The sequence below is a fragment of the Candidatus Aquiluna sp. IMCC13023 genome, from assembly GCF_000257665.1.
Lineage (GTDB): Bacteria > Actinomycetota > Actinomycetes > Actinomycetales > Microbacteriaceae > Aquiluna.
Genome location: NZ_AJKR01000003.1, coordinates 1 through 115343, shown reverse-complemented (window position 1 = coordinate 115343; position 115343 = coordinate 1). Strand labels below are relative to the sequence as shown.

The 115343-nt window shown below is 51.5% G+C and carries 114 protein-coding genes, 1 tRNA gene and 1 pseudogene (1 of these 116 running past the window's edge); 41 read left to right on the top strand and 75 right to left on the bottom strand.

The genetic code is table 11. The annotated features are described in order from the left end of the window. The 4 genes in view from zwf to tkt are tightly spaced (at most 3 nt apart) and all read right to left on the bottom strand, a layout consistent with a single transcriptional unit that may run on beyond the window. A protein-coding gene (gene zwf / locus IMCC13023_RS04320; RefSeq protein WP_007541654.1) for a glucose-6-phosphate dehydrogenase crosses the window boundary here: on the bottom strand, positions 1 to 638 show its 5' end (the start). The gene continues 883 nt to the left of window position 1, outside the view; only the first 638 of its 1521 coding nucleotides appear in the window; the start codon lies at positions 636 to 638; the stop codon falls past the left edge of the window. Then, the gene (locus tag IMCC13023_RS04315; RefSeq protein ID WP_007541652.1) at positions 635 to 2212 is read right to left on the bottom strand and encodes a hypothetical protein; all 1578 of its coding nucleotides are present in this window, start codon (positions 2210 to 2212) and stop codon (positions 635 to 637) included. The genes zwf and IMCC13023_RS04315 overlap by 4 nt, the downstream gene beginning before the upstream one ends. A 3-nt stretch (positions 2213 to 2215) precedes the next feature. Beyond that, a complete protein-coding gene (gene tal / locus IMCC13023_RS04310; RefSeq protein ID WP_007541650.1) occupies positions 2216 to 3307 on the bottom strand; it encodes a transaldolase in 1092 nt (363 codons plus the stop codon). Next, positions 3307 to 5370, bottom strand: a complete 2064-nt coding sequence (gene tkt / locus IMCC13023_RS04305; RefSeq protein WP_007541649.1) for a transketolase — start codon at positions 5368 to 5370, stop codon at positions 3307 to 3309. Before tkt ends, tal begins: the two co-directional genes overlap by 1 nt. Before the next feature lie 132 nt (positions 5371 to 5502). Here tkt and IMCC13023_RS04300 point away from each other — a divergent pair, with 132 nt between their 5' ends. Continuing rightward, the gene (locus IMCC13023_RS04300; RefSeq protein ID WP_050816746.1) at positions 5503 to 6411 is read left to right on the top strand and encodes a heme o synthase; all 909 of its coding nucleotides are present in this window, start codon (positions 5503 to 5505) and stop codon (positions 6409 to 6411) included. 6 nt (positions 6412 to 6417) lie between these two features. Here IMCC13023_RS04300 and IMCC13023_RS04295 read toward each other — a convergent pair whose 3' ends face one another. Together IMCC13023_RS04295 and IMCC13023_RS07055 are read right to left on the bottom strand one after the other, a co-directional pair. Continuing rightward, positions 6418 to 7743, bottom strand: a complete 1326-nt coding sequence (locus IMCC13023_RS04295; RefSeq protein ID WP_007541646.1) for a cryptochrome/photolyase family protein — start codon at positions 7741 to 7743, stop codon at positions 6418 to 6420. Beyond that, complete coding sequence (locus IMCC13023_RS07055) at positions 7740 to 8825, bottom strand: COX15/CtaA family protein (RefSeq protein WP_050816745.1); 1086 nt, start codon at positions 8823 to 8825, stop codon at positions 7740 to 7742. Before IMCC13023_RS07055 ends, IMCC13023_RS04295 begins: the two co-directional genes overlap by 4 nt. Before the next feature lie 149 nt (positions 8826 to 8974). Here IMCC13023_RS07055 and sufB point away from each other — a divergent pair, with 149 nt between their 5' ends. Genes sufB through IMCC13023_RS04265 form a run of 5 tightly spaced genes read left to right on the top strand, consistent with a single transcriptional unit; the run spans position 8975 to position 12965 of the window. Further along, the gene (gene sufB / locus IMCC13023_RS04285; protein WP_007541640.1) at positions 8975 to 10393 is read left to right on the top strand and encodes a Fe-S cluster assembly protein SufB; all 1419 of its coding nucleotides are present in this window, start codon (positions 8975 to 8977) and stop codon (positions 10391 to 10393) included. Next, positions 10394 to 11551 (top strand): Fe-S cluster assembly protein SufD, encoded by a 1158-nt coding sequence (gene sufD / locus IMCC13023_RS04280; RefSeq protein WP_007541637.1) that lies wholly within the window; start codon positions 10394 to 10396, stop codon positions 11549 to 11551. A 1-nt stretch (position 11552) separates the two neighbouring features. Continuing rightward, positions 11553 to 11864, top strand: coding sequence for a non-heme iron oxygenase ferredoxin subunit (locus IMCC13023_RS04275; protein ID WP_007541635.1), 312 nt, complete (start codon positions 11553 to 11555; stop codon positions 11862 to 11864). 13 nt (positions 11865 to 11877) lie between these two features. Next, a complete protein-coding gene (sufC, locus tag IMCC13023_RS04270; protein ID WP_007541633.1) occupies positions 11878 to 12636 on the top strand; it encodes a Fe-S cluster assembly ATPase SufC in 759 nt (252 codons plus the stop codon). Next, complete coding sequence (locus IMCC13023_RS04265) at positions 12633 to 12965, top strand: metal-sulfur cluster assembly factor (RefSeq protein ID WP_007541630.1); 333 nt, start codon at positions 12633 to 12635, stop codon at positions 12963 to 12965. The genes sufC and IMCC13023_RS04265 overlap by 4 nt, the downstream gene beginning before the upstream one ends. 54 nt (positions 12966 to 13019) lie before the next feature. On the opposite strand, the gene IMCC13023_RS04260 is transcribed toward IMCC13023_RS04265, so the two are convergent. The 4 genes from IMCC13023_RS04260 to IMCC13023_RS04250 are packed head-to-tail and all read right to left on the bottom strand — an operon-like array spanning position 13020 to position 14883. Further along, positions 13020 to 13580, bottom strand: a complete 561-nt coding sequence (locus IMCC13023_RS04260; protein ID WP_007541627.1) for a biotin transporter BioY — start codon at positions 13578 to 13580, stop codon at positions 13020 to 13022. Positions 13581 to 13612: 32 nt separating this feature from the next. Continuing rightward, complete coding sequence (locus tag IMCC13023_RS04255) at positions 13613 to 14425, bottom strand: SURF1 family cytochrome oxidase biogenesis protein (RefSeq protein ID WP_050816744.1); 813 nt, start codon at positions 14423 to 14425, stop codon at positions 13613 to 13615. After that, complete coding sequence (locus tag IMCC13023_RS07215) at positions 14406 to 14606, bottom strand: hypothetical protein (RefSeq protein ID WP_007541622.1); 201 nt, start codon at positions 14604 to 14606, stop codon at positions 14406 to 14408. The genes IMCC13023_RS04255 and IMCC13023_RS07215 overlap by 20 nt, the downstream gene beginning before the upstream one ends. Continuing rightward, positions 14599 to 14883, bottom strand: coding sequence for a DUF3099 domain-containing protein (locus IMCC13023_RS04250; protein ID WP_050816743.1), 285 nt, complete (start codon positions 14881 to 14883; stop codon positions 14599 to 14601). The genes IMCC13023_RS07215 and IMCC13023_RS04250 overlap by 8 nt, the downstream gene beginning before the upstream one ends. Before the next feature lie 89 nt (positions 14884 to 14972). Here IMCC13023_RS04250 and fabG point away from each other — a divergent pair, with 89 nt between their 5' ends. Continuing rightward, positions 14973 to 15683 carry a 3-oxoacyl-ACP reductase FabG gene (gene fabG, locus IMCC13023_RS04245; RefSeq protein WP_040325160.1) on the top strand — a complete coding sequence of 237 codons (711 nt, stop codon included), beginning with the start codon at positions 14973 to 14975 and terminating at the stop codon, positions 15681 to 15683. A gap of 36 nt (positions 15684 to 15719) precedes the next feature. Beyond that, positions 15720 to 16487, top strand: a complete 768-nt coding sequence (gene fabI / locus IMCC13023_RS04240; RefSeq protein ID WP_007541616.1) for an enoyl-ACP reductase FabI — start codon at positions 15720 to 15722, stop codon at positions 16485 to 16487. Between the two features lie 6 nt (positions 16488 to 16493). Here the strand turns inward: fabI and serB are convergent, their stop codons facing one another. Continuing rightward, the gene (gene serB, locus IMCC13023_RS04235) at positions 16494 to 17123 is read right to left on the bottom strand and encodes a phosphoserine phosphatase SerB (RefSeq protein ID WP_007541614.1); all 630 of its coding nucleotides are present in this window, start codon (positions 17121 to 17123) and stop codon (positions 16494 to 16496) included. Positions 17124 to 17318: 195 nt separating this feature from the next. Here serB and IMCC13023_RS04230 point away from each other — a divergent pair, with 195 nt between their 5' ends. Beyond that, entirely contained in the window at positions 17319 to 18101 is a 783-nt protein-coding gene (locus IMCC13023_RS04230) for an ABC transporter ATP-binding protein (protein WP_040325157.1), read from the top strand. 72 nt (positions 18102 to 18173) lie between these two features. Next, positions 18174 to 18422, top strand: a complete 249-nt coding sequence (locus tag IMCC13023_RS04225) for a type B 50S ribosomal protein L31 (protein WP_007541610.1) — start codon at positions 18174 to 18176, stop codon at positions 18420 to 18422. On the opposite strand, the gene IMCC13023_RS04220 is transcribed toward IMCC13023_RS04225, so the two are convergent. After that, on the bottom strand, positions 18419 to 19126 hold the full coding sequence (locus IMCC13023_RS04220) for a 3'-5' exonuclease (RefSeq protein ID WP_007541607.1): 708 nt from the start codon (positions 19124 to 19126) through the stop codon (positions 18419 to 18421). The genes IMCC13023_RS04225 and IMCC13023_RS04220 overlap by 4 nt on opposite strands. 59 nt (positions 19127 to 19185) lie before the next feature. Here IMCC13023_RS04220 and IMCC13023_RS04215 point away from each other — a divergent pair, with 59 nt between their 5' ends. Both IMCC13023_RS04215 and IMCC13023_RS04210 read left to right on the top strand, forming a co-directional pair. Next, complete coding sequence (locus IMCC13023_RS04215) at positions 19186 to 20040, top strand: alpha/beta fold hydrolase (protein WP_050816742.1); 855 nt, start codon at positions 19186 to 19188, stop codon at positions 20038 to 20040. Next, complete coding sequence (locus IMCC13023_RS04210; RefSeq protein ID WP_007541603.1) at positions 20037 to 21107, top strand: glycosyltransferase family 4 protein; 1071 nt, start codon at positions 20037 to 20039, stop codon at positions 21105 to 21107. Before IMCC13023_RS04215 ends, IMCC13023_RS04210 begins: the two co-directional genes overlap by 4 nt. Here the strand turns inward: IMCC13023_RS04210 and IMCC13023_RS04205 are convergent. The 3 genes from IMCC13023_RS04205 to IMCC13023_RS04195 all read right to left on the bottom strand — a co-directional run bounded on the left by IMCC13023_RS04205 (position 21081) and on the right by IMCC13023_RS04195 (position 22614). Then, complete coding sequence (locus IMCC13023_RS04205) at positions 21081 to 21674, bottom strand: histidine phosphatase family protein (protein ID WP_007541602.1); 594 nt, start codon at positions 21672 to 21674, stop codon at positions 21081 to 21083. The genes IMCC13023_RS04210 and IMCC13023_RS04205 overlap by 27 nt on opposite strands. Beyond that, positions 21671 to 22498 (bottom strand): NAD-dependent protein deacetylase, encoded by an 828-nt coding sequence (locus IMCC13023_RS04200; RefSeq protein WP_249859716.1) that lies wholly within the window; start codon positions 22496 to 22498, stop codon positions 21671 to 21673. The genes IMCC13023_RS04205 and IMCC13023_RS04200 overlap by 4 nt, the downstream gene beginning before the upstream one ends. Positions 22499 to 22531: 33 nt before the next feature. Then, a tRNA-Leu gene (locus IMCC13023_RS04195) sits at positions 22532 to 22614 on the bottom strand. A 106-nt stretch (positions 22615 to 22720) separates the two neighbouring features. On the opposite strand from IMCC13023_RS04195, the gene IMCC13023_RS04190 reads away from it, so the two are divergent. After that, the gene (locus IMCC13023_RS04190) at positions 22721 to 22927 is read left to right on the top strand and encodes a hypothetical protein (protein WP_007541598.1); all 207 of its coding nucleotides are present in this window, start codon (positions 22721 to 22723) and stop codon (positions 22925 to 22927) included. Next, on the top strand, positions 22924 to 23751 hold the full coding sequence (gene uppP / locus IMCC13023_RS04185) for an undecaprenyl-diphosphatase UppP (RefSeq protein ID WP_007541595.1): 828 nt from the start codon (positions 22924 to 22926) through the stop codon (positions 23749 to 23751). Before IMCC13023_RS04190 ends, uppP begins: the two co-directional genes overlap by 4 nt. On the opposite strand, the gene IMCC13023_RS04180 is transcribed toward uppP, so the two are convergent. Beyond that, complete coding sequence (locus IMCC13023_RS04180) at positions 23748 to 24602, bottom strand: proteasome assembly chaperone family protein (protein ID WP_249859714.1); 855 nt, start codon at positions 24600 to 24602, stop codon at positions 23748 to 23750. The genes uppP and IMCC13023_RS04180 overlap by 4 nt on opposite strands. 56 nt (positions 24603 to 24658) lie before the next feature. Here IMCC13023_RS04180 and IMCC13023_RS04175 point away from each other — a divergent pair, with 56 nt between their 5' ends. From IMCC13023_RS04175 to IMCC13023_RS04125, 11 genes are all read left to right on the top strand, one after another. Beyond that, a complete protein-coding gene (locus tag IMCC13023_RS04175; RefSeq protein WP_007541590.1) occupies positions 24659 to 25336 on the top strand; it encodes an HAD family hydrolase in 678 nt (225 codons plus the stop codon). Beyond that, positions 25333 to 26295 (top strand): tRNA (adenine-N1)-methyltransferase, encoded by a 963-nt coding sequence (locus IMCC13023_RS04170; protein ID WP_007541588.1) that lies wholly within the window; start codon positions 25333 to 25335, stop codon positions 26293 to 26295. Before IMCC13023_RS04175 ends, IMCC13023_RS04170 begins: the two co-directional genes overlap by 4 nt. 12 nt (positions 26296 to 26307) lie before the next feature. Beyond that, positions 26308 to 27282 carry an FKBP-type peptidyl-prolyl cis-trans isomerase gene (locus IMCC13023_RS07050; protein WP_007541586.1) on the top strand — a complete coding sequence of 325 codons (975 nt, stop codon included), beginning with the start codon at positions 26308 to 26310 and terminating at the stop codon, positions 27280 to 27282. A 67-nt stretch (positions 27283 to 27349) separates the two neighbouring features. Continuing rightward, a complete protein-coding gene (locus IMCC13023_RS04160; RefSeq protein ID WP_007541584.1) occupies positions 27350 to 28240 on the top strand; it encodes a helix-turn-helix transcriptional regulator in 891 nt (296 codons plus the stop codon). After that, a complete protein-coding gene (locus IMCC13023_RS07045; protein ID WP_007541582.1) occupies positions 28233 to 29192 on the top strand; it encodes a helix-turn-helix transcriptional regulator in 960 nt (319 codons plus the stop codon). Before IMCC13023_RS04160 ends, IMCC13023_RS07045 begins: the two co-directional genes overlap by 8 nt. After that, complete coding sequence (locus IMCC13023_RS04150; RefSeq protein ID WP_007541581.1) at positions 29192 to 29503, top strand: hypothetical protein; 312 nt, start codon at positions 29192 to 29194, stop codon at positions 29501 to 29503. The genes IMCC13023_RS07045 and IMCC13023_RS04150 overlap by 1 nt, the downstream gene beginning before the upstream one ends. A 2-nt stretch (positions 29504 to 29505) precedes the next feature. Continuing rightward, complete coding sequence (locus IMCC13023_RS04145) at positions 29506 to 29715, top strand: twin-arginine translocase TatA/TatE family subunit (protein WP_007541580.1); 210 nt, start codon at positions 29506 to 29508, stop codon at positions 29713 to 29715. Positions 29716 to 29744: 29 nt separating this feature from the next. Further along, positions 29745 to 30503: a twin-arginine translocase subunit TatC gene (tatC, locus tag IMCC13023_RS04140; RefSeq protein WP_249859712.1), complete on the top strand. Its 759-nt coding sequence runs from the start codon at positions 29745 to 29747 to the stop codon at positions 30501 to 30503. Beyond that, on the top strand, positions 30481 to 32928 hold the full coding sequence (locus tag IMCC13023_RS04135) for a DEAD/DEAH box helicase (RefSeq protein WP_007541578.1): 2448 nt from the start codon (positions 30481 to 30483) through the stop codon (positions 32926 to 32928). Before tatC ends, IMCC13023_RS04135 begins: the two co-directional genes overlap by 23 nt. A 16-nt stretch (positions 32929 to 32944) precedes the next feature. After that, positions 32945 to 34462 carry an apolipoprotein N-acyltransferase gene (lnt, locus tag IMCC13023_RS04130; RefSeq protein ID WP_050816741.1) on the top strand — a complete coding sequence of 506 codons (1518 nt, stop codon included), beginning with the start codon at positions 32945 to 32947 and terminating at the stop codon, positions 34460 to 34462. After that, positions 34459 to 35157, top strand: a complete 699-nt coding sequence (locus IMCC13023_RS04125) for a polyprenol monophosphomannose synthase (protein ID WP_007541576.1) — start codon at positions 34459 to 34461, stop codon at positions 35155 to 35157. Before lnt ends, IMCC13023_RS04125 begins: the two co-directional genes overlap by 4 nt. Here IMCC13023_RS04125 and IMCC13023_RS04120 read toward each other — a convergent pair. Together IMCC13023_RS04120 and IMCC13023_RS04115 are read right to left on the bottom strand one after the other, a co-directional pair. Further along, positions 35147 to 35506, bottom strand: a complete 360-nt coding sequence (locus IMCC13023_RS04120; protein WP_007541575.1) for an RNA polymerase-binding protein RbpA — start codon at positions 35504 to 35506, stop codon at positions 35147 to 35149. The genes IMCC13023_RS04125 and IMCC13023_RS04120 overlap by 11 nt on opposite strands. Positions 35507 to 35578: 72 nt before the next feature. Next, positions 35579 to 36334 (bottom strand): glycerophosphodiester phosphodiesterase family protein, encoded by a 756-nt coding sequence (locus IMCC13023_RS04115; RefSeq protein WP_040325152.1) that lies wholly within the window; start codon positions 36332 to 36334, stop codon positions 35579 to 35581. Between the two features lie 31 nt (positions 36335 to 36365). On the opposite strand from IMCC13023_RS04115, the gene yczE reads away from it, so the two are divergent. Continuing rightward, positions 36366 to 36971, top strand: coding sequence for a membrane protein YczE (yczE, locus tag IMCC13023_RS04110; RefSeq protein ID WP_007541573.1), 606 nt, complete (start codon positions 36366 to 36368; stop codon positions 36969 to 36971). 115 nt (positions 36972 to 37086) lie between these two features. Here the strand turns inward: yczE and trpD are convergent, their stop codons facing one another. Next, entirely contained in the window at positions 37087 to 38151 is a 1065-nt protein-coding gene (gene trpD, locus IMCC13023_RS04105) for an anthranilate phosphoribosyltransferase (RefSeq protein WP_007541572.1), read from the bottom strand. Positions 38152 to 38252: 101 nt separating this feature from the next. Here trpD and ctaE point away from each other — a divergent pair, with 101 nt between their 5' ends. Genes ctaE through qcrB form a run of 4 tightly spaced genes read left to right on the top strand, consistent with a single transcriptional unit; the run spans position 38253 to position 42364 of the window. After that, a complete protein-coding gene (gene ctaE / locus IMCC13023_RS04100) occupies positions 38253 to 38876 on the top strand; it encodes an aa3-type cytochrome oxidase subunit III (protein WP_007541571.1) in 624 nt (207 codons plus the stop codon). 13 nt (positions 38877 to 38889) lie between these two features. Next, positions 38890 to 39669 (top strand): cytochrome bc1 complex diheme cytochrome c subunit, encoded by a 780-nt coding sequence (gene qcrC / locus IMCC13023_RS04095; RefSeq protein ID WP_502685262.1) that lies wholly within the window; start codon positions 38890 to 38892, stop codon positions 39667 to 39669. A 10-nt stretch (positions 39670 to 39679) separates the two neighbouring features. Next, positions 39680 to 40699, top strand: coding sequence for a cytochrome bc1 complex Rieske iron-sulfur subunit (qcrA, locus tag IMCC13023_RS04090; RefSeq protein WP_007541567.1), 1020 nt, complete (start codon positions 39680 to 39682; stop codon positions 40697 to 40699). Positions 40700 to 40702: 3 nt separating this feature from the next. Further along, a complete protein-coding gene (gene qcrB / locus IMCC13023_RS04085; protein ID WP_007541564.1) occupies positions 40703 to 42364 on the top strand; it encodes a cytochrome bc1 complex cytochrome b subunit in 1662 nt (553 codons plus the stop codon). Between the two features lie 310 nt (positions 42365 to 42674). Here the strand turns inward: qcrB and IMCC13023_RS04080 are convergent, their stop codons facing one another. The 5 genes from IMCC13023_RS04080 to IMCC13023_RS04060 form a co-directional block, all read right to left on the bottom strand. Further along, entirely contained in the window at positions 42675 to 43088 is a 414-nt protein-coding gene (locus tag IMCC13023_RS04080; protein WP_081478847.1) for a cytochrome c oxidase subunit 4, read from the bottom strand. Continuing rightward, positions 43088 to 44776 (bottom strand): aa3-type cytochrome oxidase subunit I, encoded by a 1689-nt coding sequence (ctaD, locus tag IMCC13023_RS04075; RefSeq protein WP_007541560.1) that lies wholly within the window; start codon positions 44774 to 44776, stop codon positions 43088 to 43090. Before ctaD ends, IMCC13023_RS04080 begins: the two co-directional genes overlap by 1 nt. Before the next feature lie 5 nt (positions 44777 to 44781). Then, positions 44782 to 45636, bottom strand: coding sequence for an aa3-type cytochrome oxidase subunit II (gene ctaC / locus IMCC13023_RS04070; protein WP_007541558.1), 855 nt, complete (start codon positions 45634 to 45636; stop codon positions 44782 to 44784). A 77-nt stretch (positions 45637 to 45713) separates the two neighbouring features. Then, a complete protein-coding gene (gene erpA / locus IMCC13023_RS04065; protein ID WP_040325150.1) occupies positions 45714 to 46055 on the bottom strand; it encodes an iron-sulfur cluster insertion protein ErpA in 342 nt (113 codons plus the stop codon). Positions 46056 to 46082: 27 nt separating this feature from the next. Further along, positions 46083 to 47483 (bottom strand): M20/M25/M40 family metallo-hydrolase, encoded by a 1401-nt coding sequence (locus tag IMCC13023_RS04060; RefSeq protein ID WP_007541553.1) that lies wholly within the window; start codon positions 47481 to 47483, stop codon positions 46083 to 46085. A 36-nt stretch (positions 47484 to 47519) separates the two neighbouring features. On the opposite strand from IMCC13023_RS04060, the gene IMCC13023_RS04055 reads away from it, so the two are divergent. Both IMCC13023_RS04055 and IMCC13023_RS04050 read left to right on the top strand, forming a co-directional pair. Beyond that, positions 47520 to 48062 (top strand): DUF3043 domain-containing protein, encoded by a 543-nt coding sequence (locus IMCC13023_RS04055; protein ID WP_007541551.1) that lies wholly within the window; start codon positions 47520 to 47522, stop codon positions 48060 to 48062. 29 nt (positions 48063 to 48091) lie between these two features. Further along, complete coding sequence (locus IMCC13023_RS04050) at positions 48092 to 49102, top strand: aldo/keto reductase family protein (protein WP_007541549.1); 1011 nt, start codon at positions 48092 to 48094, stop codon at positions 49100 to 49102. On the opposite strand, the gene IMCC13023_RS04045 is transcribed toward IMCC13023_RS04050, so the two are convergent. Genes IMCC13023_RS04045 through hisD form a run of 3 tightly spaced genes read right to left on the bottom strand, consistent with a single transcriptional unit; the run spans position 49089 to position 51821 of the window. Further along, entirely contained in the window at positions 49089 to 50075 is a 987-nt protein-coding gene (locus IMCC13023_RS04045) for a quinone-dependent dihydroorotate dehydrogenase (RefSeq protein WP_007541547.1), read from the bottom strand. The genes IMCC13023_RS04050 and IMCC13023_RS04045 overlap by 14 nt on opposite strands. 7 nt (positions 50076 to 50082) lie before the next feature. Beyond that, a complete protein-coding gene (gene nrdR / locus IMCC13023_RS04040) occupies positions 50083 to 50523 on the bottom strand; it encodes a transcriptional regulator NrdR (protein ID WP_040325148.1) in 441 nt (146 codons plus the stop codon). A gap of 2 nt (positions 50524 to 50525) precedes the next feature. Then, positions 50526 to 51821, bottom strand: coding sequence for a histidinol dehydrogenase (gene hisD / locus IMCC13023_RS04035; RefSeq protein WP_007541540.1), 1296 nt, complete (start codon positions 51819 to 51821; stop codon positions 50526 to 50528). 47 nt (positions 51822 to 51868) lie between these two features. On the opposite strand from hisD, the gene IMCC13023_RS04030 reads away from it, so the two are divergent. Continuing rightward, positions 51869 to 52393: a flavin reductase family protein gene (locus IMCC13023_RS04030; protein ID WP_007541538.1), complete on the top strand. Its 525-nt coding sequence runs from the start codon at positions 51869 to 51871 to the stop codon at positions 52391 to 52393. Here IMCC13023_RS04030 and dnaE read toward each other — a convergent pair. The 21 genes from dnaE to IMCC13023_RS03925 all read right to left on the bottom strand — a co-directional run bounded on the left by dnaE (position 52390) and on the right by IMCC13023_RS03925 (position 74758). Further along, positions 52390 to 55881 carry a DNA polymerase III subunit alpha gene (gene dnaE, locus IMCC13023_RS04025; RefSeq protein WP_040325146.1) on the bottom strand — a complete coding sequence of 1164 codons (3492 nt, stop codon included), beginning with the start codon at positions 55879 to 55881 and terminating at the stop codon, positions 52390 to 52392. The genes IMCC13023_RS04030 and dnaE overlap by 4 nt on opposite strands. A 25-nt stretch (positions 55882 to 55906) precedes the next feature. Beyond that, positions 55907 to 56809: an RluA family pseudouridine synthase gene (locus tag IMCC13023_RS04020; protein ID WP_007541535.1), complete on the bottom strand. Its 903-nt coding sequence runs from the start codon at positions 56807 to 56809 to the stop codon at positions 55907 to 55909. A 22-nt stretch (positions 56810 to 56831) separates the two neighbouring features. After that, a complete protein-coding gene (gene lspA / locus IMCC13023_RS04015) occupies positions 56832 to 57332 on the bottom strand; it encodes a signal peptidase II (protein ID WP_040325337.1) in 501 nt (166 codons plus the stop codon). Further along, positions 57319 to 57960: a DivIVA domain-containing protein gene (locus tag IMCC13023_RS04010; protein WP_007541531.1), complete on the bottom strand. Its 642-nt coding sequence runs from the start codon at positions 57958 to 57960 to the stop codon at positions 57319 to 57321. The genes lspA and IMCC13023_RS04010 overlap by 14 nt, the downstream gene beginning before the upstream one ends. A gap of 53 nt (positions 57961 to 58013) precedes the next feature. Beyond that, on the bottom strand, positions 58014 to 58298 hold the full coding sequence (locus IMCC13023_RS04005; protein WP_007541529.1) for a YggT family protein: 285 nt from the start codon (positions 58296 to 58298) through the stop codon (positions 58014 to 58016). A gap of 4 nt (positions 58299 to 58302) precedes the next feature. Further along, positions 58303 to 58692, bottom strand: coding sequence for a cell division protein SepF (locus IMCC13023_RS04000; protein WP_050816740.1), 390 nt, complete (start codon positions 58690 to 58692; stop codon positions 58303 to 58305). 29 nt (positions 58693 to 58721) lie between these two features. Beyond that, positions 58722 to 59414, bottom strand: coding sequence for a YggS family pyridoxal phosphate-dependent enzyme (locus tag IMCC13023_RS03995; RefSeq protein WP_007541524.1), 693 nt, complete (start codon positions 59412 to 59414; stop codon positions 58722 to 58724). Then, the gene (ftsZ, locus tag IMCC13023_RS03990) at positions 59411 to 60592 is read right to left on the bottom strand and encodes a cell division protein FtsZ (protein ID WP_007541522.1); all 1182 of its coding nucleotides are present in this window, start codon (positions 60590 to 60592) and stop codon (positions 59411 to 59413) included. Before ftsZ ends, IMCC13023_RS03995 begins: the two co-directional genes overlap by 4 nt. Before the next feature lie 142 nt (positions 60593 to 60734). Next, the gene (locus tag IMCC13023_RS03985) at positions 60735 to 61505 is read right to left on the bottom strand and encodes an FtsQ-type POTRA domain-containing protein (protein ID WP_007541520.1); all 771 of its coding nucleotides are present in this window, start codon (positions 61503 to 61505) and stop codon (positions 60735 to 60737) included. Further along, a complete protein-coding gene (gene murC, locus IMCC13023_RS03980; protein WP_040325143.1) occupies positions 61506 to 62894 on the bottom strand; it encodes a UDP-N-acetylmuramate--L-alanine ligase in 1389 nt (462 codons plus the stop codon). Beyond that, positions 62887 to 63966, bottom strand: a complete 1080-nt coding sequence (murG, locus tag IMCC13023_RS03975) for an undecaprenyldiphospho-muramoylpentapeptide beta-N-acetylglucosaminyltransferase (protein ID WP_007541515.1) — start codon at positions 63964 to 63966, stop codon at positions 62887 to 62889. Before murG ends, murC begins: the two co-directional genes overlap by 8 nt. After that, complete coding sequence (locus tag IMCC13023_RS03970) at positions 63963 to 65114, bottom strand: FtsW/RodA/SpoVE family cell cycle protein (protein ID WP_007541513.1); 1152 nt, start codon at positions 65112 to 65114, stop codon at positions 63963 to 63965. The genes murG and IMCC13023_RS03970 overlap by 4 nt, the downstream gene beginning before the upstream one ends. Next, positions 65111 to 66565: a UDP-N-acetylmuramoyl-L-alanine--D-glutamate ligase gene (gene murD, locus IMCC13023_RS03965; RefSeq protein WP_040325141.1), complete on the bottom strand. Its 1455-nt coding sequence runs from the start codon at positions 66563 to 66565 to the stop codon at positions 65111 to 65113. The genes IMCC13023_RS03970 and murD overlap by 4 nt, the downstream gene beginning before the upstream one ends. Further along, positions 66547 to 67650, bottom strand: coding sequence for a phospho-N-acetylmuramoyl-pentapeptide-transferase (gene mraY, locus IMCC13023_RS03960; RefSeq protein WP_040325139.1), 1104 nt, complete (start codon positions 67648 to 67650; stop codon positions 66547 to 66549). Before mraY ends, murD begins: the two co-directional genes overlap by 19 nt. Beyond that, on the bottom strand, positions 67647 to 69041 hold the full coding sequence (locus tag IMCC13023_RS03955; RefSeq protein WP_040325137.1) for a UDP-N-acetylmuramoyl-tripeptide--D-alanyl-D-alanine ligase: 1395 nt from the start codon (positions 69039 to 69041) through the stop codon (positions 67647 to 67649). The genes mraY and IMCC13023_RS03955 overlap by 4 nt, the downstream gene beginning before the upstream one ends. Beyond that, the gene (locus IMCC13023_RS03950; RefSeq protein ID WP_007541505.1) at positions 69034 to 70467 is read right to left on the bottom strand and encodes a Mur ligase family protein; all 1434 of its coding nucleotides are present in this window, start codon (positions 70465 to 70467) and stop codon (positions 69034 to 69036) included. Before IMCC13023_RS03950 ends, IMCC13023_RS03955 begins: the two co-directional genes overlap by 8 nt. Next, on the bottom strand, positions 70454 to 72232 hold the full coding sequence (locus IMCC13023_RS03945; RefSeq protein WP_040325136.1) for a peptidoglycan D,D-transpeptidase FtsI family protein: 1779 nt from the start codon (positions 72230 to 72232) through the stop codon (positions 70454 to 70456). The genes IMCC13023_RS03950 and IMCC13023_RS03945 overlap by 14 nt, the downstream gene beginning before the upstream one ends. Positions 72233 to 72239: 7 nt before the next feature. After that, entirely contained in the window at positions 72240 to 72758 is a 519-nt protein-coding gene (gene ftsL / locus IMCC13023_RS07040) for a cell division protein FtsL (RefSeq protein ID WP_050816738.1), read from the bottom strand. Next, a complete protein-coding gene (gene rsmH / locus IMCC13023_RS03935) occupies positions 72758 to 73717 on the bottom strand; it encodes a 16S rRNA (cytosine(1402)-N(4))-methyltransferase RsmH (protein WP_007541499.1) in 960 nt (319 codons plus the stop codon). Before rsmH ends, ftsL begins: the two co-directional genes overlap by 1 nt. A gap of 115 nt (positions 73718 to 73832) precedes the next feature. Then, a complete protein-coding gene (gene mraZ / locus IMCC13023_RS03930) occupies positions 73833 to 74264 on the bottom strand; it encodes a division/cell wall cluster transcriptional repressor MraZ (protein WP_040325134.1) in 432 nt (143 codons plus the stop codon). Positions 74265 to 74410: 146 nt separating this feature from the next. After that, entirely contained in the window at positions 74411 to 74758 is a 348-nt protein-coding gene (locus IMCC13023_RS03925) for a DUF3040 domain-containing protein (protein WP_007541495.1), read from the bottom strand. Between the two features lie 57 nt (positions 74759 to 74815). Between IMCC13023_RS03925 and IMCC13023_RS03920 the strand changes: the two genes are divergently transcribed. Further along, positions 74816 to 75916 carry a polyprenyl synthetase family protein gene (locus IMCC13023_RS03920; protein WP_007541493.1) on the top strand — a complete coding sequence of 367 codons (1101 nt, stop codon included), beginning with the start codon at positions 74816 to 74818 and terminating at the stop codon, positions 75914 to 75916. 2 nt (positions 75917 to 75918) lie between these two features. Here IMCC13023_RS03920 and IMCC13023_RS03915 read toward each other — a convergent pair whose 3' ends face one another. From IMCC13023_RS03915 to IMCC13023_RS03900, 4 genes are read right to left on the bottom strand one after another with little or no spacing between them, the layout of a single operon-like run. After that, positions 75919 to 76257 (bottom strand): Rv2175c family DNA-binding protein, encoded by a 339-nt coding sequence (locus IMCC13023_RS03915; protein WP_007541491.1) that lies wholly within the window; start codon positions 76255 to 76257, stop codon positions 75919 to 75921. 1 nt (position 76258) lies between these two features. Beyond that, positions 76259 to 77599 (bottom strand): class II 3-deoxy-7-phosphoheptulonate synthase, encoded by a 1341-nt coding sequence (locus IMCC13023_RS03910; protein WP_007541489.1) that lies wholly within the window; start codon positions 77597 to 77599, stop codon positions 76259 to 76261. A 6-nt stretch (positions 77600 to 77605) separates the two neighbouring features. Beyond that, positions 77606 to 78292, bottom strand: coding sequence for a lysophospholipid acyltransferase family protein (locus IMCC13023_RS03905; RefSeq protein WP_040325130.1), 687 nt, complete (start codon positions 78290 to 78292; stop codon positions 77606 to 77608). A gap of 26 nt (positions 78293 to 78318) precedes the next feature. Then, on the bottom strand, positions 78319 to 79269 hold the full coding sequence (locus tag IMCC13023_RS03900) for an ROK family glucokinase (RefSeq protein WP_007541485.1): 951 nt from the start codon (positions 79267 to 79269) through the stop codon (positions 78319 to 78321). Between the two features lie 149 nt (positions 79270 to 79418). Between IMCC13023_RS03900 and IMCC13023_RS03895 the strand changes: the two genes are divergently transcribed. Further along, on the top strand, positions 79419 to 81218 hold the full coding sequence (locus tag IMCC13023_RS03895) for an AMP-dependent synthetase/ligase (RefSeq protein ID WP_007541483.1): 1800 nt from the start codon (positions 79419 to 79421) through the stop codon (positions 81216 to 81218). Here the strand turns inward: IMCC13023_RS03895 and IMCC13023_RS03890 are convergent. The 3 genes from IMCC13023_RS03890 to IMCC13023_RS03880 are packed head-to-tail and all read right to left on the bottom strand — an operon-like array spanning position 81208 to position 86200. Next, positions 81208 to 81702 (bottom strand): peptide deformylase, encoded by a 495-nt coding sequence (locus IMCC13023_RS03890; protein WP_007541481.1) that lies wholly within the window; start codon positions 81700 to 81702, stop codon positions 81208 to 81210. The genes IMCC13023_RS03895 and IMCC13023_RS03890 overlap by 11 nt on opposite strands. Next, a complete protein-coding gene (locus IMCC13023_RS03885; RefSeq protein ID WP_007541479.1) occupies positions 81699 to 82790 on the bottom strand; it encodes a MinD/ParA family ATP-binding protein in 1092 nt (363 codons plus the stop codon). The genes IMCC13023_RS03890 and IMCC13023_RS03885 overlap by 4 nt, the downstream gene beginning before the upstream one ends. A gap of 8 nt (positions 82791 to 82798) precedes the next feature. Beyond that, positions 82799 to 86200: a pyruvate carboxylase gene (locus IMCC13023_RS03880; RefSeq protein WP_007541477.1), complete on the bottom strand. Its 3402-nt coding sequence runs from the start codon at positions 86198 to 86200 to the stop codon at positions 82799 to 82801. 63 nt (positions 86201 to 86263) lie between these two features. On the opposite strand from IMCC13023_RS03880, the gene IMCC13023_RS03875 reads away from it, so the two are divergent. Continuing rightward, complete coding sequence (locus IMCC13023_RS03875; RefSeq protein WP_007541474.1) at positions 86264 to 87193, top strand: ParA family protein; 930 nt, start codon at positions 86264 to 86266, stop codon at positions 87191 to 87193. On the opposite strand, the gene IMCC13023_RS03870 is transcribed toward IMCC13023_RS03875, so the two are convergent. From IMCC13023_RS03870 to IMCC13023_RS03855, 4 genes are all read right to left on the bottom strand, one after another. Next, the gene (locus IMCC13023_RS03870) at positions 87190 to 87702 is read right to left on the bottom strand and encodes a MerR family transcriptional regulator (protein ID WP_007541472.1); all 513 of its coding nucleotides are present in this window, start codon (positions 87700 to 87702) and stop codon (positions 87190 to 87192) included. The genes IMCC13023_RS03875 and IMCC13023_RS03870 overlap by 4 nt on opposite strands. Before the next feature lie 82 nt (positions 87703 to 87784). After that, positions 87785 to 88465, bottom strand: coding sequence for a transcriptional regulator FtsR (gene ftsR / locus IMCC13023_RS03865; protein ID WP_007541470.1), 681 nt, complete (start codon positions 88463 to 88465; stop codon positions 87785 to 87787). Between the two features lie 2 nt (positions 88466 to 88467). Beyond that, entirely contained in the window at positions 88468 to 88836 is a 369-nt protein-coding gene (locus IMCC13023_RS03860; protein ID WP_249859733.1) for an FHA domain-containing protein, read from the bottom strand. A 64-nt stretch (positions 88837 to 88900) separates the two neighbouring features. Further along, entirely contained in the window at positions 88901 to 89482 is a 582-nt protein-coding gene (locus IMCC13023_RS03855; protein WP_007541468.1) for a CDP-alcohol phosphatidyltransferase family protein, read from the bottom strand. Between the two features lie 144 nt (positions 89483 to 89626). On the opposite strand from IMCC13023_RS03855, the gene abc-f reads away from it, so the two are divergent. Both abc-f and IMCC13023_RS07315 read left to right on the top strand, forming a co-directional pair. Next, a complete protein-coding gene (abc-f, locus tag IMCC13023_RS03850; protein WP_040325324.1) occupies positions 89627 to 91225 on the top strand; it encodes a ribosomal protection-like ABC-F family protein in 1599 nt (532 codons plus the stop codon). A 61-nt stretch (positions 91226 to 91286) separates the two neighbouring features. Beyond that, positions 91287 to 91634, top strand: a complete 348-nt coding sequence (locus IMCC13023_RS07315) for a hypothetical protein (protein ID WP_157775971.1) — start codon at positions 91287 to 91289, stop codon at positions 91632 to 91634. 174 nt (positions 91635 to 91808) lie between these two features. Here the strand turns inward: IMCC13023_RS07315 and IMCC13023_RS07035 are convergent, their stop codons facing one another. From IMCC13023_RS07035 to IMCC13023_RS07210, 9 genes and pseudogenes are all read right to left on the bottom strand, one after another. Further along, on the bottom strand, positions 91809 to 95549 hold the full coding sequence (locus tag IMCC13023_RS07035; RefSeq protein ID WP_162097428.1) for an ice-binding family protein: 3741 nt from the start codon (positions 95547 to 95549) through the stop codon (positions 91809 to 91811). A 529-nt stretch (positions 95550 to 96078) separates the two neighbouring features. After that, on the bottom strand, positions 96079 to 96837 hold the full coding sequence (locus tag IMCC13023_RS07030; RefSeq protein WP_007541464.1) for a LuxR C-terminal-related transcriptional regulator: 759 nt from the start codon (positions 96835 to 96837) through the stop codon (positions 96079 to 96081). A 474-nt stretch (positions 96838 to 97311) separates the two neighbouring features. Continuing rightward, positions 97312 to 98973, bottom strand: a complete 1662-nt coding sequence (locus IMCC13023_RS03835) for a sensor histidine kinase (RefSeq protein WP_007541462.1) — start codon at positions 98971 to 98973, stop codon at positions 97312 to 97314. 1 nt (position 98974) lies between these two features. Next, positions 98975 to 99610: a response regulator transcription factor gene (locus tag IMCC13023_RS03830; protein ID WP_007541461.1), complete on the bottom strand. Its 636-nt coding sequence runs from the start codon at positions 99608 to 99610 to the stop codon at positions 98975 to 98977. A gap of 72 nt (positions 99611 to 99682) precedes the next feature. After that, positions 99683 to 100777: a hypothetical protein gene (locus tag IMCC13023_RS03825; RefSeq protein ID WP_040325126.1), complete on the bottom strand. Its 1095-nt coding sequence runs from the start codon at positions 100775 to 100777 to the stop codon at positions 99683 to 99685. Positions 100778 to 101012: 235 nt separating this feature from the next. Next, a complete protein-coding gene (locus IMCC13023_RS03820; protein ID WP_007541456.1) occupies positions 101013 to 102305 on the bottom strand; it encodes a hypothetical protein in 1293 nt (430 codons plus the stop codon). A gap of 367 nt (positions 102306 to 102672) precedes the next feature. Then, on the bottom strand, positions 102673 to 102885 hold the full coding sequence (locus IMCC13023_RS03815) for a hypothetical protein (protein ID WP_007541453.1): 213 nt from the start codon (positions 102883 to 102885) through the stop codon (positions 102673 to 102675). 26 nt (positions 102886 to 102911) lie between these two features. Then, a complete protein-coding gene (locus tag IMCC13023_RS03810; RefSeq protein WP_007541451.1) occupies positions 102912 to 103121 on the bottom strand; it encodes a hypothetical protein in 210 nt (69 codons plus the stop codon). Positions 103122 to 103481: 360 nt separating this feature from the next. Next, a pseudogene (locus IMCC13023_RS07210) lies at positions 103482 to 103811 on the bottom strand (heavy metal translocating P-type ATPase); the annotation flags it as partial. 121 nt (positions 103812 to 103932) lie between these two features. Between IMCC13023_RS07210 and IMCC13023_RS03800 the strand changes: the two are divergent. Both IMCC13023_RS03800 and IMCC13023_RS03795 read left to right on the top strand, forming a co-directional pair. Continuing rightward, on the top strand, positions 103933 to 104289 hold the full coding sequence (locus IMCC13023_RS03800) for an OsmC family protein (protein WP_100207071.1): 357 nt from the start codon (positions 103933 to 103935) through the stop codon (positions 104287 to 104289). 131 nt (positions 104290 to 104420) lie between these two features. Beyond that, positions 104421 to 104759, top strand: a complete 339-nt coding sequence (locus IMCC13023_RS03795; RefSeq protein ID WP_007541444.1) for a DUF805 domain-containing protein — start codon at positions 104421 to 104423, stop codon at positions 104757 to 104759. Between the two features lie 17 nt (positions 104760 to 104776). Here IMCC13023_RS03795 and IMCC13023_RS03790 read toward each other — a convergent pair whose 3' ends face one another. Further along, positions 104777 to 105829, bottom strand: a complete 1053-nt coding sequence (locus tag IMCC13023_RS03790; RefSeq protein WP_007541441.1) for a hypothetical protein — start codon at positions 105827 to 105829, stop codon at positions 104777 to 104779. Between the two features lie 531 nt (positions 105830 to 106360). Between IMCC13023_RS03790 and IMCC13023_RS03785 the strand changes: the two genes are divergently transcribed. Then, a complete protein-coding gene (locus tag IMCC13023_RS03785; protein ID WP_040325122.1) occupies positions 106361 to 107695 on the top strand; it encodes a hypothetical protein in 1335 nt (444 codons plus the stop codon). A gap of 34 nt (positions 107696 to 107729) precedes the next feature. On the opposite strand, the gene IMCC13023_RS03780 is transcribed toward IMCC13023_RS03785, so the two are convergent. From IMCC13023_RS03780 to IMCC13023_RS03755, 6 genes are all read right to left on the bottom strand, one after another. Next, positions 107730 to 108824, bottom strand: coding sequence for a hypothetical protein (locus tag IMCC13023_RS03780; protein WP_007541438.1), 1095 nt, complete (start codon positions 108822 to 108824; stop codon positions 107730 to 107732). Positions 108825 to 109237: 413 nt separating this feature from the next. After that, the gene (locus IMCC13023_RS03775; RefSeq protein WP_007541435.1) at positions 109238 to 110938 is read right to left on the bottom strand and encodes an ATP-binding protein; all 1701 of its coding nucleotides are present in this window, start codon (positions 110936 to 110938) and stop codon (positions 109238 to 109240) included. A 10-nt stretch (positions 110939 to 110948) separates the two neighbouring features. After that, a complete protein-coding gene (locus IMCC13023_RS07025; RefSeq protein WP_007541433.1) occupies positions 110949 to 111596 on the bottom strand; it encodes a response regulator in 648 nt (215 codons plus the stop codon). Between the two features lie 427 nt (positions 111597 to 112023). Continuing rightward, on the bottom strand, positions 112024 to 112938 hold the full coding sequence (locus tag IMCC13023_RS07375; RefSeq protein WP_202797979.1) for an InlB B-repeat-containing protein: 915 nt from the start codon (positions 112936 to 112938) through the stop codon (positions 112024 to 112026). A gap of 8 nt (positions 112939 to 112946) precedes the next feature. Further along, positions 112947 to 114137, bottom strand: coding sequence for a leucine-rich repeat domain-containing protein (locus IMCC13023_RS07020; protein ID WP_157775970.1), 1191 nt, complete (start codon positions 114135 to 114137; stop codon positions 112947 to 112949). Between the two features lie 641 nt (positions 114138 to 114778). Then, positions 114779 to 115343 (bottom strand): hypothetical protein (locus tag IMCC13023_RS03755; protein WP_040325118.1); only part of this gene is annotated, 565 nt, incomplete at its 5' end.

The window sequence follows — 115343 nt, the reverse complement described above, 5'->3', positions numbered from 1 at the left end:
AAGCGAAGAGCCAATATATTCTGAACAGTTTCCTTGCCCAAGTAGTGATCAATCCTGAAAACCGAGTCCGGTGGGAAAACGCTCTCGACAATGTCGTTTAGCTCGATAGCAGTTTCAAGATTTGAACCGAACGGTTTTTCGATAACAACTCGTCTAAATTGCCCATCAACTGCGTCCGCAAGACCTGACGATGAAAGCTGCTGGATTACCAGAGTGAAGTCCCGGGGCGGTATGGATAGGTAAAAAGTGTGATTTCCAGCTGTTCCGCGTTTTTTATCTAGCTCGTCGACCGTCTGTTTTAGCCGAAGAAATGCCTCTGGATCGTCGTGTCTTCCGGATACAAATCGAATGCCCTTAGCTAACTGACGCCATACCTCTTCCGACCAAGGGGTTCTGGCATGAGCCTTTACAGAATCGTGAACAACAGTCTCAAAATCTTCCTGGCTCCAGTCTCTTCTTGCGAATCCAACTAGAGAAAATGCCGGCGGCAAGAGGCCGCGATTGGCGAGATCGTAAATTGCGGGCAGGAGCTTCTTTCCCGCAAGATCTCCTGTCACACCGAACATTATTAGGCCGCTTGGTCCAGCGATCTTTTGCAGTCGGCGATCGCGGGAATCTCTGAGTGGATTATTGGTCACGAAGCAATTACCTTTTCCAAAAACGCTAGGTCCCTAAGTGGCTCTGTCATGTGTAAGGACACAACTGGAAGCCCCTTATCAGACAACACTTTGGCATCTCCAGCTGCTTGCGCGCGGATAAGTTCGCCAAAACTAAATGGGCGGTCTTTTATCTCAAGATCGATGCCGTGCTCACCGGTAAGTTGAATAAAGAGCCCTTGCTTTGGGCCACCCTTGTGATATTGGCCGGTGGAGTGCAGAAACCTGGGCCCCCAACCGAAAGTCACCGGTCTGCCAGTTCGCTTCGCGATGATGTCTCGTAATTTCTCAAACTGAGGATATTCAGGTCTGCTCAAGTAAACCTGAACAGCGATGTAGCTTTGGTCAGTTGCTTGACTTAGTAATTCCTCGATTGCAGCCTCCACGGTGCTGCCAACCACATTCAGTCCATAACTTGAAACAGAAATCCCACGATCGACATGGCCCGCGGCCACTTCAACACCGGGGGAGTCAAGGAGTGCTCGAGCGGCAATCTTCGCTGACTCAACGTCTGGCTGATCGAATGGGTTTATGTGCATTAGATGTCCGGCAATTGCTGTGGCGTACTCCCAAAGCAAAAACAACTCACCCAGACTGCCACTGAAGGTTAAGTGCTCAGCTCCCGGCAGGGAATCTGAAAACCTAATAAAAATAGTGTCGCTCGGTACGTTTTGAATTTCTGGTGCGCCGCCCGTGACGACAACGGGAAGAATGCCGCGCTCATGTTTGCCGGTGCTTTCAGCAACAAGCTGTTCAACCCAGTCACCGAAGCCCGGAAGGCCATCAGTTTCAATCAGAAACTTATCGCGAGACTGATCGATTCCTGGGGTTGCTGCCAAGGCGACACCAAGCCAAATAGCTGGGTTATCGGTGGAGTCTTCGCCTAGCCCGAAGCTGACCCTGGAAGCACTGGCTAGCAAGGAAGCGATATCGGCACCGGCTAAGCCAGCTGGAACTAATCCGAATGCGGTTAGCGCTGAATATCTGCCACCGACATCAGGATCCGCGTTAAAAACCCTGTAGCTGTCGGCTCTTGATGCCGTATCGAGCGGGGAACCGGGATCGGTCACCACAACAATTCTTTCCTTCGGGTCGATGCCAGCTGCCAAAAAACCGGACTCAAAAGCCCTTTTTTGGCTGTCAGTCTCAACGGTCGCTCCAGATTTCGAGGAGACAACCACTGCCGTTCGTGCAAGGTCCCTGACGGCAGACAGAACCTGATCAGGCGCTGTCGAGTCAAGAATCACTATTTCGTGGCCAGTGTTTTTAGCTATTACCTCTGGCGCAAGCGATGAGCCGCCCATTCCACAAAGCACAATACGATCGACACCAAGGTCTCGAAAATGATCTCTCAACTTTAGAATTTCGGGAATCAAGTCAACCGAAGTTTTCGGAGAATCTATCCAGCCCAGACGCTTCGAAGCCTCAGCCTCGGCGGCTGGTCCCCAGATCGAGTCATCCTTGGCACCCAGCCTGGAGGCAATTTGAGCATCTACGACTTTTGCAACTTCGGCTTCTAGGTCCGGTTTGAGGCTTTCGTGTATCCGAAGCTGCATGATCTAGCTTCCAGCTAGCGCATGTTCGACAGTTTCAACCAATTCATCCCAAGAGACTATGAACTTTTCAACGCCCTCTTGCTCCAGCTGAGCTGTCACATCGGCAAGATCAACTCCAGCGGCAGCAATTTGAGCCAGCACAGCCTTTGCGTTTTCAAACGAAGCCACTACTGACTCGTTTGGAATCACGCCATGGTCAGCGGTTGCCATCATGGTTTTTTCCGGCATGGTGTTGACGATGTTTTTAGAAACCAGTTCGGTGACATACAGGGTGTCCGGTAGAGCTGGATCCTTTACTCCCGTTGAAGCCATTAGCGGTCGCTGCGGGTTTGCTCCTGCTTTTTCAAGCGCCTGCCACTCTGGTGTTGCGCAACGGTTCTGGAAAAGTTCGTATGCCAGTTGAGCATTGGCAAGAGCGGCCTTGCTCTTCAGCTCTGGCTTACCAAGCGCCTCTAACCTGGCATCCACTTCAGTATCAACGCGAGAAACAAAAAACGAAGCAACTGAATGAATCTTGCTCAAGTCCTTGCCTGCCTGCTTCGCCTTCATTAGACCTTCCATGAAGGCATCGATGACCTTGTCGTAGCGTTCTAGCGAGAAAATCAGAGTCACATTCACAGAAATCCCTGCAGCCGTAACGGCGGTAATAGCCGCCAAGCCATTCAAGGTTGCCGGAATCTTTATCATGACGTTATCGCGACCCACGAGTTCATAGAGCGATAGCGCCTGAGCAATGGTGCGCTCGGTGTCATTTGCCAGCCCCGGTTCAACCTCAATTGATACTCGACCGTCAACACCATTGGATTCGTTGTAGATCGGCAGGAACAGGTCGCAGGCGGCTGCTACATCATCTGAAGTGATATTTGCAATTGCTCGCGCAGCACTGCTGCCGGCGTTTTTCTCTGCAGCAATTGCGTCCTGATAGGAGGATCCCTTTAGTGCGGCGGCAAAAATAGTCGGGTTGGTGGTAACGCCTCTCACCGAGAAATTATCAATTAGGTGCTTAAGATTGCCAGATTCGATTCGCTCTCTGGAAAGATCATCCAGCCAAATTGAAACTCCCGCTTCAGTAAGTGATTTTAGATTCTCATTCATTAGTTACCTCCAAGTACTTTCTTTGCTGCCTCAACCACCTTGTTGGTGGTAATTCCGAACTCCGTATAGAGAGTCTTGTAATCAGCCGATGCTCCGAAGTGGTCAATGCCAATGGACTCGCCATTATCCCCAACATACTTGCGCCATCCATCGGTAACTCCGGCCTCAATCGAGACCCTAGCCTTCACTTGCTTTGGAAGCACTGACTCTTGGTAATCCTTGGACTGAGCATCAAACCACTCAAGGCAAGGAGCCGACACGACTCGAACTGACTTGCCCTCTGCCTCTAGTATCTGCCTTGCTTCAACCGCAAATTGGACTTCGCTTCCGGTTGCGATCAAGATCAAATCAGGCTTATCGGCTTGGCCTGCGTAAACATAGGCACCCTTGCTGACCTGATCGGCCTGGCCGAAGCCTTCGCTGCGGTCAAGTACGGGAAGGCCCTGCCTCGTGAGCACAATTCCGGCGGGGTTGTTTTTGTTTTTCAGAACCTGAAGCCAAGCCTGAGAAGTCTCGTTCGCATCGGCCGGGCGCACTATGTCTAGATTCGGAATCAGCCTCAGTGCATTCAAGTGCTCGATTGGCTGGTGAGTTGGACCGTCTTCACCGAGTGCAACCGAATCGTGTGTCCAAACATAAATCGGAGCTATGCCCATCAATGCGGCCAAGCGGACCGAAGGCCTCATGTAATCGGAGAAGACCAGGAAGGTTCCGCCAAACACCCTCGAGTGGCCGGAGAGGCTGATGCCATTCAGGATTGCACCCATAGCGTGTTCGCGAATGCCGAAGTGAAGTATCCTGCCGGCAGGCTTAGGAGTCCATGCCTTGGTTTGCCACTTAGCAGGGACAAATGATCCGCCACCTTCAATGGTGGTGTTATTGGACTCTGCAAGGTCGGCTGATCCGCCCCACAGTTCGGGCATCTTGGAAGCAATTGCGTTTATAACCTTGCCGGATGCTGCTCGGGTTGCGATTTCCTCGCCCGATGAGAATTCTGGAAGTGACGATGTTAGGTCTGCCGGCAGCTCTCCGGATGCAAGACGCTCGAACAACTTTGCCGAATCAGGATTGGCTTGCTGCCAGTTGCTAAACGTAGCTTGCCAAGCCGCACGCTCTTCCTTTCCACGCTGAGCCAATTGCCTCGTGTGAGAAAGGACTTCCTCGGCCACCGCAAAGTGCTCTTCAGGATCAAAACCCAACGCTTGCTTTAGGCCAGCAAGTTCCTCAGCACCAAGCTTTGATCCGTGAATCTTGCCGGTGTCTTGTTTTGTGGGACTCGGCCAACCGATGATGGTCCTTAGTGTGATTAGCGTTGGCTGATCTTTGTTTTCCTTGGCAGCAAGTACTGCCTCATAAAGAGCTTCTACATCCTCAACGTATCCGGTTTCTTTTCGCCAGTTGACCTCGATGGTCTGCCAACCATAGGCCTGGTAGCGCTTTGCGACATCTTCAGAAAAGCTGATGTCAGTGTCGTCTTCGATAGAAATCTGGTTTGCGTCATAGATCACAATCAGATTGCCCAGACCGTGATGACCGGCAAGGGAGGCCGCTTCGGCGCCAACGCCTTCTTGCATGTCGCCGTCACCAGCGATTACGTAAACAAAGTGGTCAAACGGTGAGGTTCCGTCGGTTGTGGCGGGGTCAAATAATTCACGCTCAAATCTTGTTGACATAGCAAATCCAGTTGCCGATGCAAGACCTTGACCCAATGGGCCAGTTGTGATTTCAACACCCTTGGTGTGAGCGTATTCGGGATGACCAGGAGTTAAAGACCCCCAGGTTCTCAATGATTGAATGTCGTTCAGTTCGAGACCAAAGCCACCTAGAAATAACTGGTTGTACAAGGTCAGTGAAGAGTGACCCACCGAAAGGATGAATCGATCTCGGCCCACCCAGCGGTCATCTTGCGGGTCATGTCGCATGACCTTTTGAAACAATAAATACGCAGCCGGTGCCAGGCTTATTGCGGTTCCGGGGTGGCCGTTGCCAACCTTCTCTACTGCATCCGCGGCAAGGACCTTGGCAGTCTTGACTGCCAAATCGTCAATTTCATTCCATTCCAACAAAGAATCATTCCTAACAAATTACGTGTTTTACCACTTAGGGATTTGCGCCGGCGGCAGTGCCTGACATTTAGCCATGAGTCTATACCGAGTGGGCTGCAGGACAGCGCGGACTGGATTAGACTTGAGCAAATGTCTACGGTGGAAAAAACTTCTGGTGCGCGGTTTTCGCGCAAGATCCGTGCCTATTTTTTACTAACTAAACCGCGTGTTATTGAGCTACTGCTCATCGCGACCGTGCCGGCCATGATTCTGGCCGCTAGAGGTTTCCCTTCAATTTGGCTGATTGTCGCCACCGTATTCGGCGGCGCTCTCAGCGCTGGAAGTGCCAACGCATTCAATTGCTACATAGATCGCGACATTGACAAAATAATGGGTCGAACCAAAAATCGGCCGCTGGTTACCGGAGAGATCACTCACAAAGAAGCGTTGATCTTTGCGTGGTCGATTGGAACCCTGTCCGTCATTTGGTTTGCGCTTCTAATAAATGTTCTTGCAGCCGTTCTGTCGCTAGTCGCAATTCTTTTCTATGTCTTTGTATACACGCTAGGGCTCAAGCGACGCACGCCTCAAAACATAGTTTGGGGAGGCGCTGCCGGGGCAATGCCCGCTCTAATTGGTTGGGCTGCGGTGACTAATGAGCTTTCGCTAGCTGCCGGGGTGCTGTTCTTGATTATCTTCCTTTGGACTCCGCCGCACTATTGGCCACTTTCAATGCGGTACTTAGAGGAGTACAAAGCTGCCGGAGTTCCAATGCTTCCGGTAGTGGCTAAAAACGAACACGTCGGCAGGCAGATAATCCTTTATGCCTACGCATATTTTGCTTCGACGCTTTTATTGATTCCAGTTGCGAACATGGGCACGGTGTATACCGTTGCAGCAGTATTGGCCGGAATCTGGTTCACCTGGGAATCACATCGGCTTTACAAGGAAGCGAAGGTTCAGATACCTCAGAACCCAATGCGCTTGTTCCATGCGTCAATTACCCACTTGACGATTTTGTTTTTGGCAATCGCCATTGACCCGCTGATTTATATTTAGAGACTTTTAGCGCTTTATTTCCTCGAGTCGCCGCAACGCCTCATCTCGTTCTTGAGAGTGATCCAAAATTGGGGGAGCGTAACCGAATTGGTAACCGGCGATGTCGTTCCAAGGTTCGTGGACGCTTGCAGCTGGCAAATGGGCTAACTCCGGCACCCACCTCCTTACGTAATCGCCGTCCGGATCAAATTTTGCACCCTGAAGAATTGGATTAAACACTCTGTAAAAAGGGCTCGCATCAGTGCCGCAACCGGCAGTCCATTGCCAACCGTGGGAGTTTGAGGCGGGGTCAAAATCAGTCAAGTACTCCTCAAAAAACTTTGCGCCAATTTGCCACTCGAAGTGAAGGTCCTTCACCAAAAAACTTGCAACAATCATGCGGGCCCGATTGTGCATCCACCCGGAATTCACAAGCTGTCGCATCGCTGCATCAACAATCGGATACCCAGTGGAGCCAGTCTTCCAAGCTGCTAGCTTTTCCGGAAACTTTTCTGGGTCGTCGTAGGCAAGTTCCGCAAAGCGAGGCTCGTAGTACTCGTCATAGGTGCGAGGGTGGTGGTGCATTACATCCGCGTAAAACTCTCGCCATGCTATCTCCTTGCGAAAGACCTCCTCGCCCTCTGTCCTTCCGAGACCGGCAAGTAGTGTCCGCGGATGAACTTCGCCGTGTGCTAAGGCATGAGAAAGCTTTGAGGTGCCGTTTATGTCAGGTCGATTCCGGTGTTCCGAGTAATCAAAAATCCGAGACGCTCGAAACTTGGCCCAAGTTTCAAGCGCCAGTTCCTCACCTGCATTCACGCTCGAGGCTAGGGCAATGTTTTTGCTGGCCGCCGCCCACGGGGCGTTTTGAACATCCAGAACGAACGGCTCGGGCACGGAGACTTGAAGCCATCTTTTATAAAAGGGCGTATACACGCGCACGGCTGTTTGATCGTCTTTTACGACTGTTCCAGGCTCAACTGCGTAATAACTACCGAGTAAGACAAGCTCAACATCTAGTGCATCGAGTGCGTCACGAACCGCCTCTTGCTCGATAACGCCATTGGTATCAAATGCCCTCGTGGCCACAACACGCTCGCCAGAAAACTCCTGACATATTTTTCCAAGCTCGACGCTTGCTTCGCCGTGGCGAAGCTCAAGTCCTTTGGGGAGGCTTTTGTCCAAAGCGAGGATCGAGGCCACGACCGAACTTGCACGTAACTCGGACATTCCAGCACTTGAGGTCGGAAGAACAAAGACTGGAAGCAGCTCCTGGGAAGTACTGGCCGCGAAACTGAGCGCCTCATTGTCTTGAAGCCTACGATCTCTTCGAAACCAGAAGATTGTCTTCATCGGTTTATTTTTCTTGCGCTCAAGACCTGAAAAGTAATCAGGGAGGTAAGCACTCCGGAACCAAGCATGTGAATACCGACCAACAGCGGTGGAACCCCCATTCGCGCCTGAACTACGCCAATAACAGCCTGCAAAACAGTAGCGGCGAATAAGAGCAACAGAATCCGAGACTCCAGTTGCTTCAATACGGACCTGGATCGGACAACCTGAGCAATTAGCTGCAGAGTTATTAGAGCCAGCAGCGTGTAGCCGGGGTAGGAGTGGTAATGCTGCCAGACCTCAAGATCAAGGCCGTTTCGCGGCGTGAGGGCATCGCCGGCATGCGGACCGGCACCGGTGACAATTACCCCCATGCATATAGCAATGAACCCAACTACTACAGTCGGCCAAGCCAGATTTGAATTCCACAGTGCAACGTCATTGCCCGGCTTGGGCAATGCCCGCCAGACCAAGAGTGAAGCCAACGCGATCAGACCGGTGGAAATTACAAAGTGGAGACCCACAATCCAAGAGTTCAAGCCTGTGAGAACCGTAATGCCACCGATTACAGCCTGCACGATTATGCCAACTCCTAAGCCAAAAGCCGGAACCACTAAGCCAAACCGGTTTGTCGAGCGGGCCGTTCTAATAATGATGGCGCCAAACACCAGCATCATTGCCAACGCCAGCGCAAACGTGGTTAAGGTAATCACAACAAGCCCAAACATGGTGTTCAAAGCCAGGCCCACAACAAGCAAAATCGCCCCGCTGAAAAAACCAATCGACAGTAATCCGATGCGACGCGTGGATTCACTGATTCTTACAACAACGATGAAGGTCAAAAGTGCAATCACAAGGAGCACGATTGTCAGCAGCCGATTTCCAAATTCAATAACGCCGTGGAAGCCCATCTCTGGGGTGCTTACTAGAGAATCCTCCGTGCATTTCGGCCAAGTTGGGCAACCCAAACCGCTCCCAGTCAGCCGGACAGCGCCCCCAGTGACAACAATCAAAATTTGGGTCACGAGTGACAACCAAACAAATAATCGCAATCGAAGCGGCGACACAATGCCATTGAACCATAGGCCCTTGAGGGTCTTCATAAACGCCTTAACTTAGGTATGCCTTACTGTTTTATTTTCATAGAACTGCGTAGGCTTTCTAAAACATCACAGCTCAAGTTTCTCACGATTGGCTTTGATGGAATACGTTTCATCCAAATCAGTTGTACTGATTAAGCAAGGAGGCCACAATGGCAGAGAAAATTATTGATCGCCCAGAACTGGACGACCTAGGTACCTATGAATTCGGTTGGTCCGACAAGTCAAAAGCTGGAGACGACGCCAAGCGTGGTATTTCAGACGAGGTCGTTCGCGACATCTCAGGTAAAAAAGACGAGTCCGACTGGATGCTAAAACGCAGACTGAAGGGTTACGAGCTTTTCCTAAAAAAGCCAATGCCTACTTTCGGAGCAGACCTGTCCGGTATTGACTTTGACAACATCAAGTATTTCGTTCGCTCCACGGAGCGACAGGCGCAAACCTGGGAAGACCTTCCAGAGGACATTCGCAACACTTACGACAAGCTTGGAATCCCAGATGCGGAGCGACAGCGACTAGTTTCAGGCGTTGCCGCACAGTATGAGTCAGAGGTCGTGTACCACTCGATTCGCGAAGACCTCGAGAAGCAGGGTGTCTTGTTTCTAGACACCGACACCGCCCTACGTGAGTACCCTGAGATCTTTGAAGAATACTTCGGGACTGTGATCCCAGCCGGCGACAATAAGTTTGCCGCCCTCAACACAGCTGTTTGGTCCGGAGGGTCTTTCGTCTACATCCCCAAGGGTGTAAAAGTAGATATCCCTCTTCAAGCATATTTCCGAATAAACACCGAAAACATGGGGCAGTTCGAAAGAACGCTGATTATCGCTGATGAGGACTCTTACGTTCACTATATCGAGGGTTGCACCGCTCCTATTTACCAGTCTGATTCTCTGCACTCTGCAGTAGTTGAAATTATCGTCAAGAAGAACGCTCGCGTTCGTTACACGACAATCCAGAACTGGTCTAACAACGTTTACAACCTGGTGACCAAGCGAGCCATCGCTCACGAGGGTGCCACCATGGAGTGGATCGATGGGAACATCGGCTCAAAGGTCACCATGAAATACCCAAGCGTCATACTTGCGGGCGAGCGCGCTCGTGGCGAGACGCTGTCGGTTGCTTTTGCCGGAGAAGGTCAACACCAGGATGCTGGAGCCAAGATGATTCACCTTGCTCCCTACACAACGAGCTCGATTGTGTCCAAGTCAATTGCTCGAGGTGGTGGAAGAACCTCCTACCGCGGTGAAATTCGGGTAAATCCGGGAGCTCATCACTCGGCGAACACGGTTCGCTGTGACGCGCTACTGGTAGACACAATCTCCAGATCAGACACTTATCCTTCCAACGATATCCGCGAGGATGATGTTTCGATGGGTCACGAGGCGACGGTTTCGGCCATCAGTGCAGAGCAATTGTTCTACTTGCAGTCCAGAGGCATGGCAGAAGATGAAGCGATGGCGATGATTGTTCGAGGCTTTATCGAGCCGATTGCCAAGGAACTGCCAATGGAGTACGCGCTGGAGCTGAACAAGCTAATTGAGATGCAGATGGAAGGGGCTGTTGGCTAGATGGCGCAGCACGGAATAAAAGCTCACGAGCACAAACTCGTGCCGCTTCAGACAAGGTCTGAGCGCCCTAGGTCGACATCAGTAAACGATTTCGCAGAGCTTTCAAACAGGCAGGAGATCTGGCGTTACTTGCCAATGGATCGCCTCCAGGGCCTGGATGCAGAAGTTATCGGCGAAGTGTCCCAGAATGAGCTTTCAATAAGTCTCGCCGGAACAGTTACTGCTAATTGGATCGATTCCAGTGAGCCTATTGTCGGTTCCGCCGGATTACCTGAAGATCGAATTTCGGCAATTGCGTGGACGAATGCATCGAAAACTCTTCTGGTTGAGGTTCCTACCGATCAGGAAATAACTGAGCCTGTTTTTCTAACCTTGAAATTAGAAGAGCTTGCAGCAAAGGCCCTGCATATCTTCGTGAAGGTAGGCGCGAACGCGAAAGCGACAATCGTTCTGGACCACATCGGCCAAGGCTTACTTGCGGAAAACGTTGAAATTCTTTTGGAGCCCGGAGCAAAGCTTGACTTTGTGTCGATTCAGGACTGGGATAACGGTTCTTCCCACGTTTCAAACCAACTAACCAGACTCGGTAAAGACTCAATTCTGAAGCACGTCGTGGTGTCACTTGGGGGAGACCTCGTTCGAGTCACACCCTCTGTTGCCCTGGACTCTCCGGGTGCCGAAATACAGATGTACGGCGTATACCTAGCTGATTCCAAGAACTACTTTGAGCACCGGCCCTACGTGGACCACATTGCCGAAAACTGCGTTTCCAATGTTGCCTATAAGGGTGCGCTCCAGGGCGCAGGGGCTCACACAGTCTGGGTCGGAGATGTTCTGATTAGAGAAACTGCCATTGGAACCAATAGCTATGAACTAAACCGAAACCTCTTGCTCACCGACGGTGCGCGAGCAGACTCTGTTCCAAACCTAGAGATTGAAACAGGCAAAATTGAAGGAGCTGGACACGCTAGTGCTTCTGGCCGATTCGATGACGAGCAGCTGTTTTACCTAATGGCTAGAGGAATTGGCGACACCGAGGCCAAGCGCCTTGTGGTTCGAGGATTTTTGAATGAGGTAGTTCAGAAGGTTGGAATTTCTCAGGTTGAAGACCGTCTAATCGCCTCGATCGAACAAGGACTCGAAAAGGCAGGCGTCTAAATTGGCAGTAAGAGTTTGTGCAGCTGAGGACATAAAGCCGGGTAACGCCCTCAGGGTGACCATTGAGGGGCATCCCATCGCTCTTGTGAGACTAGATGACGGCAACTTTCGAGCGATCGATGACAAATGCTCACACGGTGAGATTTCACTGAGCGAAGGCTTTGTTGAGGACGAAACCTTGGAGTGCTGGGCCCACGGAGCCAAGTTCGACCTCAATACCGGCGTTCCCTTGAGTCTTCCGGCGTATGAGGCAGTGAGCACCTATGAGGTGCTAATAGAAAATGACGAAGTTTTTATCGAGTACGAAGCGTAAAGGAAATCAAAAAATGGCAACCCTAGAAATTAAGAACCTCCACGTATCAGTCGATACGGACCAGGGCAAGAAACAGATCTTGCGAGGCGTGGACCTCGTGGTCAAGTCGGGCGAAACTCACGCGATTATGGGACCAAACGGTTCCGGCAAGTCGACCCTTGCCTACTCCATAGCCGGGCACCCCAAATACGAGATCACCGAGGGAGAGATCCTTCTCGATAGGCAGAACGTTCTCGAGATGGCTGTCGACGAGCGAGCAAAGGCTGGGTTATTCCTTGCAATGCAATACCCAGTTGAAGTGCCAGGTGTTTCGGTTTCGAACTTTCTGAGAACCGCGAAGACCGCTCTTGACGGCGAAGCTCCAAAGCTCCGCGAGTGGATCGGTGACCTAAAGGGCGCGATGAAAAACCTCCGCATGGATCCGGACTTCACAGAACGAAACGTTAACGAAGGATTCTCAGGTGGAGAAAAGAAGCGCCACGAGATTCTTCAGCTGGAGCTCTTGAAACCCAAAATTGCAATCCTCGACGAAACCGATTCTGGACTCGACGTAGATGCATTGAAGGTCGTTTCAGAGGGCGTCAACCGAGCCAAAGAAGAAACTGGCCTCGGAGTTCTTCTAATCACTCACTACACTCGAATCTTGCGCTACATCGAGCCGGACTTTGTTCACGTTTTTGTGGCTGGAAAAGTGGCGGAACAGGGCGGCCCAGAACTGGCTGAACGCCTAGAAGCTGAGGGCTACGATCGCTACTTGAAGACCGAAGCATGAGCGAGCCGAAGGAATTAGAGCCCGCTCAGTACGACCGGGTCATCGAGGCAATGAAAGACATCATTGACCCAGAAATTGGAGTGAACATCATTGACCTCGGATTGGTCTACGGGCTCCAAGAGTCCGATGATGGCGCACTACTTATCAACATGACACTCACCTCCGCTGGCTGCCCACTTCAGGACGTTATTGAAGAGCAGACGGCAGCTTCATTGGAGGGAGTGGTTGACGCATTCAGAATCAATTGGATCTGGATGCCACCATGGGGTCCGGAACAAATTACGGATGATGGAAAAGAGATGATGCGAGCCATAGGTTTTTCTATCTAACAGGATTGATAAAAAAAAATAGGACCCAACTGGGTCCTATTTTTTTTTGATCTGTTATTTATTCACAATCTTCCAGGCAAGTGGCAGCATTGCTGCTGCTGCGATTGCCTTGGCGACGTCTCCTATCAGAAACGGAATAACTCCTGCGGCAATGGCCTGCGAAATGCTGAGGCCTAGGGTAATCATCAAGCCTGCGACTCCAAAGCCGTAAATTATCGCTGATCCGGCGGCAAAGCTAAAGGCCACTTTCAGTGGGGTTTTAGAAAAACCCTTGGAGGCCAAGAAGCCGACTAGGGCTGCAGCCGCCACAAAGCCGACTATGTAACCCACGGTTGGCAAGGCACCCGTCAGCGTCTTAGCTGAGGCGAACACGGGCAAACCGACGGCGCCCATGGCAAGGTAAACAGATAGTGAAGCGGCACCGCGTCCTGCACCGAGCGTTGCTCCCACCAGGAGAACTGCGAAGGTTTGAAGGGTGAGTGGCACTGGCCACATTGGAATCTGAACCTGCGCCGCAAGTGCAGTAATTAGAGCACCACCGAAAACCAGAGAAATGTTACTTACTAATGTCCTTGGGATAAAACGGTCCACAATTGTTGCCTGCGCAATGCTCATCTTCTAAGCCTTTCTAGCCTCTTGCGGTCATTCTATTGGTTGGCGTCTTCAAACTCAGCGTCTTCCAGTGCCTGATTTTCCTTTGGCTTTCTTGGAGCTATCTGTCCGGCCGCCTCCCGATCGATGCGCCGTTCATTTCTGAAGGCCCAACCAAAGGCGACAAATGCCATGATTCCAAAGATTATCCATTGAAATGCGTAGGAAAGATGGTTTCCCTCATTCAAAGAAGGCATTGGCATCGGGAACGGTGCATTTGCATATGAGGGGGATTCTGCGTCTATTCGACCGTACCTGTCAGACACCACAGTCCCGTATTCACCCAGCTGAACGGACAGCTGGGCCGGGTTTACAGATGCAAGCTGCCCTCGAACGGGAGCTCGATTCAGATCAGGCTCAGCGGCTCGAAGACGAACAGTGAGAGTGTGAGCAACTGAATCCGGCAAAGGGTTAGAGGACGGCTCAGTTACTCGAACACCCGTCGCAAGCCAGCCGCGGTCGATAATCAAGATCTGACCATCATCCAAAAGCAATGGAACTAGCTGCAGGAAGCCACCCTGTCCGCTTAGAGGCCGGTTTCGCACAAGGACGGCCTCTTCAGTCAGATACGTTCCAGTAACTGTTACTGGGCGCCACTCATTGATTGGTTCACCATTTTCGAAGAATTCCCAGTCCAGGTCAGCGAATGGAACGGCGGACTTGTCGTAATTTTCAATCACGGTGTTTATTTTTTGAACTCTTTCTTCCCGCCTAGAAAATTGCCACCAGCTCAAAAGTGAAGTCGCTATTGAAAAAAGCACAACTAAGGCCAACCAAGGGCCCCAGCGTCTAAGTGTGCTTTGGGTCAAACTTTTCATCCTTCAGGTAGAAGTCTCTAGCTGATAGATAGTCAACCAGATATGACCGGTGCTCGTCGCAGGCAGCCCAAGACTTGACCCTGTCAGGGGCATGGACTTTAGGATTTCGCCAGCTAATCAACCAGGCTGCGTCAAGAGCGCAACCGGCCCGAGAGCACTTAGCGTTAGTCATCAAACTTGAATTGGTCCGACTTGATAGTAATTTTGGGGGCAATTGCCTTGCTAGTTGTTTCTTTTGGCGCTCCCTGTTGGTTGGCTAGTACGACCGCAAAATAAGGAAGAAAGATAGCCAATCCGAAGAAAATCCACATCAAAAACCCCTGGGTGAAAACTCCGAGCACAATGCACACCATCCTTATGGACATGGCAACCGAATATTTAACCATGCGCGACCTGCGCTCGTCCTCGGGGCTGAGGTTTATGGAAGTGGCGCTCTGGCGCTTGCTCAAGTGTTGCCGTTCTTTCAGGATAGGTAATTACTAGACTGTGTTATTCACAACGCTCAATGCTCAATGGTATTCCCGCTAGGAGAAAGAAAATGCAAACTGTGAGGACTGTTTTGGTCACCGGTGGCAATCGCGGCATCGGATTCGCCATCGCAGAAGAGTTTGTCGCAAGCGGATATCGGGTGGCAGTAACGTCAAGATCCGGACAAGGACCAGATGGTTCGATGACTGTGACGGCCGACGTTACCGATTCAGCATCGCTTGACGCGGCGATAGCCGAGGTAGAGGCCGCACTGGGGCCAATTGAGGTTTTGGTAGCAAACGCCGGCATCACAAAAGACACTCTCTTGATGCGAATGAGCGATGAAGAATTCGAAAGCGTTGTTGACACAAATCTAAATGGTGTTTTTCGCGTGGTGAAGCGGGTGACAAAATCTATGCTCCGCCAGAAGTTTGGCAGGGTGATTCTAATTGGCAGCGTTGTGGGTCTACTTGGCAGCGCAGGGCAGGTCAACTACTCAGCCACAAAAAGCGCACTGGTTGGAATTGCGAGATCTATTACGCGAGAAATAGGCGCTAAAAACATCACCGCCAATGTTGTGGCCCCAGGGTTTATCGATACGGACATGACAGCCGCCCTCAGTGAAGAACTTGCAGCGACGTATCGGTCTCGGATTCCAGCTGGCCGATTCGCATCCCCGGAGGAAGTTGCAAAAGTTGTCCGATGGATCGCCTCCGACGAGGCTTCATACATTTCTGGAGCAGTCATTCCAGTTGACGGCGGTCTCGGAATGGGCCACTAGGTAGTACCGTTTGTTTAGAAAATCAAAGGAGCAATTTTGGGAATATTAGAGGGCAAGAAAATACTGATCACTGGCGTATTGACCGAAGCGTCGATTGCCTATTCGGCAGCCCGCTTGGCCCAAGAGCAGGGTGCAGAGGTGATATTGAGCTCATTCGGCAGAATGCTTCCAATTACAACGAAAATTGCAGAGCGTCTTCCAAAGCCGGTTAAGGTAATTGAATTAGATGCCACAAACAAGGAGCACCTAGAAGGCCTAGCCGAGAAGATCAAGGCTGAGATCGGGATGATTGACGGCATAGTTCATGCCATCGCGTTTGCACCCCAAACCGCCCTGGGCGGAAATTTTCTAGAGACAGAGTGGGCAGACGTATCTACAGCAGTCGAAGTGTCTGCATACTCACTAAAGTCCATTACCACCGCATGCTTGCCTGTGCTAAATAACCCGAGCTCCGTTGTGGGCCTCACCTTCGACGCCACTGTGTCTTGGCCGGTCTATGACTGGATGGGAGTGGCTAAGGCTGCCTTTGAGTCCACGTCCCGCTATTTAGCAAAATATCTAGGGCCAAAGGGAATCAGAGTGAATCTAATTTCCGCAGGGCCTCTTAGAACTACTGCAGCCAAGGGAATCCCTGGATTTGCAACGATGGAAGAAGTGTGGGCGGACCGTGCGCCGCTTGGTTGGGACCTTACCGACACCGAGGCCGCGGCTAAGGGATTAGTGGCTCTTCTAAGCGACTGGTTCCCTGCCACAACCGGAGAGATGGTTCACGTCGACGGTGGACTCCACTCAACCGGAGCCTAATAAAAGCTAGTTTGGTAACAGCGCGATGACTTGCGACAAATCTCGCGTATTGATCACGATGTCAGCGCTTTCCCTAACGATGGGCTGAGCACAAAAGGCTATTGATAATCCCGCCTCTTTCATCATCTTAAGATCGTTCGCTCCGTCGCCAATGGCGATGGTTTGAGTGATATCAATTTCTAGTTTTTTTGCAAGCGCCAATAATGTTTCTGCTTTCACGCTGGAATCGACGAGTTCACCGATTACTTTGCCCGAGAGTTTGCCATCTACAACCTCCAGAGTGTTTGCCTTGGCAAAGTCAAGGTTCAGGGTCTTTTTTAGTGGTTCTAGTAGCTGAATGAAGCCACCCGAGACCGCTGCAGCGTAGCCTCCAACTGAATGAATTGCCTCAATAAGCTCCTCAGCGCCTTTAGTTGGCGAAAGCTCGTCTGCGACTTTTGTTAGAACGCTTTGGTCTAGGCCGGCCAACAGAGCAACTCGCTCGATCAATGAGGCGCTGAAATCTATTTCGCCCTTCATCGCCCGCTCAGTGATCAGGGCCACTTGCTCTCGAGTGCCGGAGTGCGTTGCTAGAAGCTCGATGGCTTCTTGATCGATAAGCGTTGAGTCAACGTCAAACACAACTAGAAAACTCATTTTCTCTCTCCCTGGCAAGCTTTATTCCAAGCTTTTGAATCTTTATTAGCAAATGCTAGCTGGTTAGAGTCTGTTCACCGATTCCGGACTTCTTATCACAAACAAGTGTCTTCATTTGAGACTGCTTCCCAAATCCAGCGCGACTCGCTACAACGACGAGAGGGCGGCGGGGCATTGGCAGCTAGGCTATTGGGCGTGTCCGAGGTAATTAATCTTCAAAATGTCAGCGTGGTACGCGGTGGTAAGTCCATCATTGATTCGCTCACGTTTTCTGTAGGCCCGACTGAGCGTTGGGTGGTGCTCGGGGCCAACGGAGCCGGCAAGACGACCCTTCTAAAATTAGCGGCGGCTCAGATACAGCCCTCTAGCGGATCCGCAACACTTTTGGGCCAGCGCCTAGGAGAAGTAAACGTCTTTGAACTCAGGACAAGAATTGGGTTCGCATCTAGTGCTCTGGCGGCCCAAATTCCGAACTCTGAAACGGTTCTGAATGCCGTTATGACAGCCAGCTATGGCATCACCGGTAGGTGGAACGAAGAATACGACTCGATCGACGAAAGAAGAGCCAGACGAGTTTTGGGGGAGTGGAAGCTTTCAAGCTTCGAGGACAGAGCTTTTGGCACCCTGAGCGACGGTGAGCGCAAGCGGGTTCAGATTGCTCGCTCCGTAATGACCGATCCAGAGTTACTTCTTCTAGACGAACCGGTCGCCAGCCTAGACCTTGCAGCCAGAGAGTTGACCTTGCAGCTGCTTTCCGGTTATGCCCAAGCAAAAGAGGCCCCTGCAATGGTGATGGTGACTCATCACCTTGAAGAAATTCCACCGGGCTTTACCCACGCGCTGCTTATGCAAGATGGCAAGGTAATGGCCCGTGGCGAGATTGGCATGACACTTACTTCAGCCAGTATTTCCGAGGCTTTCAACCATCCATTGACCCTGAACTATCAAAATCAAAGGTTTTCGGCAGTTTCGTCGTAGACGAGATGGCAAATACTTGCTAAACTCTTGGGCTGTTGCTAAATGCAGCTCAGAATTTATTAGAAGGACATCATGCAGGCAGAAATCCACCCAAGCTACGAGCCGATCGTATTCCGCGACCTAGCATCTGGAGTTTCATTCCTGACTCGTGCAACCATCACCAGCGACAAGACAATCGAGTGGGAAGACGGCAAGACCTACCCGGTTCACGACGTTGAAATCAGCTCGGAGAGCCACCCGTTCTACACTGGAAAACAGCGCATCATGGATGCTGCCGGCCGCGTAGAGCGATTCAACGATCGCTACAAGAACTTCAGCTAAAGCCTTATTGGCCAACCCAATTCCGCCTGGAAATCCGGGCGGTTTTGCTGTCTCATGAACTTTGCAAAACTTTCTGACTGCTCGTCACTCCATTTAGCTTGAGCATCGTGGAGGCTCTCGATTGGGATATCGAGCTCTGCAAAGCGCTTGGCAATTTGCTGAGCGATTTTCCCCGCCGCTACCGCGTCGGCAGTTGAATTATGGGCATCGGTTAGCTCAACCCCATAATGCTCTGACATGACAACTAGATTGCGCTTTCCTTTGCGGAACTTATCCACTTTGCGGTCAAGCACGAGCGGATCGATTACAGATTGCGGCTCCAAAGGCTCCAACTGATATCTAATGGCTTCATTAGCCAAAATCGTAAAGTCGTACGGGGCATTGAATGCGACCAGGGGCATCGTGGCATTTAGCTTTTTTAGTTCCTGGCTGATTTCAGCAATTGCTGACAGCGGGTCCATTCCATCTCGAACGGCGTCCTCGGTGGTCACACCGTGAACATCAGAGGCGGCTTGTGGTATCTCAATGCCCGGGTTCACGAGCCACTCGCGAAGATTCTCTACTTCTCCAGTCGGACCAAGCACAACAACGCATGCTGTAACTATGCGGGCTGTTTTTAGATCAAGCCCTGTGGTCTCAAGGTCGAAAGCGGCAATCCGCTTGGACCAGCCCGGCGCCTCGGGTTCAAAATCAAAATCCAACAAATTATCTCCTGTCTAAAACGATAGCCGGCTTCCAACCAACCTAGACTGCATGGGTGACAGTGTTGACCAATCCACCCGCCGAACTTTTTGCGTCGGCTGAAGCCCGCTCAACTAGGGCGGATGTTTCAGATACTGCAGTTTGGACCCTTTCAGGACATGGGCAAAGGGTACTTTTTGTACATGGATTTAGGGGAGACCATCACGGCTTACAGGCAGTCGCTGGTGCACTCGCGAATCTAACGGTAGTTAGCCCAGATCTTCCAGGCTTTGGCAAGAGTGCCGCGCTTGCACAGCACAACCTTTCGTCATACTCAGACTGGCTTATTGATTTCTATACCTCAACGGGCCCATTCGATCTGGTGGTCGGTCACAGCTTCGGAACTCTGGTCGTTGCGAATGCGATTGCGAATGGGCTTCCTGCCGGCAAGGTGTGCCTGATAAACCCAATTACCACTCGGGGTAGCACATCCAAATCGATCGGAAACAAGCTCGCGGAAATTTACTACCGGATTGGCAAGAATAGAATCTTGGGCTCTTGGCTAATGTCCTCCGGCTTGGTAACCAGATCAATGTCCATTGGCCTTACTAAAACTAAAAATCGCTGGACTAGAAGCTTTATACATGAACAGCACAGTCGATATTTTTCGTCATACAAGTCCACCAGAGTTGCCATAGAGGGCTTCCAAGCGGCTAACTCGGGGTCAGTTTTTGACTATGCAGATTCACTTACCGGTCCAATATTGTTGATAGCCGGCTCGAGTGATGCTGTTGCGCCAATCTCGGAGCAAAGGCGCCTGAACGAAGTGTTGCCGGACTCTGAGCTCGTGGTACTAGAAAAAGTTGGGCACTTGTCCCACTATGAAAAACCTGTAGAGATCGCGATCGCAATCACCAAGTTTTTGGGAACCGAATGAAAGATTTATGGTTCGATGGCAGATTTATCAACCCGACCAGACCCGATGGAATAACAAGCTTTAGCCTTGGCCTGGTCGGCGAACTGAGCAGGCTGATGCCCGTGACTGTACTAATAAATTTGGAAGCCCAAAGAGATCTGCTGCCCGAAAGTGTTTCAGTTTTCAAAGTGAATGATCCAACATCACTTCGTGAGCTAACGCTTGCCAGAAGGCTAAATCAAGAAAACATTGGATTGCTTGTTAGCCCGATGCAAACAACTTCTTCGCTGGGACGGAACTTCAAGCTTGTTCTGACACTCCATGACCTCATCTACTACCGTCACCGCACGCCCCCAAAGGCGTTCTCAGCGCCCGTGAGGCTCGGGTGGCTACTATTTCACCTGTCGTACTTTCCGCAGCGGCTCCTTCTTAACCGTGCCGACCTAGTTCTGACGGTGTCAGAGACATCGCGACGGGAAATGTTAGAGGCAAAACTAACCAAAAGGACTTTGGCAGTCGTCCACAATGCATCTGAACTTGAAATAGCAAAGCCACTAAGACCCAGACACGACTCCGAATACTTGGTCTACATGGGAAGTTACAACCGCTATAAAAATGTCGAGTTTTTGATTGAGTCGATGGCGCTACTGCCCGACAAAACATTGGTGCTACTTTCCAGGCTAAGCGACAAAAAACGCTTGAGACTAAACAAACTCGCCGATTCAGTCGGTGCAAAGGTTCAGTTTGAAAACGGCGTAACAGAAACTGAGTATTTGGGTTGGTTGGGCAGGGCATTCGGCTTAGTGAGTGCCTCAAAGGATGAAGGTTTCGGCATACCACTTGTGGAGGCAATGTCGCAGGGGCTACCGGTGATAGTGAGTGACATAGCTATTTTTCAAGAGGTGGCAGGAAACGCAGGGGTGTTTTTCAATAACTCCAAGTCGGAGGAGTTCGTTGCTGCGGTAATGAAACTCTCGAAAGAAAAGACCTGGTCCAGTCATTCAAGAAAAGCGATTGAGCAATCCGCTAAGTTCTCCTGGAGGCGCAGCACCAAGGAATTATTAGCTAGCTTGCGTAAAATCGCCTAACGGCTCCGGCGCCCACGCATCCAGTTCCCACCTGGAATTGTGCCGCAACATGTGGAGCGAAGCGTTTTGTAGCCTTTCACCTGCTGGTGGAACAGATCCTTCGCTCACTTCATTCAGTAGGTAGCGAATCAGCGCTCCATGAGAGATTGCCAAAATCTTGGCTCCCGAGTATTTTTCGAGCATCAAATCAAGGAGCTGCCTAGATCTCAGAATTATCGAATTATTTGATTCCGCCCCGGGAATTTCCTCTAATTGACCGTATTTTTCGTGCCATTCGGAATAGAGCATGCCCTCGCCGATACCGAAGGAGCGCTCGATTAGCATCGGCTCAACCAGGAGTTCAGTCCCAGTCATTTCCGCCAGGATGATGTCCGCCGTTTCCTTGGCGCGTCCAAGCGGGGAGGTAAGCACAAGGTCCCAGCTAGAAAGATCTAGGTTTCTAGTGGCGCTCCTTACCTGCTGCACACCGTGACCATTGAGGGGTATCTCCGCGGTGCCCTGAAGCCTTAGGTCGACGTTCCAATCGGTTTGGCCGTGTCGAAAAAGGCCTAATACTGTTCCACTCATAAAAACAATGCCCTCAAGACATCGGCTGCCGATGCATTTAGTTTCACGTCCGCGATGTTGTCCGCTTTGGTTTCACCTAGGTTGATGATCACAATCTTTTGTCCAAGTTCTTTTGCTTGCTTCACGAGCCTGAGTCCGGAATTCACCGTTAGGGAGCTGCCCGCTACCAGAACCGCCTCAGCACGTTCAACGGCCGTTTTGGCTTCAGCGACTCTTAGTTGCGGAATTTGTTCTCCGAAGAACACCACGTCTGGCTTGTAGCGTCCGTTGCAGTTTTGACAGGTTGGAACTCTAAAGTCCTCCGGAACATCTATTTCAGCGTCACCGTCCGGAGTGAATTCGATGTCGGCACTTCTGTTCATCAACGGATTGGCGTCTTGGATCAAGCCATCCATGTCCTGTCTAGATATTGAATCAGTGCAGTCGAGGCAAACAACTCGATCCAGGCGACCATGGAGCTCTATTACGTTTTTCGATCCAGCCTTTTGATGGAGTCCATCGACATTCTGAGTGATTAGCTGTTGAATTTGCCCGGTCTGCTCCGCCTTGGCTAGCGCCAAGTGAGCATGGTTGGGCTCAGCACCTGCAATCCGGTTCCAGCCCACGTAGCTTCGGGCCCAATAGCGAGCTTGATTCTCCTCCGAAGCCAAAAACTGGTCAAAAGTCAAAGGATGCTTGACGACTCGGCCTTGCCCTCGGTAATCAGGAATTCCGCTATCCGTCGAAACTCCGGCACCGGTCATTGCTAAGACATTGAGACCAACAAGCAATTGTCGAGTTTGGGCTATTGCGTAATCAACCGCCGGGTCCAAGCTACCTATCACATGCCCAATTCTAAGTTGATTTTTTAGTACCAGTGTCCGGGAAGGGACTTGAACCCTCACCCTCGTAAGAGGACTAGCCCCTCAAGCTAGCGCGTCTACCATTTCGCCACCCGGACGGGTGAATGCTCAATTGCTTGAGCAAGGACCAAACTTACCACGAACACGGAATCCACGAACAGTCAGGTATTTGTCGTGACCGACACAAAGCGGTAGCTTATTACTATGCATCAAGAGCCGCAGGTCGCACTCCAGAAGCTCATAGGAGCCCTGGAGAGACATCTTGATGCCATCCTCACGCAGCGCGAGGGCGAAGACCCGGGAATTGAGCAGGCTTACATGCAAGTCGAAGATGCTTTCCTTGGCTACGAAGAGGCGCTGTCGGCAAGTTTCGATGAGTTTCTGCCGATTGAACTAGCCGAAGAAGAATGAACCCGCTAGAAGCCATAATTCTCGGTTTTATCCAAGGACTAACCGAGTTTCTCCCAATTTCATCAAGCGCGCATGTGCAAATTGCCCAAGAGATATTCGGCCTCGGTGATCTGACAAAGCCGCAGCTGACCGCATTTATTGCCACCATACAAATCGGAACCGAGCTTGCGGTGGTCAGCTATTTCGCCAAGTCAATAATCGAAATTCTTCGCTCTTGGTTCAAAAATGGGCTTCGGCCCTGGTCCAAGCAGGAGCCAAACTCACGCCTTGGCTGGCTAGTGATCATTGGCACTGTTCCGATTGTCACTCTTGGGCTTATTTTTCAGGATGCGATTGAGACAGAGCTGCGTCAGCTTTGGATTATCGGAGTGATGTTGATTGTGTTTGGACTGCTGTTGGGCTTTGCCGACCGAATTGGTTTCAAAACCAAGCAACTGGGGGAGTTGAACCTTAGAAGTGGACTTGCCTTTGGTTTTGGCCAAGCTTTGGCTCTGATTCCAGGGGTTTCAAGATCGGGCGGGTCGATAACTGTCGGTCTGATGCTTGGCTTTACTAGAGAAGCTTCGGCACGGTACAGCTTTTTACTTGCAATACCGGCGGTGCTGGGTGCAGGGGCTTATCAGTTTTTGGGAAGCTATCAGGACCTGCCAGAGGACCTACTGGCAGCAACAATTGCCGCAACAATCGTGAGTTTCGTGGTCGGCTACGCAGTAATAGCCTGGCTACTTCGCTACCTAATTAAGGGTTCTTACATGCCATTTGTCATCTGGCGGGTAGGCGTGGGGTCTGCCCTGCTAATCGCTCTTGGCTTAGGAGCGATCTAGGCTTTACCGGCCTCTGGCGATTCAGGTCTGGACTTCAGGTATTTCTCTAATTCTCTTGCCAGCGAATCACCCGAAGCCTGCTCACTGTCAAGAGCGTCCCTGCTGGTTTCAAGCTGCTCGATATACGCTGCGAGTTCTTCATCGCTCTCGGAGACTTCGTCAATTGACCGCTCCCACTCGGCGGCCTCCTCCACGAGTGATGCGCCCTCGAACTGGATACCAGTGAGAGCCTCTAGCTGATTTAGAAAACCGAGAGCAGCCTTTGGGTTTGAGGTGTTATGAACGTAGTGGGGGACCGAGGCCCAGAGCGACATCACCGGGATGTTATCGGCTTCAAACGCCTGAGCAAGGACTGCGAGAATGCCAACCGGCCCCTCGTAGCTAGAAGACTCTAGGTTGTGCAACTCCTGAAATGCCTTGTTTTGAGAGCTCTTGAAAAACGGGACCGGTCTTGAGTGAGGAACATCGGCCAGCATCGCTCCGAGCATTATCACGTGGTCGATCTCGCGGTCTTGAACCATTTCCATTACTTCTGCGGCAAATGTAATCCAGCGCCGCGAAGGCTCAGTTCCAAGCAGCAAGAAAATTTCTTGGAGCCTAGGCTGAGCTTTTGCTTTTTCCGAACTTGCCTGCAAAAGCTCGGTCGTGGGCCAGCTGAGAAAACGTTGACCGTCATCGTCGTACTCGGCGATAGGCCTGGAAAACTGAAAATCGTAATAATCTTCAGGGTCCACTGCTTCTAAAATTTGTCCCGAAATCTGCTCGGATAAAGCCTTCAGCGCTCCAGTCGCAGCTTCGGTAGCGTCGTTCCAGCCCTCGAAGGCGACAATAAGAATGCGACCAGTCAGCAAGTGAACTCCTTTTATACCCACAAACTCTAATTGAAGCTGGAACTAGACTGGGACAAATGTTCAGTAATAACTTTCCAAAGGCTGTCTTGTGGGACATGGATGGCACCCTAATTGACTCCGAGCCCTACTGGATGCTGTCCGAGACGCGCCTTGCTGAGCAGTACGGCAGCACTTGGAGCGAAAAAGATGCACTCCAGCTAATCGGTAACGATTTATTTCACGCATCAGACATCTTGAGAAATCAGTTTGGTATCGAAGACATGACAACGCGGGAAGTCATTGATCGACTGACCGATGAAGTCATTGAGCAACTAAGGACAAAATTACCTTGGAGGCCAGGTGCGCTTGAACTACTTGTTGAGCTAAAAAAGGCGGGTATCAAAACCGCTTTGGTAACCATGTCTATGCGCACCATGGCACTCACGGTTGCCGATCAGATCGATTTTCAAGCCTTTGATGTAGTTGTGGCGGGCGACGATGTCACAAATGGAAAACCCCACCCGGAGCCATACCTCAGAGCAGCTGAGCTACTCGGGGTCGCACCGGAGGACTGCCTTGCCTTTGAGGATTCTCCAACGGGCTTAGCGTCCGCCGAGGCGGCAGGCTGCCACGCCATAGGTGTCACCAACATCATCAATCTGGCAACGGGACCCAACAGGAGAATCATCTCCTCGTTGACCGAAGTGACCATCGAGAACCTAGCGGCTTTGAGAATAAACAACGAGGACAAATGAACGAAATCTTTGAAGCAGGAGACAGGGTCCAGCTCACTGGCCCAAAGGGCATCATGAACACGATTCGGCTGTCTGCCGGAACGAGGTTTGGTTCTCATAAGGGTGAGATCAAGCACGATGACATAATCGGCAAACCTTCGGGATCGGTGATTGAAAACCACAACGGCGATCAATATTTGGCACTCAAGCCCTTGCTTAGTGACTACGTGCTATCCATGCCGCGTGGAGCTGCGATTGTGTACCCAAAGGATGCCGCGCAAATCTTGGTTGAAGGAGACATTTTCCCGGGTGCCAATGTCATTGAAGCTGGAGTTGGATCCGGCGCACTTTCTAGCTATCTGATTAGAGCAATTGGAGAACACGGCAAACTAACCTCTTTTGAGCGCCGAGCCGAGTTTGCAGAAATTGCCAAGGGCAACGTTGAGAACTTCTTAGGAGCTGAGCCCAAGAATTGGGAGGTCGTCATTGGCGATCTGCAAGAAATGCTCCCCGAGCACTGCGAAGCCGCGAGCGCCGATCGGGTCGTCCTTGACATGCTTGCCCCTTGGGAGTGCATTGAAGAAGTTGCAACCGCAATGAAGCCTGGTGGCCTAGTTATCATCTACGTGGCCACGGTGACTCAGTTGAGCCGGACTTTTGAAGAGATTAGAACCCACAGCGGCTTTACTGCTCCACTGGCTTGGGAGTCAATGGTCAGACCTTGGCACCTAGATGGCTTGGCAGTCAGGCCGGAGCACAGAATGATTTCACACACGGGCTTCTTGCTATCGGCTAGGCGCCTTGCTCCTGACACAGTTCTTCCAAGCTTTAAAGCTAGAAGAGGCAACAAGACAGAGCATACCGATGAGGACATGGACATCTGGCTACCTCAGGCCATGGGCCAGCGACCACTCAGTGAGAAAAAGCTTAGAAAAACAGTGCGCAAGGTCACGAACAACTTGAAACCAAGGCAGACTTAGGTATACCCAGAAATGAGAACTAACTTGCGAAAAATAGCTGCGATTTCCATCCCCCTACTAATTCTTACTGGCTGTGCCAGTGAGCCGACCGGACCTCTTACCTACGCGGAGCTAAGCGTTGGGTTAGATACTCAATGCGAGAGCTTTCAAACCGGCGACGCAGCCGAACAGATAACTGTCCTAGGAGACCTCGGTGCTCAGCCAGAGGTTACGTTTCCTGTTCCTCTGACAGGCACTGGGATTGAGACCGCAATCATCGTCGAGGGGGATGGCGGCGAGGTTCTTGGTGGCCAACAAGTGCTCCTACACTTCGCTGGTTACAACGCAACCACCGGAGACAGCCTGCAGGCCAGCGACTTCACCAGCCAGAATTATGCTCCGCAGGATCTTTACCCGGGCCTTGTGCCAGATTTTTGTAGTGCCCTTACCGGCGTGAACGTAGGATCCCGCGTCGCGGTGCTGTTGGATGCCGAGAGCGCCCACGGCAACGTTGGCGTTCAAAGCCTTGGAATTGGTGCTTCTGACTCAGTCATTTTTGTTTTTGACATTCTTGATGCTTACCTTCCGAGGGCCAATGGAGACGCGCAACCTGCAAAAGCAGGACTGCCCACGGTAGTTTCAGCGCCAGACGGACAGCCTGGTATCCAGATTCCCTCTACTGACGCTCCGAGTGAGTTCATGAGCGCAGTGCTAATTGAGGGTGGCGGAGAACCGATCCAAATAGGCGACAACGTCGTGCTTCACTACACAGGTTGGACCTGGAATGGAGAACAGTTCGACAGCTCGTGGGAAAGACAAGCTCCGGCTACATTCCCAATTACCGTTGACGGTCTCATAGAAGGTTTCGTAATGGCACTTGATCAAGTGACCGTTGGTTCTCGAGTTATTGCTGTGATTCCCCCGGAGCTTGGCTATGGGGACAACGAGCAGGGCAGTATTCCTGCCGGCTCAACCCTGATTTTCGTGATTGACGTCCTAGGAAAGTAGCTTTATGTCCGCAGGCGCGAGTAAGCAAAGCCCAGCTGAGAGGCTTTTTACTCTAACCTGCTGTCTGATGGCAGCCCCGGTAATTGGGCTCAGCAAGAATGACATTTTTCGGTCAGTTGTCTCCTACGCCGAGCAGGGTTCGGATTTGGCGAAAGAGAAGATGTTTGATCGCGATAAAAGCGATCTGCGGGAAATGGGAGTTCAGCTGGAAGTGATTGACTCCAGTAGCTTTGAGGAAACTGACAGTGCTAGATACCGAATTGCAAAAGGTAGCTTTGATTGGCCCGCGGACTTTGAAATAAACAACGAGCACATGACGCTTCTTGAATTGGCTGCGAAGGCCTGGAACAACCAATTGCTCTCAAAATCGGCGCAGTCTGGCCTTATAAGGCTGCGTTCACTGGGTGTTGTGGAGTCCTCAAGGCAGCTATCCGCCTTCACCCCTCGGTTACTAGCGCAGCAACAAAGCTTCGCACCGCTCGCCGATGCCATCGAAGAGGCCAAGCTCGTTAGATTCAGCTACCGCAAAACCGATGGAACTTCTTCGGTCCGGGAGGTGACGCCTCTGAAGCTTAGGTTTATCGAGGGCCAGTGGGTGTTGCTTGCCAAGCAGGCTAGGGAAATAAAGAACTTTCTACTAAGAAGAATCGTTTCTCAGGTCACACCTTCTGAGTTCCCAGGGGAGCCGGTCTCGACAGCCCAGATTGATGAAGCCGAAGCCGCACTGGTTACATTCGTCACAAATAACATCGCCGTTCTAAAAGTCGAGCAAGACAGCGAGGCTTGGTGGCATTTTGGAGCAAGTGAAAACGGGACTGTTGAAGTAAATTTCATGGATGAGGCCTTATTTGCCGAAGACTTGATGGAATTCGGGTCGGAAGTTCAAGTGTTATCGCCGGAAACTCTTAGACAACGAATAGATTCAGGCTGGCAACAAGTATTGGACGCCCATGCCTAAGCAAGAAATTGACGCTGAAGACCTTTTCAATCTGTCGCTTTCGATCGTGGGCTTAGTGCTCAGGGACGGCCCAATGGCCACAACGGAACTTGCCTTGCACTTTGGCTACAGCGAGAAAACAATTGTTCGAGCTGTCAAGACAATTGCTAACAGCGAGGACATCGGGCGGTTCGAAACCCACTTTTATGTGGACGATGAGCGTCTTGCAAAAGGAGAGGTTGACTTTTCGGCAGGCATGGCGGCCCTCAGACGTCCACCCCTGCTGTCTAAGCGGCAGACGACGGCGCTGGCAGCCGGCCTTGATTTCTTGGCTGCCCTGCCGCAATTTGCCGGCAATGTAGCTCTTTCTCAGATTCGTAATCAGATTGGTTCCGGGTCCGCTCCGATAACCATCCTGGCATCACCGGCTCGTCAAGAAACCTTGCAAACCATTCAGCAAGCGCTTCTGGATAAGACTCAGCTGGTTGCTTCCTACGTGAATCAGCTTGGAGAAAAATCCGAACGAGAGATCGACCCACTTCGGGTCGATTATGTTGGGAGAAGACATTACCTGCGAGGCTGGTGTCATTCCAACCAAGCAGTCAGATCATTTCGGTTGGATCGAATAACAAAGATTGAGAACACCGACAAGCCCTTTTCTCAGGCGGCCGAGTCGGCGGAAATACCCCTGGAGGTCTTCGGTCAAATTGAAAACGAGACAACGGTCGAAATTTTTGCTAGCCATGAGGCCAGTGAGATTTTCTGGAATTTCCCAGCAACGGATATCCAACGAGATACTGAGGGTAATGTGACCGGAAAAATACAAGTTGGAAGCCTCAAGGTGCTTGGAAGGCACATCGCGCGTTACGCGGGTCAAGTTAGAGTGCTATCACCAGAAAGTGCCATCGAGGCAGTTAGGCAGTTCGCTTTACACGCCAGAAACGGGTCAATGACCACGGAGGACCAAGACTAATGAGTGGATTCGGCCTAGTGTTCCTGCTTGTTGCAATGGCTTCTGTCTACGCGCTTGGGCTAATTGGATATCGATTATTACTTTCGGCAAAAAGGCTCAACACTCAGCTAACAAAGTCCAAAGCCTTGATTGAGGATCTCAATAGCTTCGAAATGACAATACCCAGTAAGACTGAGGCAAATACCGGAGCTGAGCTATTGTCGCTCTTGGGTCAAAGACGCAAGATCGGGCAGGCCAAGGATCAACGAGTCAAGGCCAGAAGGCGTAGACTGATTCAAAGAATTAACGACATAGAGATAGATAAGAGGTAGGCATGAGACTTCAAGGCTGGGAATGGATCATCATCCTTGCAATCGTACTTCTGCTATGGGGAGCACCGAAGCTTCCGGCTTTGGCGAAGAGCGCAGCGCAATCTATGAGGATTTTCCGAAAAGAAATAGGCAAAAACGGCGACGCTGCCGAAGCTAAGGCTGATGAAGTAGCGGCTGAAGCGCCTAGCGAAGGCGACAAGAAGAAGGACTAATGCTCTGGCGCAAAAACAAAGAGCGCCGAATGAGCCTTTCATCTCACCTGAGGGAATTTAGAGTTCGTCTCTCATGGTCGGCTGGTTTCGTAATCGCCGGAACAGTGGTGGGTTGGTTTCTATTCGATCCGGTGTTCAAGGTCTTACAAGGCCCACTTTTAGATGTCACTCGTGAGCGCGGCATCGATGCGATCGTTAACTTTGGAACAGTAGTTTCGGCTTTTGACCTTCGCATTCAAATATCAATTTTCTTAGGCGTTCTCATGACCGCCCCAGTATGGCTTTGGAACCTTTGGGCCTTTGTGTCTCCGGGTCTAAAAATCAGGGAGCGGCGTTACGCAGTCGGCTTTGTGTTTTCGGCCCTGCCGCTTTTTCTGCTCGGCACTTATCTAGCATGGACATCGCTTCCTGGCTTTGTGGTAGTCCTGATTGGGTTTACGCCGGAGGGAAGCTCAAACGTCATAAACGCGGCCGAGTACGTATTGTTCGCAATCAGAATCCTTCTAATCTTTGGCCTAGCCTTCGTGATGCCGGTTGTTCTGGTACTGATGAACTTCGCTGGTCTGGTTACTGGCAGGGGCATCCTAAAGTCTTGGAGAATCGCCCTGCTGATAATCGCGACCGTATCGGCGCTGGCCACTCCAACCGCCGAGCCAATGTCAATGTTTTTGCTTATGGCACCACTCACCGCGCTGTTCTTTACTGCGGTTGGAATTGCTGTCACAAACGACAAGCGAAGAGCAAGAAAACTAGCGAAGTTTGTAGATGACGACATCGAAGTCGAATGAACTTAGCCTCGCCGATCGCTATCGGCGAGCCAAATCAAAATCAAAATTTCCAGAATTCGAGCTGTTTTCCCATGAACTGCGCTTTCCTTTAGACGACTTTCAGGAGCAGGCCTGCTTGGCACTAGAGTCTGGCGCAGGCGTGCTGGTTGCTGCTCCGACGGGTGCAGGTAAGACAATCGTCGGTGAGTTTGCCATCCACTTGGCGCTTGCCAAGGGACAGAAGGTTTTCTACACAACCCCGATTAAGGCTCTAAGCAATCAGAAATTCGCTGAGCTAGCAGCCCGTTACGGTAAAGATCGAGTCGGGCTTCTAACCGGTGACAGCAACAGCAACTCAGAAGCTGAGATTGTTGTTATGACCACCGAAGTTCTAAGAAACATGATTTACGCCACCAGCACCACTCTCATGGAATTGGGCTATGTGGTCATGGACGAGGTGCACTACCTAGCCGACAGGTTCAGGGGAGCGGTCTGGGAGGAAGTGATTCTTCACCTTCCCAAGGACGTCAAGGTGGTCTCGCTGAGCGCCACCGTCTCAAACGCAGAAGAGTTTGGAGCCTGGCTAGCCGAAGTTCGGGGCAATACGGAAATCATCGTCTCGGAAATTCGCCCGGTACCGCTGCATCAACACGTGATGTTTGGCGATGAGCTACTTGAGCTATTCGAAAGCGGCAGTAATAAAACTCGTGTGAACCCAGAGCTACTTCAAAAGCATCAGGCTCGTCAGCGTGCTCCGCATCGAGGGCCAAAGAACAACTCTCGATCAAATTATCGTGGTCAGCCCGATCGGCGCTTTCCAAGGCTTGAAAAATCCGATGTCGTGGATCTTCTTGATCGAGCAGAGCTTCTTCCTGCGATCTTCTTCATATTCTCCCGGGTTGGTTGCGAGGCATCTGTAAGCGCCTGCCGGAGAGCTGGAGTGCGATTAACCACCAGCGAAGAAGCCAAGGAAATTAGAAAAATTGCGGAAGCGAGATGCGGCTCGATTGCTGACGAAGACCTAGACACCTTGGGCTATTTTGATTGGCTGAGTTCCCTGGAGCGCGGTTACGCGGCTCACCACGCTGGAATGCTACCCGCATTCAAAGAGGTAGTAGAAGAGCTGTTTCTAAGAAAACTAGTGCGCGTCGTTTTCGCAACAGAGACTCTGGCCCTGGGTATCAACATGCCTGCAAGGACTGTAGTTCTTGAGCGACTTGATAAATTTAATGGCGAAGCTAGGGTCTCTATAACTGCGGGGGAGTACACCCAACTGACCGGGAGGGCCGGTCGACGTGGAATTGACACCGAAGGTCACGCGGTGATTTTGTGGGGTCAGCAACTTGACCCCAATATGGTTGCGGGCCTGGCTTCGAAGCGAACTTACCCCCTAAATAGCTCCTTCCGTCCGACTTACAACATGGCGGTCAACTTAATTTCAGCCTTTGGGGCCCAAAGGGCAAGCAAAATGCTGGAGCGATCTTTTGCCCAGTTCCAGGCAGACAGATCAGTCGTCGGCCTTGCCCAGGTCATTGCTGAAAAGCAGGCATCGCTTGAAAGCTACGAGGATGCACTCCAATGCCACTTGGGCAACTTCATCGAATACTCAGGCATTCGGCGTGAAATTACAGACCTAGAGCGGAAAGGTGCCTCCTGGCGCTCTAGGGGAGGCAAGGACATTCGTGAGACTAAGTCCATGCGGCAACATGAATCTCACATTGCCGAGCTAAAACGAACCCTTAGGGCTCACGCCTGCCACGGCTGCAATGAACGCGAAGCCCACGCACGTTGGGGTGAGCGCTATCAAAAGCTCCGCTCTGAAATAAACACTGCCGTTAATCAAATTGAATCAAGAACAAACCAAGTCTCAAAGGTGTTTTCTCGAATCTGCGACCTTCTGCAGGACCTTGGCTATCTTCAGCCGGAGGATGACGACTTGGAGATAACCGAGTCAGGTCAAAAATTGGCAAAGATTTACGGGGAACGAGACTTGTTAATTGCGCAGTGCGTAAACCAGGGGACCTGGAAAGACCTTGATGCCGCATCGCTCGCGGCGATGGCGGCCGCACTTGTCTATGAGAACCGCCGTGATGACGGTGACTACGAGCCAAAGTTACCAAAGGGTCAGTTCCGCGAGGTCCTTGAACGGACCGAGCTGATTCAAGAAGAGTTAGTGGAGCTCCAAACCAAGTACAGCCTGGCGCCCGAAACTGAGTTAGACCTTGGCCTGTCCTGGCCAATTTACCGGTGGGCTACCGGAGCTCGACTCGATGATGTGCTGAAGGTGTCGGGGCTACTTGCAGGAGACTTTATAAGGTGGTCGAAGCAGATCATTGACCTTTTGGACCAGCTTGCTCAGGGTGCAGATGCCGAGCTAGCGGAGACCGCATATAACGCCATGGATTTGGTCAAAAGAGGCATTGTTGCCTACAGCTACTACATCTAGTACTTAAGCTATGGGTGTGAAGATTCCTGAATTGGTATGGCGGATCCCGCTTGGTGCTCTGGGAGGGCTGCTCGCTCTTTACGCCTTTCCCACCGAGAACATTTGGATTATTGCGCCATTGATTCCGGCACTGATATTGCTCGCGACCCTGGGGCTTGGTTTCTGGAAAGCAGTGCTCGTTGGATTCGTGGCAAGTCAAGTCTTTTACATTTCCCACATCGAGTGGATAGCACTCTATCTGGGACCGGTGCCTCTGATTGCACTGAGTACTCTAATGACCTTCTTTTTTGCGTTAAGTGTTGGAGCGACCGCCTGGTTATATAAAAAGTGGAAGCCCAAGAAGTCTGGGCTCTTGTTCTTTGCTGTGGCAAGCGCTTCGATTTGGACCTTCCGAGAATTTCTTGCCAACAATTTTCCCTACGGGGGGTTTCCCTGGTCGAGGCTTTCCATGACCCAGCCTTCAAGCTTCATGAATCAGTGGGTTTATTTTGGCGGTCTGTCGCTGCTCAGTTTCGCACTGGCACTAATCGGTGGAATTATGGCAGTTTGGCTTCTTCACCGACGAGGAAGAAACGCAATCAGAAAGACATCGGCTCTGATTACCCTCTCAGTTCTGGTGATCACGCCCCTGATAACAGGAGTTGCAAACAACCCTGAGCCAATTACAACTAAGACAATCGCTGCGGTTCAGGGTAACGCCAACGCTGGCTTGTTCTCGAACCTGGAGCGAGGCTCAATCCTCGAAAATCACCTAAGTGCTTCTGAGCTAATTTTTCAATCCGAGCTATCAGGACAGGTCGACTTATTGGTTTGGCCAGAAAACGCCTCCGACTTAGATCCACTTCGAGACAAAGAGGCGGCTAAAAAAATTGATGAGCTCGCCACAAGAGTTGGCGCCCCCTTCACTTTTGGAACAATAACGACGCGAGGCGGCGAAAACTTCAATTCGACTTTGCTTTGGGAGCCCGGAGTTGGGGCTGTTGATTTCTACGACAAGCAGCAGCCAGTCCCTTTTGCAGAGTTTGTCCCGGATAGAGAATTCTGGAGACTGTTCGCCCCGACGCTCATCGATATGGTCCCCGAAGGCTTCAGTTTTGGAACAAGGGACGGGATCTTCGAAGTTTCGGATGACTTTACTGCCGGCACGCTGATTTGCTTCGAAATTGCAGAGGATTCCATCCTTCGTGAACTAGTGTCTGGCGGCGCCGAGGTAATACTCTCGCAAACCAATAATGCAGACTTTGGCTACTCCGATGAGACCTACCAGCAGGCCGGAATAGCTCAGCTCAGGGCAATCGAAACAGGTAGGGCAGTAGTTAACATTTCTACGGTTGGGCTCTCTGCAATTTACCTGCCAACCGGAAAAGTCCTAAGCGAACTGACTTGGTATCAAGAAGGTGCGATGGTCGAGAAGGTGCCGCTCTATAGCGGCACAACTCCAGCGATGCTTCTTGGCCAAACATTCGAATTTGCAAACATGATCGCGGCAATCGGCATCCTTTTTGCTTTCGGTATTAGAAGAAAAAGGCGATGAGAACTCTTGTCCTGATGCCTACCTACAACGAATTAGGCGTCTTGGAGTCAAGCATCGAGCAAGTTTTAGCTCAAGGGCTCGATCTGGAGATATTAGTAATTGATGACAACAGTCCGGACGGCACCGGGGGACTGGCAGATGAGCTATCTCTCAAGCACCCGCAAGTTTCAGTTCTACACCGGACTCAAAAACAAGGCCTGGGGAGGGCCTATATTGCAGGATTCAAGTGGGGCATCGAGCAGGGCTTTGACTTTGTAGTTCAGATGGACGCCGATGGAAGTCATCGCCCAATTGACCTTGAAAAGCTAACGAGCCAAGCCCATTCGAACCGCTTGGTAATCGGGTCTCGCTGGACACCCGGGGGACGGGTTGAAAATTGGCCCTGGTTCCGACAGGTAATTTCAAAGGCGGGCAATTTCTACGCGAGAAAAATGCTTGGTAGCCCAGTGAAGGACATGACAGCCGGCTTTCGATGCTATCCGACCGCAGTGCTCAAGTCATTTCCGCTCAGTAAAGTTCAGGCTCAGGGGTATGGCTTTCAAGTAGAGATGACACTACTTTGCCAACATTTTGGAGTCGAGATAATAGAGGTTCCGATTATTTTCGTGGAGCGCATAAAAGGCAAGAGCAAAATGACCTACGGAATCGTTTTCGAAGCATTTTGGCTTTGCACTAAGTGGGGTTTTAGGCGTTGACCTGCCCCTGGGACCTTCGCTTGCGCATACTGACCAGCATTTCCTCAAGTAACTGCTCAAGTTCTTGCTCAGACCGGCGCTCTTTGACCATGTCGTAGTGGGTTCGAGGAGCAGCATCCGCTTCGGAATCATCAATGACCGCGGCTCCATCGAGAAGTCTTGCGGCGGAAGATTCGCAAGACTGGCACTGCCATGTAATCGGCAGCTCCACGCCTTCGGCGAAAACTAAATCAAATCTGTGGCTTTTCGGGCACAAAAAACCCACCGACTGCCTTGCCGATAGCTGGACTCCAACATCCGACTCAAGGGATTGCCCACCCAGTCGCATGCCGCGCATAGTTTCTGCCATTTTTTTCCTCCGCAGGGGTGCAAGCCATAGCGGGGGAGACAAATTCCCTAGTGCGCCATTCTCACAGACCAGTCACAGCTTTGAAGCCAGGTCGCATCTGTCGGTGACGATACCGGATGCCCCCATCGACAAAAGCTCACGCATTTGCTCGACTTCATTGATTGTCCAAAAATGAACCTCAATGTTGTTGGCTGCCATGGCGGCAATGAATTTTTTCTGTGCAAACAGGATTGGCCCGTAATTACAAGGTAGCTGCAGAGCGTCCAGGCCTTTGGTTAGAGCCTTGAGTCCAAGCCCACCCAAAAACTTATGCGCCAACCAAATTTTCAGCACATCGGCCATGGACCCCGAAGTTACTACTGGCGTAGTCAGCAATGCCAGAGCATGCTTTCTGTTGCTCTTTGAAAAGCTAGAGACGAGCACTCGGTCGTGCGCGTCATTTACCTCAATCGCTCTGACGGTTGGGGCAACCGCTTTAGCAGATTTAATATCAATGTTTAGCCGGACTTTCGGCAGTTCTCGTAAAACCTGATCAAGAGAGGGCACTTTGCCGCCATTCGGAAGCGAATAGCTTGAAAGTTGAGCGAAAGTAAGCTCAGAAACCTTTGCATCCACAGACATTAGCCTGAGCAACGTGGCGTCATGAAAAAGCACGGCAATTCCATCTAATGTTGCCTGAGTATCGGTTTCGATGTGGGTAGCACCCTGATCTAAGGCAGTCCGAAAGGACATGATTGTATTCTCGTCAACTCCAGGGACTAGGTAATTGAAGCCTCGATGAGCAAAAACTCTTGGGATAGGGGGTTTGAAATAATTAGTTTTTGTCATTTTCTCTAGACCAACGCCCTATTCTTTGGGAGTGTCCCAGTCTAATTTCATCTATCGCTTCGCGAAACTAATTTTTGGTTTGGCCATCTATGGCGCGGGCCTAGGAATGATGGTTCACGCCGGAATCGGAATCCCACCCTGGGACGTTCTGGCTCAAGGAATTTCTCTTCAGACTTCGATAACCTTCGGACAAGCGACAATTGCGGTAAGCCTGCTGGTGATGCTCTTCTGGATCCCGCTAAAAGTAAAACCTGGAATTGGCTCGGTGCTAAATGCGATTCTGGTTGGACTGTTCGCGGACCTGACGATGCCCTTACTTCCCGATTTTGAAGCCTACTGGCAAAATTTCATCCTATTTGTCCTGGGAATGTTGATCATTTCCTTTGCGACTGGGCTATACATCTCTTGTGGCTTTGGCAAGGGCCCTAGGGACGGTTTGATGATGGGGCTGGCAAAAAGGTTCAATAAACCCTTTTGGATCGCCAGAACATCCGTGGAGATCATTGTTGTAATAATCGGCTTCTCACTTGGCGGCCAAGTGAGAGAAGGTACTTTGCTGTTTGCAATTTCAATCGGATACCTCAATCAGCTGGCCATGAGATTGTTTGGCCTCGCTGATAAGAGCGGCCGGGTGTAAGTAACAGGCCACCTCCGAACTGGTGTGGTAGGGCAATAGATAGCCGATAATAAACATTATGTCAAGTAACGTTTTTGAGCACTCCCCGCTTTACCGGTGAGTTGTCGTCTAAGGCTTAGGCCTGCTGGGTGCTGGCAGCCCAGTTCGCAGCTACGAGCGAAGCGCTGCCGTTTGTTATTGAGCTCATCGCCACATCGAACGCGCTTCTGATTCGATCGGTGAAATTCTCTTTTGCAAGGAATGGGTTCTTTGCGAGTTCGTAGGCAACGATTCCAACGGCTGCGTTCAAGCAAACAATGTCGGTAATGGGTCCTGAGTTAGGAAACTGCTCCCCAGCGAATACTCCGGCTGCCACTTGGGCATTGTGTGTGGCATCACCGCCGAGCAGTTGCGACTGATTCACTCGTTGCAGGCCGATGCTAATGGGGTCAAAGTCAAATTCTGATATCTCTCCGCCACTAACCTGCCATAACCGGTTGGCAGCTGTGGTGCTGAGCTCATCAAGGCCGTCATCCGACCTAAATACAAGTGCCGTTCTGCCTCTGCTGGCAAGCTCCTGCGCCATGAGGGGTGCAATCTTTTCATCCGCCACCCCAAGGGCAGTGGCGATCGGCTGAACGGGGTTTGCCAGAGGACCGAGGAAGTTAAAGGTGGTAGGGACGCCTATTTCTTTCCTGGCGGCGGCTACATGTCGCATTGCCGGGTGAAATACGGGCGCGAAGAAAAATGTAATCCCCTGGCTTGCGAATACCTTGGCGACCTGTTCTGCTGATAAATCCAGCCTGATTCCTAGCATTTCAAGCATTTCGGAGGATCCAGTCTTTCCTGATGCGCTCCTGGAGCCGTGCTTGAGTACTGGTACCCCTGAGGCTCGAGCAACCACGGCTGCCATGGAGCTGATGTTCACGGTGCCGACCAGGTCTCCCCCGGTTCCAACTATATCAAGAGCATCACTGGAAACGTTGGGTTTTTGGGCATTTTGAAGCATGACATCTACAAGACCACCTAGTTCAGCGGCTGTCTCGCCCTTGGCTCTAAGAGCCGTCATGAAGCCACCTAGCTGGCTTGCAGTGGCGCTTCCAGACATGATTTGCATCATTGCCCAGCTGGCAGTTTCGCGGGTCAGATCCTGCCCCGAAACCAAGGAGGTCAGCACCTCTGGCCATGTCTGAATCGTCATTACAGCAGTCTAACTATCCCGAACTGTGGAAATTCTTCAAAAATTCTGGAAACCTTGTGGTTTACGGGCCACAGACGGGCTTACTCGGGTATCCTTGAGGTATGACCACAACCTCCGAAGCTATATCACCTCCGGTAATCAATAGGCCGAATTCAACCTCGGTTGGCACTATTGTCTGGCTTGGCAGCGAAGTCATGTTCTTTGCCGGTCTTTTTGCGATGTACTTCAGCCTGAAGGCTGGTGCACCGGACCTGTGGGCAAACGATGCTCAGATTCTGAATGTCCCTTTCGCACTGATAAACACCCTGATTCTTGTGTCCAGTTCTTTCACTGCGCAATTCGGTGTTTTTGCTGCTGAGAGGCTACAGCCAAGGCGTACTGGAGCATCTCCAGCCAAGTGGGGAATGATCGAGTGGTTCTTCTTGACTTACATACTCGGTGGAATTTTTGTTGCGGGCCAGATTTGGGAGTACGCGATGCTGGTCTCGGAGGGCATTACCCTCAGCTCTAACTCTTACGGGTCAGCCTTTTACATAACTACTGGTTTCCACGCGATGCACGTAACCGGCGGACTAGTAGCATTTTTGCTCATTATTGGGCGCGCATACGCTGCGAAGAATTTTGGCCACAAGGAAGCAACTAGCGCAATTGTTGTTTCATATTATTGGCACTTCGTAGATGTAGTTTGGATCGGTCTTTTCGTAGTTGTTTACATCCTCAAATAACAAAATGGAGAAAATGTTGAGTTCAGCAAAACCGATGCGCCGACGCCCGTGGGCAGCGGGACTAGTTGTATTCCTCGGCCTAGTGCTCTCAGGTGGAGGCTACGCCGCAGCTACCAACGTCGTTCAGGCGGAGACAGGCTCTCCAGCACAAGTTGAAGAGGGTCGGAAGCTATTCCTTGCCAACTGCGCATCTTGCCACGGCACCAACGGTGAAGGTGCTATCGGAGGACCAAGCCTCATCGGAGTTGGCGCTGCTTCGGTTGATTTCCAAGTTGGTACTGGCCGCATGCCAGGCCAAGGCTCTGGCCCACAGCTTCGTGCGAAGCCGGTTCAGTTCACTCAAGAACAGATTTCGGCGATGGCAGCCTATGTTGCCTCCCTAGCCCCAGGCCCAGCAATTCCCGATGAAGAATATCTTCGTGGCGATGGAGATGCGACTCACGGTGGCGAGCTGTTCAGAATCAACTGTGCAATGTGCCACAACGCCGTTGGAGCTGGTGGTGCGCTCACAGAGGGCAAGTTTGCTCCCGCACTTGGAGGTGTAACGCCTAAGCACACTTATGAAGCAATGGTCACGGGTCCTCAGAACATGCCGGTATTCAACGACGCGAACCTGACGCCCGAAGACAAAAAAGACATCATTACCTACTTGAAGTACATCGAAGACAACGACTCGGTTGCCGGTTTTGAACTGGGTTCAATTGGACCAGTAGCCGAGGGATTATTTACGTGGATCTTTGGGTTAGGTTTCATCATCGCCATCACTGTATGGCTCGGGGCAAAGTCGAATTAGGAGATAGCGCATGAGCGATATTGAAAAGAGCTACTCCCCTGGGCTAGCCACGGACATAGAAAAGCCGATTGCCAATCCTGGAATCGAGCCTCACCGCATTCGCATGACCGACAAGAGCGAAAAGCACGCTCGAACTGCCGAAAAGCAGATCGCCGTCATGTTTGGCGTCAGTGTTGTGGGAGCAATCATTGCAATTTGGGGCTTTTTCGCGTTCCCCATCGTGGATGGCGACCTTGCGGCGACTAGAAACAACTCACTTTGGATGGGTCTTGGTATGGCACTGTCCATGTTCGGTATCGGCTTTGGCGCCGTGCACTGGGCAAAGACATTGATGCCAGACAATGAAGTTTCCGAAATGCGACACCAGGCGCGAAGCTCAGACGAAACCCGCGCTCAGGCGCTGGAAATAGTAAAGCTTGCAGATGGAGAATCCGGTTTTTCAAGAAGGAAGCTAATACGCAGGAGCATGTACGGCGCTCTTGCCTTCTTCCCGATCCCAGCAATCATTATTTTCGGCGACCTAGGTCCAGTTGTCGGCGACACTCTGAAGCACACCATGTGGAAACCAGGAACAAGGCTTACAAAGGACCCGACCGGTATCCCAATCAAGGCCTCTGACGTGACCATTGGGTCTGTCTTCCATGTAATCCCTGAGGGTCTCAGCGAAATGGAAGAGCACAAGCTCGAGGAAAAAGCCAAGGCAGCAGTATTGCTGGTTCGAGTGAACCCAAGCGATCTGAACGAAGACCCCGCCAAAGCGGACTGGAGCTACCAGGGCATTGTTGCCTACTCAAAGATTTGTACCCACGTTGGTTGCCCGGTAGCTCTTTATGAGCAGCACACCCATCACCTTCTTTGCCCATGCCACCAGTCGACTTTTGATTTGGCCAACCACTGCGAAGTTGTCTTCGGTCCTGCTTCTCGACCTCTCCCCCAGCTACCCATCGCGGTTGACGCTGAGGGTTATCTAATTGCACAAAGTGACTTTTTGGAACCTGTCGGACCCTCATTCTGGGACATAAGGAAATAACAAATGACTAGTACAACAGAAACCAGCGCAACAGACGCAAAGCCCGGATTCGCAGGAGGGGCTGCAAACTACTTAGACGAGCGCCTTAGCGTCTCGGCAGTCCTAAAGGGCTTCGGTCGCAAAGTCTTTCCTGACCACTGGAGCTTCATGCTCGGTGAGGTCGCCCTGTACAGCTTCGTGATCTTGGTACTATCCGGCACGTTCCTAACTTTCTTCTACCAGCCCTCAATGGCCGAAGTCCACTACGACGGAAGCTACGCACCTCTCAAGGGTGCCCAGATGTCTATCGCCTACGCGTCAAGCTTGGACATCAGCTTTGATATTCGTGGTGGCCTAATAATGCGACAGGTTCACCACTGGGCTGCCCTGCTCTTCGTGGCTGCAGCTGGACTACACATGCTTCGCGTGTTCTTCACCGGTGCATTCCGCAAGCCTCGCGAGCTTAACTGGGTAGTTGGATTCTTGCTTTTCCTTATGGGTATGGGAGCTGGATTTACAGGTTATTCACTCCCCGACGATCTACTTTCCGGAAACGGACTCCGCATTATTGACGGAATGATCAAGGGCATCCCAGTAATTGGCACCGCCTTTAGCTCCGGATTTTTCGGAGGAGAATTCCCCGGGACCGAGGTTGTCGCGAGACTTTACAGCTTGCACATAATGATTCTGCCGGCCCTGATTATTGTGTTGATCGGTGTCCACCTGATGATGGTTATCATTCACAAGCACACCCACTACTCCGGTCCAGGACGCACTGACGACAACGTCGTTGGTTACCCACTAATGCCTGTATACGTTGCGAAAGCCGGAGGATTCTTCTTCTTGGTCTTTGGAGTTGTGGCAGCCATAGCGGCTACCTTCACCATTAACCCAATTTGGAACTACGGACCATACGACCCCTCCCCTGTTTCGGCGGGTACTCAACCCGACTGGTACATCGGATGGCTCGACGGCGCCCTGCGCCTAGCTCCATCGGGCTGGGACATCTCGATTTTCGACTACGTCATACCAATGGGAGTTATGGTTCCACTGATTGTGTCGTTGTTGTTCCTGGCGCTAGTTGCTGCGTATCCATTCATCGAGAACTGGGTTACAAAGGACAAGCGTGAGCACCACGTGCTGGACCGACCAAGAAACGCCCCGACTCGCACTGCAATTGGTGCTGCCGGAGTTACCTTCTATGCCGTTCTTTGGGCTGGTGCGTCCACTGACTTGATTGCTACCAACTTCCAGATGTCGCTAAACCAGGTGCTGGTAGCAATGCAGATCATGCTCCTAATCGGACCAGGAATTGCCTACTTTGTCACCAAGCGAGCTTGTATCGCACTCCAGAACAAGGACCGTGAGGTTGTTCTTCATGGACGGGAGACCGGACGTGTTGTTAGGCTCCCACACGGCGAATACATCGAGGTTCACGAAACAGTGGACAAGTATGAGCTATGGAAGCTAATCGACTACAAGGACTACCAGCCAGTACTTGCCCGTCCAGACGCCAATGGAAAGATAGGTCTCGGTAATCGTCTTCGTTCGGCAGTCTCCAAGATCTACTTCGAAGACCGCATTGCCCCTGTGTCAAAAGCAGAGTATGAGCTTGCGCACGCAGACCACGCGCCAGAGGCTGTTACAGAAAAGCCAAAGCGTAAACAGAAATCAATCAACGCCTAAACAGCCTTGTAACAGACAAACCCCGGACCTTCTGAAGGTTCGGGGTTTGTCATTTAACGCCTATCCCTGGCTCAAAAAAGAACTGCCTAGTCACGTTACCGTTTGACTAGTCCAGGCAGACCTAAATATTGAGACAGCAGGTACCATTCATGGAAGCTGGATGTGAACAGCAATGTCGTTGTCACTCGGTCGACGTAGTGACGGTGGCCCGGTCACGCAGGCGTCAATCGACGCAAGACGATTCGGAGAGCGTAGTAAAGATAATGTGTCTAATGCGGCCTGAGGCCTGAATAGTTTGAAGACCGAACCGTTAGTGGGCGTGAGCTCCGCGTGAATACTCGTATACGAAGCCAAGCACCGCAACGATGGCCAATGGAACAGCGATGAATGTCACCCACCAGCCAACTGCAAGCGACAAGAACAACATTGCACACGCCAAGCCAAGAGCCAATGGCCACCAACTCCAAGGGCTGAAGAATCCAACCTCGCCTGAATCGTCAGCGATTTCGCCGTCAAGACGGTCCTCCGGCAGCTCTGAGTCCTTGCTCAGCCCGCTGTAGAGGAAAAATGCGATCAACAGCGAAAGCAGAACCGAGAAACCGATAACGATGGTTCCAATCGGCTCGACATATCCGAACACCAGGTAAGAAACAATCACGTAACCGACCGTGGCAACCGCAAGGTAGGCGGCCATTACCATTTGCAGCCCGATGTTAGACCGCATTAGGAAATGCCCTCTTTGCTATAAGAAGCCTTAGCTTCCGGAGCCGCATGCTCTGGATAGTTCAGGTCAAAGGCAGGCGACTCCGAACGAATCCTAGGGATTGAGTGGAAGTTGTGGCGTGGAATTGGAGACTCGGTCGCCCACTCAAGCGAGCGGCCGTAGCCCCATGGATCCTTGAGCTCAACCATCTTGCCCTTGCGAGCAGTGATCCAGACGTTGAACAAGAACGGGATCATGGAAAGAGCTAGCAGAGCAGCTCCGGCTGTAGAGATAAGGTTCATCTCGGTAAAACCGTCTTCCGGAAGGTAAGTGGCGTAACGCCTTGGCATACCCAAGACTCCAAGCCAGTGCTGAACCAAGAACGTGGTGTGGAAGCCAACGAAGAGAATCCAGAAGTGGATCTTTCCAAGCCTCTCATTCAACATCTTGCCAGTGAACTTGGGCCACCAGAAATAGAAGCCTGCGAACATGGCGAACACGACAGTTCCGAAGACTACGTAGTGGAAGTGAGCTACCACGAAGTAGGAGTCAGAAAGCATGAAATCAAGAGCAGGAGAGGCCAAAATCACTCCGGTCAAACCACCGAACACGAAGCTAACCAAGAACCCTAGACTCCAAAGCATTGGCGTTTCGAAAGTGATCGATCCGCGCCAAAGTGTTCCAATCCAGTTGAAGATCTTCACTCCAGTCGGAACCGCAATAAGCATCGTAGTGAAAGCGAAGAACGGAAGTAGGACCTGACCGGTGACATACATGTGGTGGGCCCACACGGTCATTGATAGAGCGGCGATGGCGATGGTGGCGTAGACAAGGGTCTTGTAGCCAAAGATCGGCTTGCGGCTAAATACTGGGAAAATTTCCGACACGATGCCAAAGAACGGCAGCGCAATGATATAAACCTCTGGGTGACCAAAGAACCAAAACAGGTGCTGCCACAGCATAGCTCCACCATTTTGCGGATCAAAAATGTGAGCGCCAAATTGACGGTCAGCGCCAAGCGCGAACAAAGCAGCTGCCAAAGGAGGGAAAGCCATAATGATGAGGATCGAAGTCACAAGAGTGTTCCAGGTGAAAATCGGCATCCGCCACATTGTCATTCCTGGAGCGCGCATTGTGATGATTGTGGTGATGAAGTTCACTCCACCAAGGATTGTTCCAAACCCTGAAAGCGCAAGCCCAAATACCCACAGGTCTCCTCCGATTCCCGGTGAGAATGTGGTGTTAGACAGGGGCGCATAGGCAAACCATCCGAAGCTAGCAGCTCCCTGAGGTGTGAAGAATCCTGAAACCGCGATTAGGCTTCCGAAGCTAAAAAACCAGTACGCGATCGCGTTTAGTCTTGGGAAGGCAACGTCAGGGGCTCCGATTTGCACCGGCATCAATACATTTGCGAACCCTGCGAAAAGCGGTGTTGCAAACATGAGCAACATAATTGTTCCGTGCATGGTGAAAAGCTGGTTGTACTGCTCTTTGGTGGCGACAATTTCAAGACCCGGCAATGCCAGCTGCGCTCGGATAACTAGGGCCATTACTCCACCCAGCAAGAAATACAGGAATGATGTAATCAAGTAGAGATAGCCGATTTTCTTGTGGTCAGTGGTTGTCAGCCAATCAACAATGATCTCACCCTTGCTGCGCTTGGGCTTGAAGGTAGAAGGGTTTGTCCTGGTTGGTGTGATCGTAGCCATGATCTCTAGCCTCTAATAGTCGGATCTCCGCCAGGGAGATTTTGGTTTCGGTCATACTCTGTTGAAAGCTGCCCTACGTTTCCTTGCGTGGCAAGGGCACCCATTCTGGAGTCATAGTCTGACTGGGAGACAACCTTGACGTTGAACAACATCATCGAGTGATATTCACCGCAAAGTTCTGCACATTTACCCACGTAGGTACCCTCTTTCAAGGGGGTGAAATACATGTTGTTCGTGTGCCCAGGGAACATGTCTTTTTTGTAAAGGAAGTCAATAACCCAGAAAGAGTGAATTACGTCTCTGGAATTTAGTTCTATCTGGATGGACTTGCCAACGGGCAAGTAAAGAGTAGGCAGGGTCTCGAAGATGTTCTCTTCCTTGCCAGTGAATTGAGCCTGGATACCGCTGTCAAAGACATTGTCATCTACGTAATTGAAATCCCAGCTCCACTGCTTGGCTATAACTTCAATGTGAACATCTGGGTTTTCCACTTTGGCTTCGATGGCGGTCATGTCTCTTGCGGTGAATGCAAAGAAACCCACCACAAGAATCAGCGGAATCACCGTGAAAAGCGTTTCGATAGGGAGATTGTAGCGAAGCTGAGATGGGAGGCCAGTGGCACCGATACGACGTCGGTAGACGATCAAAGCCCAAGCAATTAAGCCCCATGAGACTACTCCGACACCCAGAAGTACGATCCAAGAGGTAGTCCAAAGTCCAATTATTCGGTCCGTGTGATTTGTAACTCCGGAGGCGTCTGGTAAAAACCCTCTTTGGAGCTCCGCACTGCAACCGCTCAGCACCAAAGTAAGGCTTGAGAGCAGGGCAATTGCCGCGAAGCGAGAACGGTTTTTACTCAATTTAGGTCCTTCAGTGGTTAGCTTGAACTACTTAATTCTAACCGATGAGGGTTAGGAAACTGCCTAAGAACCAAGGTTTAGCTAAAAGAGTCTCCGCATGCGCAGCTTCCGTCGGCATTTGGGTTGTCAATCGTGAATCCCTGCTTTTGAATTGTGTCCTCAAAATCAATTGAGGCACCGTCAAGGTATGGAACGCTCATAGGGTCCACAACCACTTCGACCCCGTCAAAGCTGACGATCGCGTCAATTTCCTCGAGCTGCTCATCAAAGAACAGCTGGTAAATCAGTCCCGAACAACCGCCCGGCTGAACCGAAACCCTGAGACGTAGGTCATCTCGACCTTCGGCCTCTAGCAAGGAACGAACCTTGGATACTGCAAAATCTGTCAGCTTTACGCCGTGTGTCACTACCTGTGTCATTTGGACCTCCGATAAATAGTTTAACAGTTATCTAACTAAGTCATTCCCGTTGAGCAGAATCAAACTTTGAGCCAATATCGCTCTTTTCAGAGTTGGCAAATGTTGTGACTCGTTTGGTGAATGCGCCCTTGAATCTGGCTCCTCCACACCGGTGACCAGAATTTCGGCGTCTGGGAAAGCTTGAGCAAATTGCGATATGAACGGTATGGAGCCTCCTATTCCCATATTCACACTGGGATTCGGCCACGCAGCAGAAAATGCTTCGTGGGCCAACTTGGCGGCCCAACCATCGTTTGCTAGGTATCCAGTACCGGTTTCATGCCTTCCGAACTCTAACTCTGACCCCACGGGCTTATGGCGATGCAAATGGTCTCTGAGGGCTTCTAGCCCACTCTGCGGATCTTGAGACGGGGCTAAGCGAAGGGAAATCTTGGCCCGGATTGCCGGCTGGGCGGTGTTAGATGCCACATCTACCGCCGGGAAATCCAAACCGATCACCGTTACCGCTGGTTCTCCCCATATTTGCTGCGTTACAGATTTAGTGCCAAGTCTTTCGACCCCGGGCAGCAGGCCGGCTACTTGACCAAATTCCTCATCTGAAAGCTCTGGTCCATCGATGGACACCGAATCCAGACCTGAAATTGCGACGCTTCCCTTTTCATCGGTCAACGAAGCGAGAAGGCGAATCATTGCAGTGTTTGCATCGGGCAATGGCCCCCCATACATTCCCGAATGCAAAGCGTGATCAAGAGTCTTCAGCGTGAAAGTTTGCGAAACCATGCCTCGAAGTGAACTTGTAAGAGCGGGAACGTCCTCGCTCCAGTTACCACTGTCTGCAACAACTATCAGATCAGCAGCTAAGTCGGCGTGGTTTTCCCTCAGAAACTCTGGGAAGGATTCCGAACCGGCTTCCTCCTCGCCCTCAACGAATACAGTGACGCCACTTCGAATTTCAGTGGCAAGCTGAATAAACGCCCTCAGCGAGGTCAGGTGAGTGATAATTCCGGATTTGTCATCCGAGGCACCCCTTCCAAAGAGTCGATCCCCCTTCAAGGTTGCCTCGAAAGGCTCAGTTTCCCATAGCGACCTGTCCCCCGGTGGCTGGACGTCATGGTGTGCATACAAAAGCACATGTGGCGCGCTTGGGTGACCGGCTTTTCTTGCAACGACCGCTGGAGCTCCGAGCTCCCCCGATGGCTTGGCCGCTCTTCGAATTTCGACGAAGTCAAAAAACTGAAGCTGACGGAATTCGTCCGCAACTTTCTCCGCCGAAATCTCAAGATTCCCCTGATCAAAACTTGGCCAAGCGATGCCGGGAATCTTTACTAACTGCCCCAACTTGGCAACGGCGGCAGGGAACAACGAATCGACGAATTTACTCGCGGGTTCAAACCATTTAGGGTTCATTTGGTTAGAAGAAAAAGTCATGCCTGTAATCTAAGGCATACAGGACAAGAGGATTCAATGACTCAAGAAGACAACACTCAGGCTGGCAAAGGCCGCCCAACCCCGTCAAGAAAAGACCGTGAGCTCGCTCGTAAGCGCCCCCTGGTTGGCGATCGTAGCAAGCAAGCTAAGAGCGCAGACAAGGAAAAGAACCGTGCTGAGCGTCAAAAAGCGCGAGAAGGCATGATGGCGGGTGAAGAGCGATATCTTGGAGCCCGGGATAAGGGTCCGCAGCGCAAACTCGCTCGCAGCGTGGTTGATGCTCGCTTCACCGCCGGAGAACTTGTGTTGCCGATGCTGTTTGTCGTGGTTCTAATGACATTCATTGACTCGTACGCGATTCAAATTGTGGCATTGTTTGCAATGTGGGGACTGTTTGCTGTCGTCGCTGTGGATTCCTATTTCGTGGGCAGAGCTGTGAAGAAGAAGCTTGGCGACAAACTCGGAGCTGAGAATCTAGATGGCGGCCTAGCTTGGTACGGAGCAATGCGTTCAATTCAGATGCGGACACTGCGGATACCTAAACCACAGGTCGCGAGATTTACAAAATTAGAGCTTTAGACCGTCCGTAACACTGAAGGGAGTAAAAAATGCAGCACAGGTACCTAGGAAATTCCGGACTAAAGATCTCCGAAATCATTTACGGAAACTGGCTCACGCACGGCTCTCAGGTTGCAGATGAGCAGGCCATAAAAACCGTTCACGCTGCTCTCGATGGAGGAATTACCACCTTTGACACCGCAGACGTTTACGCCAACCTTGCAGCTGAAAAGGTTATGGGCGATGCCCTAAAGAGTCAGCGCCGCGAAGGTCTAGAGATTCTGACCAAGGTTTACTGGCCAGTGGCCGAGATGGGGCCGAACGACGTCGGCCTGAGCCGCAAGCACATCATGGAGTCCATAGACGGCTCACTGAGAAGGTTGCAAACCGATTACGTTGACTTGTACCAGGCGCATCGTTTTGACCACGAAACCCCGCTGGAGGAGACCATGCAGGCATTTGCCGACTTGGTCAGGATGGGCAAAGTTCTCTACGTCGGCGTATCCGAGTGGTCTGCTGAGCAGATACAGCAGGGCCAGGCACTTGCATCGCAAATGGGCTACCGGCTGATCTCAAACCAGCCGCAGTATTCGATGCTGTGGCGGGTAATCGAGAAAAAGGTCGTGCCAGCCAGCCAGGAGCTTGGCCTTAGCCAAATTGTTTGGTCTCCCCTGGCTCAGGGTGTTCTAACTGGAAAATACCTTCCAGGGGCAGAACTGCCCGAGGACTCAAGGGCAACCGTTTCAGCAAAGAATTTTGACTTCATGGAGAAATTCCTGAGCGATGACCTGCTCACAAAGATTCAGAAGCTTGTACCGTTGGCAGATCAACTTGGCCTCAGCTTGGCCCAGTTCTCGATTGCCTGGGTGCTCCAAAACAAGAACATTGCCGCCGCAATCGTGGGCGCCTCAAAACCGGAGCAAATAACTTCAAACATCAAGGCGTCCGGAGTAGAGATTCCAGCAGAATTGATGAAAAAGGCCGACGAGATTCTTGGAGACTCCATCGTCACTGACCCGGAACTAACCAAGAGCCCAAACCCAAGGCCTATCGGGAAGTAAGGCGTTTGGCCCACAACGGCCCAGCGTATACAAATCCGGTATAACCCTGAACTAAATCAGCACCCAGAGAGAGTCGCTCCGAGTAGTCGTCTTTAGTTAGCACTCCGCCCACCGAAATTACAGTCATGGTGGCGGGGAGAAGCTTGCGAATCAGCTTTAAAACTTCGGTCGACCGTTCGGCCAAGATGGGGCCACTAAGGCCTCCAGGCTCGGCGGTGTTGCTCTCGGCAATAAGATTCTCTCGAGAAATCGTCGTGTTCGTTGCGACCATGCCAGCCAGGTTCATTTCAACAACCAATGAAGCTATAGCCTCGATATCAGCATCTATAAGATCCGGTGCAATTTTTAGCAAAACTGGGACATTTCCAGCTGCAGCCAGGACAGCACGAAGGATTGGGCGAAGTTCAGCCACTTGTTGCAAGTCCCGAAGCCCGGCTGTGTTCGGTGAGGAAACGTTTACAACTAGGTAATCCGCAACTGGCGCGAGAGTTTTTGTCGCAACCCCGTAGTCCCTATGCGCAAGCTCTTGACTGGTTGACTTATTTTTCCCAATGTTTATGCCAATAATGGGCAGTCGCTGATTGTCTTTACGCAATTTAGCTATGCGGGCGGCAACCGCCTCGGCCCCCTCGTTGTTGAATCCCATTCGATTTATGAGGCTTTGATTCTTTGGCAGCCTGAAGAGCCGAGGCTTTGGGTTTCCTGGCTGCGGTAATGGCGTCACGGTGCCGATTTCGACATGGCCAAATCCCAGGGCGTGCAAGGCCTTGATAAGAATGCCGTTTTTATCGAAACCCGCGGCCATTCCCAGCCTGTTTTCAAAATGAAGTCCCAATGTGCTGATGTCATCGCGAGCCTTGCCGGCTCTGATCAGGCCCAGACCACTCAGCAACCTCAGCCCAGTTACCACTAACTCATGTGCGAATTCTGGATCAAGCCTGGTAAAAAAAGCCTTGAAGAAAAATCTGTACAACAACTTGCTAGTCCCTCAGGCTCTCGATGGCAGCTTGGAAGTCATCCAAAGAGTCCCAAGCCTGATAGACACTGGCGAAACGCATGAAGGCAACATGATCTAGGTTTCGGAGGGGTTCCAGAATGGCAAGGCCAATGTCTTGAGCCTCGATCGATGCTGCGCCCGTGGCTCTAAGTGCCTCCTCCACCTGCTGCGCAAGCAGGGCCAAGTCCGCGTCGGTTACCGGCCTGCCCTGGCAGGCTTTTCTTACGCCCGAAACGATCTTGTCCCTTGAGAATGGTTCGGTTACACCGCTTCGCTTAGTAATCATCAACGTGGCGGTTTCTATCGTGGTGAAACGCTTTTGACACTCTGGGCACTGGCGGCGGCGGCGTATCGAAACGCCATCATCGCTGGTTCTGGAATCAATTACTCGAGAATCAGAATTTCTGCAAAAAGGACAGTGCAATTTTACTCCTCCAGCCTTATCGATCCAGCCCGACCGTGAGCACTTAGCTTTTCAGCCTCAGAAAATACCCTAAGCCTGTCGGTCACTGACGCCAAGGCATCGGCCGAATAAGTAACATGCTGTTGCGTCCTCAAAAAAGTAAACACTGACAGCCCGGAACTGAACTTGGCTTGTTGGCCGGTTGGAAGGACGTGATTTGACCCGGCCAAATAATCACCCAAACTGACCGGAGAGTGGGCCCCAACAAACACAGCTCCAGCGTGACGGACCTGATTCGCCAGCTCTTCAGAGTTAGCGGTTTGGATTTCTAGATGCTCGGTTGCATATTCGTTTGCTACAGCCATGGCTGCGCTCATGTCAGTAACTAGAACCAGGGCAGACTGAATGCCACCCAAAGATGCTTCGATTCGGTCGCGATTTTTGGCAAGACCCACCTGAACCAAAAGCTCGGCCTCTACTTGCTCAATCAGGCTCGCTGAATCGGTTACCAGGACCGCTGCGGCGTTTTGGTCGTGCTCGGCCTGAGAAATCAAGTCAGCGGCTATAAACCTAGGGTTGGCGCTTTCATCGGCAACTATCAAGATTTCAGTTGGCCCTGCCTCCGAGTCAATTCCGATGACCCCTCTCAGCTGACGCTTAGCTGCGGCCACAAAGATGTTGCCTGGCCCAGTGACCATTGCCACTGGCTCAAGGTTGATTTCAGTCACGCCATAAGCAAAAGCGGCGACGGCACTGGCGCCCCCGATGCCATAGACCTCGTCGATGCCCAGTAGGGCGCAGGTTGCCATGACGCTAGGACTCGGCAGGCCGTTTTCCTGCGCTGGAGAGCTAACCGCAATCCTCGGCACACGCGCAACTTGAGCCGGAACAACGTTCATAACAACGCTGGATGGATAAACCGCTTTCCCGCCAGGGACGTATAGACCCACCGAGTCAACCGGAATAAATAGCTGTTCGACAATTGCACCCTCATCCAATTCAACCCGGACTGAAGCTGGCATCGTGGCCATTGAAACTGCACGAACTCTAGTGATTGCCGTCTCGATAGCTTCCCTAAGGGGCTTATCAAGCTGGTTTAGCGCCTCCACCAATACTTCCTTGGGGACTCGAAACGAAACGTTTTTCAGCCCATCGAAACGTTCAGCGTGAGCATCTAAAGCTACAAGTGAATTTTGTTTCACTTCAGCAATGATTTGAGACACAGTCTCGGATACCGAATCAATGCTGACCGAGGCTCTGGGGAGTAATTCGGCTACCAGGGCAGGTGTTACCTGACCTGAAATCTCGATTTTCCGCACGTTAGAACCCCACTAAATAAATCTGGATGAACTAACCTTATCCCGACATGACTATAGACAATGATTACTTTGACCTTTCTGGGCCAGACGGCCTCAAGGCTGTCTTTCGCAACCACGCAACCGGCATCGCCCTTGTTACCGCAGCCGACGGTGACCTAAACCCAATTGGCTTCACCGCGTCTTCGGTTACCTCGTTGGGGTCGACTCCTCCGCTGATTTCGCTGAATATTTCGCAAGGGGCATCGAGCTACCCTCATGTCTCTACCGGAAAGCTGGTTGCAGTTCACACACTAGATGCTCAGCTGTTGAGCCTGGCTCAGAAATTAGCCGGACCTAAAGAAGACCGGTTTCTAGGTGATGATTTTGAAATAGGACCCGAGTCGGTGCCTATTTTTACGGAAGCCTCAAGCGTCATGATGGCAAGAGTTATCAATAAAATCGAAGTGGAGTCAAACGCCGTGGTGATTTTGGCACTGGAAAGTGCTCACGTGACAAGAAGCTGCGAACAGCCGCTCGTTTACTTTCAACGCGGTTATCACACGATAGGCGACCGGTTGCAGGACAATTTCTAACTAACCGAGTCGGTCCCAAGTAGGGCTTTTAGCTCTCCAAAGAGGTCATGCCCCACCGAGACCCGCTGCGGCAACATAAAGTGGCGATCCGATGATCCCACCAACTTCACCTGCACCTCGCACGGTCCCGGGTTGGCATCAAGAATTGCTCCGAGTTTTAGCAAGCGCTCCTTGGTAGCCAGGCTGTCACTAATTTTTAGTTTCAACACCCCGCCCTGCTCACGTCCGGCATCGAGAATGTCTATGGAGTAGGCCTGCATCATCATTTCCTCGTCGCGGCGAGAGACCCTTCCACGGACCGAAACAGTCTGGTCGGCAACCAAATGCTCTCGGTTCGCAAGATAAGTTTTGCCCATAAACATTATGGAAATTTCACCGGAAAAATCCTCCAGGGTGATCTGACCGTACTGATTCCCGCTGGTGCGAGCCACCTTGTGCTGAACCTGGGTGATTAGGCCCGCCAGAGTAACAGTCTCGCCGTCTTGAATGTCGCTTTGTTTGAGGGCGATCGTCCCCATATCGCTGTTACGCATCAGCATCGACTCTTGTCCAGCAAGCGGATGGTCCGAGACATAAAGGCCGAGCATGTCTCGCTCATTGGCGAGAAGATCCCGCTTAGTCCACTCTGGAAGATCGGGAACTTTTACAACGGAAGGATCATCATCCAGGATGCCTCCGAAAAGATCCACCTGCCCATTAGCGGTTTGCTTACGCTTTACGCTGGCGGTCTCAATTGCTTCTTCAAACACGGCCGTCAGTGCTCGTCTGGTGTGACCAAAGGAATCAAATGCCCCTGCTTTTATTAGAGACTCGACAACTCGCTTGGTGGCAGCCTGCTGACCCACGCGAGTGAGGAAGTCATCAAAACCACTAAACGCTTCTTCAGTGCGGGCCTTGATGATCGACTCAACAACGTTGTGACCAACGTTTCTCACAGCCTCAAGACCAAAACGAATGTCGTCTCCAACAGCTGCAAAGACCCCAATTGATTCGTTCACATCCGGTGCCAAGACCTTGATTCCCATCCTGCGGCACTCGTTTAGATAAATGGCCAGCTTGTCTTTAGAGTCTCCAACGGAAGTCAGCAATGCCGCCATGTACTCGGCGGGAAAGTTTGCCTTTAGATAAGCGGTCCAGTAGGAAAGCACTCCGTAACCAGCCGAGTGCGCCTTGTTGAACGCGTAGTCAGCAAAGGGCAAAAGAGTATCCCAAAGGGCGGTGATCGCCGGCTTAGAGAACTTGTTTTGCACCATGCCTTGGCTGAAAATTTCAAACTGCTTAGCCAGCTCTTCCGGCTTTTTCTTACCCATTGCTCTTCGAAGAAGGTCCGCTTGCCCAAGCGTGTAACCGGCGACCTTCTGAGCAGCAGCCATTACCTGCTCTTGGTAAACAATCAGGCCGAAGGTTGGACCAAGAATTTCTTTGAGTGGCTCGGCCAATTCAGGGTGTACTCCTTCAATCTCCTGCAGTCCGTTTTTTCGCTGCGCATAGTTGGTATGTGAGTTCATGCCCATTGGTCCCGGACGATAAAGCGCAATAACGGCGGAAATATGTTCAAACTCACTGGGCTTCAGGAGTCTCAGCAGAGCTCTCATATTGTCGCTGTCCAGCTGAAAAACCCCGAGAGTGTCGCCCGAGGACAGTAGGTCAAAGGTGTTTTGATCGGAGTTCAGATCCAGGCTCTCCAACACCACCGTTTGACCACGGTTTTGCAAGATGTTCTGAAGCGAATCATCTATGACCGTCAGGTTTCTTAGTCCTAGAAAATCCATCTTCAAGAGACCCAGCTCTTCGCAAGGAGGCTGGTCAAACTGAGTGATTATGGCGCCGTCTTCCTCGCGCTTCATAATCGGTATCACGTCCATTAGTGGCTCAGCGGACATGATTACTCCCGCCGCATGGACACCCCACTGACGCTTCAAAGACTCGAGGCCCTTGGCTAGCTTGAACACCTCTTGGCTCTGAGGATCGGTCTCAATAATTTCCCGGAACTCCGCCGCCTCGGAGTAGCGCTCAGAATCTGGATCCACCAGATCATTCAGCGCAATGTCTCTTCCCAAAACCATCGGCGGCATTGCCTTTGTAAGGCGCTCCCCCACTGAATATGGCAATGCCATGACACGTGAGGCATCCTTCAGGGCCTGTTTGGCCTTGATGGTTCCAAAAGTGACGATTTGCGCCACTCGATCGTCACCGTATTTTTGAGTCACATACTTAATGACTTCAGAGCGTCGACGATCGTCAAAATCAACATCGATGTCAGGCATAGAAAGTCGCTCTGGATTCAAAAACCGCTCGAAAATCAGATCGTGTTTTAGCGGGTCAAGCTCGGTGATACCTAGGGCGTATGAGGCCAGTGAGCCAGCCGCAGAGCCCCTACCCGGGCCAACTCGTATTCCTTGGGCTCGTGCCCAGCGTATGAAGTCAGAAACCACCAAGAAATAACCGGGGAATCCCATGGATTTAATTACGTCGATCTCGTAGGCAGCTTGACGCTTGTGCTCATCGGAGTATCCGTCCGGGAAGCGAGTGTTCATGCCGTCCCACACCTCTTTTTCCAACAAACCAGCCTCAGTTTGACCCTCGGGAACCGGGAATCTAGGCATGAGGTCGCGCTTGGAAAAATCAATTTCACTTCGCTCAGCAATCAGAAGCGTGTTGTCGGCTGCCTCCGGGATTTCAGCAAAGAGCTCTCTCATTTGCTTAGCGGATTTGAGGTAGTACTCCTCAGATTGGAACTTAAACCGATTTGGGTCATCAAGATTCGATCCAACCTGCACGCACAGCAAAGCGTCGTGAGCCACCGAATCTTCCTTCTCGGTGTAGTGCAAGTCATTTGTTGCAACCAGTGGCAGCTGCAGGTCCTTTGCAAGGCGAAGTAAGTCGTCCCTTACTCTTTTTTCGATCTCAAGACCATGATCCATGACCTCCACGAAATAGTTACCTTCGCCGAAAATGTCGCGGAATTCCGCCGCAGTATCCAGAGCCTCTTGATATTGACCCAGTCGGAGTCTGGTTTGGACCTCGCCACCGGGGCAGCCAGTGGTCGCAATAAGCCCTTTTCCGAACTTGGACAGAAGTTCGCGGTCCATGCGTGGCTTGAAATAGTAACCAGAAAGATACGCCTCTGATGAGAGTCGAAATAGGTTTTGCATTGAGTCATTGTTTGTGGCCCACATTGTCAGGTGGCTGTATGCACCACCTCCAGAGACATCGTCTCCCCCTCCGTCGCCCCAGCGAACGCGAGTCTTGTCTTTTCTGCTGCCAGGCGCCAGATAGGCCTCGATGCCAATAACCGGGTTTATGTCGTGGGCTTTTGCTTGCTTCCAAAATTCATAAGCGCCGTGGTTATTGCCGTGGTCGGTAATAGCGATGGCTGGCATTTCAAGTTCGGCAGCCTTTGCGACAAGCTGCTTTATCCTGGCCGCACCATCGAGCATGGAATATTCGGAGTGATTATGGAGGTGGACGAATGACTTATCAGACATTTGCCACCTTTCTTAGACCCCTATGTTAGATGCGAAAGTCGACATCGCGGAGGCGATTGAGGGCGATTTCTAAATCAGTTGGGTATTCACTTTCGAATTCGACAAATTCCCCAGTTGCCGGGTGATTAAAGCCAAGGCGTTTTGCATGCAGCCACTGCCGATCTAGATCAAGAGAAGCTGCCAGTTTTGGATCGGAACCGTATAAGGGGTCGCCGACCAATGGGTGCCGAAAATGAGAGAAATGAACCCTAATTTGGTGGGTCCTGCCTGTTTCCAGGCCCACCTTCATCAGCGCTGCTGCCGGAAGAACCTCAATGGTCTCGTAATGAGTCACTGCAGGCTTGCCTGCAGCCGAAATAGTGAACTTGTAGTCATGTTTGGTACTGCGCCCAATTGGCGTGTCAATGGTCCCACGGGACGGCTCAGGGTGCCCCTGCACCAATGCATGGTAAGTCTTTTTTACAACACGGTCTCGAAAGGCTTGCTTTAGAACCGAATATGACATCTCGGATTTCGCAAGCACCATAAGGCCGCTGGTTCCCACGTCAAGCCGCTGAACGATACCTTGACGCTCTTGAGCACCCGAGGTGCTCAAAACGATACCTCTAGCCATCAGCACGCCCGGCACCGAAGGCCCCACGAACCCCTGAGAAGGGTGTGAAACAACACCGGATGGCTTGTCAATAACAACTATGTGTTCATCTTGAAAAATAATCTTCAGCGCTGCAACATCTTCTGGCTGGACCGAGATTTCTCGGGAGACCTCCTCGAGAACAACCTCGAGCACGGCATCAGCCACCAACCGATCAGACTTTGCAACCAGAATGCCATTCTGACTGACAGCGCCCGCCGCAATCAGCTCTGCAACATGACTGCGGGAAATCCCCAACATTTTTGCTATCCCGGAATCAGCCCTGGAACCTGCCATGTCCGGCGGGACAGGAAGTAATTTAGGCTGCACGTCCGCCGCCTATTTCATCTCCGCGAACTGTTTGTATGACAGCCAAAACCACGCCTATTACTAAAAAAGTGTCGGCCAAATTGAAGATCGCAAAATTCAACGGAATTTGAATGAAATCCACTACGTGGCCATTGAAAAACTCTGGAGCTTTGAAAGCCCGGTCTATCCAATTACCCATTGCTCCCCCAAGGACAAAGCCGCCTATAAGCGCCCAATAGCCCGTCTTGATCCGCGGACTGAGCACAAGCATCGCTATCACAGCGACCGTCGAGATAATAGTTAGAACCCAAGTTGCTCCGACTCCCAATGAGAACGCGGCCGCATCGTTGTAGGCAAGCCGGAACCTTAGAAGATCACCGATTACTTGAACAGATTGGTTTGTAAGGTTTGCTTCCGCCCAAAATTTAGTGGATTGGTCAAGTGCAACAATGCTAAAAGCGGTCCCAAGGAATATCAGTAATTTCCCGGCTCCGCCCTTACTTCTGCTCACCCTCGGAATCGTAAGCTTCCGTCATAGTCGAATCTTCTGCTTCAACCGAAGAGCCTGAGGGGCTACTTTGCTCGGCGGGGGCAATCGTCGCGACAACCTCCTCGCGAGTTAGCTGGTCCAATTGATCTTCGATGTAGCGACGAAGTTGCTCACGGTAATCTGCCTCAAAGAGTTTCAACTCTTCAATTGCCTCAAGAGCGTTCTTGCGCTCAATTTCAAGCTTGCCGAGTACCTCTCGAGATTCAGCCTCAGCATCCCTTACCAACCGGGCAGCTTGCTCTTGACCATCTCGAACCAACTGGTCGCGCTTGACTTGACCATCTCGAACGTGGTCCTCGTGAAGCTTTTGGGCCAGTTCAATGATGCTCTTGGAGGAATCCGTCCCCTCTAGGGAGCCATCCGAAGCAGGGTCACTTGCCTCAGGGAAAGATACGGCTTTCGCCGGCGCAGCCAGGGAATCGTTCAGCTTGGTGCCGCCGGCTTTTAGGTCTTGGTTTTCTGTGACAACCCGACGGAATTCAAGAACTACTTCGTCAAGGAAGTCATCGACCTCGTCCTGGTCGTAGCCCTCACGGAACTTAGTAGTTAGAAATCTCTTGCTGAGAATGTCCTCGGGCAGCAGCGCCATTTTAAACCTCTTCTAAATTTTTTTACGGTGAGCTGTCCCTATGTTATTGGCAGTTAGAGTCCTCTTGCAAAGCTCTGAAGAATTAAGACCGCAATAAGCAGCACGGTCCAAGCCAAATCCAGCGCAATTGGGCCGAGTCTGAGCGGAGGTATAAAGCGTCTAGCGAACTTTAGTGGCGGATCGGTGACTGAATAACAAAGGTCAAATACCGGTAGCAGTAGACCTTTCGGTCTCCAACCACGATTTACGCTCATCACGAGCTCAGCGATGAAACGAATGATCATCGCGTAAAAAAACAGCTGCAGCACCCAATAAAGAGTGAGTCCGATTATTGACATGCCTCTAGGAAATGTCCATGTTGTCCGCATCCGACGAGTCAGATTCAGCGTCAGAAACAATTACATGAGATGGGCTAAGCAGAAAAACTTTCGGAGTGACTCGTCGCAGGTGACCTTCTAGGCCCTCCTTTAGCCCGAGCATGAAGTCTCGCATTTGTTTCGCGTCAGCTTCGCTCATGGCTCCAATGTTTACGATGACCGGAACTCCGGTGCGGAAGTGAGAGGCAACCTCTTTAGCGTCCGCGTAAGTTTGCGGCTCAAGCGTGATGATTTCAGACATGTCCGAAGACCGACGCGGACGAGGTGCGCTTGCCCTAGGTTTTGCCGTATCCGGCTTAGCGCTCTCTGAGCTGCCGAAACCAAAGTAATTCATCGTCGAACTGAGAATGCCCATTTACTACTCCTAAAGTTAGATAAAGACTATTAGTTGTTTCCGCGTGGGCCGGTAATTGCGCTACCAATCCGCACGTGTGTCGCGCCAAGTTCAATTGCCACTTCGTAATCGGCACTCATTCCGATTGATAAAGCCTTGGCCTCCGGCGCAATTTGCTGCAGTTCACGGCTTATGCGAACGGCAGTTTCAAAATCGACCCTTGGGTCAACATCTAGACCCGCGACTGCCATCACCCCGAGCAAAGTCAGCCCTGGAACCGCTAGAGCCGAGTCGGCAAACTGCTTGACCATTGAGGGATCCAGACCACCGCGGTTTAGATCCTCGGTCAAATTCAGCTCAATGTAGCAATCAATTTGAGTTTCGCTTGCGGCAAGCTGTTTTGCTATTTCCTTGAGCAGGCTTGGTCTATCTAGCGAATGAATAGTTTTGGCATAACTCATCGCGCTTTTGACTTTATTTGACTGCAATTGACCCACGAAATGCCAATCAAAATTGGAATTCGGCCTGAGAAGATCAAGCTCCATAGCCTTCGGCTTTGCCTCTTGGTCCCTATTCTCACCAAAGCTGCGGTGACCCAAATCCGCGAGTTCAGCCACAACAATGGTCGGATGCGTCTTTGTAATTACTATTAGCTCTACGTCCGAGCCGTGCCGCCCAGCAGCCGAGGCTGCCGCCGAAATACGGTCTTGAACTTCTTTGTATCGAGTTGCTAGTTGGCTCAACGGAAGAATTCAGGCAGGTCCAGGTCGTCTCCAAAGTATCCAGGTGTAGAGACCTTTTGCTTGGCCTCTACGGCCTCTTCTGAATCTTCACTGAACTCAAAGCTCGGGGCAGTAACTTCTTCAATTTCTAAGCCTTGCGCTTCCTGGTCCCCTGAGGCAGTTGCGGCCTCGGAAGCTGCGGCTAGAGCTGCAACCCCCAAAGCGCTTGCTTCAAACTTGCGATATGTGGGTTCGCCACCATCAAAGCCGGCCGCTATGACGGTAACTCTGACTTCATCGCCCAGGGTGTCCTCGATGGTCGCACCAAAGATAATGTTTGCCTCTGGGTGAACTGCTTCTTGGACCAATCTGGCCGCATCATCAATTTCGTGGAGACCCAAGTCCGAAGCTCCCTGAATTAGAAGCAAGACTCCGTGAGCACCCTCGATTGTTGCCTCCAAAAGCGGTGAAGAAACCGCGATTTCAGCAGCTCTCACAGCTCGATCTTCGCCCTTAGCGGTTCCAATGCCCATGAGAGCACTTCCAGCGCCCTGCATGACCGACTTAACGTCGTTGAAGTCCAGGTTTATAAGGCCCGGCACAACGATTAGGTCGCTAATGCCCTGGACTCCAGCACGCAAAACATCATCCGCGGTCATGAAGGCCTCTAGGGCTGAAATCTTCTTGTTTGTCATTTCCAGCAGGCGTTGGTTTGGAACCACAATCAGAGTGTCAACTTCTTCGCGAAGCGCGCTGATACCTTCGTCAGCCTGAACTGCTCTTCTTTTGCCCTCGAAATTAAACGGACGGGTTACCACACCAACTGTCAATGCACCCAGACGCTTAGCAATTCTTGCCACGACAGGAGCTCCACCGGTTCCGGTTCCTCCGCCTTCTCCAGCGGTGACAAACACCATGTCAGCACCCTTGAGAGCTGCTTCTATCTCGCTCTCGTGCTCTTCGGCTGCTCGGCGCCCTACTTCTGGATCTGCTCCAGCACCTAGTCCACGGGTTATGTCTCGTCCAATGTCTAGCTTGACATCTGCATCGCTCATAAGGAGTGCTTGGGCGTCAGTGTTGATAGCAACAAACTCCACGCCTCGCAAACCAGACTGAACCATCCGGTTCAAAGCATTAACCCCACCGCCGCCGACGCCAACTACTTTTATTACGGCCTGGTAATTCGGGATCTCTGACAATTCTGCCTCCTTGCGAAAACCCTCAAGCTAAGGCTGAGGCTTAGCTTTTGGCAGGGTATTCAATTTGCCGGTAAAAAGTAGGCTGTTATCCCTTGGAATAGCGCCAAGCGCTCGGGCGTGTCGGAAACGAAAATTACGCCTGCTAATTCGGGTATTGGACCACTGGGGAATTGGGAGAGCTAACGTCAATGTTGAGCGCGTCCTTTACTCCGGTGGCAAGAAGTGAATCGAGCACTTTAGCCTTCAAAAGCCCCTCATCGGTAGAGCCCCAAAAAACCGTGAGATTACCCTTTCTAAGCACGAGCTTGGAAGTAAGGGCTTCGGAAACCTCCACTGAGAAAACCTGGCTGTAGGTCTCTAAAGGCAGTGAAAACAGCAATTTCACCGCGGTTGAGTATCTTGGACTCTCTATCGGATTACCGTCGAACACCAGAAATGGGTACTTCGAGATTTCTTCGGTGGCAGCTATTTGAACGCCGGCTGCGTCATAGAGGTAATTCTTTCCAGATCTCACAAGTATCAAGATTGGCTGTCGTTCTCTTATGTTAACGCGAAGAGTGTGGGGAGGTTGAGCCTGGGACGTAAAAGTTTCGATTAGCGAAAATCCACTAAGAAGTTTCGCAATTTCATCGTCACTAATGGTTGTCATTGGTCTGTCATAAAGCCCAGACAGCGCAGACTCTAGCTCGACGGACTCTATTCGTTCGTTCCCAACAAATTCAATTTTTTCAACCGCGAGCATGGGGGTGAAAAAACTCGCTAGGACAACTGCGGTCAAGGAGACTGGGGCTACAACTGTCAGGATTCTCCCCCACAGCCCAAACGCTCCCAGCCTGTTTGATTTACCCGGGGATTTTACGCCGCGAATTCGCCTTCGCTCTTGGCCCAGTAGCTCGCGCTCAGGACGCTTCAATTAAGTATCCAAAGCATCAAGTAGAGCAGGCACCATCTTATAAATGTCACCGCAACCCATGGTGATTATGAAATCTCCAGGCATTGCGATCGCTGCCGCTGCTGCCGGGACATCGTCCCAGTTGCTCACCAGCCTTATTCCCGGAGCTTCGGTGGCCGCATTGGTGATTAGCTCCGCAGTCACACCCGGCTCCGGGTCTTCCCTGGCGGCATAAATGGACGTAACAAGTGAAAAATCGCTAATTTTCAGCGCTTCGGCAAACTCCTTGTAGAAAATTCGGGTTCGACTGTAAAGATGCGGTTGAAAAACAGTAATAAGTCGACCTTCACCAGCACTTGCCTTAGCTGCCAGAAGCGCAGCAGCCACCTCAGTTGGGTGATGTGCAAAGTCATCATAAACGCTCACTCCACGCCTGTCTCCGTGCAGCTGGAAGCGGCGATCGGTCCCCCCAAAGCTTGACACTGCAGCAAGCGACTCAGCTAGGTCAAATCCAAGTCCCAGCAGAACAGCGACAGCTCCGGCAGCGTTTTGAGCGTTGTGCTCGCCCGGAATCTTTAGCACGGCTTCAGCACTCTGATCTTCGTAGCTCAGGCTAAATTTGACCTTCGGACCAGAAGCATCTAGTGAGCCGATTTTGAGATCGGCGTGATTAGAGACACCGAAACTTATTATTTTTTTATCCTGAATCATTTTTGTGACCTGTACAGCACCGATGTCATCCGCGGAAATAACAACAAAGTCGCTCGCACCCTCGGCAAATTGGACAAACTCGTTCTGAAAAGCCTCCAAGGAGCCGAAGTGGTCAAGGTGATCGGGATCCACGTTTGTAATAAGAGCGATTGCGGTTTTGTAGTGCAAGAAACTGCTGTCGGACTCATCGGCCTCAATAACAAACTCCGCTCCACCGCCAAAGCCACTTGATGCGCCAAAATCTTTTATAACCCCGCCGTTGACAAAACTAGGATCAGCGCCCAGTTTTCCAAGTGCCGTTACTACCATTCCAGTGGATGTCGTCTTGCCGTGAGCACCGGCCACAGCAATTAATGAGTACTTAGAAGCAAGGTGAGCCAACAGCGCTGAGCGGTGCAGGACTGGCAAGCCCGCCTCAATCGCCGCCAGCAGCTCCGGGTTTGTTTCCCAGAGCGCGGAGGTGACAACGACGGTGTCAGCGTCGCCCAAATTTGCAGCGTCGTGGCCAATCGTGATCGAAATACCGAGACCCTCAAGGGCGTCGATGTTTGGGCTAGTCCTGACATCGGAACCCGTGACTCGCGAACCCATTTGAACCAGCAACCTAGCAATTCCAGACATGCCAGAACCACCGATTCCTATGAAGTGAACGGTTCCTAAATCAACGGGGATGGGCTGACTGAAATCTGGTTTAATCACGAGCCCTAGTATCCATCGCTTCGAGAACAAATTCTGCAAGCCGCTCTGTCGCATCGATAATCGCCTCGGATTTTGCAGCCTTAGACATTGAAATCAAGCCCTTCTTGTTGGAAATAAGCGGGATCAGATTGCTGGAAACATAATCGGCATTAAATTCGGCATCGGGAATGATCAGACCGCCGCCAGCCTCAACAATGGAAGCCGCGTTTAGCCGCTGTTCGCCATTACCCACGGGATATGGAATGTAGAGGGCTGGTAGTCCGGTTGCTGCAAACTCCGAAACAGTGGACGCCCCAGCCCTAGAGACAGCAAAGTCACTCGCCGAAATAGCAACGTCCATAGCCTTGCAGTAAGCCATGCGGCTATAACCAGCCTGCGAAATATCCTCGAGATTTGCCCTGTCCCCAACTATGTGCAGCACTTGAATGCCGGCCGCATTTAGCTTGCCCAAGCTTTCGGCAATTGAGTCATTAATACTTTTTGCCCCCAACGATCCCCCGGTAACCAAAAGGGTCGGCAACATCGGATCTAACCCAAGCTCAATTCTTGCCTGCTGTTGATCGTAAGCCGAAACAGAAGCCACTATTTCCCCGCGAATTGGCATTCCGGTGACCCGAGCGCCCTCCAGATTACTGTTTGGAAAGGTGACCGCTACGAACTTAGTGAGTCTCGCTCCCAATTTATTTGCGAAACCTGCCAAAGCATTGGCCTCATGAACTACCAGCGTTGTTCTCGTGAACCAGGCCGCCAAGTAAGCCGGCGCGGAAGCGTATCCCCCAAAACCAACAACGCAGTCAATCTTGCGAGTTCTAATTACTTTGACAACTTGCGCACTTGCAAGCATTAGTCGAAATGGGTAGGTAAAACTACCGAAGGACAGCCTCCTAGGAAGCGGAAGCCTGGGAATGGTAACTAGCTCGAATCCGCGGTTTGGGACCAACCTGGATTCAAGACCCTCTTTTGTACCAAGCGCAATTACCTCGTGCTTCCGATCCCGAAGAAGCTCCCCCAGCGCCAGCAGCGGATTCACGTGTCCTCCGGTGCCGCCGCCAGCCAATAAAAACCTGGTCATCCATTACTCCGACCAAGTTTCAGTGTTCGATCTCGCTCAACAGCCAGAACGACACCAATACCAGCCAAAGTGGCAATCAGGGACGAGCCACCAGCTGAAATAAGAGGCAGTGGTACTCCCAAGACTGGCAATAACCCAAGAACAACAGAAATATTAATAAAGGCCTGTAAGACCACCCAGAGCATGACTCCGACTACCAGGTTGCGGCTAAAGGCGTTGTTCTGGTGCTTGGCAATCGAAAACATGGTTAGCCCGAGAGCAAAGAACAAAAGCACAACAAATAAAGCGCCTATCAGGCCCAGCTCTTCGCCAATTACGGCAAATATGAAGTCATTTTCAACTTCCGGGATCCAGCTCCACTTGAGTTTGGAGCGACCGAGCCCGGTTCCCCAGATGCCACCTGAAGCCAGAGCCCAGGTACCCTTTTCGTACTGCCACATAACTCCCATGGGGTCAGCAGCCCCTGGGTTGAGCCACGCACTAAAGCGAATAAGTCGTGAAGGCGAAATCATGACTAGGCCAAAAGCGGCCACTACTCCGGCGAGTGCTATTCCAAGAAAATACGCCCAGGGCATGCCGGCTATCAGAAAAAGTCCGATGAGGGTAACCGCCATTACAACACCGGTGCCCAAGTCCTTCCCCAGCACTGCAACAAGCGCCAAAGCCCCGACGGAAAACATGAAGACTCGACCCCATATCTGACGATTTCTCAATGGATCATCGGTCAACTGTGCCAGCTGATTTGCAAATGCGAGAATCAAGCCCAGTTTTAAAAACTCAGAGGGCTGGATGTTGGTGAACCCGATGTCTAGCCAGTTTCGGTTTCCATTTATCTCAACTCCGAATAAGACGGTAACCAACTGCAAGCCAAGTGTTATGTAGAGAGCCACCAAGCTAGTTCGGCGAAATAGTCCGATCGGGAGGATGGAAACTATAAACATCGAAGCCATGCCGATGATTGCGAATAAGCCCTGTCTTAGAAACGTGCTGCCGGCGTTGGCGGTTTCTTTAAAGCTATCCACGGCCGAAGCGCTTGCGACCATTGCGAGGCCAAATAGCACAGTCAGGATCGTAAGGCCAAGAAGCAGGTAAAACTGCCTGGATTGCGCACGAAAAGACTGACTGGTGATTTGTTTCAAATCGGTCATTTCGCACCGAGCTTTCTGACTGCTTCTACGAACTTCTCGCCACGCTCGACATAGTCCACAAACTGGTCCATGGACGCAGCCATCGGAGCAAGCAAGACAGTGTCCCCGGGCTTGGAAATTTCAACTGCCAACTGGACGGCTGAGCCCATGGGGTCATTTTTCGCAGCCAAGACAACCGGCAACCCCGGTAAGTGTGCGCTGAAGAGCCCCTCCAGTAGTTCGGTTTCAGCGCCGAGCAGAACAACACCGCGAAGTTTTGCTCCGTGGCGAATAATCAGCGGCTCTGGGTTTACCCCTTTTAGCAAGCCCCCGAGAATCCATACGACCGATTCAGTTGCACCCAACGAAGCCTCGGCGGCATGCGCATTGGTCGCCTTGGAGTCATTGACGAAGCGAACTTGATTCACTTGCCCTAAAAATTGAGCTCGATGAGGGGGCAGCTGGAAAGACCTAAGAGCCTGCCTGATAAAGCCTGTCTCAACCCCGCAGGCCCTAGCAATCGAGGCAGCCGCCGCTGCATTCGCCAAGAGGTGAGTGGAACCAGCTGATATTTGCTCAATGTCGCCAATTTCGCAAAGTTCAAGCGCCGTATTTGCCCTATCGCTCAAGAATGCCCGGTCGACAAGAAATTCCTCAACGTAACCCACCGAAGACATCGCCGGCGCCCCGAGGCTAAAGCTAACAGCTCGGCAGCCGGGAGCCACTTCTGCCTCCTTGGCGGCCTGAAGGGTCTTTGGGTCTTGCTCGTTAAAAACAATCACGTCTAGCGTGTTCTGATAAATCTTGGCCTTCGCCGCCAAGTAGCTGTCGAAGTCACCATGCCAGTCGAGGTGATCTTCGGCAATGTTTAAAAAGGCGGCAATCTGGAGAGAAATCTGCCCCATGTAATGAAGCTGGAAGCTGGAAAGCTCAACGACAAGGTAGTCGTAGCCAACTGGGTCTCTAATGGCATCGAGGATGGGAACCCCTATGTTTCCGCAGGCAATCGCTCTTTTGCCGGACTCCAAAAGCATTGCCGCAGTCATTTCACTTGTGGTTGTTTTTCCATTGGTACCGGTCACGCCGATCCACTTTGCAATCGAGTCATGTTTGTCTCGAAGGCGCCACGCTAATTCGATGTCGCCAATAACCAGAATCCCCTCTTTTTCGAGCTCGACTACTAGCGGATGGCTAGGGCTAAAGCCGGGTGAAACAACCGCAAAATCGGGCCGAAATCCAAGTTCGGATAAAACTTCTGGAGACTCGGAAGCGTGAAACTTGGAACCAATGACCTCCACCAAATCCGCGAGCTCGGGCTTCGCAGTTTTTCCAACAACCGCAGTCTCCACACCAAGCTCAACCAGGGTGTCTACAACCGAAAACCCTGACTTGCCTAGCCCAACGACCACAGCCTTGAGGCTGGACCACGAACCGTGCCAGGAATCAGGGAGTGTCATATTCCGTAGATCCATTCAAAGTAGAACAAACCAACTCCCGAAACCACGCAAAGGGCGCCAATGATCCAAAACCTAACCACCACGGTGATTTCGGCCCAGCCCTTGAGTTCAAAATGATGATGCAACGGCGACATTAGAAAGACTCTTCTGCCAACGCCGGTTCGTTTTTTGGTTATTTTGAAAAATGCTCTTTGAATAACCACGGAACCGGTAACGATCACGAAGATTCCACCGATTAGAACCAGCAGCAACTCAGTTCTAGACACAATGGCCAGAGCGGCTAGCCCTCCTCCAAGTGCCAACGAGCCGGTGTCTCCCATAAAAATCTGAGCCGGCGAAGTGTTCCACCAAAGAAATCCAATGCAAGCGCCCACTATGGCGGTTGCCACCACCGCTAGATCTAGAGGGTCGCGGACTTGATAACAGGAGGAAAGGTTCTGAGTCACAGTTGCGCAGCTTTGGTTGAATTGCCAAAAACCAATTACGACATAAGCGCCCATAGAAATAATCAGTGAACCGGAAGCAAGTCCATCCAGGCCGTCGGCAATGTTCACACCGTTTGAGGCCGATGCGACCAGCAAATACACCCACCCGATGAAAAGCGCCATCCCAATAAAGCTGCCCCAGAAAAACAAATCCAGTGGCAGGTCACGAAATAGTGAGATTGAGGTTGAGGCCGGAGTCAGCCCTTTTTCATCTGGGAACTGTAGGGCAAGAACGGCAAATGTGATTGCAACAATCCCCTGTCCACCAATTTTCGCCCAGCCGCCAAGCCCCAAGCTCCTTTGATTCTTCACTTTTAGGTAATCGTCAATAAAACCGATCAGGCCCAAACCGACCATCATAAAAAGAACCAGTAGAGCTGAAGCCGATGGCGTCTCGCCGTTGATTAGTTTTGCTGTGAAATAGCCGGCAACCGCCGCAAACAAAATGACTATGCCGCCCATTGTCGGGGTGCCACGTTTGGTGTGATGGGCCTCAGGCCCATCGTCACGAATGAATTGACCCCAATTTAGGGACCTGAATAGGGCGATAAAAGCCGGCGTTGCAAAAAGCGAGATAAAGAGCGATATGCCTCCGGCAGCTAGCAATGCTCTCATGTAACACCCGCCAAATCATCGCCCAAAAATCTAAGTCCAGAAACGTTGCTGGATTTCACCAACACAACATCGCCTGGCAATAGCATTCCACGAATCGCCGGTAAAGCAGCTTCGACGGAGCCGTAGAACTCAGATTCACCATCCCAGCTTCCTTCGGCGGTTGCTGATAAATGCAAAATTTTGGCGTCCTGGCCAACGACGATTAGCTTGTCAATGTTGTATCGAACCAGCAGTAAACCAAGACTGCGATGCTCCTGGTCGGAAATTTCGCCAAGCTCGGCCATTGAACCCAAAACAGCTAAAGTTCGATGTCCGCTCCGACCTATCGTCGCAAGAGTTTGAAGAGCCGCCCTCATGGAATCCGGCGACGCGTTGTAAGCATCGTTGATGACGTATACGCCATGGGTTGTCTTCGTAAGCTGCATTCGCCAGCGCTCAGCAAGTTCCATTTTCTCGAGTGCCTGAAAACTTTGCACGCGGTCTACTCCTAGAAATTCGGCCACTTCTAGCGCCGCAGCTGCGTTCATAGCCTGGTGCTCACCCAAGATGTTCAATCGAAGCACTTCCGCACCTGAGTTGCCTATCTGGAGCTTTACAACTGTGCCCTCGAGTGAGATTTCCGTATCGGTAATTCGAGTGTTGGCCAAGGCATCAAAGCCGAAACCAGAGAAGCTGACTTCTCCTGCCGGCCGATAACCTCTGACAAACGGATCATCGAAATTCAAAATCACATGTTTGGAGGTGTGGTGAACCAACTCCGCTTTGATTTTCGCGGTTTCCGATATGCCACCAAACACTCCGGCATGAGCCAAGCCGACCTTTAATATCACCGACACATCTGGCTTAGACCATTCCGCAAGCTTAGATATGGAACCAGGTCCAGCTGCCCCGTATTCAAGTATTAGGTAGCGAGTTTCAAAATCAATCCTCAGGACCGTGGTGGGAAGGCCGACTTTGTTGTTATAGGAACCCTTTGGCGCGACCGTGACTCCAGCTGGTTTTAGCATTTCGGCAAGCATGTTCTTCGTGGAAGTCTTCCCATTTGACCCGGTAATACCGATGACAGTCAGCTGAGAGCGAGACCTGACCCTGGCAAGTACTTCGGCTGCCAATGCGCTCAGCGCCTCGACAGTGTCGGAAACCAATATCTGGGCGATATCTATCGAATCAGAGGGCTCGGAAACAACTGCAAGTGCTGCACCTTTTGAAAGTACCTCGGCTAAAAAGCGGTGGCCGTTGTCGTTAGCCCCAAGTTTGGCAAAGAAAATATCCCCCGCGGAAATTTCTCTCGAATCCGTGCTTGAGAGTCCCGAGACAAGCACAGATGGATCCCCGCGATAAATTTGGCCGTTCATCGCCAAGGCTACTTCGGCAAGGCTTAATTCAATCAAGGTTCAGTGCCTTTCTTGCTTGAAGGTATGCATCAAAGGGAAGCTTCTTCCCCTTTATCTCGCGATACTTCAAGTGACCAGGACCGCACCATAGTATTGCGCCGCCGTCACCGACAAGATCAACGGCCTTTGAGATTGCAACAGCCGGGTCATCGATCTCGGAGATGGAACTGTCTGGCCCTACCTCCAAAATCCCGGCAATGATCGAAGCCCTGATCAATGCTGGGTCTTCGCTTCTTGGATGCTGATCTGTTACGACTACATGGTTTGCAAATTTGCCGGCTGCTCTACCCATTTCGATGCGTTTGCCACTGTCCCTGTCGCCAGATGCGCCAAGCACTATGACAAGATTTGAATACTTCTCACTCAATTCCTGAGCAGCCAATTCGACAGCCTGTGGCGTGTGAGCATAGTCAAGATATATGTGAGGCGTGCTTTCACTCACTAATTCGAGACGACCCGGCACGAGTGTTTCAATATCGAGTGCCGCGGCACTAACTGCTTCTGCGGTGTAGCCCGCCTCGAGAATCATTACTGCTGCCAACGCAAGGTTCTTGGACATTAGCGGACCAACGTCTCGAGCCAAGAACAGCTCTTGTTTCCCCGCGATTTTGATCCCGTCACCGGATACCTCAAAGCTGTAATCCTGATTAGGACCGAGACCAACCGGGTGGTCGGGTAATTTGGCGCGAGCAAGTTCGAGCATTTGCTCGCCAAAGCGGTCCTCAACGTTTATTACCGAACGCCTAGAGAACTCTTGCGTGAAAAGCGAAGCCTTGGCTGATAAATAATTCTCCATGGAACCAAACTCATCGAGGTGGTCCCTGGTGAGATTAGTAAAGCCCGCTACGTCGAAAACTAAACCATCAACCCTGTGCCTTACGAGCGCTTGTGCCGAAACCTCAACGACCGCTGCTTTTGCGCCCGCGTCATTCATCTCAGAGAGCAAGCGGTGAAGTCGTGGCGCCTCAGGTGTGGTCAAGACGCTGTCGGCTCTGTGATTGTCAATTTGGGTAAAAGCAGAGGAGGACAGGCCTGCCTTTACTCCCATTTGAATAAGCAGCTGGTGAAGAAAAAATACCGTCGAGGTTTTACCGTTGGTACCGGTTACCCCAAAAACCTGAAGGCCCAGGTCCATCGTCCCCATAACAAACGCCGATATGTGACCTGCAATAGACCTTGGATCCTCATGCACAAGAACTGGAATGTCCGCTTGAACTGGCCGGTCACTCAATACTGCAGAGGCACCCGCCGCGATTGCTGAGGATAGAAAATCTATTCCGTGAGCTTTTTCACCTTGAACGGCTACAAACAAACACCCGGGCGCTACGTCAAGGGAGCTGATAGCAACCGAAGTGATTTCCACTTGATTGCCGACGGGAACCCCTAAGTCAAAGGCCTCTGCTATTTCACTAGTCGTTCTCATCTACTTCACCGTATTTATTAGATGGAACGCTTCTGGATTCCGTGGTGGAAGGAGGTATGCGGTAGTGCTTGAGTGCCTGCTGCATGATTGCCTTAAACGGCGGGGTTGCCTTGGAAGAGTTTGAGACACCCTCGGGCTTGTAGATGGTTATGCCCACTACGAATTTGGGGTCTTCCGCAGGGGCAATTCCGTAGAAAGAGATTGCGTACTCTTCGCCGTATCCGGAGCCATCTTTTAGCTCTGCAGTGCCAGTCTTACCGGCGACTCGGTAGCCGGGTATAGCGGCAGTCTTACCTACTCCACCGAACTCAACCACCTTTTCCATGAGCTCAAGATCTAGGTTCGCACTCGCGGTCGAAACCACCCTGGTGGCATGCTGGGTTGGTGCGTAAGCCACAGTTCCGTCTTCATTGAGGCAACTCTCAACCAACAGCGGGTCAAGTCGAACTCCCCCATTAGCAATCGCCTGATAGGCGTATGCCATCTGCAAACTCGTGACAGAAATCCCCTGGCCGAATGTGGTCACTAGGTTGGTCATTTCATCCCACTCGGCTACCGGATGCAAAATCCCCGAGCTCTCACCCTCAAACATAAGCGGGCTTACAGAGCCGAAGCCAAATTTCTGAAGGTAATCGTGTCGTACTTTTCGGTCTATCTGGCTTGCAAAGTTTGTCATGCCGGTATTCGAGGAATAACGAAGCACACCAGCCAAGCTCAGAGTGAAGTCCTCGTGAGAAAAACTGTCCTTGATGTATTCATTATCAAAATCCAGTTGCATCCGGTCCGGTGCGGTCACGGTGTCGAACTCATCAGCAGTTCCAGTGTCCAAAACCATCGCCGCACTCAGTGCTTTCATGATGCTTCCAGGCTCAAAGGCCGCTTGAAAGATCCTCGAGCCGCGATCTGCGCCTTCTACAGCAGCGGGATCATTGGGGTCCACGGTTGGCGCCTCAGCCGCGGCCAGAATTTTGCCGGTTTCAACATCCAGCACGATCGCAGATGCCCACTCTGCAGAAAGGTTATTAACCGTGTCGGCAAGAACTTGCTGAGCAAAAAACTGCAGATTCGCATCAATTGTTAGATTGAGTGCCCCGCCGTTTTCGGTTGGCTGCGCTGTCCGGTTTGACGATGGGATGCGCACACCTTCAGCGCTTCGCTCATAGGTTTCCTGGCCGTCGATGCCAGCAAGGCAGGTGTTGTATTGACGTTCGAGTCCGGCTAACGGAGTCCCGTCACTTCCCACAAAACCAAGAACATTTCCAGCAACGGCACCCATTGGGTAAAGGCGATCTTCAAATTGATCAAAGAACACCCACGGCACGTTCATGTCTCGAATCGCGTTGAAGATTTCAGCGTTCACAGTTTTGGCAAGATTTGAATACTCAGAGTCGCCCTCTAGCTTCAAGATGAGCTCACCGTAATCGATTCCAAGCAATTGAGACAGATCCATTGCAATTTCATCTACCGAACGCTCGGTTCGGACACCATCTATGGTCTGAAATACCGGACCCACCCGCTTGGGAGCGACATTCACGTCGTAACGAAACACGGTTTTAGCCAGCACTTGGCCGGAAGAATCCAGGATGTCTCCGCGTAGCGAAGACATAGTTTGTGTAATTTTCCTGGTCTCTAGAGATTGCTCTTGAATTTCAGCTGCCCTCACCACTTGAAAATCGACCAACCGAAACCCCAGGACCGCGACCATTAGGAACAGAAACACTGCAAAGGCGCCTAGGCGGCGGCTCAACTTTGCGTGCGTTCCCATGTTGGCCTTATCTGGTAGGTGATGCCGGTATTAGCCCCGACTGCAAAACTAGGCCAGAACTAGCCAAATTAGCGGTTTCAACACTCACCTCTAGCTCTCCGCTAGCAACAGTCGCCATTGAGAATTCCGAAACGGTTCCCAATGCCGAGTTAGCCACCAAATTGGCGCTCGCCACTTCAGAGCCGTCGGCACGAGCCGGAGCCGGCTCACCAAATATTTTGTCGTTGTCGATATCAATCATTACCGATGCTGGATTCGCTACCATGCCAAGCATGTTCGCGGCGTCAGCAAGATTCTGAGGCGAGGATAGCGATGAGACTTCTTCTTGAATGATCTGCACGTCAGTAGCCAAGTTTCGCTTTTCAATCGTGAGAGAGCGAAGTTGGTAAGCGTCTTGAGTAAGAACCATGTTTAGCGAGATTTGACCAATCAGGACCGCGACAATGCCCAAAACAAAAATGAGCCCAGCCATCAGACTCGGCTTTAGTTTTTTGGCATCCTTTTCTGAAACCATATAAACGCTCACTAAAAGACCTCCAGTTTTTCGGCGGCCCGCAGTCTTGCGGAGGCGGCTCTTGGGTTTTGGGATAGCTCTAATTCCGTTGCTCGCTCTACGCCTCGAGTGATTACCTTGAGGGCTGGTGAAGTGCCGGGGAGCTGCATGGGCATTCCAATTGGCGTCGAGGAAACTGCAGCTTCCTGCATTGCGCGCTTTGTAATGCCGTCTTCCAGTGAGTGGTAAGACATCACGACGAGCCTTGCCCCAATTGCCAGGGCATCAATGGCTTGAGGCAATGCCGATTCGAGGCCGGAAAGTTCATTATTTACCGCAATGCGGAGTGCTTGATAAATCCGCTTAGCTGGGTGACCGCTTGTTCGACCTGGGGCCATTGGAACTACAGCCGCGACGATTTTGTTCAAGTCGGAGCTTGTAAGGATGCCTGAAACTTGTCGTTCTGCAACGATCCGCTTTGCAACTAGCGGAGCGAATCTTTCTTCACCGTAGTCTCGGAAAATTTTGGTGAGTTCTATTTCGCCGAGCGTCATCAATAGATTTGCGGCAGTTTGACCAATGTTTTGGTTCATCCTCATGTCCAGCGGCGCATCTTGCGCGTATGAAAAGCCGCGGTCAGCTTCGTCAAGCTGCATTGAGCTAACACCTAAGTCCATCAAAATGCCCTGAACCGAAGGAAATTCAAGCTCGGCTAGCACCTCGGTGATTTCATCGTAGGTTGCAGCGGCGGGGATAAACCGTTTACCGAAAGGTTCTAGTCGGGCTGTCGCCAGTCTCAATGCCGCCGGGTCCCTATCGATGCCAATGACGGTCAGATTTTCATGCTCACTAAGGAGTGCTTCAGTGTGACCTCCGAGACCGAGGGTGCAGTCAATTACCACTGGTGAATCTCCTGTGATACCCGGACGCAGAAGCTCCATGCAACGCTGAAGCATTACTGGGCGGTGAAGATCTGAAGTTGAATGATTCATCTTTTATGGGGAATCATTTCCTGCACCTTGATCCTTGTCCGTCTACGAGCTTGGTTTTCGTAGGTCCGACTTAGGGGAAGTAAGCCGGTACGGCCAAGGAACAAAATGCAGGAAATTAGAACAGTCCCGGAATCACCTCCGTCGCCTGTTGAGCAAAATTCTCCTCATTGTTCTTGAGGTAGTACTGCCAGGCCTGGGGGTCCCAGATCTCGGCTCTGGAGCCAACACCGATCACCACCAGTTCTTTTGTGAGTGACGCATAGTCTCTAAGTAGTTGTGGAAGAAGCACTCTGCCCTGCTTATCGGGTGACTCGTCGGTGGCTCCGGATAGAAAAACACGAAGGTAACGGCGCGCTTCCTCGGAGGTCACAGGAGCCTGACGAATCTTCTCGTGGACTTCCTGGAATTCTTTGGCGGAGAACACGTATAGGCAGTGCTCTTGACCCTTGGTTATTACTACGCCTTCTTCAAATTCACCTCGGAATTTGGCGGGGAGAATTAGACGGCCCTTTTCATCGAGCTTTGGAGTGTGCGTACCTAACAGCATGAACACTCCCTCCGCATCGTGTTGTACTCCACTTTACTCCACTTTCCTCCCCTAAGTTCGTTTTTGCAAGCTCTTTTTGATTTTTTTTGAAAAATAACTTAAACAAAAAAAACCCCGCCTCAGCGGGGTTTTTTGAAAAAGAGCGGTTAGTCGTTATTGAATCTCTGGTTCCAGCGATCCTCGAAGAACGAAGGGCCTCCGGGAGGCTTTGCCGCCCTGCCTAATCCAGGCAGTCGGAAATTACTGGTTGCAACCACGAGGCCAATTACCATGACCATGAATGCAACTACTCCAAAGAATGCAACCTGAAGTGAAACGGCCAAAATTAGAAGAACTACACCTACGAGCATGGTGATTACACCGAGCACAAGCTTCTTACCGTCCTTGTTCGACGAACCAACGTCGCGAACTCGGTTGGCAAAGCCAGCGTCTTCCTCTATGAGATTACGTTCCATCTCTTCGAGGAGCTTTTGCTCGCGGTCTGATAGTGCCATTGATTGACTCCGTTCCTTACTAATTGTAAACAACTTTCAGCCGCTAAGCTATTCCGCGTGGCTCAAGATTTCCTGTTAGAACTCGTGCAGAACAAACTCGACTCGTTTTGCGATCAGAAACGCGAAGAGCTCTCTGGCATTTCCGAGGACTTGATTCCCCTCATAGATTTTACTCAGTCCCTGCTTTCTGGCGGAAAAAGATTTAGAGCACTTTTCTGCTATTGGTCTTTTGCTTCAACCGTGGGCTCTGAAACAAATGGCGCTGAGCTAAATGCTCACTCCCCCATCGTTGGGGTAGCAGCGGCGTTGGAAATGTTCCACGCTGCTGCTCTTGTTCACGATGACTTACTTGATCAGTCCGACACTCGTCGAGGTGCACCCTCGATCCACAAGCGATTTGAAAGTCTCCACAAGCAGCACCACTACGTGGGATCTCCGGAGCGGTTTGGCTTGGCCGGTTCAGTTCTGGTTGGCGATTTGATGCTGGCATGGAGTTCCGAAATTTTTGGTGAGGCGCTACTTCACGCCCCGAACGAAAAATCGGAAGCAAACTGCCGACACGAATTCGGCAAAATGCGCTTTGAGGTAATGGCTGGGCAATATCTAGATGTTTTGGAAGAAAATGCTGCACCGACAAGAACCGATGGTGCCGCGGTTGCCCGAGCAAACAAGATAATGCTCTATAAGACCGCTAAGTACAGCCTGGAGGCACCACTTCTAATTGGGGCAGCGCTAGCTGGCGCAGAAGATGGCTCTCTTAATGCTCTGAGTGAGTTTGGTATTCCGCTCGGGCTGGCGTTTCAGCTCCGAGACGATGTCCTTGGAGTTTTCGGCGACCCTGAAGTAACAGGAAAGCCGGCCGGAGACGATCTTAGAGAGGGGAAGCGCACGGTTCTAATTGCGCTAACCCTAGAGACTCTTCCTAAATCAGTTGCTCGAATCTTCGAGGAACTGTTGATTTCTGGTGAGATTAGCGATGAGCAGCTCGAATTTATGAGAAATACGATTGCAGACTCAAGAGCTTTGGAGAAAACCGAACGACTCATTGCCGAGCACTCCACCAGATCTATTGAGTCGTTGGCAGCATTAGAAATTACTGACCAGGGCAGAAATGCGCTTGCGAAACTAGCAGATCAGGTAATAAACCGAGCTAAGTAACTTTAGCCAAGCCCCTGAGCAGCTCTGCGCACAGGAGCTTTGTGGCCCGCTAGCAATGCAGTAATCGGCTCTGTGCCTAGCTCCGCATTCATCTCATAAAGCCAAGTGATTGACTCATCTCGATTCAGCCCTAAATCATTTAGCAAAATTAGGGTTCCGTGAATGCTGCTCAAAGGCTCACGATCGATAATTAGATCGGCCGGAATCATTGGTACTTTATCAATTCGATAGGTGAACAAAAAGTGTTCGTCGATTAGCCTACGTACTTTTCCAGGCGAGGTCTCAAGAAGATCGGCTGCCTGGTCAATGGTTAGCCAGCTTGAAACTTTATTGGTTATCAATTTACGCCCTCGCCGTTTCTACCAACTGCTCCGCCACCAAAAAGGCAAGCTCAAGAGACTGCATGTGGTTTAGTCTCGGGTCGCAAACCGACTCATAGCGTTCTGCAAGAGTGCTTTCGTCAATCAAATCCGATCCGCCAAGACATTCTGCAACGTCGTCGCCGGTTAGCTCAACATGCAGTCCACCCGGGTGAGTTCCAAGGCCACGGTGTACCTCGAAGAAGCCTGCAACCTCGTCCATAATGTCGTCAAACCTTCTGGACTTGTAACCATTTGCAGTCGTCATGCCGTTGCCGTGCATTGGATCCGTGATCCAAAGTGGTGTCGACTCGGACTCCTGGGCAGCTTCAATCAGCTTCGGAAGCTCATCGCGGATTTTGCCAGCTCCCATGCGGCTAATAAAAGTCAATCGACCCGGCTCGCGCTCAGGATCCAACTTGTCAATCAAATCAAGAACATCTTGCTTGCTAGTAGACGGCCCAAGCTTTACACCCAGTGGGTTCCTAACTTTCGAAAGGTAGTCAATGTGTGCGCCATCAAGCTGTCTGGTTCGCTCCCCCACCCAAATAAAGTGACCACTTGTTACATATGGCATTCCGGTCCTGGAATCGAGCCTGGTTAGTGGGCGCTCGTAGTCGAACAACAGACCTTCGTGGGAAACGAAAAACTCGGTTGACTTCAATTCATTTGCGTCTATGCCGCAGGCGTCCATGAATCTCATGGCTCGGTCAATGTCCTGAGCGATGCTTTCGTAGCGCTTATTCGCCGGGTTATCCGTGAAACCCTTATTCCAAGAGTGAACCTCGCGAAGATCTGCGAAACCACCGGTTGTGAAGGCTCTGATCAGGTTCAAAGTACTTGCAGAGGTGTTGTAGGCCTGCATCAGCCTATTCGGGTCGTTCCTTCGAGACTCAGGAGTGAAATCATATCCGTTTACTGCATCACCGCGGTAGGCGGGCAAAGTTATATCTCCGCGAGTTTCGTTATCGGCAGACCTTGGCTTGGCAAACTGACCGGCCATGCGACCCATTTTTACCACCGGTAGCGATGAGCCATACATGAGAACGACTGCCATCTGCAGGACTGTTTTTATTCGACTTCGAATTCGATCTGCGGTTGCATCTGCAAAGGTCTCGGCACAATCGCCACCCTGAAGCACAAAAGCCTCGCCTCGGCTCGCAGCAGCAATTCGATCGCGTAATGAGTCAACTTCGCCGGCAAAAACCAACGGTGGCTTTACAGAAAGCTCTTCTTTTACCTTTTCAAGAGTCTCTAGGCTGTCCCAGGTTGGCTGCTGCTTCGCCTCAAGATTGAGGTAGTTGTCTAATCCGAACTCTTTCAAGATTCCCTATTCTGCTCGTGCAAGTCTGCTTTTGACGGTCGACGCGTAAACATCTTCATACTTTTGATTTGAAAGTCGGTGGATGCTGTAAACGATTTGGTCGGTCACTGATCTCAAGACCGCTCGCTCACCCTCCATACCGGCAAACCTAGAGAAGTCTAACGGCTCCCCAATCACCACCCCTACTCGATGTATTTTTGGATACTTGGCGCCGAGCGGCTGAACCTTGTCGGTGTCAATCATGGCAACCGGTATTACTGGAACCCCAGCCTCTAAGGCCATCCTCGCTATACCAGTTCTTCCCCGATGCATGTCGGAGTTAGGAGACCTTGTTCCCTCGGGATAAATACCCAGGAGCAAACCGCGTTCTAGAACCCCAAGGCCGGTGTTCAATGAGTCCTCCGAAGCCTTGCCACCAGACCTATCAATTGGAATCTGACCCGTGGAAATGAAAAACCATCTGATTAGGGCACCTTTGAAGCCTTTGCCGGTGAAGTATTCGCTCTTGGCCAGGAAGGTCACCGGACGCCTTAGCTTGAGAGGGAGAAAAATCGAGTCAACAAAAGATAAGTGGTTTGAGGCCAAAATTGCACCGCCATTCTTTGGAATGTGTTCTGTCCCTCGCGACCAAGGACGGAATAGCAGCCTCAGAATGGGACCGAGAACAAAGTTCTTTAGAAAAAAATAGGTCATGGACTCTCCAGTCGTTGCCCTAAAGCTTACCGAAGTGAGTCGCGTGCTAAATCAGCAGCGCCAATTACTCCAGCCTGATTTGAGAAGGATGCTGCCAAAATTTTCGCCACCGGTCTAAAGCCCTGTGCCGGTAACTCTCGAAGAAAGCTTTCTCTGATTGGCTCGAGCAGCAATTCTCCAGCTTCGGACAATCCGCCGCCTATTACATAAACCTGAGGGTCAAGAGCGGCTGTGATACTTCCCATCGCTTCACCGAGGAAGGTCCCGACATCACGCAGTAGTGACAAGGTTCCTGGATCCTTGGCCACGAGTGCCTGTCGAACATGCTCGCCCGTGAGTAAATCGAGATCTTTCTTTAAGGAGTTAAGAAAGAATCCAGCTGGCTCGCCGCTGGCACTCAGAACTCTGGCCGCCTCTAAGAGGGCAGTTCCAGAGGCATACTGCTCAACGCAGCCTGTTCTCCCGCAACCGCATTGCTTGCCATCTCTGACAACCCTGATGTGCCCAAGCTCTCCAGCGATACCGAAGCCGCCCCTGCGAATAGCACCATCGGAAATAACCGCGCCGCCAACCCCGGTGCCGAGCGTGAGCATGACCATGTCCTTTGACCCTTTGCCGGCTCCAAAACGATATTCTGCCCAGCCCGCTGCGTTTGCGTCATTCTCGATGACAAGGCGCCGCTGAATCTTTTCTTCTAGGCGCTCTCGAAGCGGTTCGTCTCTCCAGCTCAAGTTTGGCGCGTATAAGACATTGGATTGGTCGGCATCGATAAACCCAGCGGCTGCGACACCCACGGGCACATGTTCTGAACCAATCTGCAGAAAAAGCTCCTGAATCAGGCTTGCCACCTCATTCACCATTAGATCGGGATCATTGGCCGGAGAGGAGACTCTTTTCTCGGTTACGACCTTGCCGCTGTCGTCGACAATTGCTCCCAAAATTTTTGTGCCGCCGATGTCTATGCCGATGCTGAGCAAGCTGTTAGCTCCTTGGTTGAGTTAGAGCTAAATTTTAGAGGGCAAACTACCCCAATCCGCCACAAAGATATTTATTGATTTTCAAGCCCCAATTGATAATGCCTGTCGAAACAGGTTAAAGTATGGATAACTCGACACAGGGAGAGACAATGAAGTTTTACGATGTGCCAATAAAAGTCAACACAGACCCGAGTCTGAACGCCAGCGACCTGCTACTCGAAAGAGTCGCGATAAACCCATCTCATCCACTTTTTAGCCGCCAGAACCCGGACGGCACTTGGAGGGATGTGACCTCACAGGAATTCCTGGACGAAGTCAAGTCACTGGCCAAGGGCCTTATCGCTCAGGGAATCAAGCCCGGCGATGCTGTGGCCATCATGTCTCGCACTCGCTATGAGTGGACAATGATTGATTTTGCTATTTGGTTCGCGGGCGCAATTGGCGTGCCAATTTACGAGAGCTCATCTGCAAGCCAAATCGAATGGATACTTACCGACTCGGATGCAATCGCACTATTTATAGAGGACGATGAGCACCTAGAGCGATTCAACCAGGTCAAGTCAGGCACCCAGAAGGTGAAGCACGTCTGGCGAATTGACTCAAAAGACTTTTCTGGACTTCACCAAGACGGTGAAAAGATTGGTGACGACCAGCTGGAAAAAGCTCGCTCGCATGCAAACCTGAGCGATCTAGCAACCATTGTTTACACATCTGGCACCACGGGAAACCCAAAGGGCTGTGAGCTGACTCACAAGAGCTTTGTAGACCACGCAAAGAATGCTGCTGCGGAAATCCCAGAAATTGCCAATGACAAGCAGTCCTCTCTTATCTTCCTGCCACTAGCGCACATTTTGGCTAGATACGTGTCGGTTTTATGTCTTCACTCTGGAATTCGAGTTGGTCACTTGAGCGACTCACTACAAGTGGCTCAAGTTCTTCCCGCATTCAAGCCAACCTTCATTTTGGCAGTGCCAAGAGTGTTCGAGAAAATTTACAACGGAGCAGAGCTACGTGCAGAGACCGGCGGCAAGGGCAAGATTTTCCGATCTGCCGCTGAGGTAGCAATCGATTACTCGAAGGCGCTGGATAGTAAGTCAGGGCCTTCTCTTGGTCTAAAGGTCAAGCACAAGCTATTTGACCGACTTGTCTACGGCAAGTTGCGCGCAGCAATGGGTGGCAACGTGAAGTACGCGATTTCAGGCGGCGCTCCACTTGGAGCAAGACTTGGGCACTTTTATCGCGGCATCGGACTAATCGTTCTAGAGGGCTACGGGCTTACTGAAACTGCTGCGGCAGCAGTGATCGGACGCGTTGCCTGGCAGAAGATTGGCAAAGTAGGTCGCGCTCTACCTGGAACCGGAATCAAGATCGCCGAAGACGGAGAAATATGGCTACGCGGCATCAACTGCATGCGCGGCTACTGGCGCAACGAGGCCGCAACCAGAGAAGCGTTTGATGGAGATTGGTTCAGGACAGGCGACCTTGGTGAACTGGACGAGGACGGCTTCCTAACCATCACTGGCCGCAAAAAGGAGATGCTCGTTACCGCAGGAGGCAAGAATGTTGCCCCGGCTCCGATTGAAGATCCTCTTCGCGCCCATCCGCTTGTCGGACAGGTCGTTGTGATTGGTGACTCAAAGCCATTTATTTCAGCACTTATCTCACTCGATCCAGACATGGTCATGGTTTGGGCCCAAAACAACGGTATCGAGGAAAAACTGACACTCGCCGAGGCGACCAAGCACCCGACCGTGATCGCTGAAATTCAGAAGACCGTCGACGAAGTCAACAAGTTATTCTCGAAAGCAGAGCAGGTACGGTCTTTTGAGATTCTGGATGTCGAACTAACCGAGGCATCAGGCCACTTGACCCCGTCGCTGAAGATCAAGCGCTCAAAAGTTATGACAGATTTTGATCTTCAGGTTGGGAGAATTTACGCTAGCGCGTAAACCAAACTTGTTCACGGAGAGCCTTAAAAGCTAGTTTTCGCTCCTGCTTTTCTAAACGATCAAGATACAGAACCCCGGACAGATGATCTATTTCATGCTGGAGGGCTTGAGCCATCAAGCCCTCGCCTGAGATCTCTATCGCCGATCCGTCCAGCAAAAAGCCGGAAGCCTTAGCAATGGTATGTCGAATGGCCGGATGCCAAAGGCCCGGGACGGAGAGGCAGCCTTCCTCCATTGGGATAAGTCCGCCCGATAGTTCAGTTATTTTTGGGTTTATAAGGTATCCGATTTGGCCTTGAACGTTATAGGCGAAGGCACTTAGCCCCACCCCAATCTGAGTTGCTGCCACCCCGGCCCGGCCGGAAAGAGACGTCGTGTCGATTAAGTCCTGTATTAGACCCGCAGCCGATGCAAAATCGAGAATTTCCGCACTTGGTGTCACCAGTATTGGATCGCCAAAGAGCCTTATTTCCCTGACGCTCAAGCAGCTAACCCATCAACCACCAGGGCGGCTAGGTCCCTAGCGGCCTGCCTTGTGGCTGGGTGCAACTGATCAAAGTCAATAAGAGCGCCTGCGGCAAGCTGAGGGTCGTATGGAATTCTGACGACGGCCCGGACCCTGGATGCAAAGTGAGCTTCAATTTCGTCAAGCTTCACCAGCTCCGTTCCGAAAGTCGCGGTGTTCAGCGCTACCACGCTGTTACTCACAAGTTCGCTGTAACCATTCGAGTCCAACCAAGTAAGAGTCTCGGAGGCAAGTTTTGCCTCGTCAATCGACCCCCCGGACACGATTACTATTCCTTTTGCTCTCATCAAGACTGCTCGCATAACGCTGTGGACAATTCCAGTGCCGCAATCGGTTAGGCAGATGCTGTAATACCTAGCAGCAATGTCCGCTACAACGTTGTAGTCACCCTCATTGAAGGCTTCAGAAATCATGGGGTCAGCGTCAGATGACAAGACATCCAAGCGTGACTTATCGCGTGAAACAAAATCGCTAAAGACGCTAAAGCTTGAAATACCGCCAGCGCGATTCACTACGTCCCTGACCGTGCGATCGGTGCCCTTTTGCACGCGTTCGGAGAGCGTTCCGCGATCCGGGTTTGCGTCGATTGCAAGTATCCGATCCTCTCGGACTCGCGCCATTGCCATGCCAATTAGGGCAGTCATGGTGGTTTTTCCAACACCGCCCTTTCGGGTAAGAACTGGAACAAATCTGGTTTCCCCTGCAAGATCGGTCCTGATCCTTGCATCTAAATCACGTCTCGCACGCACCTTGGCGTTATCGCCGAGGTTTATTCCCCCAAAACTCAGTCGATAAAGGCTTCGCCTAAAGAAAGTTTCCGGAATAAAGTTGGGCTTTGCCTTGTCTTGCAAGAGTCGGTCCGCGGTGAGCAAGCTGGCTGGCTCAGGCTCAGCAAACAAGTCCTCAACTTCTGGAGCAACGTCAATGGGAATCGACACTGCATCAGCGGCAATTTGGTTGAGTTGGCCAGTCTCAGGGTCTAGCTCCAAGTCGCTAAAGTCAGAGCTTTCTCCTGAGGCATAATCGCGTTCCGGGTTCTTGTCCAAAACAACTCCTATTCAATTACGGCTATTAGGTCGCCGCCTTCAACAGGCGTCGGACCAGCAATACCGAGCCTTACTATTTTGCCAGAGATTGGGGCAGCTATGCTTGCCTCCATTTTCATGGCTTCGATACCGGCAATTGGGTCTCCGACCTGAACGCTATCACCCACCTCAACCTTTGGAGTAACAACACCAGTGAATGGTGCAGCGGCGTGTCCCTTGATGGCAGGATCGGCTTTTTCGGCAGACGAGGTCGTCGCTGTAATGCTGTGGTCTCGAGCCAGTATTGGTCGCAACTGGCCGTTTAGCTTGGCCATTACAGTCCGAAAGCCTTTGCTGTCAGCTTCTCCGATGGCTTCGAGGCCAACAAACAGCTGCAGACCCTTTCTTAGCTCCACAACGTGCTCGTGATCTTGCTCTAGCCCATATAGGTAGTCGAGGGTTTCGAGGTTATCTAGCTCACCATAGGCAGCCTGGACCCGCTCAAATTCCTTGGTTGGACCCGGGAACAGAAGTTGATTCAGGGTTCGCTGAATGAGCTTGTGATCGCTGGATTCTAGGGCCGCTAAGTCATCCGTCGAAACTGGAGTGACTGAGATGTCAGGTTTTTTGCCCTTCAAAACCTTGGAGCGGAATGGTTCCGGCCAGCCGCCAGGGAGGTCGCCTAATTCGCCCGCCATGAAGCCGATAACAGAGTCCGGAATGTCATAGTTTTGCGGGTTGTTTTCGAAATCTTCCGGGTCGGCACCCACCGCAACCAGATGCAGCGCTAAGTCCCCAACTACCTTGGAAGACGGAGTTACCTTCGGAGGTCTTCCAAGGATTCGATTCGCAGCTGCATACATGTCTTCAACCAGTTCGAACCTGTCACCCAAACCAAGGGCGATTGCCTGCTGCCGGAGATTTGAAAGCTGTCCCCCGGGAATCTCATGCGAATAAACGCGGCCGGTCGGACCTGGTAGTCCAGACTCAAATGGCGAGTAGACCTTTCGAACCGCCTCCCAATATGGTTCAAGATCGGTAACTGCGCTCATTGAGATTCCGGTGTCGCGCTCGGTATTTTCAAGTGCAGCAACCAGAGAACTAAATGATGGCTGGCTGGTAGTGCCGGCCATCGGTGCACTTGCGACATCGACCGCGTCCACTCCGGCATCGATTGCAGCCAGAAGCGTCGCCAGTTGACCACCCGCCGTGTCATGAGTGTGCAAATGAACCGGAAGGTCAAAGCGCTCCCTGAGCGCGCTTACAAGCACGCTGGCGGCCTGGGGTCTTAGCAAACCTGCCATGTCCTTGATGGCCAGGACATGAGCGCCGGCATCAACAATTCGATCTGCGAGTTTCAAGTAGTAATCAAGGGTGTAAAGATTTTCTTTCGGATCCAGAAAATTACCGGTAAAACTCATGCCAACCTCAGCTAGGGACTTGGTCTTGTTCCTCACTGCCGCAATAGCCGGGGCCATTTGCGATACATCGTTGAGAGCATCAAAAATTCTGAAAATGTCCACTCCGGTGTATGCAGCCTCTTCAACAAAGGCATCGGTCACTTCGACCGGATACGGAGTGTATCCGACGGTGTTTCGACCACGAAGTAGCATTTGAATGCACAGATTTGGAAGCTCTTCTCTCAGCTGAGCAAGCCTTGACCAAGGATTCTCACCGAGGAACCTGAGTGCCACGTCGTATGTTGCACCGCCCCAGGCCTCAACCGAAAGAAGCTCTGGTGTCATTCTGGCCACGTAAGGCGCTGCCGCGACAAGGTCGCGACCTCTAACTCTGGTTGCAAGCAGCGACTGATGTGCGTCTCTGAAAGTCGTGTCAGTAACCAGAACTTGGCCCTGCGATCTCATCCACTTTGCAAAACCCTCTGGACCAAGTTCCACTAAGCGTTGCTTAGAGCCATCAGGCGCTGGCTTACCCAAATCAATTTTTGGAAGCTTTAGCTGCGGCTCGGTGCGACCATCTCGGTCGCCATAGGGCTTATTGACTGTTACCTCGGCGAGCCACTGCAGCACTTTGGTGCCGCGATCCTTGGAGACCCTGGCATTCATAAGCTCAGGTCGCTCGTCAATAAAGTGAGTAGAGAGTTCACCCGATGCAAAAGTCTCGTCATCCAAAACCGCTTGCAGGAAATTGATGTTGGTGGCAACGCCGCGAATTCTGAATTCGGCGAGTGCGCGCTTGCCGCGGTCAACTGCTGATCTGAAATCTCTGCCGCGCGTGATTAGCTTTACAAGCATCGAGTCGAAGTGAGGCGAAACCTCGGTTCCGGTCGATACTGTTCCGCCGTCAAGACGAATACCAGCACCACCCGGGGAGCGATAAGTCGTTATCTTTCCGGTGTCAGGCCTAAAACCTGCCGCTGGATCCTCGGTCGTGATCCTGCACTGCACAGCAAAGCCGTGAGGCTTGATGCTGTCTTGAGTCAGGCCCATATCCGCAAGAGTCGCACCAGCAGCAATTCGCAGTTGGGACTGCACGAGATCAACATCGGTGATCTCTTCTGTCACGGTGTGCTCGACCTGTATTCGTGGGTTCATTTCAATGAACACGTGCTTTCCCGTGTTTGGCCCCACGGTCTCAATTAGAAACTCAACTGTTCCGGCATTCTGATAGCCGATTTCCTTTGCGAAGCTAACCGCGTCAGCGAAAAGTTGCTGTCGTAAAACGTCATCAAGGTGCGGAGCCGGCGCTATCTCAATAACTTTTTGATTGCGCCTTTGAATTGAGCAGTCTCGCTCGTGAAGGTGAATTACATTGCCATGATTGTCCGCCAAAATCTGCACTTCGATGTGTCTTGGTCGAATTACTGCCTGCTCAAGAAACACGTGAGCATCCCCAAAAGCGCTTCCAGCCTCGCGCATCGCTTCGCCGAGAGCATCGGGCAGATCCGCTTTTGTATCAACCTTGCGCATTCCGCGGCCACCGCCACCGGCAACGGCCTTTACAAAAAGTGGGAATCCAATTTCGCCAGCTTCAGCGATAAGTTTTGCGACATCCTCGGAAGATTCGGTGGAAGCAAGAACCGGAACTCCAGCACGAATTGCCGCGGCTTTGGCGTTTACCTTGTCGCCAGCTAGCTCAAGAACTTCTGGGGATGGACCAACAAATGCAATTCCATTTAGCTTGGCCTGCCTTCCAAGTTCGGCATTTTCGCTTAAGAAGCCATAGCCCGGGTAAATGGCGTCCGCACCCGACTCTTTGGCGACCCGTATCATCTCGGACACAGAAAGATAAGCCCTTACCGGCGAGCCATCCGCCTTTATTTCATAGGCCTCATCGGCTTTGAGCCTGTGGACGGAGCCCCGATCTTCATAGGGGTAGACAGCTACGGTCTTCGCGCCTATTTCATAGGCCGCTCGAAATGCTCTTACGGCGATTTCACCTCGGTTAGCCACCAAAATCTTTTTAAACATAAAACCTTACTGAACCGATGTGGCGCGCCATGCACACGCCTAATAACTAGGTAGCCTATTACAGTGCATGTACTTAGCGTGAGTTCACTCAAGGGTGGCGTAGGAAAAACTACGGTAGCCCTCGGCCTGGCATCGGCAGCTCTCAATCAAGGTATCAACACTCTGGTGATTGACCTGGACCCTCAGTGCGATGCAACCAGCGGGCTAGCAGCTCCTGCGGACATGAGCGCGTCGGTAGCAGAAGTGCTGCAGAGCCCTAAGCTTCCGGTTTTGAGAAGAGCGCTGGTGGCCTCCCCTTGGTCAAGAGGCTCAAAGCTTGATGTTCTGGTAGGCAGCCCAAGATCACTCTTGCTTGATAACCCTGCACCAACCGTTTCCGACGTCTGGAAACTAGAAGAAATACTTGCGCTAATCGAAGACGAGTATGAACTAGTGATCATCGACACTCCCCCGTCAATCAACGCCCTGACCCGAACCGCATGGGTAGCAAGCGATCGCGTAATTTTAGTTACGGAGCCGGCACTGTATTCAGTAATTGCAGCCGACAGAGCCCGCCGCGCAATTGCTGAGATTAGCGCGAAATTGAGCCCAAGGCTTAGCCTCTATGGTTTTGTCGTAAATCGCCTCAGGCAGCAATCACATGAGCATGAGTTCCGACTAAATGAACTCCGCGAAATGTTTGGGGAGCAATTACTGCAACCATATTTCGAAGAGCGCGCGGCCGTTCAACAGTCCACCGGAGCAGCAAGGCCAATCCATTCCTGGCCTGCCGAAGGCGCGCCCGAAGTAGCCAGAGGATTCGACAGACTATTGGCTGGTCTAATGGCGGATTTTGACTCCACTGAAGAAAAGCGGACACGAGTCGGAATCGTTGGGCGAACCATGCGGGGTCAGCAGAATCTAATCACAGAGCTTGGTCAGACTGCGATTCAAGCAGAAGACCCCCCCGAATCAAGACGAACAAGGAAAAAGAAGCGTTGGTTTCAACGCTAGGAGATTTTACGCGCTCTTCTGGCAGCAAGCTCATCGTGAACAGCGGCTTCTTCAGCGGCAAAGTCAACCAAAGTAGCCTCAACTTCTCTAAGAACTCTGCCTATTGCAATACCAAATACGCCCTGGCCCTGACCTAGAAGATCGATTACTTCGTCTTGCGAAGTGCACAGGTAAACCCTTGCCCCATCGGACATAAGAGTCGTGTTGGTTAGATCCGAAATACCGGCTGCAGCAAGCTGCTCAACTGCAATTCTTATCTGCTGGAGTGAAACACCGGTGTCTAGAAGTCTCTTAACAAGCTTCAAAACCAAAATATCCCGGAATGAGTAAAGTCGCTGAGACCCGGAGCCGGTCGCGCCCTGTATGGCAGGAACAGCAAGTCCGGTTCTGTCCCAGTAATCAAGCTGGCGGTAGGTAATGCCAGCAGCAGCAGCAGCCGAAGCTCCCCGGTAACCGATATCGGTGTTCGGCAAGCCGTCAGTGAACAAGACACCAGATTCGTATTCCACCGCTACTCCTAATTTGCACAGACTGCTAAGTCTGCCTTCAAGTTGAGGTTTAGGGTTTCTATTGTGGCTTGGGCGTGTCGCACTATCGTTCTATCTCTTCAATCACTTCTGTTATCAGGTGCGACCTAATAGCGCCGAATCGCTCCGCTATCTCCCTAGAAATGTGCCCGGCCTTTGCCGCGCTGTCCGGGGCCTTCTTCCGAAGAATCGGCTCGGTGACACCCGTGATTATTCCAATCTCTCGCTCTGCAGCCGACTTCAAGCCTCGTAAGTGCCTTGGTTGAATGCCAAACTCCTCGAGGCCGACAAGAGCAAAAGCAATCTCGACCTCGTGCGAAGAATGAGGTTGGGCTCCAAAAAGACCTAAGTCCGCACCCTCTTTGAAAGCCAGGTCTGAAAGACCAGTCTCAAGCTTTAGTTGAGAAGTCGAGAAGCGCTGCCCTTTTCGAAGCGATGACGGACTCGCGGCAGGCAACAGCGGCTGTCTGCCGGAATCTAGTTCGTCTAGGTACTCCCTAATCACTTTGAGAGGAAGGTACTGATCGCGCTGAAGAGTCAGAATAATTCTGAGGCGCTCAATCTGTGGTTCTGAAAACTTTCGATATCCGGCATCGGTGCGCTCCGGAGCAACAAGGCCCTGGTCTTCCAAGAAACGAAGCTTAGACGGGCTGAGGTCACCAAAGTCTGGCTTTAGAACAGAAAGCACCTGGCCGATTGTGTAGAGCTTGCGGTGGTCTTGAAGTCTAGATAGAGAGTTCTCCATACTCAGCCAACCTTCTTCGAAGAATAAAAAGTCAGACGAAATTTTCCAATTAGCACTTCGGCTCCGTCAACCAGCTTGATCGCGTCTACTCGATCGCCGTCAACATAGGTTCCGTTCATGGACCCCAGGTCCTCAAGCTGAAAGGCCGAGCCCTTTCGGGAGATCTGAACGTGCTTTCTCGACACAGTTACGTCATCCAAAAAAATGTCCGCTTCCGGGTGTCTTCCGGCAATAGTGAGATCCTGGTCTAAAAGGAATCTCGATCCGGCCCCGGGTCCTCGGTGTGAAACAAGAAGTGCTGAGTTAGAAGGAAGGGCCGCTACTGCAATTGCTTCCTCGTCAGAAAGGACAGGGGCGTTTTTGGCTATCAGATCGTCAGAAAAACGAGCTGTGTCGTCACTTCCAAAACCTTCTTTAGACAATTTTGCCTCCCCCTCATACTTTAGGGGATTTTGGCTTGATGGATGACAAGACTTCTATAACTTGCTTGACGTAAAGCAGGCCAGAAAGCCAATAGAGACCCGCCCCCCAATACGCGAAGCCCCAAGCCAGAGGCAAAACTATGAAAGAGGCCTCTGGCCACACATCAACCATCAATAAAAGCGGCAGAGCGTATAAAAGAGCAAAGGTCCCAGCTTTACCAAGGAAGTGCACAGGCAATGGCCCGTAGCCATGGCTTGCCAAAATCGGGTAGACAATGACCAGCATCAAGTCCCGAGAAGCCACTATCAGAGCTAACCAGAGCGGAATATTTCCGTTTATGGTCAGACCAATAAGCGCTGCAAAGATGAAGAGCCGGTCAGCGGCCGGATCCAACAGTTGACCCAATTTCGTTACTTGATTAAAGCGCCTAGCTATTTGCCCATCCAGCCAATCGGTGGCGCTGGCGACCATCAAAGTAATCAACGCTGCAATAAATTGCCCCGTCAGAAGCAAAACCAAGAACACCGGCACCATAAAAAGCCGAAGGATGCTGAGCATGTTTGGAATGCTTCTTAGCTCCTGCATAACGCCCATGGCCAAATTCTATAGCTCCAAGGTAAATCGACCAGGTCCGCGCGCTCATGAACAAAATCAACATCACAAAACTCGAAGGCTACCTTGGTAGGATAGGAGTATTCGTTGCCTCTGCTTGCAACAAAACCCTTTGGAGATTCTGAGATGATCGGCGTGCGCGACCTCGAGATTCGAATCGGACCCAGAGTGCTGATGCAGGGCGTAAATTTTCGGGTGGACAAGGGTGACAAAGTTGGACTAGTCGGCAGAAATGGTGCCGGCAAAACAACCCTCACAAAAATTCTTGCCGGTGACGGCCAGCCCTCTCAGGGCTTCGTCGATCGCCAAGGTGAAATCGGATATCTCCCTCAGGACCCGCGCACCGGGGATCCAGAGCAACTTGCAAGAACCAGAATTTTGAACGCCAGAAACCTTGGCGACACACTCGAGGGCATGAATAACGCCGGCCTTGAGATGGGTAGCGCCGACCCAGAAGTATCAGCCGCGGCCATGATTTCATACGCGAAGTTCGAAGAGCGCTTCCAGGCGGCAGGCGGCTACGCTGCCGAGGCCCAGGCCGAGGCAATAGCGGGAAGCCTAGGAATCAAAGGGCAGATACTAAACCAGCCCCTGAAGACTCTCTCGGGCGGACAGCGTCGAAGAATTGAACTGGCAAGGATTCTGTTTAGTAACGCTCAAACCATGATTCTTGATGAACCGACGAACCACCTCGATGCCGACTCCGTGGTTTGGCTAAGAGAGTTTCTGAAGTCCTATAAGGGCGGGTTGATTATCATCAGCCACGATGTCGCCCTAGTTGAAGAAACGGTAAATCGTGTTTTCTACCTAGACGCCAACCGCACGGTAATTGATATCTACAACATGGGCTGGAACCAATACAAGAAGGCCAGAGAAACCGACGAAGAGCGCCGGAAGCGTGAGCGATCAATCGCCCAGAAGAAGGCCAGTACTTTGCAGCTTCAGGCCGCCAAATTTGGTGCGAAGGCCAGCAAAGCGGTTGCTGCCAAGCAAATGGTGCGTCGAGCAGAATCTTTGCTTGCGAACTTGGATGACGTGAGAGAAGTAGATCGCGTGGCCAAAATCAAGTTCCCTGACCCAGCTCCCTGCGGTAAAACACCCTTGATGGCAGAGAATTTGAGTAGAAGCTATGGCTCGCTGGAGATTTTCGCTGCCGTTGACCTTGCGATTGACCGCGGTTCAAGAGTGGTCATCATCGGGCTAAATGGAGCTGGAAAGACCACGTTGCTAAGAATTCTTGCAGGAGTGGACAAGCCGGACACCGGCGAACTGATTGCCGGTCACGGACTCAAGGTTGGCTACTTTGCTCAGGAGCATGAGACCTTGGACGTGAACAAAACCGTTCTTCAGAACATGCAGGATGCCGCCCCTGGCCTTCCCGACACTGATGCCAGAAAAGTCCTCGGTTCTTTCCTCTTCTCGGGCGACGATGTCTCGAAGCTAGCCGGAGTGCTATCTGGAGGAGAAAAAACCAGACTTGCACTTGCATCACTTGTGGTTTCATCTGCCAATGTGCTTCTGCTTGACGAGCCAACCAACAACTTGGACCCAGCTAGCCGTGAAGAGATTCTGGGTGCTCTTGCAGGCTTTAAGGGAGCAGTTGTGCTGGTCTCGCACGATGTTGGAGCCGTTGAAGCCCTGAACCCGGAACGAGTGTTGATTTTGCCGGATGGCGATGAAGATCACTGGAACGAAGGCTATGCCGACCTGATTGCGCTTTCCTAAAAAGTCATAGTTGCATCTGACAGCCTTTAGGCATCAATCAAGAATTCTCGAAAGGGCTCTGATGACCGCCAGTCCTGTCGAGAACGGATACCAGTGTTCTTTTTACTGCGACCACGGCTGCGGTGAGCACTTAGAAATTGGTGTCTTTGTGGTCTCGGGCGAATTTATTCCGTGGAATCAAGTAGACAGCGCTTCACAAAAACCTCCCCGTCCAGATGGTTCGACCCAGGTGGAAAGAGAAATTCATATTCAGTGCCCCGGTTGCTCCAATGAAGTGAAAATTTCTGAAGTGAGTTTGAGCATTTTTTGTAAGAAGTCTTTAGCCGTTCGCATCGAAGCGGTAAGCCTTCAAGCCCTAGCGCTTTATCAGTCGAAAACATTGCTGGGGTCACCAAATTCCCGGCGATAACGGTAGCCGTACATCGGACTAACCAGCTTGCAAGGCTTTTTGATTGGGGCACCTTACGCCGGGCGAGGCTTGAGCATGAACTGTCCCACCAAGCTGTTTTCTTCAATGGGCGAGTTGGCAAGCATCGAAGCATAGAGCCATGTGGTGGTTATGTTTTACTTACTTATGCAGAAACTACCTGGTTCTAACTTGCCTTGATAGCTTCCTGACCGGATCTCTACCAGCGGCCGTGATATAGATGTCGACTTTTACGTCGACTCCTACGTCAAGAGTCTTTCGCTGGAACACTTGGTATCGCGAGGTAACTTTGGTCTTGAACCACTCACCCGCTATCTTCCAAGAGATTGTTGACCCCTTGTGTCCGAGTGCGTATACAGCAACGTAACCGAGGAATGAACCGGCGTTTACCTTCTCGCTAGAAACGACTGAAGCTAAAACTAAAAGCCCCATGGTCACGGTAACCTCTTCGCCTGCCTGATTCTTTGTCCCAAGAACGAGTGTGTGTGCGCCAATACTGAGTCCTGATGGAATATCGAAATCGGCGTCGAAACCCCCCTGAGCATCTGTTTCTACGGTGCCAACGAAAACTGGGTCCGAGAAGACATACAGATCTACCCAGGTATTAGGTGCCATACCCAACCCGCTAAGGACGACCTTTTCTCCGTCCATAGCCGAGATCGCGTAGTCGGAAGCAAGAGGCTTTAGCGTGCCATCTTTTTTGGCCGCGCCAATGTTAAGCTCCCAGCCAGTGCCCTTGATAACCATCTTTTCATCGGTCTCGCTTCTCTCGACCACCAGCTGTGCACCATTGCCGCCTTCGGTTGCAATCACGCCTGTTTCTTTCACAGGCTTTGAGGGAGCAATCGGCTTAAACTCTCTTCCAGTCTCTTCTTCGAGTTCTTTATCTGGATCGAGATCGTCAAGCTCCTTCTCTGGATCGAGATCGTCAAGCTCCTTCTCCTCCGGGTCGGCAACCGGCGCACCGCCTCCGCCGCCTCCGCCGCCTCCGCCTCCGCCGCCGCTGCCGCCGCTGCTACTGCTACTGCTACTGCTACTGCTACTGGCAGACTCGGCAGTCGAAACAGATGAGCTCGCCAATGAGGCGATAGATGTCCCGATGGAGTTTATTGCCCTCACCGTAAAGGTGTAGCCAGTAGATGAGCTAAGCCCAGTGATGGTGCAACTAGTGCCAGATGATGAGCAGCTTTCGCCGGTCGATGCGGTTGCTACATAAGTCGTTACTGACGCCCCGCCGTTTCCAACTGGTGCAGTAAATGTGATTGTTGCTGAATTGGTTGTTGTCGTTGCACTCACGCCGGTTGGAGCATCTGGATTTGTCAATACGACCACAATTTCAGATACCTCGGTGATTAGAACTGTGGCTGAGCCGTCCACTAAAGCAACCCCGAGGTCTGTGACAGTCTCGCCCAAAAGCGAATAGACCCTGGATCCCTTTTTGATAGCGGGGTTAGTCACCATTACCGTAATGGGCATTCTCTCTACAGTGTTAGGGACCGTTCCGTCAGCGGCCAACCAATCAACGGCGAGATTCAGCACAAACGATTTGTCGCCAGGGACAAGAGAATTTGCACGATCGCTGTCAGACAAGAGGTAGATATCGAGGACTGTTTCGTCAGGTAAAGCGTCAGGCGGGTAAGTTACCTGAATCTGAGTTCCAGCATTCGCAAAGTAGGTGGAGTTGCCAACGTCATCTTGGGTTGTGATGGATCCAATTTTGGTGTTGTCTCCCGTTGCATAAGCTGAAGCTTCCACCCACTTTGCGTAGAGAGTTCTAGAGCTCGAAGGAGCGTAGTCGTCCCCGGCATTACCAATCTTGGTTGCCAGAGAGCTAGAGCCATACCAGCCATCGAGCGAGTGTGAAGTCTTCGTTAAAGTCGGCAGCACGAGCTCAGTGCCTCCAGTTGTAAAGGTCGCACTGGCGATTCCACCGCTTCCACCATTGGCGTTATAAGTGATTGTGAAAACTGAAAGAATCACGAGACTTTGGCTAATGGTGGCCGAAGATCCATAATTGACATCACCAGAGTAGTTGGCCTGGATGGCATGCGTCTTGGCTGCCAAAGCGGTTGTGGTGCACACGGCTTGATTACTTGAAACGGCGACAGCATCGCAGCCCGAAATTGAAACGCTATCGGTGGTGAAGTTGACAGTTCCAGTTGCACCGTCCGTCACTGTTGCGGATAAGGAAACAGAGGTGCCTGCCTGTGCCGAGCTGGTGGACATCGTCATAGTCGTGGTGGAGGCAGAACCTGGTTGCAGCAACACCCTGGGATCGGATGGGTCTGAGTTACCTACACTGTTTCGCGCCATGAGAGACACGTAATAGGTCGTGCCATTGTTGAGCCCCAAAATTTCACAAGTGGTGGCTGTCGTAATTGCCGAACAGGTGCCTATCGACGTGCCGCCAAATTCCGAGCTGAAGGCCGTCGCGACTGTACTAATAAGCTCGGCGCCGTTGGCATTTGGGGCGGTCCATCTAACCTGCGCTGAGCTCCCACTCGCAACATAGCTTATGGTGCTCGAATCAACGTCCTCGGGCTTCGCGATCGGGGTTTTAGAAAAAGTGTCTGATGGGTCTCCGACTCCAATATCGCTTTGAGCTCGAATTTTTAGATCATAACTAGTCCCATTGGTGAGGCCGGTTATCAGCAGAGGGCTCGATGTAGCCGAAGAATCGAGCCAATTACTGCCGTCGTCAAGTGAGTACTGATAACCAGTGATTGGCGAATTACTATCAGCACTTCCGGCACTAAATGCCGCGGAAAGACTCTGGTTGCCCACTGTTACAGAAGAAATAGTGGGTGCACCAGGAGCGGCCGCAGGGACAACGCTTACCCGTGGGCTAGATTCGACAGACTCGCCCATTCCATTGGCAGCCGTAACGCCAACGTAATAAGTAGTTCCATTGGACAGTCCAGTAATTTCACACGTCAAGTTTGTAGTTGAACAAGAAGCAACTGCGGTTCCACCAGTTTCCTCCTCATAGGCGCGAGCGGTGTAGCCAGTTATCGAACTTCCTCCGGTCGCACTAGGCGCTGACCAACTGACTGTCGTTTTAGCTTGGCCTCTAATGACAGGCACATCCTCTGGAGAGGAGGACACAGAAGTCACGACGCAAGAGTCATTTACAAACGTGTTGTTGATAAGAGTCACCGCGCCATATTTAGCCAGTAACTGCCCGTTGATGTCTGCGCCGTTTTCAGCGGTGATCGAAGTGTGGGCAAGGATACTCCCACTGAAATCTGAGTCTCCTCCCAGGGTCGCTGAGGAACCAACCTGCCAAAAAACGTTGCAAGCCTGGGCGCCATTTATGAGAATTATTTTGCTGTTCTGCATAGTAACAAGAGTGGACGCGGACTTAAATATAAAGACCGCGTCTGGTTCCATCGCGGCGTCAAGGGTTAAAGTGCCAGAAATCTGCATATCACCACGGTTATAGACTCCGGACGTCAGCGTTTGGCCGCCGATCTCCTTGGTGGGCAGAACAGTATCACTAGTTCGCCCGAAGGCTTCGTCATAGGCGCTCTCTAGAGAAGTTTTTGCGTTGGTCATAGCAGTTTGGGCTTCCGCGCCGGATGCATCGACTCCAACGTACTTTGTTCCGATGGTGCTCACTGTCTCGGATCCAGTGAAGCCTGCGTTTGGGCTGCTCCCAAAATCTGCACCATTAGAACCACGTGCAACGGACCTATAATTCAGGCCATCAAATGTGCCTAAATGTGTGATGCCTGTTCCGGCCAGCACAACGAAGGATGAAGCGGCCCCGAGCTCAATGCCAGAGGTGGTAGGAGTAGCGGCTTCGGCCTCTTGAGAGATGGTCGCCGGCACTAACGCACTAAGAAACAGCAGCGCTGCAGACAAAACGGCGTTTAGAGCGTTGGACCTTGTGCTCAATACCCTCAAAAGGTTCCTCTACGTCGACCGCAAGAAGTGATTAGTCGGATCCCGATGGGTCCCAAAACGTACTCGCTAAAGAAGGTTAGGGAACTGTCCTCCATTTAGGGGGGATGCGTGAGAGGAAGGACCGTAAAGTTCAGACATTGTTAAAGTGCGCCTGGTCAACGAGCGGAATTCAGTTACGAAACCGCCGGTCAAAGGATAAATCACAGACAACTTCTGCTTTTCTGGGTGTCGTCATCCCCGGCGGCGAGGACTATCAGTCCGTTGACGAGATCTAAACACACGACCCCTTGTCTCCCAGACTAGAAAACAGTGTTCGCCAAGGTCCGCTACAACTAAGACATAGAAGAAGATGCGCCACATGCTTGACTTGCCCGCAAGGGCCGCCGCCATGCGCACTGCGCTGAACGAACTCACTTGTCGGTGCTTAGGCGGTTATGAACCAAATGCGACGAATTCAACAGAAAACATAGCGCTTTCGCTCAAATTCTATGAATTTCTAGGGAATGTTGTTCTACTTGATTTAGAGCGTAGTTTGCGATTTACTGACTAAACCCAGATGCAGTGCACGCTTAGCGGCCTCGCTCCTTCCGGACACTGACAGACTCGTGAAAATCCTCATAGTTTCTTGGCGGATTGTTGATTGAGAAAGCATTTGCACCGATGCGATTTGCGCATTTGTCATGCCTTCGGACATCTGCTGAAGAATCGATAGTTGGCGTTCACTCAAGTCTGCCGGATTACCCGATCCGGTACCGTGACGATCCTCGATGTTCCCGGCACCTACGCTTTCGAGCCACAGGGCCCCCACAAGAGCAAGAGTTATTTGGTCCTCTTTTAAGAGCTCAACTTCATATTCTTCAGATTTTAGAAGGACGATCACGCCAAGGGTTTGAGTTAGGGTCGAAAACGGGTAGCAGTAGACAAATACCTCCTCACCGTTTTCCGGCTTGAAACTGCCCTTAGTTACTGTGTTAGCTCTGAAAGCCTCGGGAATGAGCTGATGGTCCCATAGAGAAACTAGTTCTCCCTGGCTGGAGAAAGGCCTGCCGAAGAAGGCCAGCGTTTTTATTGTTGCATTTTGAGTCAGCAACAGAATTTCGGATCCGATTACATGCTCGCCCAATATCGGGTGCATGACGAATCCTCTACAAAGTTCTGAGGCTGTCTTAGAGGATAAAAAAAGCGAAGCCGCTTCGTGCATTATCACAGATCTATCAACATCAAATGTCATCCCAGCCCTTGACGGATGCTGGTCGGTAACTTCCGTTGTTTGCAACATGCTCTTGAGTATGCACTCATTGACTCAAATGCACCAATAAATGAACGAACATTGCGAGTAAAGGACCAGACATTACTAGTAAAGGACCAGACATTACTAGACAAAATAAGAGTCAGGGAAGCGTCAATTGTTGCGAAATTTTTTGCTTGAGTAGATTAGTGGCCGGTACCAGGCTTGGCTAGGTAGAGGCCACCAGTGCACTAAACCAACTGACACGGTCTTCTCGGGAACACTGGTAATGAAAATGACGGTTGCACTAAATCGCTTTCCTTCAGTTACCAAAGAAAGAGCCCGCCTCTGATGGCTCTTCGCATAAACAGCGAGCGGGCGTTGACTTTTGGAAACCATTGAGGCTTCGCAGCCAAAACTGGATCACTCCCTCGCTCCCCCGGAAGAAATCGGTCTCAACGACGGCCGCAGGTAGAGGTGATTTGGTGCTAAGTCGACTTTGGAAAAGTTGAGCCCTGGTGCAGGCTAAGAATATATGGTTGCTGTCAATTTGGCGCCGCCGCCCTCATTGAAGCTCAAGGAGAACTCATCCTCCGTGAGCGCTCTCAGCACACTGAGTCCGGAACCCAGTTTCGAGCTTTTTGCAAGTGGCCCAGTGCCGTTGTCGACAACGCTTAGATTGAATACTCCCGATTTTTCGCTGCTCAGCTTTACCTCGATGCTTGTGGCGGACCCGTGACGAACTGAGTTGGTCACCGCCTCCTGAATTAGCATGAAGCAGATGCTTTCCTGAAGTGGGGATAGGTCCTGACAGCTGTTAGTCACAACCACTTCAGCAAGGAAAGCCCATTGGTCAATAAGCGCCGTCACACGATTGGATAAAGGTCGTTCAGCGTCGGCCAGAAACTCATCTCGTGCCTTCTCGATTATTGTGATTACCTCGTCCTCAAGCTCCACCGAATCAATCGTCTGAGCTGCATCTATTGAGAGTTGGAGTGCAAGCACATCGGACTGAACTGCCCCGTGTAGCTTCTGGGACAGCCTCCGGTAGATCATCGCACTGAAAGCCTGATTCAGAGACCCGTTCTTGCCGTTCTGGAGTACGTTCTTGTACTCCCCAACTTGGAGCTCGGGACGAAATGAAATTAGGGCCGCCGTCACCAGCAAGGAGCTAACAACAACGAAATTCAGCAGCAACCCGGCCACAACGCCCTCAAGTTGGATGGAACCCGAAAGATAGAACTGATTCACTGAGGTGATCGGGATCGACATTATTGAGGCGAAGACAAGAATCGCCAAGAGACCTCTGCCAAGAGCGAATTTCGACCAAGCTAACTGGGCAAAAAATATAGTTATTGTCAGCAGAAAGAAGCTACTTAGCGCAGGGATCACTGCGCTTCCACCTCTGCCGAAGACCACATTAACCAGCCAGAACCCTGCCGCGTATACAAACGCCGCTGGAATGGGCGTGCCAAATGGCCTTAGCGCCAGCGCCTCGGCAGTGGTTCCCCTGATAAGGAAGTAGCGGGCTGTGGGACCACTGAGATGGGCCAGCGACTTGGAGAGCGGTTTAATGCAGTCCATGATCACTCGTTCCAGCGAGTCTCGACTGGTAAGCCCCACATCCCGACGTAGTTGGCGGAACTTTGCAGACACATTTGCAGATAGATCATCGAATACCAGCGCCAAGTTAGCGCTCAATTTTGCCTGGTCAATAGGTGCGGTGACTCGTTCAAGATTGATTCTGCGACGGACTCTGGAGCGTCTTCTGAGTCTTTCCAGCAGCGAAGCTGCTGGAATCAAGATTGCCCCGGCAGCCGTGAAAACTGCCAACCGCCCCAAGCTTGGCAGGGCAGCAAGGTCAGCTAGCGAGCTTTCCAAAAACCATTCCAGCAGATAGACAACCGCACCCAATCCGGCACCGAACGCTAAGACCAGGAAAGGGTTGGCGGGTCGCTCACGAATTGAAGCGAAGATTGTGCGCCGTGCAAGCTCCGAAGTTAATAGAACAAGGCCAAAAATAAGTATGTTGCTCAACAAGGTAACTAAATACTGATCCCAAGTAGCTGCTCCGGACCAGGCCAAGCTAACAATTAGGACTACTGGAATTCCAACCAGTACCGACTGGAGACGGTCCAGGAGCCACGGGCCACCAATAGCTCTAAAAGTGTTTTTTAGGGCCTGCATCTCACTTGCCTTGTCCCCTTAGAACAACCCGCGCTAAGTGAACTCGTTGATTTCTGTCCATTTGAGCCGGAAGGCCAAGGGCCTTTGAAATTCTATTCAGGGAGATGGCGACGGACTCCTCATTGATGCCGCGAATTCTGGCTATTTCCTTATTTGAGTGACCAAGGGCCAGCAGCGAGAGAGTCTCCATCTGCACATCGGTGAGCTTTGCCAGTGGACCAGTGCGTGTGTTTTGAGGTGCGCCCTTTTTCTCGAGAGATGAGTTGATTGCCTGCATCAACTGATCAATCTTGGATATCGAAGACTTGGTGACATACACGGAATTGTCTGCCATCACAGGCGACTTACCGCCACTGATTAGCCGTGGATCCTCGTAGCTGGTCAGGTAAACAACCCCCAAATCCGGATGAGCCTTCTGCCAGAGAAGCGAAACATCAATGCCATTGATTGTCTCTCCTAGATGAAGATCAGCAATTAGCACATCAATCTTGGCGGTTTCAATCAGCTCCAAAGCTTCCAGTGCAGTTGAAACGGAAAACACTATCTCGATGTTCTCTTGACCAAGCGAAGTTCCAAGAGACAGGCGCAGCAGGTCGTTGTCTTCTACTATGCCGATCCTGGTGAGGCTTTTAGTCATTGCTGCTTCTTTCTTTGAGAGAAATTATCTCACTCTTACTGGCCCGGGAACTAGAGGAACCAGCCGCGGCGTTTATCCCGCGATGGTTGCTTCTGAATATGAATAGCTTCCGCCGGAAACCTCGATCTTGTTGAAGTTCTCGAAAATGTAATCCATGCCCGGGGCATCAGGGTCAAAAGTGTTTATCCAATCACAACTGTTGAAGTAGCTCCCATTTAGAATCTGCTCCTCGGTGATCATCCCGCGCTCAATCATCAGAATCATGGCCGCAGCTTGAACATACGTGTTTGCCTCAAGCGGCATTCCTGGGTCTCCACGAAGGTCCAGATATGCGCGCTGGAGCATCGTCTGAACATAGTCGTCTCGGCCATCGTCCTTGGCTGCCATGTAGACACCAAAGTAATCAGCGGTTCCCTCTGCAAACCAACGTAGGTCGTTCATGCTGTCCTCTTGCCTGCCCAGTACTGGGCTGCATTGCCTGAGCAGGTAGTTAGAAAGTCCGTGATATGACTCGTGGAAAAAGACCTGTTTCGCGGTCTGCTTGTCTTGATCCGCCGACCACGCAACGATTGCGGATCTGGATTCAAAACAAGGGTCCGGCGCTGTTGCGACGTTCGCTCCACCCTTGATCCAACGCTCAACTCGCGCTGCCCCTTCGTCAAAACCTCTGGCGTCCTCTGGGTCGCAGCCTTCAAGTCCCGCCTGCCAATTTCTAAAGTACGCGGCAACCTCGTCAAGCTCGTCGTCCCCGAGGACGTCACTGTGCTCCATGAATGGATCACCATCAAATACCTGTGGGTCTGGCTCTTCATCCAAAGCCATACCTATCGGCCAGACCAGTCCCATGAAGTCAGTTGGTGGATTTAGCATCTGACCGGTGGCGGCATCGATCCATTCGAGGACTTCCTCAGACGTGATGCCGTCAGCAAAGCTCATTGCCACTCGCGTTGGCTCACGTTCAATGATTGGTTCAGCGCTCTCGGTAACCTCTTGCTCAGCCTCTTCCGCAACCTGGCTGGGGGTGCTGGCAGGTGAAGGGGCTATTTCGGTCGAGGCCGATGAGCAGGCGGTAAGGCCGCTTAGGGTTACAGCTAATGCGAACCCGATGCCCAAGAGGCGCTTACTGGTTCGTCTTGAGATCATAGTCTGAAGGTTTTCTGTGCTCATTCGAGTGCGCCTTTCTTGCAGTTGCCGGCATGCATTTCTAGCAACATGTGTATAGCTAAGTTATCACTTAATTCTTGTTCTGAACTATAATCTCAGAACCGCCTAAAGCCCTTGAGTGCGATGGCATAAAGCTTGGCAGCCTCAAAGTCGCCGGCACGTCGGCGAACATCAAGGATTCCGAACAGAACGTTGCAGGCGCTGCGTGCGGAGGCATGACGATGCCTCCGCACGCAGGTCAGCCATTAATTGCTTGTTCTGTGTAGGAGTAAACGCCACCCGAAGATTCAATGTTCGAGAAGTTATCAAAGATGTATTTCATGTCCTCGTTTGCAGGATCGAAGGTGCTGATCCAGTTGCAGTCATTGAAGTAAGAACCATCGACGAGCTTCTCTTCAGTTATCAAACCCCGCTCCATCATCAGAATCATTGCAGCAGCCTGAGGATAGGTGTTTGAGTCAAGTGTCATGTTTGGCTCGGTAGCCAATGAGGTGGCCAATCTAGCCAAGAGCCGTTGCTTGTGATCCGTCCTGCCTTCATCCTTGGCGGCCATGTAGTGCCCGAAGTAATCGGCAGTTCCCTCGGAGAACCAGCGGACGTGGTTCATCTGGTCCTCTTCTATCCGGAGGATTGGCGAACATTGTCGTAAGAGATAGTTAGACATTCCGTGATAGGACTCGTGGAAGAAGGTGGTCTTTGCATCGTACTTGGACTGCTCGGCAGTCCAAGCCACCGTCGAGGCCCTCGCATCGAAACAAGAATCCGGTGCAGTTGCAACGTTGGCAGCTCCCCTGATCCATCGTTCGACTCGATCTGCGCCCTCGCTCAGCTCAGCAGCAGATTGATCGCAGCCCTTGGCGGCGGCCGAAGTCTGCCAGGTCCTGAAGTAGTTGGACGCTTCGGTGATTTCCGAAGCACTCAAAACATCGCTGTATTCGGAAAATGGGTCTCCGCCGAATACGCCAGGGTCTGGTTCGTCATCCAACGCCGTGCCAATCGGCCAAATCATGCCCATGTAGGTGCTCGGTGGTTTCTTCATTTCTGCGATCGCAGCTTCAACCCAACCAACCACCTCGGCACTTGTGATTCCATCGGCGTAACTAATACCGGTGTAGGAAGTGACCAAAGGCTTCTTCAGTGTCAACAGGACCTTTCCTGCATAGCTTTTAGCCTGCGTTGGCTTGTTCTGGAACCAAGTTGACAGCTCCGGATTTAGCTGTTTTGCATATTCGCAGGCCGCTTTAGCGCGCTTGCGAACCATGATGTTTATGCTCATCGGCTGCGAGTAATACCTGATGCCGGTGCAGATGAATTTTTCCGCAGTTGGATTCGCATCCACTGCAGCCTTCACTTGGGCCCGCTGCTGACTGGTTAATGTAGTAGCAGTTTCACTGAAGGTCGCAAGGGTCTTCTGATAGACCGAATACTTGACACCCGCGGATTGTGCCGGAGTCGCAAAGGCGGTTGCCAGCAACATTGCAGAAACGATTGCAGCAATCTTGCGGCCGGTTCCAAACTTGTAATTAGTCATCGTTTACCCTTCACCACGGCCCTCCCTATGAAGGCACTACTTGTTAAGGGAACCTAACAGGCATACAAATAGTAGTCAAGCAAACCATACGATTTTACCTTTAGCCTTCTTTGAACTAGCTCTGCTCCAATTGGTAATCAAGCTCAGCCCAAGGGCATCGGAGAAATATGGGCCGGTTGCCCATAGGGGGACGCGAAGTGGCGTCGGCGTTTGGAATTAGCGCTATTTTTGCTTCGCCGAGCATCCGCTGATTGTGCCCCCGTTTTGAACCTTACGCCAATTGGTAATGCCCGCAGTCAATCGATCTATTTGTAGATTAAGTTGCCACCTGCGGTAGCAACCAAGGACTTAGAATTGCCATCAGTTCTCAACCACCCAGGCGGCTCTTTTCGAGCCCCCCGGTGGTCGATTGGGCAAGGCCTTTTGTGCCGGTTGAATACAGTTGCTCAAGATTCTTGGACTGCCTGTCGTATTTGGCCCATTCTGCGATCGTCAGAGGGCGATCTGTCACTACCAGGGTCATTGTTCGCATCATTCTGAGCTCAGGCCCAGATCTCATGCCGTGAACCAACGAGACCATTCATCACCCCTTATTGCCTGAAGGGTTTAGATTTCGAACTTTGGCAAGTCCTGGGCGGGCTCGCTCAGCGGTAGGTCGAAGTGGACATCGCTTCTGAGCCCCATGGCTGAAAAATAGGCCAGCACGGATGCTCTGTGGGATTTTGTTGCGATTTCAAAAGCTTCGCACGCCGTTGAATAATCCAGCGCTGCCTGGGCGTAAGCGTTAGCTAACTCTTCATGTCTTCGGTCATCCATGGGTTCCGTAAAAGGCCTTGATGCGAAATGTCGAATAGTTCGAACCTACTCCTACCTTCCCAGCTTGGCAATAGCTACCCAAGCAGGCTAGGCCACGATCCTCATTGACTGTTTCAAAGTCAATCGCTACAAAGTCCAGGAAACATCCCCCTACTTCACTTCACTTCACTTCACTTCACTTCACTTCACTTCACTTCACTTCACTTCACTTCACTTAGGGGGAAGCCCCCAATACGCTTCACATCCCTCGGGCTGGCGGGATTTGAACCCGCGGCCCCTTGTCCCCCAGACTGATCGACGACTTGCTTGCTTTCGCTAGCTATCTAGTCGTGATTTTCTTCGTTAGCTGTTTTTCACCATCTATGTAGAGCTGGGGGATATGTCGAGCCTTCTAAGCAATTGAGCGTTTAGGGCAACTAGAAGCGTTGAAAGCGACATCAAGATCGCACCGACTGACATCGGCAGGATGAAACCCACCGGTGCAAGAACGCCGGCCGCTAGTGGCACTGAAATTAGGTTGTAGCCGGCTGCCCACCAGAGATTCTGTTTCATTTTTTGGTAGGACTTCTTAGAAAGAGTTATTACAGACAAAACTGATCTTGGATCAGAACTTGCGAGGATTACACCTGCCGAAGCAATTGCAACATCGGTGCCTGCGCCGATAGCAATTCCGACGTCCGCCTGGGCTAGTCGCTACCTTCCTAGTGCCCCCTCCGGCAGCGATGAATCATCACCTGACGGTGACGTCTTGGTCTCAGAGGTGTCCCCGGATGGCTTTGCTCAGGATGTCTTGGTCGCAGGTGTGCACCAAATGAAGGCCGACGAGCCAGAAGATGTTGGTGGGACTAATAGCGGGCCAACTCCCTACCAGTTTCTGGCTGCTGGACTTGGCGCTTGCACCGCAATGACGATTCGCCTCTACGCCAGGCGCAAGAAGATACCCCTCGATCACGTCTCAGTCAGCGTTCGCCACGATAAACGACATGCCATCGGATGTGAAAGCTGTGAGAACTCGGAGGCAAAAATCGACCACTTCCAGCGTGACATTCGATTGCGTGGTGATCTAACCGAGGAGCAAATCGCCTCACTCGTGGCTATCGCCGATAAGTGCCCCGTGCACCGAACCCTCGAGCAGCGTTCCCACATCAGCACAACTCGAGTGGACTAGGACGAGCTTCATGGCATGGGAAGCTGATCGTCACTTCTCCGGTTATTGAGATAAGTTGAAACTACAGAAATACGAAAGAGGTCACCATGGTCTTTAGTCAAGCAGTTAGATCTTTTTGGTCACGATATGCCATGTTCAAGGGCCGCTCACGCCGCTCAGAGTATTGGTTCATTCAGCTATTTCTGATTATCACTAATCTTGCCGCAGCAGCTATCGATCTGGCGCTTATGAATGGCGACGTTGATCGGTTTATCGCAAACGGCGGCGGCGGCATAGTTGGCCTAGTCTGGATTCTTGCCACCATCCTCCCAGCCCTCGCGGTACTTGTTCGTCGACTTCACGACACTGGCAAGAGTGGATGGTGGGCATTGATAGGACTTATCCCCTTTGCTGGAGGAGTGGTCCTATTTGTATTCTCCGTCTTGGACTCGACCGCAGAGGAAAACCAATACGGGGCTCCAGTCAAGTAGAGGGCCTAGCCGAACCTTTACTCGGGCGGTTCGAGAATCTCAGCTAAAGTCAAGCCCCTGCTCGGCATGACATCCGAGGCATCAACAACGTCACCTTCAAACCAGTTCTCGCCACTCTCGACTGCTGGATACTGATTCAGCGAGGTGTAAAAATCCTCAGAAGTCATCCCAAAAACGTCTAAGAATGGTGTTGCCGAATTGGGCTTGGCGGGAGCCGACAAAATAAGCCTAAAGGCTTGAGCCTCAGAGATCCCCTGGGTCTTTTGTAGCTCCTTCGCGAAAGCCAGCACCATGAATGCGGATGTATTGAGATCAAGCTCTCCGCCAGCAGCACCACCATCACGGTCGTAAAGCTCAAAATCTGACGGGTTACTTAGTCCGGTGGCTATAACGGGAAACAAGTTGCTGTCGAAGTTGCTCCTGTCATAGTGCTCCGAAACATAGAGCTCCTCGACGACTTGCGCGCCGCCTTCCCACATCCAAACCGGCCAAGAGTCGCCTACAGGCGGAGAATCCGCCATCCAGGCGCCCCTTTGATACACATGCCAATACTCATGAGCAATGACGGAGAACCTGTGCAGGTCGTCGTATTCAAACTCATCTTGATATATTTCCAAAATCATCCAGGTATTCGTTCCGTCACCGGAAATACTGGTTCCCTCCATACCCGGTCTCTCCTCGGGCCAAGGGTTGTCAACAGCATTACTCCAGGCATAGATGCTCATGGGCGACTTCACTGAGTACTCATTGGTTTCTACGTCTTTGAAGTCATGAAGGCACGAAGAAATTGGGGCAACCTCTTGAAGGTTGTCCATGATCACTCCAAACTCAAGCCGCCATGCCTCAGGCAGGCTGTCATCTAATTGAGTGGCAAATTCAAAAGCACCCTTTGGGTGTGCGGCGGCAGGGTCGCATACTTCCGCTACCTCAGCATCTGAAATATCGGACTGCGCCTCTTCCCCCTCGACGGAAGCCTGCACTTCACCATCCTCGGTGATCGGCTCCGCGGCGCTGCAGCCAGCGACAAAAATAAGCGTTGCGGCAATAGTCAAGCTGATGGCTGTTCTCATTTGCGACCCAATTTCCCCATTATTTCTCTAGGGTACCGCTTTTCCAGAACTCACAATTCACGCATGCCATCTCAGATCAGCCGTTGGTGCTGAAGTGTGGGGACATTTACAGCAACCCGCTCAAAATACCTTCGGGCTGGCGGGATTTGAACCCGCGACCCCCTCTCCCCCAGGTAAGTGCAGGTTGTTCGTGAGTGTTCGTGGCTATTAGGAAATCGCGCCAATTCGGGACTGCGAACATCAGCGAATAGTGCTCTAGTGGGGGAACATCTGGGGGAACATCTTCACGCCCGCGTGAAGATGTTACTGCCGTTACTGGCATGCATCGCTAGTAGGACTCGTATTTCGAGGGCATCACCTCGGCCCATGTCAAAAATTCCAGAGACAGAGTTGTAAACGCTGAATGCGACGGCGTGGCGATGCCCACTGGCTCAGGTTGGCAATTAATTGCGCAGTCCTGGCAGGCGGAGAGACACAGGCCGGTTCTTCCCAAAGGAGTATGGTTACCTTATCTCCTACGAATGGACATCATTGCCGACTAAACGACCAGTATTTACTGCAATCTCATTGCTGGTTGCTGGGGCTCTGTTTCTTACTTCCTGCGCAACCGTGAGTCAGGGTAGATCGAATGAGGACGTGAACGAGGAAAGTTCGAATGAGGACCTAAACGCTGAATTTTCTACTGAGAGTGCGGCGAGTTTGCCATACGAGATGTGCCCATCTGATGCGGACACTTGTTTTTCTTGGTCGATGGAAGCTAGCCAGGAATGTATGGACAATTACCCGCTACTCCTAACCGAGGAAAACCGATTGGCTCGCTTACCATTTGAAGAATGCGTCTACGAACTGGATTTTTTCGGGATAGAGCATCTAACCCCTGAGAGGTTCATGGGCCCGGTGTCTGAAACAGCCAAGGAGAATGCGAAAAGGCTCCAATCCGTCGGTTGGGACCGGACCCAGACCAGTCCCATACAGATGCTGGCCACACCCGATGTTCCGCAGGACATTCTTGATGCGACCTCGGAGTCCTTGCAGGCTGCCACAGATTACTTAGGAAATTACGGTCCACTCAAGTTTTATACAGTCGGCAATGACCCCGAAGTGGTTGAGCCGATGATCAAAGACTTCTGCTCTTGGGGCAACCCCGACATCAGTTTCGAACAGTGTGCGCAAGATCAAGGCGAATCAATGCGAGAAATGTCAGCAATCTATCCCGGTGGCAACGCATTCGCCGGAGCCGCCTGGTACTTAGACGATCCAGTTTTCTATTTCGTAAACAACCCTTGCGCCAACGAGCAAAACGAATTTTGTTCCCTGAAGCATCCCGAGGAGCTAATCGGCCTGCAAAAGGTGACTGCTCACGAATATTTTCATGTTTACCAAGGATCCCAGCAGATCTACAGGCCGCATTACGAGGGAGGCTTTCCAATGCCTCGATGGTTTGAGGAGGGAGCGGCAGAGTATTTTGCTGTCTTTCTAACTCAACAGGAAGGGTGGGATCCGAACATTCGACTGGACATGACACGTGAATTCATTGGTGATGTGCAACGTGGCTTGGAAACTTGGCCGAGCTTGCGCCTGATGGACATCGAGACGGAAGCTGCCACCGCCAGAACTAAGAGTTACTGTCAGAGCGAATTGTGCATTGGGTTTCTTCAGTATGGAATGGGTTACCTGGCCATGGCGTTCTTGGCCGATATAACTTCGGATGAGGCGATCTTTTTTGACTTCTACGAGGCCAATAAAACTGATGGTTTCTACAAAGCGTTCGCGGATGTCTTCGGAAGAGACATAGACGCCTTTTATGAGGAATTTGATGTTTTCCTCAAGCTGTCTCCGGAGAAGCAACTAGAAGCACTCACCTAACTTGAGGGGCCTCGACCAGTCAGGGCCGCGGATGCTACTGAGCAAGTGCGGTTTCGGAAAACCTAAAAACACCCTCACTGACTTCTGAGTAATCGAACCAATAATCTTTCGCAACCTGAATGTTTTGCGGACTAAAGGCCTCTGGTTGTCCTCCGCAGTTCTGATACAAAGACCCGTCCATTACCTCGGAGGTTGCTAGCTGCCCTCGCTCAGCGAGCAACCGCAACGCTATAGAGCCCTTTTCGGCGATGCCGGGGTCCTCAAACTTAGAGCTAATTTCTTGGTTCCCCAGCAAATTGGAAACAAAGCTCATGTGGTCATCCCACACCACGTCGGAATCCAAGTCCGCAAGTTCAGCCGCCATCTCCAGTCCGAAGAACGATGCACCAGCCTCATGAATCCAAAACTGATCATCTTCTGGTGCGCCGGAATAATTACAGCTGGGTCCGGGACTGGCTTGAACTGTGTGGAACACCTCGTGAAAAAAAGTGGTAACTAGCTCTTTGGAAGGGCCTGCTCTGTCGGGATCAATGCTCAAAATCATCCATCGCTTCTTCGCACACTCATCCGAACCACCACCACCACCAGCCACCTGCTGCCCTCCGCCCAGTTCGGCAAAGCGTGATACTTGGCGAGCCTGGTATGTCGCAAATTCCCCGCCGCAAGCAGGTTCTAAATAGCTCTCCAGCGAGCTGGCCATCGAGTCCCTTTGGTCCGCTGTCAGTACCGGCTCAAAACCAGGACCCCGGTAATCGGTATCATTATTCTTCACCTCACCGGAAAGAAATGGCCCCACTGGGTACATAATCATCATTACGTCAGTTTGCATCTCGGCAATTTTATTCGCCGCAAAATTAAAGCAATTTACGATTTCATCGTCTGGATAATCCGAAAAGTTAACCAGGCTCAGTTGGCTTTCTGGGATCGGAGATTTTGGACAGTCGAGCACCTCTGCAAACCCGGGCTTGGAAGAGACTTCTTCCTCAATGGCAGCCATTTCCTCCGCAGTTGGCGAAGGAAGAGCTAAGTCTGCAGCGGGCTCATCGCTAACAGTCGCGCATGAGGTAAGCAATAGAAGCCCAGCAGCTAGTGCAGAGATGTAAGTCAGTCTCAAGGACCTAGTTCTCATGGGGTTCCCATCATTTAAGTTAAGGTAACCCTACCCCAATTAACTCAGGGGGTTATTTAGGGGGTGATTGCCCCCAATATGCCTCAGACCCCGTCGGGCTGGCGGGATTTGAACCCGCGACCCCTTGTCCCCCAGTTAAGTGCAGGTTGTTCGTGAGTGTTCGTGGCTGTTCGGAAATAGAGCTAGTTCAGGGATGCGAACATCAGCGAACACAGGCGAACATCAGCGGATAGTGCTTTAGTGGGGGAACATCTGGGGGAACATGTAGTTCGTAGGCCTTCTGCCTAAGAGGTAGATTCAGGCCCCTGAAAACAATGCGTTGTCAGCCCATTTCTTGGGGTTTCTAGGTGTGAGCTGCGCAACTTGTAATGGACTGTGGCTGCTTGTGACAGGCGCTCTAAGCAGAAGATGCTTTAGAGCGGGACCTTAGCCTCTAGTCGCACGAGCGGACCTACTTGAGTTCTCGACCAGCGCATTGTCAAATCATCGAAAATCTGAGATCCAAGGCCGTTCTCAACGCCAGGCTCAAGGGCTTTACCGTCATTCTCGATCACTATTTCGACTAGGCGATTGTCTAAATCAACCGAGACAGTTATGACAATTTTCGCCGGCGACCCATGCACGATTGCATTCCGACAACCCTCCTTAGCGAGCTCGTCAAGAACAAGCGAAAGACTGGGTCGATTTCCAATGATTTTTAAATCGCTCTTACCTAGATTTAGCACTATGGCGACCGACCCCTCCCAGAGTTCCGCGAAAGCCCTGAGTGAATTTGAGAGATTGACGGTGTCGATACCCGGCTGCGTAAGTTGCGTGAGGGACTTACTGATTCGCCCTTGGCTCTCTCGCGCGACCCGACGCCCCTCTTCGAGATTACTCGATTCTTGCAGCCGTTTGATTGCCAAGGTTATTTCCTGCTGCACTGTGCCGTGAAGAACCCTTGCCATCGATTTTTGCATTACTCGCAAGCCATTGTTTAGAGAGATCACCTCACGCCTAAGTTCGTCAAGTGTTTCAGCCAGAGAGGACGATGTTTCCCTGAGAGTCACAATGGCACAATGAACCAAGCCCACAGCGAGAAAAATGAAAATATTCAGAATTAGCCATGCAGCGAACAGAGGTGCAGGCACCGATCCACTCGGATAGAGCACGAGCGCTATCGACACTAATGTGACTGCAGCGATGCCCAAAACAAATAAAACTGCCCTTCCACCCGTCGCTACTTGGGCCGGAAGTTTTGCCCATAACAGCCTAAAGACACAAGAGGCAATTACCCAGCCTGCATATGCCGCGAAGAAATTCGAAGCCACGCGAGAGTCTCCAGAAACTAGCGAATACGAGCCCATGATAACGAGTGCGAGAAAGGCTACCTTGAGTGGGTGGATAGGGTTGCCACCCAAGGTCGCCCTAAAGAGCTCCGACCATTGATCGCGGCGGCCTGCGAGCAAATTGGTGCTGACATTGTTCCCAGGAGATTCCCGGGCGAGTCGATAACTCAAGGGTCGGATAACTTCGCTAAGCAGTTGCTTAAGTGATTCTGTCGTCGCCCGGGGAGAGTTCTGCGATGTCAGCCGAAGCTTAACCTCAGCAAATACCTCCTCGAGTAATTGCGATTTGCGAAATGCAATTCTTTCGGCAGCCTGGGTTCGAATTGCTAGCAAGCCTTCCGCGGCCTCTTTCATTTGATAGTTTTGGCGGCTGAGCTCTCTGGCAGTAGCGACTAGCAGCCCAGCGAGAAACAGGATTGCAAAGGAGACCGCAACGCGCAGCGATAGTCGAAGCCAAGGAAATGATGGCTCGGATAGGTTCTGAATCAAAAGGAGAGACTCAAACACACCATGGCCAACAAGGGGGCTAACAACAAATGCCAGTATCACCAATGTCGGCTTGGGCCTGCCGCCACCAAGTGATCCCAAAAGCTTTTTTACCATCCCGAGCAGCGCGATTATGGGAATAAATGAAATGCTTCTTGCCAAAAATACATCTGCTAGGCGATCCGAGTTAGAACTATTGGCTGCAACTAGCACTCCTGGCAAACTCGCAAAAAAGAGAGACAAAATGGAAAACCAATTAATCGCATCCGCGCTGCCAATTCTCTTTAGGGTGTTGTTCACGCGGTGCCCATCAGCGCTTAGCCAAACCAGTAATGGACAGATACTTGAGAGTGGCTTCCACCCTTGGCACAGCTGATTGGCGTTTTGTTATTCCCAAAGCCTTGTAGATCTCAGTCAAACGCTGTTCGATGTTTGAGAGGCTGACCTCCCGACGGTTGGCAATTTCGCGATTTGATAGACCCATGGACAGCATGTGAAGTATTTCGCGCTGGACCTTACTAAGAGCCTCTAAGGATTCGGCTGCCTGGGTGTCTTGGCGAATCTCCGGGTTCTTGTCTCCAATAACCGACTCGATCGCTGAGGTGAATTCCGATACATCATGAAGAAGTGACTTTCTCAAGTAAGTCACGCCTCCTGGGACGTCCAAGACCCCGAGTCCAGCACTTTTAGCGTCAGCCAGGGTGCTTAGAATCACAAGCTTTATTCCAGGATGAGTCAGCGCCATCATGCGAACAAAATCAATTCCGTTTGGACCTTCGCCAAGGTCTATGTCAACTGTGACTACATCAGGGTCAAAGGCCGGGATTGAGCGCTTCGCATGAACTGCGGAGGTTGCGATCATGGTGTCGAACCCGGCATTTGCCAAAGCGCTGGCAATCAGTGAACCCATGAAATTATCATCTTCAACAATGAGAACTCTTCGCTTGAAGGTTGTCATGGGTTTGGGCCTCTCAAGGCTAGCTTTTTCCCCGGCCCCGTTGGCCTGGAGTCTTCTATGGAAAATCAAGAGCTCCGGAAATGCTGATCATTAGTTAGCTTACAGACATGTATTTTGCGCGCAGAGATTAGTGGGGTTTACCACATTTAAAACCCGTTTCTGACTCTGCCCGGAACCCCTTTTGACCCCATACATGAGAAGCAGACTCCTGACCTTCTCGTCACGAGTCAGATTTGGACCTCTGAGAGATGGTGTACTCCTGAGCGCAGCCGCGACTGCCGGCATCCTCATGCCCCAAAGCTATCGACCTAATTAGGCGCGGATGCTTGATATTTTGCCAGAGCAAAGTCTCGATTCTTGTGATCAGGCCACAGGTGACTAATCCCAGGCCGACCCACCCACGGTTCGCCATATGGTTTCTGCTGGACTACTTAGTTGTCAGGTTGATGGTGTCAATTAGTGCGTAATCTATGTATATACGCACCGAGCAGTCCACACCGGACCCTACGGACTCAAGGCGACGGAAGAGATTGCTGCCGGCAGCTGCGATGCTTGGAACAACCACCCAGTCCTTACCGACCTTGGCGCTAAGTCTTTGCCCCTCATAGCCTTTGGCGAAGAGGGCAACGAAGCCCTTGAAAGATAGAGCGTTGACCTTTTGAACCACTTTTTCAGCAACGACAATAGGGAAATTCAGGGTAATTACTCGGCCCTTGGAATCCCTTGACAGCACCTGCAAAGTGTGATCACCCGGAGCAAGGCTATCTGGCATCTCCATGTTCGCTTCAAACTTTCCATTGCTGTCAGTTTGAACCTCTCCAGCAAAGGTTGGTTCCGAAAATACCCAGAAGGCAACTGCGGATTCAGGCATCAGCCCCTCAGCAGCAAGTTCCACTCGAGTTTCTGGCTGAACAATGAGACGCCGATCTTTGTTCGCTGGCAGAGCTTCGCCGGTTTTCTGCTTCGAAGCCACTGCTAGTTGCCAACCCTCACCCTTCACCACCACGGAGCCACCCTCCTCATTGGAGGCAACCTCTAGGGTCTCATTACTCCCCTCCACCGAACCGGCAGTTGCTTGCACTGTCTCGATAGGTGCCGTTGGCGTTGGAGCGGCAGTTTCCAGTGGAGCAGGAGCAGGAGCAGGAGCAGGAGCAGGGGCAGGGGCAGGGGCAGGGGCAGGAATCGCCGTCCATTGCGCATAGAGAGTTTCATCGCTTGTGAACTCGTAGCTAGCTCCGGCTGCGTAACCTGTTCCAGAACCGTCGGCCGCACTGTTCCATCCGGCAAAATTGAAGCCATCGCGAGTGAAGGTATTCGTTGTTAGGGCTGTGCTAGATGCCACCTGGCCAGTCATCGCTCCGCACCGCCGTTTGCATCGAAGGTTACGCTATGTGTTAGGGCGATAGTCAGACCGTTCCAGGTATCACCCGCGGAGCCATAGCCAGTGGCGGAAGACCCAACGTTTGCCAAAGCACCGGTTGCAACATTCGAAAAGGCATCAGTACCGACACTTGGCGCATTGCCCTTGAAGGTTACTGAGGCCAGCGAGGTGGCTCCGCTGGCGAAGTGGCTACCAATGCTTGTGACACCGCTGTGAATGACTATGGATTCCAGTGCAGTGGCCCCGATGAAAGTATGATTCTTAATATCCGTTATCGGACTGTCATCTGGGAAACTAAATGAGGTCATTGAGGTGTTTTCGCTGAAGACAGCCGCACCGATATAGCTGATGCTACTGGGGAAAGTTACTGATTGAAGTGCATATGCCTGGTGGAAAACATGGTTACCTAGCCTTGCTACCCCGTTTGGGATGTCTATGGAGACGAGTGAATGGGCTTTGAAGAAAGCCTGGTCGTTAAATTGCGTCAGTTCGCTGTCTTCTTCAAAGGATACGGACACTAGATCACTGGCTTCTTGAAACGCAGCCACGCCGATAACAGTGACACTCTTGGGGATGGTTACCGAGGTCAGGCCAGAGTTTTGGAATGCTGCCTGGTCAAGATGGATGACAGTATTTGGAATGGTGACGGAGGTCAGGTTAGGGGTATTTGCGAAAGCATATGCCCGTATCCTGACGACGCCGCTGGGAATGTCAAAAGACGATATTGAGCTGCCGTTGAATGAATTTGCGCCGATGTCATTGACACTGGCTGGGATGATTATTGAGGCTAGTGAGGTGGTGGCGCGAAACGCATGGTTGCCGATTGTTTCGAGGTTGCTGCCGGCCTCAAAGGTCACCGAGGTTAGAGCGGTGGCGTTGTAGAAGGCAAAGTCGCCGATTGAGGTGACCGTGGCTGGGATGGTTATTGAGGCTAGTGAGGTGGCTCCCTGGAACGCTTGGTAGCCAATTGAAGTGACAGTGTTGGGGATTACTGCCTCCCCGGCGCAGGAGGTGTTTCCGGTAACTTCAACGGTAGTGATCCCGTCAGCAGTTGTAGTTGTGACAGTGAACAAGCCTGTGGTGCAGTAAATCGATTCTGTTGTCGCCCAAGCAGGAGGGACGGCCAGGGCTGCTGCAACCATTGACAGCGAAACGGCCAAGCTAAGCTTCCTGGGAAACCTCGTGCTGACCGCCGCGTGTCGAGGCTTCTTCTTGAAGAGAGGATTTTGAATGAGACGAGAGCGCACGGACTTAGTCGTCAAGTAGTTTGTTTCAGAAAACGCGGAAGACCACTTGCTGGAATGGTTTTGTGCATCTCGAGCTGGCAAAAATCTCATTAAATCTCCCAATAGATAACTAATCTCCTGAAGATAGCTCACCCGTTTTTGGGGGCGGCGTTTTAGTGGGGTGAACCGCATTGATAGGTCGTTTTAAGGCTCTAACTTGGACTTCTTAAAAACACCAAGCAGAATCGAAATCCTGACATGTGCGGGGCGAAGAAGATGATTAGCTACCGGAGCCCGGGAGCCGAGGCCATGATCCGGAGAGACTTCGGCCAAGCATGAACTCCCATTGCGCACAAGATCACAGAACAAGTAAGACGCCCAAGCTCCGAGGAATCGATTCCTATGTCACTAGGGTGAAACTGGGGTAATTGGCCATGAATTAGGGGCGAAAAGGCCTCCGATAGAACAAGGCCCCTACCTTCACAGGCCTTCTTGGTGGGCGATGCTGTGTTCAAAAATTCCATGAAGTGTTTCACTTGTGTCAGCCAAATTGCTTGAGCTTTTGCTTGAGCAAACTACCTAGTTTTAACTGTCTTTGTTGTCTGCTTTTCACTATTTATGTAGAGGTGGACATTAACATCTAAACCGACTGCTGCAGTTCTTCTCTGGAACACCTGATAGTCAGAAGTAATAGTTGTCTTGAACCACTTTCCTGCAATCTTCCAGGACAGAGTTTTACCCTTATGGCCCTTGGCATAGACGGCAACATAGCCATTGAATGAACCAGCGTTCAGCTTTGATGACACTAGAGCTTCATTGATGATTGCTGGAATTATCTGCTGAATAGTCAAAGCTCCCTGAGCATTCAGTTTTCCAGCTGGTCCAGTCATCACTAGGTCTTTTAGTCCTGATGTAATGCCTGCTGGGATCACGATGGTGAAGCTATCTAAAGACTTATTAGATATTGGAACATCAATGCCATCAATGGTCAGGGAAGTTACTAGGTTCAGTCTTAGTCCAGAGATTATTACTTCATCTCCAGTTGAAGGTGTTTTATCTGAGTAGTTGGTTGGCAGTGGTCCGCTGTATGGTGTTGGGGCTGGAGCAGGAAGCGCAATCCATTGCGCATAGAGAGATACA

Bases quoted from the DNA above. Each gene is read 5' to 3' on its own strand.
- IMCC13023_RS04315 (WP_007541652.1), bottom strand. From the start codon at position 2,212: ATGCAGCTTCGGATACACGAAAGCCTCAAACCGGACCTAGAAGCCGAA.
- tal (WP_007541650.1), bottom strand. From the start codon at position 3,307: ATGAATGAGAATCTAAAATCACTTACTGAAGCGGGAGTTTCAATTTGG.
- IMCC13023_RS04300 (WP_050816746.1), top strand. From the start codon at position 5,503: ATGTCTACGGTGGAAAAAACTTCTGGTGCGCGGTTTTCGCGCAAGATC.
- IMCC13023_RS04295 (WP_007541646.1), bottom strand. From the start codon at position 7,743: ATGAAGACAATCTTCTGGTTTCGAAGAGATCGTAGGCTTCAAGACAAT.
- IMCC13023_RS07055 (WP_050816745.1), bottom strand. From the start codon at position 8,825: ATGAAGACCCTCAAGGGCCTATGGTTCAATGGCATTGTGTCGCCGCTT.
- sufB (WP_007541640.1), top strand. From the start codon at position 8,975: ATGGCAGAGAAAATTATTGATCGCCCAGAACTGGACGACCTAGGTACC.
- sufD (WP_007541637.1), top strand. From the start codon at position 10,394: ATGGCGCAGCACGGAATAAAAGCTCACGAGCACAAACTCGTGCCGCTT.
- sufC (WP_007541633.1), top strand. From the start codon at position 11,878: ATGGCAACCCTAGAAATTAAGAACCTCCACGTATCAGTCGATACGGAC.
- IMCC13023_RS04265 (WP_007541630.1), top strand. From the start codon at position 12,633: ATGAGCGAGCCGAAGGAATTAGAGCCCGCTCAGTACGACCGGGTCATC.
- IMCC13023_RS04260 (WP_007541627.1), bottom strand. From the start codon at position 13,580: ATGAGCATTGCGCAGGCAACAATTGTGGACCGTTTTATCCCAAGGACA.
- IMCC13023_RS07215 (WP_007541622.1), bottom strand. From the start codon at position 14,606: ATGACTAACGCTAAGTGCTCTCGGGCCGGTTGCGCTCTTGACGCAGCC.
- fabG (WP_040325160.1), top strand. From the start codon at position 14,973: ATGCAAACTGTGAGGACTGTTTTGGTCACCGGTGGCAATCGCGGCATC.
- serB (WP_007541614.1), bottom strand. From the start codon at position 17,123: ATGAGTTTTCTAGTTGTGTTTGACGTTGACTCAACGCTTATCGATCAA.
- IMCC13023_RS04225 (WP_007541610.1), top strand. From the start codon at position 18,174: ATGCAGGCAGAAATCCACCCAAGCTACGAGCCGATCGTATTCCGCGAC.
- IMCC13023_RS04210 (WP_007541603.1), top strand. From the start codon at position 20,037: ATGAAAGATTTATGGTTCGATGGCAGATTTATCAACCCGACCAGACCC.
- IMCC13023_RS04205 (WP_007541602.1), bottom strand. From the start codon at position 21,674: ATGAGTGGAACAGTATTAGGCCTTTTTCGACACGGCCAAACCGATTGG.
- IMCC13023_RS04190 (WP_007541598.1), top strand. From the start codon at position 22,721: ATGCATCAAGAGCCGCAGGTCGCACTCCAGAAGCTCATAGGAGCCCTG.
- uppP (WP_007541595.1), top strand. From the start codon at position 22,924: ATGAACCCGCTAGAAGCCATAATTCTCGGTTTTATCCAAGGACTAACC.
- IMCC13023_RS04175 (WP_007541590.1), top strand. From the start codon at position 24,659: ATGTTCAGTAATAACTTTCCAAAGGCTGTCTTGTGGGACATGGATGGC.
- IMCC13023_RS04170 (WP_007541588.1), top strand. From the start codon at position 25,333: ATGAACGAAATCTTTGAAGCAGGAGACAGGGTCCAGCTCACTGGCCCA.
- IMCC13023_RS07050 (WP_007541586.1), top strand. From the start codon at position 26,308: ATGAGAACTAACTTGCGAAAAATAGCTGCGATTTCCATCCCCCTACTA.
- IMCC13023_RS04160 (WP_007541584.1), top strand. From the start codon at position 27,350: ATGGCAGCCCCGGTAATTGGGCTCAGCAAGAATGACATTTTTCGGTCA.
- IMCC13023_RS07045 (WP_007541582.1), top strand. From the start codon at position 28,233: ATGCCTAAGCAAGAAATTGACGCTGAAGACCTTTTCAATCTGTCGCTT.
- IMCC13023_RS04150 (WP_007541581.1), top strand. From the start codon at position 29,192: ATGAGTGGATTCGGCCTAGTGTTCCTGCTTGTTGCAATGGCTTCTGTC.
- IMCC13023_RS04145 (WP_007541580.1), top strand. From the start codon at position 29,506: ATGAGACTTCAAGGCTGGGAATGGATCATCATCCTTGCAATCGTACTT.
- tatC (WP_249859712.1), top strand. From the start codon at position 29,745: ATGAGCCTTTCATCTCACCTGAGGGAATTTAGAGTTCGTCTCTCATGG.
- IMCC13023_RS04135 (WP_007541578.1), top strand. From the start codon at position 30,481: ATGACGACATCGAAGTCGAATGAACTTAGCCTCGCCGATCGCTATCGG.
- IMCC13023_RS04125 (WP_007541576.1), top strand. From the start codon at position 34,459: ATGAGAACTCTTGTCCTGATGCCTACCTACAACGAATTAGGCGTCTTG.
- IMCC13023_RS04120 (WP_007541575.1), bottom strand. From the start codon at position 35,506: ATGGCAGAAACTATGCGCGGCATGCGACTGGGTGGGCAATCCCTTGAG.
- IMCC13023_RS04115 (WP_040325152.1), bottom strand. From the start codon at position 36,334: ATGACAAAAACTAATTATTTCAAACCCCCTATCCCAAGAGTTTTTGCT.
- trpD (WP_007541572.1), bottom strand. From the start codon at position 38,151: ATGACGATTCAGACATGGCCAGAGGTGCTGACCTCCTTGGTTTCGGGG.
- ctaE (WP_007541571.1), top strand. From the start codon at position 38,253: ATGACCACAACCTCCGAAGCTATATCACCTCCGGTAATCAATAGGCCG.
- qcrC (WP_502685262.1), top strand. From the start codon at position 38,890: ATGTTGAGTTCAGCAAAACCGATGCGCCGACGCCCGTGGGCAGCGGGA.
- qcrA (WP_007541567.1), top strand. From the start codon at position 39,680: ATGAGCGATATTGAAAAGAGCTACTCCCCTGGGCTAGCCACGGACATA.
- qcrB (WP_007541564.1), top strand. From the start codon at position 40,703: ATGACTAGTACAACAGAAACCAGCGCAACAGACGCAAAGCCCGGATTC.
- IMCC13023_RS04080 (WP_081478847.1), bottom strand. From the start codon at position 43,088: ATGCGGTCTAACATCGGGCTGCAAATGGTAATGGCCGCCTACCTTGCG.
- ctaD (WP_007541560.1), bottom strand. From the start codon at position 44,776: ATGGCTACGATCACACCAACCAGGACAAACCCTTCTACCTTCAAGCCC.
- erpA (WP_040325150.1), bottom strand. From the start codon at position 46,055: ATGACACAGGTAGTGACACACGGCGTAAAGCTGACAGATTTTGCAGTA.
- IMCC13023_RS04060 (WP_007541553.1), bottom strand. From the start codon at position 47,483: ATGACTTTTTCTTCTAACCAAATGAACCCTAAATGGTTTGAACCCGCG.
- IMCC13023_RS04055 (WP_007541551.1), top strand. From the start codon at position 47,520: ATGACTCAAGAAGACAACACTCAGGCTGGCAAAGGCCGCCCAACCCCG.
- IMCC13023_RS04050 (WP_007541549.1), top strand. From the start codon at position 48,092: ATGCAGCACAGGTACCTAGGAAATTCCGGACTAAAGATCTCCGAAATC.
- IMCC13023_RS04030 (WP_007541538.1), top strand. From the start codon at position 51,869: ATGACTATAGACAATGATTACTTTGACCTTTCTGGGCCAGACGGCCTC.
- dnaE (WP_040325146.1), bottom strand. From the start codon at position 55,881: ATGTCTGATAAGTCATTCGTCCACCTCCATAATCACTCCGAATATTCC.
- IMCC13023_RS04020 (WP_007541535.1), bottom strand. From the start codon at position 56,809: ATGGCAGGTTCCAGGGCTGATTCCGGGATAGCAAAAATGTTGGGGATT.
- IMCC13023_RS04010 (WP_007541531.1), bottom strand. From the start codon at position 57,960: ATGGCGCTGCTGCCCGAGGACATTCTCAGCAAGAGATTTCTAACTACT.
- IMCC13023_RS04005 (WP_007541529.1), bottom strand. From the start codon at position 58,298: ATGTCAATAATCGGACTCACTCTTTATTGGGTGCTGCAGCTGTTTTTT.
- IMCC13023_RS04000 (WP_050816740.1), bottom strand. From the start codon at position 58,692: ATGGGCATTCTCAGTTCGACGATGAATTACTTTGGTTTCGGCAGCTCA.
- murG (WP_007541515.1), bottom strand. From the start codon at position 63,966: ATGACCAGGTTTTTATTGGCTGGCGGCGGCACCGGAGGACACGTGAAT.
- IMCC13023_RS03970 (WP_007541513.1), bottom strand. From the start codon at position 65,114: ATGACCGATTTGAAACAAATCACCAGTCAGTCTTTTCGTGCGCAATCC.
- murD (WP_040325141.1), bottom strand. From the start codon at position 66,565: ATGGATCTACGGAATATGACACTCCCTGATTCCTGGCACGGTTCGTGG.
- mraY (WP_040325139.1), bottom strand. From the start codon at position 67,650: ATGAGAGCATTGCTAGCTGCCGGAGGCATATCGCTCTTTATCTCGCTT.
- IMCC13023_RS03950 (WP_007541505.1), bottom strand. From the start codon at position 70,467: ATGAGAACGACTAGTGAAATAGCAGAGGCCTTTGACTTAGGGGTTCCC.
- IMCC13023_RS03945 (WP_040325136.1), bottom strand. From the start codon at position 72,232: ATGGGAACGCACGCAAAGTTGAGCCGCCGCCTAGGCGCCTTTGCAGTG.
- rsmH (WP_007541499.1), bottom strand. From the start codon at position 73,717: ATGAATCATTCAACTTCAGATCTTCACCGCCCAGTAATGCTTCAGCGT.
- mraZ (WP_040325134.1), bottom strand. From the start codon at position 74,264: ATGCTGTTAGGTACGCACACTCCAAAGCTCGATGAAAAGGGCCGTCTA.
- IMCC13023_RS03925 (WP_007541495.1), bottom strand. From the start codon at position 74,758: ATGGCACTATCAGACCGCGAGCAAAAGCTCCTCGAAGAGATGGAACGT.
- IMCC13023_RS03905 (WP_040325130.1), bottom strand. From the start codon at position 78,292: ATGACCTATTTTTTTCTAAAGAACTTTGTTCTCGGTCCCATTCTGAGG.
- IMCC13023_RS03895 (WP_007541483.1), top strand. From the start codon at position 79,419: ATGAAGTTTTACGATGTGCCAATAAAAGTCAACACAGACCCGAGTCTG.
- IMCC13023_RS03880 (WP_007541477.1), bottom strand. From the start codon at position 86,200: ATGTTTAAAAAGATTTTGGTGGCTAACCGAGGTGAAATCGCCGTAAGA.
- ftsR (WP_007541470.1), bottom strand. From the start codon at position 88,465: ATGGAGAACTCTCTATCTAGACTTCAAGACCACCGCAAGCTCTACACA.
- IMCC13023_RS03855 (WP_007541468.1), bottom strand. From the start codon at position 89,482: ATGGGCGTTATGCAGGAGCTAAGAAGCATTCCAAACATGCTCAGCATC.
- abc-f (WP_040325324.1), top strand. From the start codon at position 89,627: ATGATCGGCGTGCGCGACCTCGAGATTCGAATCGGACCCAGAGTGCTG.
- IMCC13023_RS07315 (WP_157775971.1), top strand. From the start codon at position 91,287: ATGACCGCCAGTCCTGTCGAGAACGGATACCAGTGTTCTTTTTACTGC.
- IMCC13023_RS07030 (WP_007541464.1), bottom strand. From the start codon at position 96,837: ATGTTGCAAACAACGGAAGTTACCGACCAGCATCCGTCAAGGGCTGGG.
- IMCC13023_RS03835 (WP_007541462.1), bottom strand. From the start codon at position 98,973: ATGCAGGCCCTAAAAAACACTTTTAGAGCTATTGGTGGCCCGTGGCTC.
- IMCC13023_RS03830 (WP_007541461.1), bottom strand. From the start codon at position 99,610: ATGACTAAAAGCCTCACCAGGATCGGCATAGTAGAAGACAACGACCTG.
- IMCC13023_RS03825 (WP_040325126.1), bottom strand. From the start codon at position 100,777: ATGAGCACAGAAAACCTTCAGACTATGATCTCAAGACGAACCAGTAAG.
- IMCC13023_RS03820 (WP_007541456.1), bottom strand. From the start codon at position 102,305: ATGACTAATTACAAGTTTGGAACCGGCCGCAAGATTGCTGCAATCGTT.
- IMCC13023_RS03815 (WP_007541453.1), bottom strand. From the start codon at position 102,885: ATGGTCTCGTTGGTTCACGGCATGAGATCTGGGCCTGAGCTCAGAATG.
- IMCC13023_RS03810 (WP_007541451.1), bottom strand. From the start codon at position 103,121: ATGGATGACCGAAGACATGAAGAGTTAGCTAACGCTTACGCCCAGGCA.
- IMCC13023_RS03800 (WP_100207071.1), top strand. From the start codon at position 103,933: ATGAAGGCCGACGAGCCAGAAGATGTTGGTGGGACTAATAGCGGGCCA.
- IMCC13023_RS03795 (WP_007541444.1), top strand. From the start codon at position 104,421: ATGTTCAAGGGCCGCTCACGCCGCTCAGAGTATTGGTTCATTCAGCTA.
- IMCC13023_RS03790 (WP_007541441.1), bottom strand. From the start codon at position 105,829: ATGAGAACAGCCATCAGCTTGACTATTGCCGCAACGCTTATTTTTGTC.
- IMCC13023_RS03780 (WP_007541438.1), bottom strand. From the start codon at position 108,824: ATGAGAACTAGGTCCTTGAGACTGACTTACATCTCTGCACTAGCTGCT.
- IMCC13023_RS07025 (WP_007541433.1), bottom strand. From the start codon at position 111,596: ATGACAACCTTCAAGCGAAGAGTTCTCATTGTTGAAGATGATAATTTC.